Here is a 114657-nt window from a genome sequence, read left to right as displayed (position 1 = left end):
GGTTGATATTCCTGTACCACCTCTTTATCGTTTGAGCAATGGAGGGACGCAGAAGGATAGAAGAAGCGTGCGATTGGTTGTGCACGTCCAAGCAGTTAGGCTGATAAGTAGGCAAATCCGCTTATCATGAAGGCTGAGCTGTGATGGGGAAGCTCCTTATGGAGCGAAGTCTTTGATTCCCCGCTGCCAAGAAAAGCTTCTAGCGAGATAAAAGGTGCCTGTACCGCAAACCGACACAGGTAGGCGAGGAGAGAATCCTAAGGTGTGCGAGAGAACTCTGGTTAAGGAACTCGGCAAAATGACCCCGTAACTTCGGGAGAAGGGGTGCTTTCTTAACGGAAAGCCGCAGTGAATAGGCCCAAGCGACTGTTTAGCAAAAACACAGGTCTCTGCGAAGCCGTAAGGCGAAGTATAGGGGCTGACACCTGCCCGGTGCTGGAAGGTTAAGGAGAGGGGTTAGCGTAAGCGAAGCTCTGAACTGAAGCCCCAGTAAACGGCGGCCGTAACTATAACGGTCCTAAGGTAGCGAAATTCCTTGTCGGGTAAGTTCCGACCCGCACGAAAGGTGTAACGATTTGGGCACTGTCTCAACCAGAGACTCGGTGAAATTATAGTACCTGTGAAGATGCAGGTTACCCGCGACAGGACGGAAAGACCCCGTGGAGCTTTACTGTAGCCTGATATTGAATTTTGGTACAGTTTGTACAGGATAGGCGGGAGCCATTGAAACCGGAGCGCTAGCTTCGGTGGAGGCGCTGGTGGGATACCGCCCTGACTGTATTGAAATTCTAACCTACGGGTCTTATCGACCCGGGAGACAGTGTCAGGTGGGCAGTTTGACTGGGGCGGTCGCCTCCTAAAGTGTAACGGAGGCGCCCAAAGGTTCCCTCAGAATGGTTGGAAATCATTCGTAGAGTGCAAAGGCATAAGGGAGCTTGACTGCGAGACCTACAAGTCGAGCAGGGACGAAAGTCGGGCTTAGTGATCCGGTGGTTCCGCATGGAAGGGCCATCGCTCAACGGATAAAAGCTACCCCGGGGATAACAGGCTTATCTCCCCCAAGAGTCCACATCGACGGGGAGGTTTGGCACCTCGATGTCGGCTCATCGCATCCTGGGGCTGTAGTCGGTCCCAAGGGTTGGGCTGTTCGCCCATTAAAGCGGTACGCGAGCTGGGTTCAGAACGTCGTGAGACAGTTCGGTCCCTATCCGTCGTGGGCGTAGGAAATTTGAGAGGAGCTGTCCTTAGTACGAGAGGACCGGGATGGACGCACCGCTGGTGTACCAGTTGTTCTGCCAAGGGCATAGCTGGGTAGCTATGTGCGGAAGGGATAAGTGCTGAAAGCATCTAAGCATGAAGCCCCCCTCAAGATGAGATTTCCCATAGCGTAAGCTAGTAAGATCCCTGAAAGATGATCAGGTTGATAGGTTCGAGGTGGAAGCATGGTGACATGTGGAGCTGACGAATACTAATAGATCGAGGACTTAACCATATAATATGTAGCAAATGTTATCTAGTTTTGAAGGAATATGCCTTCATGGTTTGGTGATGATGGCAGAGAGGTCACACCCGTTCCCATACCGAACACGGAAGTTAAGCTCTCTAGCGCCGATGGTAGTTGGGACCTTGTCCCTGTGAGAGTAGGACGTCGCCAAGCAACTTTAAGACGAGTCAGAATGACTCGTCTTTTTTGTGTTTTAAACTTCTTATCAGCTTCAAGTAAGTAATCCGTATTCTTTTGATCCCCTCATATTCATTTTCTTTCATCATTTTTGATGTGTAGTTTAAGATTTTCTATTCTATTTTTGTAGAAGCAATCTATCGGTGTGTTAAAATAGTACAGTTGTTTTTCGAGGTACTTTAATATAGGAAGATTTAAATTTTTTTAAGGAGATAATATGAAAAAGATAGGTGTAATTACTATAGTAGTTTTAGTCCTTCTAGCAATTACTTATATGTTAGTCGGGAATTATTTTTATAATTATGCGTTGAATGCGAAACAAGAGAAAGAGTTTTTAGAGGATAATCCTCACTTAGTAGAAACTGTGAATGCATCGGGAGGTGTGTTCGCTACAAATGAAGAAAAGGATGCGAACTTTGTATCAAATCATAAACCTAATACACGAAACATAAATTCTTTCGATAAGTTGAAATTAACAGGTTATGAATATATGAATGAACAATCTAGCCATAAATGGGCAATTGTAGTTCATGGATATGATAGTAGGGCATCGAAAATGACGAAATATATCCGGAACTTTTATGAACAAGGATATAACGTCATAGCGCCAGACCTTCGTGCATGGAAATAGTGAAGGTGATTATATAGGGATGGGCTGGCATGATCGTAAAGATATTTTGATTTGGATTCAACAAATTGTAAAGAAAGACCCTAATGCTGAAATAGCACTCTTTGGTGTTTCAATGGGTGCGGCAACTGTAATGATGACTTCAGGTGAAGAGTTACCTTCTAACGTTAAAGTTATTATTGAAGATTGTGGATACTCAACAGTTATTGATGAATTTACTTATCAATTAAACGATTTATTCCACTTGCCGAAGTTTCCTGTTATGAATGCGGCAAATACAGTTACAAAATTAAGAGCTGGATATGATTTAGAAGAAGCTTCAGCTATAAAACAAGTGGCGAAAAGTAAAACACCTATGCTATTTATTCATGGGGATGCTGATACATTTGTTCCTTATGAAATGTTAGATGAAGTATATAATGCTGCAAAAGTAGAAAAAGAGAAATTAATTGTTCCAGGTGCTGGACATGGAGAAGCCGAGAAGGTAGATTGAATAAATATTGGAATACCGTATGGAAGTTCGTGGGGAGATACATTCCAGCGTAATTAGATTGTTTTAGATTTGTATATACGATAATCAGAAGGAAATGTTTTTATACTTTTGATTATCGTTTTTTCTATTTAAAAACTTATTTTAGTTTGTAGTATATAAGGTTTGAAGCATAAATTTTTGAATTCCTTATTGCCAGTGCTACAATAATTGAAAACTACATGTTAATGAGGTGTTTCTATGAAAATTGAAGTATGGTCAGATTTTGTATGCCCATTTTGTTATATTGGGAAACGTAGATTAGAAATGGCTTTAGAGCAATTTCCGCATAAGAAGGATGTTGAAGTTGAGTTTAAAAGTTTTGAATTAGACCAAAATGCTCCAATCTATTCTGGAACAAGTATTAATGAAGTACTTGCATCAAAGTATGGGATTAGTATTGAAGAAGCTAAGCGTAATAATATACAACTAGGCAATCATGCAGCTAGTATGGGTTTAAATTTTAATTTTGAAGAGATGAAGCCGACGAACACTTTTGATGCGCATCGTCTAGCTAAATTTGCAAAGGATCAAGGGAAAGAAAAAGAGATTACGGAAAATCTACTTTTTGCATATTTCACTGAATCGAGAAATTTAAGTGATGTGGATACGCTTGCTACTATTGCTGAAGCTTCAGGTTTAGACAAGCAAGAAGCTTTACGTGTTATTAATGATAAAGGTGCATATGCAAATGATGTTAGAATTGATGAAGCGATTGCTCAGCAATATCAAATTTCAGGAGTACCTTATTTTATTATTAATCAAAAGTATGCTATTTCAGGTGCGCAACCACTCGAAACTTTTGTCGGTGCACTTCAACAAGTGTGGGAAGAAGAGAATCCTGCACCTAAGTTACAAGAGCTTTCTTCAGAGGGTGGAAGCGATATGTCTTGTACGGATGAAAGTTGTTCGGTACCTTCAAAAGAACAATAGTTTTTATGAAGGAATAGCAACCCATAGAGTTTATGGGTTGCTTATCTATTCTTATAGAAGAGGTATATAAATACATAATTTAATAACGTAAATAGGGTTTATAAAAAATGAAGTTTTTTTATAAAAACATATTGACGGTTTTATCTTAGAGGTGTAATATAGAAAAAGTCGCCGATGCAATAACGCAGAACGCGGCAAACGAAATGAAAAACTTAGTTGACATTGAAACATGAAGATGTTAACATAAGGGAGTCGCAAATGAGCGACCGAGTAGTTCTTTGAAAACTGAACGAAACAAACAACGTGAAACGTCAATTTTTATTTTTAGATGCTAGACAAACTAACTTTATTGGAGAGTTTGATCCTGGCTCAGGATGAACGCTGGCGGCGTGCCTAATACATGCAAGTCGAGCGAATGGATTGAGAGCTTGCTCTCAAGAAGTTAGCGGCGGACGGGTGAGTAACACGTGGGTAACCTGCCCATAAGACTGGGATAACTCCGGGAAACCGGGGCTAATACCGGATAATATTTTGAACTGCATGGTTCGAAATTGAAAGGCGGCTTCGGCTGTCACTTATGGATGGACCCGCGTCGCATTAGCTAGTTGGTGAGGTAACGGCTCACCAAGGCAACGATGCGTAGCCGACCTGAGAGGGTGATCGGCCACACTGGGACTGAGACACGGCCCAGACTCCTACGGGAGGCAGCAGTAGGGAATCTTCCGCAATGGACGAAAGTCTGACGGAGCAACGCCGCGTGAGTGATGAAGGCTTTCGGGTCGTAAAACTCTGTTGTTAGGGAAGAACAAGTGCTAGTTGAATAAGCTGGCACCTTGACGGTACCTAACCAGAAAGCCACGGCTAACTACGTGCCAGCAGCCGCGGTAATACGTAGGTGGCAAGCGTTATCCGGAATTATTGGGCGTAAAGCGCGCGCAGGTGGTTTCTTAAGTCTGATGTGAAAGCCCACGGCTCAACCGTGGAGGGTCATTGGAAACTGGGAGACTTGAGTGCAGAAGAGGAAAGTGGAATTCCATGTGTAGCGGTGAAATGCGTAGAGATATGGAGGAACACCAGTGGCGAAGGCGACTTTCTGGTCTGTAACTGACACTGAGGCGCGAAAGCGTGGGGAGCAAACAGGATTAGATACCCTGGTAGTCCACGCCGTAAACGATGAGTGCTAAGTGTTAGAGGGTTTCCGCCCTTTAGTGCTGAAGTTAACGCATTAAGCACTCCGCCTGGGGAGTACGGCCGCAAGGCTGAAACTCAAAGGAATTGACGGGGGCCCGCACAAGCGGTGGAGCATGTGGTTTAATTCGAAGCAACGCGAAGAACCTTACCAGGTCTTGACATCCTCTGAAAACCCTAGAGATAGGGCTTCTCCTTCGGGAGCAGAGTGACAGGTGGTGCATGGTTGTCGTCAGCTCGTGTCGTGAGATGTTGGGTTAAGTCCCGCAACGAGCGCAACCCTTGATCTTAGTTGCCATCATTAAGTTGGGCACTCTAAGGTGACTGCCGGTGACAAACCGGAGGAAGGTGGGGATGACGTCAAATCATCATGCCCCTTATGACCTGGGCTACACACGTGCTACAATGGACGGTACAAAGAGCTGCAAGACCGCGAGGTGGAGCTAATCTCATAAAACCGTTCTCAGTTCGGATTGTAGGCTGCAACTCGCCTACATGAAGCTGGAATCGCTAGTAATCGCGGATCAGCATGCCGCGGTGAATACGTTCCCGGGCCTTGTACACACCGCCCGTCACACCACGAGAGTTTGTAACACCCGAAGTCGGTGGGGTAACCTTTATGGAGCCAGCCGCCTAAGGTGGGACAGATGATTGGGGTGAAGTCGTAACAAGGTAGCCGTATCGGAAGGTGCGGCTGGATCACCTCCTTTCTATGGAGAATTGATGAACGCTGTTCATCAATATAAGTTTCCGTGTTTCGTTTTGTTCAGTTTTGAGAGAACTATCTCTCATATATAAATGTATGTTCTTTGAAAACTAGATAACAGTGTAGCTCATATTTTTTTAATTTTAGTTTGGTTAAGTTAGAAAGGGCGCACGGTGGATGCCTTGACACTAGGAGTCGATGAAGGACGGGACTAACGCCGATATGCTTCGGGGAGCTGTAAGTAAGCTTTGATCCGAAGATTTCCGAATGGGGAAACCCACCATACGTAATGGTATGGTATCCTTGCCTGAATACATAGGGTAAGGAAGACAGACCCAGGGAACTGAAACATCTAAGTACCTGGAGGAAGAGAAAGCAAATGCGATTTCCTGAGTAGCGGCGAGCGAAACGGAACATAGCCCAAACCAAGAGGCTTGCCTCTTGGGGTTGTAGGACATTCTATACGGAGTTACAAAGGAACGAGGTAGACGAAGCGACCTGGAAAGGTCCGTCGTAGAGGGTAACAACCCCGTAGTCGAAACTTCGTTCTCTCTTGAATGTATCCTGAGTACGGCGGAACACGTGAAATTCCGTCGGAATCTGGGAGGACCATCTCCCAAGGCTAAATACTCCCTAGTGATCGATAGTGAACCAGTACCGTGAGGGAAAGGTGAAAAGCACCCCGGAAGGGGAGTGAAAGAGATCCTGAAACCGTGTGCCTACAAATAGTCAGAGCCCGTTAATGGGTGATGGCGTGCCTTTTGTAGAATGAACCGGCGAGTTACGATCCCGTGCGAGGTTAAGCTGAAGAGGCGGAGCCGCAGCGAAAGCGAGTCTGAATAGGGCGTTTAGTACGTGGTCGTAGACCCGAAACCAGGTGATCTACCCATGTCCAGGGTGAAGTTCAGGTAACACTGAATGGAGGCCCGAACCCACGCACGTTGAAAAGTGCGGGGATGAGGTGTGGGTAGCGGAGAAATTCCAATCGAACCTGGAGATAGCTGGTTCTCCCCGAAATAGCTTTAGGGCTAGCCTTAAGTGTAAGAGTCTTGGAGGTAGAGCACTGATTGAACTAGGGGTCCTCATCGGATTACCGAATTCAGTCAAACTCCGAATGCCAATGACTTATCCTTAGGAGTCAGACTGCGAGTGATAAGATCCGTAGTCAAGAGGGAAACAGCCCAGATCGCCAGCTAAGGTCCCAAAGTGTGTATTAAGTGGAAAAGGATGTGGAGTTGCTTAGACAACTAGGATGTTGGCTTAGAAGCAGCCACCATTTAAAGAGTGCGTAATAGCTCACTAGTCGAGTGACTCTGCGCCGAAAATGTACCGGGGCTAAATACACCACCGAAGCTGCGAATTGATACCAATGGTATCAGTGGTAGGGGAGCGTTCTAAGTGCAGTGAAGTCAGACCGGAAGGACTGGTGGAGCGCTTAGAAGTGAGAATGCCGGTATGAGTAGCGAAAGACGGGTGAGAATCCCGTCCACCGAATGCCTAAGGTTTCCTGAGGAAGGCTCGTCCGCTCAGGGTTAGTCAGGACCTAAGCCGAGGCCGACAGGCGTAGGCGATGGACAACAGGTTGATATTCCTGTACCACCTCTTTATCGTTTGAGCAATGGAGGGACGCAGAAGGATAGAAGAAGCGTGCGATTGGTTGTGCACGTCCAAGCAGTTAGGCTGATAAGTAGGCAAATCCGCTTATCATGAAGGCTGAGCTGTGATGGGGAAGCTCCTTATGGAGCGAAGTCTTTGATTCCCCGCTGCCAAGAAAAGCTTCTAGCGAGATAAAAGGTGCCTGTACCGCAAACCGACACAGGTAGGCGAGGAGAGAATCCTAAGGTGTGCGAGAGAACTCTGGTTAAGGAACTCGGCAAAATGACCCCGTAACTTCGGGAGAAGGGGTGCTTTCTTAACGGAAAGCCGCAGTGAATAGGCCCAAGCGACTGTTTAGCAAAAACACAGGTCTCTGCGAAGCCGTAAGGCGAAGTATAGGGGCTGACACCTGCCCGGTGCTGGAAGGTTAAGGAGAGGGGTTAGCGTAAGCGAAGCTCTGAACTGAAGCCCCAGTAAACGGCGGCCGTAACTATAACGGTCCTAAGGTAGCGAAATTCCTTGTCGGGTAAGTTCCGACCCGCACGAAAGGTGTAACGATTTGGGCACTGTCTCAACCAGAGACTCGGTGAAATTATAGTACCTGTGAAGATGCAGGTTACCCGCGACAGGACGGAAAGACCCCGTGGAGCTTTACTGTAGCCTGATATTGAATTTTGGTACAGTTTGTACAGGATAGGCGGGAGCCATTGAAACCGGAGCGCTAGCTTCGGTGGAGGCGCTGGTGGGATACCGCCCTGACTGTATTGAAATTCTAACCTACGGGTCTTATCGACCCGGGAGACAGTGTCAGGTGGGCAGTTTGACTGGGGCGGTCGCCTCCTAAAGTGTAACGGAGGCGCCCAAAGGTTCCCTCAGAATGGTTGGAAATCATTCGTAGAGTGCAAAGGCATAAGGGAGCTTGACTGCGAGACCTACAAGTCGAGCAGGGACGAAAGTCGGGCTTAGTGATCCGGTGGTTCCGCATGGAAGGGCCATCGCTCAACGGATAAAAGCTACCCCGGGGATAACAGGCTTATCTCCCCCAAGAGTCCACATCGACGGGGAGGTTTGGCACCTCGATGTCGGCTCATCGCATCCTGGGGCTGTAGTCGGTCCCAAGGGTTGGGCTGTTCGCCCATTAAAGCGGTACGCGAGCTGGGTTCAGAACGTCGTGAGACAGTTCGGTCCCTATCCGTCGTGGGCGTAGGAAATTTGAGAGGAGCTGTCCTTAGTACGAGAGGACCGGGATGGACGCACCGCTGGTGTACCAGTTGTTCTGCCAAGGGCATAGCTGGGTAGCTATGTGCGGAAGGGATAAGTGCTGAAAGCATCTAAGCATGAAGCCCCCCTCAAGATGAGATTTCCCATAGCGTAAGCTAGTAAGATCCCTGAAAGATGATCAGGTTGATAGGTTCGAGGTGGAAGCATGGTGACATGTGGAGCTGACGAATACTAATAGATCGAGGACTTAACCATATAATATGTAGCAAATGTTATCTAGTTTTGAAGGAATATGCCTTCATGGTTTGGTGATGATGGCAGAGAGGTCACACCCGTTCCCATACCGAACACGGAAGTTAAGCTCTCTAGCGCCGATGGTAGTTGGGACCTTGTCCCTGTGAGAGTAGGACGTCGCCAAGCAACTTTAAGACGAGTCAGAATGACTCGTCTTTTTTGTATGCTTTCATACCTCTGTTAATAGCCTGTTTAACTCCTTCTAAATAGGCGAATCCATGCCTTTTATCTGGTTCTAGGTAAGTACCTTCGGCCCATTCATTCCACGCATTAATAAATAAAAACTCGCTGTTGTAAAGAGAATAGGTACGCTGGATTTGTTTGCTTAAATATATCGTGAACTTCCTAGGGGTAGAACCTAGGAAGATGCTGCTATTTAAGTCTTTGCGGCGAGCTGTATTGTCCCAGTCAACAAAGGCACCAGGAAATGTTTTTTTCTCTGGAGGAGATCGCTTTAGTATATACATCCACACTTTATCATAATCCCAAGCGTTTATTTGTTTACCAGACTCATATATTGTCTTATTTATGTCTGAAGAGCTATCATGAGCAATTGTATAAAAAGGCTCGAATTGAATGCTAGCATCAAATCCATTTATATTAGGAAGTGGAAAGCTGTTTAATGTTTCTGCAAAGTATATACCTTTCAAACCATTTTCTTGTGCGAGTGTATTCCAATAATGAAGCATTTGTTCACAATCGGGAATATGCCCGGGACGATAAATAATGAATAGTGGTTTATCGTCTATACGGATATATCTCTCATCTTGGAAAGCTTGCAATAAATACTCAAAGTGTTCTTTCCAATCCGATAATTCTCCATAATTTTGAGGCATTAATATGTGACTATCAAGACCATCCCAAGTTTTTGTCCACGGTTCATTTGCCCAAGAAAGGCAAAATGGAAAATCTGGTTCGCCCGTCTTAAGCACCTCATTAAAGGGTGTCTCCAATAGCCTCTTTCCTTTAAACCAGTAATGGTAATAACAAAAACCATATATGCCGTGTGCTTTGGCGATTTCTGCTTGCCACTTTCTTACGGATGGGGTGGTTAAGTCGTAATAAAAATCTTGATAAGGTTCTCTAGGTTGATAATGTCCTGAAAATAAAGGTCGTGCACTTTTAGTATTTGTCCATTCAGTAAACCCTTTCCCCCACCATCGGTCATTTTCTTTTATTTGATGAAACTGTGGTAAGTAAAAAGCGATTATTTTCAAGATATATCCCCCTTATGTTCTTCGTAGTTCAAGTGGTGGGAAGTTACTTTTGATTTTTCGAATCTAGTTAAAGCATGAGATATGTTATTAACTTACTGTGTTTATGCTGCATAATGAATTCTTTTGTACAGTTTGCTTGATATGGAAATCTTTGATGATTTAATATATACGGCTGAGATACAAAAGGATCTTCATTATACAATGAGCGAAAAGAGTTAATCTTTTTGGAGAACAAATAGAGCTTGGGGTAACCGGTTTGTATCATCAAAAAAATCCCGTAGCTTTAAATACTTCTCATAGCGATTTTTAATATAAGTTCTAGGTATAACGGTTTCTCCATAGAAGCTACTATTTCTAACGTCTCCAGCTCCCGTAGGGCTGTGGACAAAATTGCCGCTTTCATAATCCGAGATAGCACGATTTATATCTGGAAACGCTTGAGATAAAGTTTTATGCCACCCGGTTTGAATTAATTCAGGGTGTTCCTTGAATTGTTGACAGAAATCGAGAAAATAGCGTGCTTGTGTTGTGGCGATGAAGATGCCACCTGGACGAAGAATTCTTGAAAATTCCTTTATCCAATTTTCTGCTGTTTCTTCGGATAAATGTGAGAATACAGAATAAGCAAATATGATATCTAATGAATTGTCATTAATAAATTCTACAGGAGGTTGTGGGTTGGCTGTTTTATATATCCCTCTTCCTAACGTTTCATTACAAAGAGTAATCATGAGGGGATCTACATCAATACCAAGTAAATTTTCATCGCGAACATCTTTGAAAAAGAAACGTATAATTCTTCCCCATCCGCAACCAAAGTCTAGAATTTTACGTTCTTTATTCAAGGGGACACCTAAATTTTGGGCATACGTTTTTACATGGCTATAAAACAAATATGCTTCATAAAGAGCATGTTCATAGGAAGCACCTACAAACTGTTGTTGAATTTCTTCAGGGGGGAACATAGGTACTGGGATGCCGTTTATCTTTGTTTGTGAGCAACTTTGTATAAATAGATTTAGAAGTTCAACATCAGAAAGCGGGCTAACAAGGTTATCAAAATCATTTCCTAACTTGAAGTTATTCATTTGTTAACCTCCAAATTATATAGTACCTAAAAATTATTTTCGTGTTTTTTACTAATAAAAACGTGTAGAAATTCAGCATCTAACCCCAGTGATCTATCCTTTTGTAAATAAACAATGGTATACATATTTGCATGTGTATAAATATATTCAATCATATCTTGACCCCAATCAAATGTTACTAAAGACCCGTTCTCATCAATAGGATTACCATGATAAATTGGCTCCTCAATATATTCGATTCCTTCTTTATTGATTCTTGCTCTTTGTAAAGTCTTTGTGAGTGTATGATACCAAGGGACAGTAAACACATGAGCACCGCCAGGCTTTAATACACGCTCTATTTCTTTAAAGGCTTTGTTTGGCTTCATTACATGTTCAAAGACATCTTGAGTAATGAACAAATCAAAAGATTCATTTTGGAAAGTCATATCTTCTAAGTTCTCACATCTAATTCCTTGAAAGTATTGGCCGAGAGGATAGTTTTTAAAGTATTGAGAATACGTATAGTTTTTGCAGTTTTTTATAAGTAGCTGAGTTGTAATTCCCCCAGGAGAGGATTCGTGGATATGATAGGAACCCCATTTAGGAAAAAATGTATTTAAAACATGGATTATAGCTCGCTGCCTTGGTATAGAGTGACATGTAGAACATAAGTAATGATCTCTAAGCCAATCATTATGCTCTATAAATGTAGTTTCCTTCTCACAGATAACGCAATATCCATTATTGTGCTTCAAATTACCTTCCACATGACATCACTCCTTTGTAAAAAAATGCATATGACACACACGTCAACAATCAGTGAAATCAAAGAGAGTGGGTGGAAATTAGGGAACCCATAAAAGTGAGATTGGTAGAATGGAATAATTAGCGGGAGAGAACCCCACGCTAATTAAAGTTTCACTTTATGCTATGCGATACATTCGCTTTTATTCATTGAAGAATGTATCGACTTAGAATATCCCTTTTGTGTACGGATACATTTCAAAGTCTTGTGCATATATTTCTGTAACTAACGCCATTGTTTCTTCATCATAAAAGCTTTCATATGTTGGAAAGCGAGGGAAGGTGGCATCTGTAATGCTGAGTTCTGCATAACTTCCTGTATAAAGCATCTTATGAGCCCGATGATGATCTGAATTTGTAAGAAGCGCTAAATTGGATTTAATCAAATCGTACGTGTGTTCTATCTTAGTGATTTGTGTATTAAAATCTTCTAAAGGAATATAGTATTGGATGAAATTTTCTTCACCTGGAACGTATTGCTGACTAAAATGTATGTCCATTGCTAGGGAATTTGAACCCAATGCTCGAATGTAATATAAAAATTGTTTAAATGATACTCCACGGTTACTATATTTGTCATTATACAAATAGTGGCGGATATTTTCCCATTGAGGGCTAGCATATGGATTGTCAGCAAGTAATAAAAATGAGCTGACGGCCCTTTTGTAGGGATTCCGTACAAGTTTACAAACATCTTTATTTGCTGTTAGAAGCCCATTTTGTAACTCTGGTATGTAGTTAGTGTTGTTTTTATACACCCAGAATTCATAGTAATGAATAAAGTCATGGTATTTCTTTGCTTCATTAAACAATCCAATTTGAAAAAAGAACCAATTAGCTAAGGCGGTACATCCGCTTCTATGGCTCCAGAATAGTATAAGTGGAAAGTCTTTATGGAAATGTGGGATTCGATCTTTATGTAGGATTACATGATTTAAAAGCTCTTGATTTACATTCTTCATACATGTAGTCCTCCTTTTTGAAATTTTTATTTATGGAGAAGGGAAGTTTTTACTAATCCAATATATTCATGGGAATGAGTAAATAGTATGAGTGTTTTTTGCGGTCAGCTTAAATAAGATAGCGATTCTAAAAGGAAAATATAAAATAAAGATAATGAAAATTTATAGGAAGCATACAATGATAAGGGGATGAATAATAGAAGTGACCAAGTTCATTTAGTTGAATTTCTAGGTGTGATAAGCAAAAATCTTATTACTAGAGAGGATATTATGAGGAAGAATAATTATTTAATAGTAGGTGGAAATAGTTTCATTGGTATTAACCTCGCATTAGGTTTATTGAAACAAGGTCAAAATGTAAAAGTATTTTCCAGACATATAAATAATTTTCCTCAAAATATTATAAGTGATGTTGAATTTATTAAAGGTGATTTAGCAAATGTTGAAGATATATATAAAGCTTTAGTGAATGTGGATGTTATTATTTATTTAGCTGCAACGTCTAATGTAGCAACTTCAATTGAAGATGTTTTCGGAGATATAAACAGTAGCTTTTTTTTTCTTAACTTCATGGAAAGTGTTAAAAATTTTCCTGTTAAAAAAATTGTATTAGCATCTTCTGGAGGCACGGTTTATGGTGAACCGGAATATTTACCTATTGATGAGGAACATCCATTAAAACCACTTTCTCCTTATGGAATAACAAAAGTGTCGCTTGAAAATTACTTATACTTTTATAAGAAAAAATACGGAATTGACTATGTTGTATGTAGATATTCTAATCCATATGGAAAATATCAAAATCCTTTAAAGAAAGTTGGGGCAATAAACTGTTTTTTGTATCAGCATCTCAGTAATGAAAAGATTAATATATATGGGAATCCGCAAGAGATTATTCGAGATTATATTTATATCGATGATTTAGTTGAAATCACTATACAACTATCACAATTAAATCGTTTGAAATCTTGTGTGTATAACATAGGGAGCGGCAAGGGTCTCTCTTTAAAACGAATTATAGTAGAATTGGAGAAATTAACGGAAAGAAAAGTGGACTTTACCTGCTATAAACAAAGGCAAGAAAATGTTCAAAAAATCATTTTAAATATAGATAGAGTAAGACGAGAATGTAACTGGGAACCGAAAATAGATTTCAAAAGTGGAATTAGATTAAATAAGCTATGGATTGAAGAGTTCTTATATAGTAAAAAATAATAAACCATGCCCTACTTTTGTATAAGTAGAGCGTGGTTTATTATTTTATTTCTTTTTTTATTACCCAAAGGTCTTGATGTTCCCACCAAAAACCTTCAGTGTATTTTTTGATGATAGGGTTATAGGGCAATAATTTAATTTTGTCACTTACGTAAGAGGGACTAACGATCGTTTGCCCGTATTGATGAACATCCAAATCCAATTGTTCACTAGAAGGGAGAAACCAATAACCCTGTTTATTTAAATCTGGAAAGCTGAAGTACTTTTTACTTTGATAACCATGAGTTGTGAAAATGAGTAAGCCTTCAGGAGAAACAGCATTATACAATGTTTGAAGCCAACGAAACCAAGTTGTATCAGGCATATGAGAAAAAAAGGATAGACAAAAGACGATATCATACGTAGAGGAGGTCAAATTTACTTGTTCAGGTTCAGGGTGAGATAAGATAGAAGAAGTATTTAATGTACGTTCACTAAAAGTAATAGCCTCTTCATGTATATCGCAGGTAGTTATACTTAAGTTCGTTTGTAGGTTTAATAAATGACGTGTTACGCAGCCATATCCGGATGCGAATTCTAATAATTTTATTGGAGTGTCTATAGGAGGATAAAAGGATGTAATTAAATCTAAGAGTGTTTCTGCGGATTTTCTCCCATCTTGAAAATAATAATCTATCGCTTCTTTTTTAGATGGGAAGACTGGATTAGTGACAAGGAATTGAAAGATATGATCCTCTGGATGGATACTTGCATTTACATTGTAGTTGTGTGCAATTTGAGAAATCAAATCTTTATTTGCCTCTATAAATTCTTTCAATGAGTAACCCCCCTTAAATAATAGTAACGTTTTACAAGAGATACTGATGGCGAAGAAAATATATCATTCAATCTTCAAATATGCTTTAAGATACTTTCTATATGTGTACATTTTCTTTTTTGAAATGTCGTCGATAGTAAAGGTTTCTTTAATGAAATTCTGCATTTGTACAACTTCACTGTAATGGGAATATGAATCTTCTGTTCTCGTTACGCTATTTGTATGTCGTCTATGATAGTTTAACGGTTTTGGATTGAAATAAATGTTCCCCTCTTTAAGAATAGAAACATAGAAAAACCAATCACCAGCTACTTTAAACTTTTCTAATTGTTTTTCTGTAGTTTTTATATCTATGTTTTTAAAAACTACACTTGAGACATTAGGTATGGTGTTTTTGATAAGTAATGTATCTTGTATTTCATCTATCCCTTTTCGGAAATAAGAACTTTTCCATTTTCCTTTATCAATATCATTTGTGTAATCTAAATAATGATTGGCTAGGATATTTCCTTGTTCATCTATTTGTTTTGATTGTGTGTAGCTTAAGGTAACATCACCATTTATATGAAACCCTTGTATTACTTCTTCTAAAAATGTCTGATCACATAAGTCATCAGCCTCTGCAATCCAAATATAATCACCGGTTGCTGCAGAGACGCCTTTTATCCATTGTTTAAATACAGAACCAGAGTTTGTATCATTAATAATCTGCTGAACTTTTAGGTGGGGCTTATTTTCGTTTGAGAGCAGCTGTTCAAATATAGATACGCTATTGTCAGTAGAGGCATCGTCTAGGAAAATTAGTTCGTAAAGGGGATAGGTTTGGTTTAATATGGATTTAACTCGGTCAGGTAAGTATTTTTCGTAATTATAGTTTGGTATGATTACGCTTATTTTTTTGTAATTATGATCAAGTAGGTTTAACAGTTGATAAATGTAATGAAGAAAGTTGAAATCTTTTTCAATAAGCTCTTGGCCAAAGCGTCCTTTTTGTAATCGTAAGTCTTCATCTCCAATAAATTCATATATTCTTTCCAGCACCTGCGGTAAATTTAAAAAGTCTACTAAGGCGCCAGTTTGTTCCGTAACAACATCTTCAAAACCTCCAGCGTTTTTAAACCCTATAACAGGGACTTTTGTATCTAATGCCTCTAAAACAACGTTTGGAAAAGGATCTTCTCTTGAAGTTAATAAATATAAATCAGCCCCGGCGTTATATAAACCGATATCTGGAGTGGGCTCAACTAATGTGAAATGTGCTGTATATCTTGGGGATAGCGTGTTAAAGAAATGAACATCTGTTCTCCCGACCCAGATAAAATGAATATTCGTATGAACCTTTCTTACTGAGTAAGCAATAAGTGAGAATAAATCTATCCCTTTCCGATGATCAGCAAAACCTACTCCCAAAATGATTTTGCTATCTAGAGGCAGGTTGTGTTTTTTTCGTAATTCGCTTCTAGCTTTTGCAATATTGTTCTTATAAGGATTGTGGTTAAACAAGCCTTGAGGGAGGATGTGACATTTTTGATGATCTAATTGGGTGATTGTACGGAATTTTTCATACACGTACTGTGAAGGGAAGACAATTTTGTAAGCAAACTGGGCAATGTTTCTCGCTTTCCCCTCGGCAGAGTACTGTTGTATTAAATGCGGCAATTCATGTATTAATGAAATAACTTTTATATTGTGTTTAGCTAGTAATGCAACTATGTCACCACTTATGACGGTACTACATATGGCGATGGTATAGTCTTGTGATAGTAACTTCCTTATTAATAATTCGACCCTTTTTTCTGTTGGGTAGTCTTCCTCTAGGCAATAAACAGGACCATACTTTTGAAAATCGTGGATTAAAATGCCCGTTCCAATAGAAATAATTGCGACGGAGTAATGAAAGTTTTCTTTAAGAGCTTTAATAGTATGTAAAGAAAGCAGCTGTGCTCCGTGGAAATGGGCATCATGGGATACATAAATGATCTTCTTATTAACATGCATTTCATAACGCCTCCTAAGTTAATTAGATTTTTAGTAAATGCATGGTGTATTTATAATTCCTAGAGAGAAGTGGTAGGAGATAATTGTGAATACAGCTGGAATGTACTCGAAATAAAAAGTGCTACCTTTAATATATATTTGTTTGGCTTGCTATTCATTCTTTAGAAAGGTGTAAGTAAGAAAGTATAAACTGTCGATTATGAAAGTGATTGCACCAGTTTATTAATCTCTAGTAACGGAGTATAAATGAAGAGGGTTCAATACCCTTTAGAATTTATAAAATAAAAAGGATAAAAGGTATTGACGATTAGGATATAGAGGTGTAATATAGAACAAGTCGCCGATGCAATAACGCAGAACGCGGCAAACGAAATGAAAAACTTAGTTGACATTGAAACATGAAGATGTTAACATAAGGGAGTCGCAAATGAGCGACCGAGTCTAAAAACACAAGTCTTTTGACTTGTGTTTTTTCGTGTTTAATAAAGCATGAGCATTTTGTACACATTTAGAACTTGTATCGGTGTATTGAGAATTAAGAAATATGATATATGCGGAATGGATATAGTTTGTATACACATTCGGTCTCTGTCCAAGGGGTGTTTAATTTTTGAGCAGTGTCGTACGGTAAAGATTAAAATTGCTTGAAGAACATTTGGATTATTAATGATGATTTACTCCCGCTATGCCATATTGGAGTAGGTAGTACTTGATGTGAAATGGATAAAAAACCGATATTCTAACTTGAATATCGGTTTTTTATCTGTGACTTATATGAATTTATAGCAATACGAAAAGCGTAAATAAGATAGCTAACAAAATACGATAGTATGCGAAAGGTTTTAAGCCTATCTTTTCTAAAAGCTTTAGGAATGTTACTACTGCTAACATTGCTACTATAAAAGAGGTAATGAATCCTACCACAAACATAGGGATATCATTGACACTTAAATACTTCCAGCTTTTTAACAAGTCTAAGCCTGTAGCGCCTACCATTACAGGAAGAGCAATGAGAAAAGAGAACTCAGATGCAGTTTTATAATTTACTTTTGCTAATAGACCTCCAGAAATAGTAGAGCCAGCTCTAGAGAAGCCGGGGTATACTGCTAAGCATTGAAATAATCCAATTGTTAATGCTTGACGGTATGTTAAATCATCCAGTGAATAGGAGGTTGCCTCTTTCTTCTTTACTTCTGCAAAGAGCATAAGAATTGCCCCTGCTACAAGTCCAATTACGACAGTATAGGGCTGAAATAAGTAAGTTTTAATAACACCATGTAGTAGTAAACCAGCAACTACTGCTGGAAATACGCCAAGAAATACATGGAATGCGTTGAATTTCTTCTCTTTCCGCAGAAGAGGTTTAATATTACATAAAGAAACGAGGCGTTTATGATATAAAATTGCAATAGCTAAAATTGCCCCTAGCTGTATAACAATTTCAAACGTTTTCGCTCTTTCTCCTTCAAAATCTAATAAATGCCCGACTAATATAAGGTGACCAGTAGAAGAGATAGGTAAAAATTCGGCTAACCCCTCTACGATACCGAGTATGAAGGCAATAATGATATCGCTCATCGTTTCACTCCTATAAATTAATGAATGTCTACTCTTTTGAAATAGAATAGTGTTGCAAAAAATCCTGAAACCGCTGTTGCTGCAATGATGATATAAGAATATTCCGGTGGATATGTGGGTTGTAATTCATTATTTGCGATATCAAGAGTAGCGGTCCACGGAAATAAATCTTTATGTTTGGAGTTTACGAGCATAAGATTAGTCATTGTAATAATGACTGTTAATATAATAGGTGGTACATAGCTCTTCATTACAAGAGTTAGTAGCACAATAGGTGAAGACAATAGAAAGAGAAGTCCACCACAGATTAAAAATTTTAGAAAAGAACCTAAAAATAAAGCAGTGTTAAAACCAGGGAAGTTCCCCAATAGCCCTAATATTAAAGTAAGTGCCCAAGCGACTAAAGTTAGCATCATGATCCAAAGAAAAAGAGTGATGAACTTACTTATAATAAAGCGAATACGCGATACGGGGATAGTTAGTAAATTCTTTAGTGTGTCTTCTGCATATTCACGGGTAAACAGATAAGCAATTACTACTCCATATAAGGGGAATCCTATCACTAAAGTAGTATATAAGTTAACATCAGTAAATAATTGATGGAACCAAATAGTCGGAGTGGGCTGTTTGGTTTTTATATGTATATAAGAAGCTACTACGACTAAGAAAGGTGCGACACCAGCCCCAATAATGCTAATTAAAAACATATTAGAGCGTTTTAGTTTTAGTAGTTCTGTATAGAGTAGATTAACCAATTGTTCCACCTCCAACTAATTTAGTGAAATAATCTTCTAATCTATCTTCACTTATCATCATTTTTAATACTTCTACACCATTTAGAACGAATGTTCTGTTGATGTATCCTTGTTGTCCAAAATGAGAATAAATACGAATATTCCCTTCATCATGTACTTCATAATCAAAGATTTGAAGCTGATTTTCTAATAGCATTGCGGCTTTGTTTTCATTATTCACTTGAAATTCTATGTACTTACGGTTTGCTTTACGTAGCGTATTAAGAGAAACTTCTTCTAGTAACCTTCCTTCATGAATAATTCCCATACGATCAACTAATTGTTCTACCTCAGCTAATATGTGACTGGAAATAAGTATCGTTATATTTCTTTCCTGAGCTAAAGATTTAATAAGTTTTCGCATTTCTTTAATACCAATGGGATCGAGCCCGTTAGTTGGTTCATCTAGTATGAGTAATTCGGGATAATGGAGAAGGGCACGTGCAATACCTAGGCGCTGCTTCATTCCTAAAGAATACTTTCCAACTAATTTTTTTGTTTCATGCTGCAATCCTACGATTTCTAATGCTTCTTCAATAGCATTCTTTTTGTGAATCCCAATTATCTTTGTATTAATTAATAAGTTTTCTTTTGCAGTTAAGTTTTCATAAAACCCTGGAACCTCAACGATAGAACCAATTCTTCTTAAAATATCTTTTTGATTTTGAAATAAGTCCTCTCCGAATATTTCAATATTTCCATTTGTAGGTTTTATAAGACTGAGTAGCATACGAATGGTTGTTGTTTTGCCCGCACCGTTTCGTCCTATGAATCCATAAATCTCGCCTTGTTGAACATTAATATTTAGATTATCTACTGATTTTTGTGTGCCATACACTTTAGTAAGGTTAGTCGTTTTTATAATTGTATTTATAGGAAACACCTACTTTCTATAAGTTCTTAATTACATGATAAGAAGGAAGGCTTAACTGCATATTAATCATTTCTTAACTATTTCTTAAAAGAAATGTATTTTGGAATTGAAAAGCCAAAAGTAGTTCGTTTCCATGGAGTACTTTCAACCCATATATGCCCACCATTTCTCTCAACGAGTGCTTTAGAAATTGAAAGCCCGAGACCGCTACCACCAGAAGAGGAGTTTCTCGATTGTTCGCTTCGGTACATTCGTTCAAATACGTTTTGTAAATCATGTTTTGGAATACCAGGGCCTTTATCCCAAATAAGAAGTTCATAGTCTGTATCAGTTTCTAGTAGTTCGATCCCTAATGTTTTCCCATCTTTTCCGTAATAAATGGCATTTTTTATCAAATTACTCATAATTCGCATAAGGCTAAGGTGGTCTGCAATGATAGGACAAGTAGATTCTGGTATGAGAACCTGTAGTTCGAGATTATGTTTTGAGAGTTCAGGTAAAAATTCAATCAAAACTTCTCTAGTAACTTCAGAAAAATCGAGTTCCTCTTCTTTTAGTGGAAATTCATTGGCGTCTAGCTTTGCCATATTGAATATTTCATTAACTAGATGTTTTAAGTTATTTGATTTCATATAAAGTATTTTAAGATATTCTTTCTTTTCTATTTCAGAAACAGCAACCCCATCTTTTAAAGCGTCGATATATCCAATAATAGAGGTGAGTGGTGTTCGGATATCGTGCGAGATACTAGACAAAAGTTGTTTTCTAGATTCCTCGGATCTTTTTGCTTCGATCCGAACCTTTTCTAATTCAGCTATCAGTTCGTTTATTGAAAAAACGATACTATGTAATGAGGGGTCATTGCTTGTGAATAATCTCGTTTGTAAATTTCCTTTTAGTACACGACCTAATTTTGTGTCCACTGATTTGCGATGTTGAATGAATTGTATTCTTGAAAAGAAGAGATACATTGTAATTAAAATAAGGGTAATAAATAAAGACATCTTTCCTTTTGGGCCCATTTGTATATTTAAAAGCCCGCAAATGATAAGTTGTAATGAAATAAGGAATAGGGTTTTATCAGTCTTCAAGTTTTTCACCTACAAACTTATAACCAATTCCCCATACAGTTTGAATGAATTTTGGATTAGAAGGATTGATTTCTATTTTCTTTCTAAGTTTTCGAATATGTACCATAACGGTATTATCGTCTTCTATATAATTATCGTCCCATACATTTCGAAAGAGCTGTGTTTTTGTAAATACTTGTCCTGGGTTTGAAGTAAAGAATTTCAACAGTTCCAGTTCTTTTCCGGTTAAGCTGATTTCTTCTTTATTTGTATGAACTGTGTATGTATTTAAATCGATAGTTAGTCCTTTGAAAGCTAAAATTGTTTTCTCCTGTGCAGTAGTGTTACTTCCAAGAACTAAAAAACGCCGCATAAGAGCCTTTACTCGTGCAACTACTTCGTGAATACTGAAAGGTTTCGTAATGTAATCATCAGCGCCAATGCTTAAACCTAAAATTTTATCAATTTCGTGATCTTTAGCGGTTAGCATTAATATAGGTACGTTAGTTTTATCTCTAAGTTTTCTACATACTTCGATACCATCTACTTTCGGCATCATAAGATCTAATATAACGAGGTTATAGTTGTTTTGATTAAATAATTGCAAGGCTTCTTCACCATTAACCGCAGTATCTACCATATATAATTCTCGTTCTAAATATATTTTTAATAAATTTCGGATTTCTTTATCATCGTCTGCTATGAGGATACGTATATCTTTCATATTTTCACCTGCTTCTAATAGAGTTTTATTGCTAGTACAACAACTCTCTAATTATATACTAGTATTTGTTAAAATAAGGTTGCTAGTTTTGTTGGAGGGACATGTCTACAAGAATTAAGTCTAGAGTTCAAATGAAATCGAATATGTTTTGGAAGAATAAATTAAAGAGAAGCAGAAAGTGGTTTCTAGTAATGACTCTTTGTAGAGGCATATCTAGCTAAAAGAGCATAAAAATATTAAATTGAATATCTTTATAAAAAGGTGTTGACGATTTCACCTTAGAGGTGTAGTATAGAACAAGTCGCCGATGCAATAACGCAGAACGCGGCAAACGAAATAAAAAACTTAGTTGACATTAACTAACGAAGATGTTAACATAAGGAAGTCGCAAATGAGCGAAGATGTTAAGTTCTTTGAAAACTGAACGAAACAAACAACGTGAAACGTCAATTTTTATTTTTAGATGCTAGACAAACTAACTTTATTGGAGAGTTTGATCCTGGCTCAGGATGAACGCTGGCGGCGTGCCTAATACATGCAAGTCGAGCGGATGGATTGAGAGCTTGCTCTCAAGAAGTTAGCGGCGGACGGGTGAGTAACACGTGGGTAACCTGCCCATAAGACTGGGATAACTCCGGGAAACCGGGGCTAATACCGGATAACATTTTGAACTGCATGGTTCGAAATTGAAAGGCGGCTTCGGCTGTCACTTATGGATGGACCCGCGTCGCATTAGCTAGTTGGTGAGGTAACGGCTCACCAAGGCAACGATGCGTAGCCGACCTGAGAGGGTGATCGGCCACACTGGGACTGAGACACGGCCCAGACTCCTACGGGAGGCAGCAGTAGGGAATCTTCCGCAATGGACGAAAGTCTGACGGAGCAACGCCGCGTGAGTGATGAAGGCTTTCGGGTCGTAAAACTCTGTTGTTAGGGAAGAACAAGTGCTAGTTGAATAAGCTGGCACCTTGACGGTACCTAACCAGAAAGCCACGGCTAACTACGTGCCAGCAGCCGCGGTAATACGTAGGTGGCAAGCGTTATCCGGAATTATTGGGCGTAAAGCGCGCGCAGGTGGTTTCTTAAGTCTGATGTGAAAGCCCACGGCTCAACCGTGGAGGGTCATTGGAAACTGGGAGACTTGAGTGCAGAAGAGGAAAGTGGAATTCCATGTGTAGCGGTGAAATGCGTAGAGATATGGAGGAACACCAGTGGCGAAGGCGACTTTCTGGTCTGTAACTGACACTGAGGCGCGAAAGCGTGGGGAGCAAACAGGATTAGATACCCTGGTAGTCCACGCCGTAAACGATGAGTGCTAAGTGTTAGAGGGTTTCCGCCCTTTAGTGCTGAAGTTAACGCATTAAGCACTCCGCCTGGGGAGTACGGCCGCAAGGCTGAAACTCAAAGGAATTGACGGGGGCCCGCACAAGCGGTGGAGCATGTGGTTTAATTCGAAGCAACGCGAAGAACCTTACCAGGTCTTGACATCCTCTGAAAACCCTAGAGATAGGGCTTCTCCTTCGGGAGCAGAGTGACAGGTGGTGCATGGTTGTCGTCAGCTCGTGTCGTGAGATGTTGGGTTAAGTCCCGCAACGAGCGCAACCCTTGATCTTAGTTGCCATCATTAAGTTGGGCACTCTAAGGTGACTGCCGGTGACAAACCGGAGGAAGGTGGGGATGACGTCAAATCATCATGCCCCTTATGACCTGGGCTACACACGTGCTACAATGGACGGTACAAAGAGCTGCAAGACCGCGAGGTGGAGCTAATCTCATAAAACCGTTCTCAGTTCGGATTGTAGGCTGCAACTCGCCTACATGAAGCTGGAATCGCTAGTAATCGCGGATCAGCATGCCGCGGTGAATACGTTCCCGGGCCTTGTACACACCGCCCGTCACACCACGAGAGTTTGTAACACCCGAAGTCGGTGGGGTAACCTTTATGGAGCCAGCCGCCTAAGGTGGGACAGATGATTGGGGTGAAGTCGTAACAAGGTAGCCGTATCGGAAGGTGCGGCTGGATCACCTCCTTTCTATGGAGAATTGATGAACGCTGTTCATCAATATAAGTTTCCGTGTTTCGTTTTGTTCAGTTTTGAGAGAACTATCTCTCATATATAAATGTATGTTCTTTGAAAACTAGATAACAGTGTAGCTCATATTTTTTTAATTTTAGTTTGGTTAAGTTAGAAAGGGCGCACGGTGGATGCCTTGACACTAGGAGTCGATGAAGGACGGGACTAACGCCGATATGCTTCGGGGAGCTGTAAGTAAGCTTTGATCCGAAGATTTCCGAATGGGGAAACCCACCATACGTAATGGTATGGTATCCTTACCTGAATACATAGGGTAAGGAAGACAGACCCAGGGAACTGAAACATCTAAGTACCTGGAGGAAGAGAAAGCAAATGCGATTTCCTGAGTAGCGGCGAGCGAAACGGAACATAGCCCAAACCAAGAGGCTTGCCTCTTGGGGTTGTAGGACATTCTATACGGAGTTACAAAGGAACGAGGTAGACGAAGCGACCTGGAAAGGTCCGTCGTAGAGGGTAACAACCCCGTAGTCGAAACTTCGTTCTCTCTTGAATGTATCCTGAGTACGGCGGAACACGTGAAATTCCGTCGGAATCTGGGAGGACCATCTCCCAAGGCTAAATACTCCCTAGTGATCGATAGTGAACCAGTACCGTGAGGGAAAGGTGAAAAGCACCCCGGAAGGGGAGTGAAAGAGATCCTGAAACCGTGTGCCTACAAATAGTCAGAGCCCGTTAATGGGTGATGGCGTGCCTTTTGTAGAATGAACCGGCGAGTTACGATCCCGTGCGAGGTTAAGCTGAAGAGGCGGAGCCGCAGCGAAAGCGAGTCTGAATAGGGCGTTTAGTACGTGGTCGTAGACCCGAAACCAGGTGATCTACCCATGTCCAGGGTGAAGTTCAGGTAACACTGAATGGAGGCCCGAACCCACGCACGTTGAAAAGTGCGGGGATGAGGTGTGGGTAGCGGAGAAATTCCAATCGAACCTGGAGATAGCTGGTTCTCCCCGAAATAGCTTTAGGGCTAGCCTTAAGTGTAAGAGTCTTGGAGGTAGAGCACTGATTGAACTAGGGGTCCTCATCGGATTACCGAATTCAGTCAAACTCCGAATGCCAATGACTTATCCTTAGGAGTCAGACTGCGAGTGATAAGATCCGTAGTCAAGAGGGAAACAGCCCAGATCGCCAGCTAAGGTCCCAAAGTGTGTATTAAGTGGAAAAGGATGTGGAGTTGCTTAGACAACTAGGATGTTGGCTTAGAAGCAGCCACCATTTAAAGAGTGCGTAATAGCTCACTAGTCGAGTGACTCTGCGCCGAAAATGTACCGGGGCTAAATACACCACCGAAGCTGCGAATTGATACCAATGGTATCAGTGGTAGGGGAGCGTTCTAAGTGCAGTGAAGTCAGACCGGAAGGACTGGTGGAGCGCTTAGAAGTGAGAATGCCGGTATGAGTAGCGAAAGACGGGTGAGAATCCCGTCCACCGAATGCCTAAGGTTTCCTGAGGAAGGCTCGTCCGCTCAGGGTTAGTCAGGACCTAAGCCGAGGCCGACAGGCGTAGGCGATGGACAACAGGTTGATATTCCTGTACCACCTCTTTATCGTTTGAGCAATGGAGGGACGCAGAAGGATAGAAGAAGCGTGCGATTGGTTGTGCACGTCCAAGCAGTTAGGCTGATAAGTAGGCAAATCCGCTTATCGTGAAGGCTGAGCTGTGATGGGGAAGCTCCTTATGGAGCGAAGTCTTTGATTCCCCGCTGCCAAGAAAAGCTTCTAGCGAGATAAAAGGTGCCTGTACCGCAAACCGACACAGGTAGGCGAGGAGAGAATCCTAAGGTGTGCGAGAGAACTCTGGTTAAGGAACTCGGCAAAATGACCCCGTAACTTCGGGAGAAGGGGTGCTTTCTTAACGGAAAGCCGCAGTGAATAGGCCCAAGCGACTGTTTAGCAAAAACACAGGTCTCTGCGAAGCCGTAAGGCGAAGTATAGGGGCTGACACCTGCCCGGTGCTGGAAGGTTAAGGAGAGGGGTTAGCGTAAGCGAAGCTCTGAACTGAAGCCCCAGTAAACGGCGGCCGTAACTATAACGGTCCTAAGGTAGCGAAATTCCTTGTCGGGTAAGTTCCGACCCGCACGAAAGGTGTAACGATTTGGGCACTGTCTCAACCAGAGACTCGGTGAAATTATAGTACCTGTGAAGATGCAGGTTACCCGCGACAGGACGGAAAGACCCCGTGGAGCTTTACTGTAGCCTGATATTGAATTTTGGTACAGTTTGTACAGGATAGGCGGGAGCCATTGAAACCGGAGCGCTAGCTTCGGTGGAGGCGCTGGTGGGATACCGCCCTGACTGTATTGAAATTCTAACCTACGGGTCTTATCGACCCGGGAGACAGTGTCAGCTGGGCAGTTTGACTGGGGCGGTCGCCTCCTAAAGTGTAACGGAGGCGCCCAAAGGTTCCCTCAGAATGGTTGGAAATCATTCGTAGAGTGCAAAGGCATAAGGGAGCTTGACTGCGAGACCTACAAGTCGAGCAGGGACGAAAGTCGGGCTTAGTGATCCGGTGGTTCCGCATGGAAGGGCCATCGCTCAACGGATAAAAGCTACCCCGGGGATAACAGGCTTATCTCCCCCAAGAGTCCACATCGACGGGGAGGTTTGGCACCTCGATGTCGGCTCATCGCATCCTGGGGCTGTAGTCGGTCCCAAGGGTTGGGCTGTTCGCCCATTAAAGCGGTACGCGAGCTGGGTTCAGAACGTCGTGAGACAGTTCGGTCCCTATCCGTCGTGGGCGTAGGAAATTTGAGAGGAGCTGTCCTTAGTACGAGAGGACCGGGATGGACGCACCGCTGGTGTACCAGTTGTTCTGCCAAGGGCATAGCTGGGTAGCTATGTGCGGAAGGGATAAGTGCTGAAAGCATCTAAGCATGAAGCCCCCCTCAAGATGAGATTTCCCATAGCGTAAGCTAGTAAGATCCCTGAAAGATGATCAGGTTGATAGGTTCGAGGTGGAAGCATGGTGACATGTGGAGCTGACGAATACTAATAGATCGAGGACTTAACCATATAATATGAAGCAAATGTTATCTAGTTTTGAAGGAATATGCCTTCATAGTTTGGTGATGATGGCAGAGAGGTCACACCCGTTCCCATACCGAACACGGAAGTTAAGCTCTCTAGCGCCGATGGTAGTTGGGACCTTGTCCCTGTGAGAGTAGGACGTCGCCAAGCAAAAACCTAAGTCGATTCGACTTAGGTTTTTTTGTGTTTATTTTTATGTATCACCTGTTGAAATTCATAAATTTAGTAATCTTAAAGAATGAAAATGAGGCTATTTAAAGTACTAGCAATGATTTTTTATTTTCTAGGTTTTCCGAGTGTTCCTAAAATAATCTCTATGATAGGAAACGTTATTTCTACCACAAGTATATATTTTGAAAAGTGGGATGATATAAATAAGTATTCAATCATTATTGTCTTCCTTATAAATATAATGAATATAAACGATATGCTTTATATTAAAGCATACGAAATAAGTATACAAACCGTTATGTGTACAATAGATCTCTAGAAATATATATTCTAATTTCTTATCCTTCTTGCATATAGTTACAATTATTCTTTTGAATATAACTAAAACACGAACGTTATTGGTGAGTAATAAAAAAACATTCGATTATTTGTTGACATTGTTTATGAAATATTGTTAATATAGCCATAGAAAGAATAATATATAAGACCTCATATAATCGCGGGGATATGGCCTGCAAGTCTCTACCTAACGACCGTTATTCGTTAGACTATGAGGGAAAGTCACTCGGTATTTTTCTATTCACAAGGGATACGTATGCCTGAGTAGAGCGCTTTCTCTCATAGTAAAAGAGAAACTGTTCTATTTCAGGCTTTTTTTATTTGAATCGGGGGGATTCTAATATGAAATCACTAGTTGGAGTCATAATGGGAAGCACGTCAGACTGGGAAACAATGAAATATGCTTGTGACATTTTAGATGAATTAAATATACCGTATGAGAAAAAAGTTGTATCTGCTCATCGGACTCCGGATTATATGTTTGAATATGCAGAGACGGCTCGTGAACGTGGGTTGAAAGTTATTATTGCTGGAGCTGGTGGCGCAGCGCATTTACCAGGAATGGTTGCAGCGAAAACGAATCTTCCTGTCATTGGAGTTCCAGTTCAATCAAAAGCGTTAAACGGCTTAGATTCATTATTATCCATCGTCCAAATGCCAGGAGGGGTTCCAGTTGCAACTGTTGCAATTGGTAAGGCTGGTTCAACAAATGCTGGTTTACTTGCTGCACAAATACTTGGATCATTCCATGATGATATACATGATGCATTAGAATTGAGAAGAGAAGCGATTGAAAAAGATGTGCGCGAAGGTAGTGAGCTAGTATGACGAGAATCATTTTACCTGGAAAAACAATCGGCATTATTGGAGGCGGCCAGCTAGGAAGAATGATGGCATTGGCAGCTAAGGAGATGGGATATAAAATTGCTGTTTTAGATCCTACAAAAAATTCACCATGTGCACAAGTTGCTGATATTGAAATTGTTGCACCATATGACGATTTAAAAGCAATTCAGCATTTAGCGGAGATTAGTGATGTTGTCACATATGAATTTGAGAATATTGATTATAGATGTTTACAATGGCTTGAAAAACATGCTTACTTACCGCAAGGCAGTCAGTTGTTAAGTAAAACACAAAATCGTTTTACAGAAAAGAATGCGATTGAGAAAGCTGGGCTACCAGTAGCAACGTATAGATTAGTTCAAAATCAAGATCAGCTTACTGAAGCAATTACTGAGTTATCATATCCTTCCGTCTTGAAAACGACGACAGGCGGATATGATGGGAAAGGTCAAGTTGTTTTAAGAAGTGAGGCTGACGTTGATAAAGCGCGAGAGCTTGCGAATGCAGCAGAGTGTATTTTAGAGAAATGGGTGCCTTTTGAAAAAGAAGTATCAGTTATTGTGATTCGTAGTGTAAGTGGTGAAACGAAAGTATTTCCGGTAGCGGAAAATATTCATGTAAATAACATTTTGCATGAATCTATCGTTCCAGCTCGCATTACAGAAAAACTTTCTCAAAAAGCAATTGCTTATGCAAAAGTGCTCGCGGATGAACTAGAACTTGTGGGAACACTAGCGGTAGAGATGTTTGCTACAGCTGATGGTGAGATTTATATTAATGAATTAGCACCAAGACCTCACAATTCAGGACACTATACACAGGATGCATGTGAAACGAGTCAATTCGGTCAACATATTCGAGCAATCTGTAATTTACCTCTTGGAGAAACAAATTTGTTAAAACCAGTTGTCATGGTAAACATTTTAGGCGAACATATAGAAGGGGTCCTAAGACAAGTGAATAGATTAACCGGGTGCTATTTACACTTGTATGGAAAAGAAGAAGCAAAAGCGCAGCGAAAAATGGGGCATGTTAATATTTTAAATGATAATATTGAAGTCGCTCTAGAAAAAGCGAAGAGTTTGCATATTTGGGACCATCAAGAACAACTGTTGGAGGGAAAAAGATGATTAGTCGTTATACACGCCCAGAAATGGGTGCAATTTGGACGGAAGAGAACAAATTTAAAGCGTGGTTAGAAGTTGAGATTTTAGCTTGTGAAGCATGGGCTGAGCTTGGCGATATTCCAAAAGAAGATGTTAAAAAAATTCGTGAGCATGCATCATTTGATATTGATCGTATTTATGAAATTGAAAAAGAGACACGTCATGATGTAGTTGCATTCACTCGTGCTGTATCCGAAACACCAACATTAGGTGAGGAACGTAAATGGGTTCATTACGGTTTAACATCTACAGACGTAGTAGATACAGCGTTATCTTACATCTTAAAACAAGCGAATGAAATCATATTAAAAGACTTAGAAAACTTTGTAAGCATTTTAGCTAACAAAGCGAAAGAGCATAAATACACGATCATGATGGGAAGAACACACGGTGTTCATGCAGAACCAACAACATTTGGTTTAAAACTTGGTCTTTGGTATGAAGAAATGAAACGTAACGTAGAGCGTTTCAAACAAGCTGCTGATACAGTTCGCGTTGGTAAATTATCTGGTGCGGTTGGTACATACGCAAATATCGATCCATTCGTAGAAAAGTATGTTTGTGAAAACTTAGGATTAGAAGCAGCACCAATTTCAACACAAACATTGCAACGTGATCGCCATGCTCATTACATGTCAACACTTGCACTAATCGCAACATCTATTGAAAAGATGGCAGTTGAGATTCGTGGTTTACAAAAGAGTGAAACACGTGAAGTTGAAGAGGCTTTTGCAAAAGGCCAAAAAGGTTCTTCTGCAATGCCACATAAACGTAATCCAATCGGATCAGAAAATATGACTGGTTTAGCTCGTGTTATCCGCGGTTATATGATGACAGCGTATGAGAATGTTCCATTATGGCATGAGCGTGATATTTCTCACTCTTCGGCAGAACGCGTAATTTTACCAGATGCTACAATCGCATTAAATTACATGCTAAATCGCTTTGGTAATATCGTTAAAAACTTAACTGTATACCCAGAGAATATGAAACGCAATATGACAAGAACATACGGCTTAATTTATTCTCAGCGTGTAATGCTTACATTAATCGACAAGGGTATGGTACGTGAAGAAGCTTATGATATCGTACAGCCTAAAGCGATGGAAGCTTGGGAAACACAAGTACAATTTAAAGAGCTTGTAGAAGCTGATGAGCGTATTACGAGCAAGTTATCACAAGAAGAAATTAATGAATGCTTCAACTATGAGCATCATATGCAACACGTTGATACAATCTTTGAACGCCTTGGGTTAAACGAAGCGTAAAATTTCATATGGCACAGAATAGAGTCATTCTGTGCCATTCTTTATAAAAACATTATTCACATTTTTCAAACTACAGGGGGCTTGCGAAATGCAAAAGCTAGAATTGCTGTATGAAGGTAAGGCAAAAAGAATTTATCGTACAGAATCAGCAGATATGGTTTGGGTAGAGTACAAAGATAGTGCGACTGCTTTCAATGGGGAGAAAAAAGAGACGATTACAGGAAAAGGTCGTTTGAACAATGAGATTACAACTTTATTGTTCAGAAAGTTACAAGAAGTAGGAATAAAAACACATTTTGTAGAGAAGTTATCTGAAATAGAGCAACTTGTTAAAAAAGTGAGTATTATTCCTCTAGAAGTTGTCACAAGAAATGTAATTGCAGGAAGTCTTTCAAAACGATTAGGAATGGAAGAGGGAACTGTACTTGCAGAACCGATCGTAGAATTTTACTTCAAAGATGATGATTTAGGAGATCCGCTTGTAACGGAAGATCATATTCGTGTATTAAACGTTGCATCACCAGAGCAAGTAAGCGTATTACGAGATATGGCTCTACAAATCAATCAAGTGTTGATTGATCATTTCGCAAGCTGTCGTGTAAGACTAGTAGATTTCAAATTAGAGTTTGGTGTAACAGATGAAGGAGAAATCATTTTAGCAGATGAAATTTCACCAGATACTTGCCGTTTATGGGATGAAACGAGCAATGAAAAATTTGATAAAGACGTATTCCGTCGTGACCTTGGAAATTTAACAGAAGCTTATGAAGAGATTTTAAAACGTTTAGGGGGAATTTCACATGTATAAAGTTAAGGTATATGTAACGTTAAGAGAAAGCGTATTAGATCCACAAGGAACAGCAGTAAAAGGGGCACTTCATAGTCTTTCGTTCACAGAAGTACAAGACGTTCGAATCGGAAAATATATGGAATTAACAATTGATAAATCAGTATCTGACCTTGACGCAAAGGTAAAAGAAATGTGTGAAAAACTATTAACAAACGTTGTAATGGAAGACTTCCGTTATGAAGTTGAGGAGGTTGTCGCACAGTGAAATTTGCAGTCATAGTATTCCCAGGTTCGAACTGTGATGTCGATATGTTCCATGCAATTAAAGATGAGCTTGGTGAAGAAGTAGATTACGTTTGGCACGATAGAGAGAATTTAGATGAATATGATGCAATTTTACTACCTGGTGGATTCTCTTACGGTGACTATTTACGTTGTGGTGCTATTTCTCGCTTTGCTAACGCAATGAAAGCAGTGCAAAAAGCTGCTGAGCAAGGAAAGCCGATTTTAGGTGTATGTAATGGATTCCAGATTCTTGTTGAATCAGGATTACTACCAGGAGCGTTAATGAGAAACGAAAACTTAAAATTTATGTGCCGAACAGTTCAGCTGCGTGTTGAAAATAATGAAACGATGTTTACATCACAATATGAAAAAGATGAAGTAATCAATATTCCAATCGCGCATGGTGAGGGGAATTACTATTGTGATGAAGAGACTCTTAAACAATTAGAAGAGAATAATCAAATCGCATTCCGTTACGTAGAAAATCCGAATGGAAGCGTTTCAGATATTGCTGGTATTGTAAATGAAAAAGGAAATGTACTTGGTATGATGCCACACCCAGAGCGTGCTGTAGATGAATTACTTGGCGGTGCTGAAGGGTTAAAAGTCTTTCAATCTATCTTAAAACAGTGGAGGGAAACATATGTCGTTAATGCTTGAGCCAAATCCAACACAAATTAAAGAAGAGCGCATATATGCGGAAATGGGGCTAACAGACGAAGAGTTTGCCATGGTTGAAAAGATTTTAGGCCGTCTGCCAAATTATACAGAAACAGGATTATTCTCTGTTATGTGGTCTGAACATTGCAGTTATAAAAATTCAAAACCAGTACTTCGAAAATTCCCAACAACAGGTGAGCGCGTTCTGCAAGGACCTGGGGAAGGTGCTGGAATTGTAGATATCGGTGATAATCAAGCGGTTGTATTTAAAATGGAAAGTCATAACCATCCTTCTGCTATTGAACCATATCAAGGAGCAGCAACAGGGGTTGGTGGTATTATCCGTGACGTATTCTCTATGGGAGCACGCCCGGTAGCTCTATTAAACTCACTTCGCTTCGGTGAATTACAGTCACCACGTGTGAAATATTTATTCGAAGAAGTAGTGGCAGGGATTGCAGGATACGGTAACTGTATCGGCATTCCGACTGTTGGTGGCGAAGTACAGTTTGATCCATGTTATGAAGGAAATCCACTTGTAAATGCAATGTGCGTAGGCTTAATTAATCATGAAGATATTAAAAAGGGGCAAGCGCACGGTGCTGGAAATACAGTAATGTACGTAGGGGCATCAACTGGTCGTGACGGTATTCACGGTGCAACATTCGCATCTGAAGAGTTATCTGAAAGCTCAGAAGCGAAGCGTCCAGCAGTTCAAGTAGGAGATCCATTTATGGAGAAACTGCTTATTGAAGCTTGCTTAGAACTTATTCAGTCGGATGCACTTGTTGGAATTCAAGATATGGGTGCAGCTGGTTTAACATCATCTTCTGCAGAAATGGCAAGTAAAGCAGGTATGGGTATTGAAATGTACTTAGATGATGTACCACAGCGTGAAACAGGAATGACACCATATGAAATGATGCTATCTGAATCACAAGAACGTATGCTAATCGTTGTGAAAAAGGGTAGAGAGCAAGAAATAGTAGATTTATTTGAGAAGTATGGTCTTGCAGCCGTTACGATGGGGAAAGTAACGGAAGACAAAATGCTTCGCTTATTCCATAAAGGTGAAAAGGTAGCTGAAGTTCCAGCAGATGCTCTTGCAGAAGAAGCACCAATTTATCATAAGCCATCAAAAGAAGCAGCATACTTTGCTGAATTCCAGGCAATGAAAATGGAAACACCAAAAGTAGAAAATTATAAAGAAACGTTATTCGCTCTATTACAACAACCGACGATTGCAAGTAAAGAGTGGGTTTATGATCAATATGATTATCAAGTTCGCACAAGCACAGTTGTTACACCAGGTTCAGATGCAGCAGTTGTACGTGTACGCGGTACAGAAAAAGGATTAGCAATGACGACAGATTGTAACTCTCGCTACATTTATTTAAATCCAGAAGTGGGCGGTAAAATTGCAGTAGCAGAAGCAGCACGTAATATCGTATGTTCTGGGGGAGAGCCACTTGCAATTACAGATTGCTTAAACTTCGGTAATCCAGAAAAACCAGAAATCTTCTGGCAAATTGAGAAATCAGTAGATGGTATGAGTGAAGCTTGTCGTACATTACAAACGCCAGTTATCGGTGGAAATGTATCAATGTATAACGAACGTAGTGGTGAAGCTGTATATCCAACACCAACAGTTGGGATGGTTGGACTTGTACACGATTTAAAACATGTAACAACACAAGAGTTCAAGCAAGCTGGCGATTTAGTTTATGTAATTGGAGAGACGAAAGCTGAGTTTGGTGGAAGTGAATTACAGAAAATGATTCACGGCAAAATTTTCGGTCAATCACCAAGCATCGATCTAGATGTAGAATTAAAGCGCCAAAAACAAGTATTAGAAGCAATTCAAGCTGGTCTTGTTCAATCTGCTCATGATGTTGCAGAAGGTGGTTTAGCAGTTGCAATTACTGAAAGTGCAATTGGTGCAAAAGGTTTAGGTGCTACTGTGAAATTAGACGGAGAAGCAACAGCAGCATTATTCGCTGAATCACAATCGCGCTTCGTTATAACTGTAAAACGTGAAAATAAAGAAGCGTTCGAGAAAGCGGTAGAAGCAATTCAAGTTGGAGAAGTGACAAATACAAATGAAGTAACAATTCATAATGAAGAAAATGAAGTATTACTTACAGCAAATGTAGATGAAATGAGAAAGGCTTGGAAAGGGGCAATCCCATGCTTGCTGAAATAAAGGGGTTAAATGAAGAATGTGGCGTTTTCGGAATTTGGGGGCATGAAAATGCAGCACAAGTTTCGTACTACGGATTGCATAGTTTACAGCACCGTGGACAAGAAGGCGCAGGCATCGTCGTAAATAATGGTGAGAAAATCGTCGGTCACAAGGGGTTAGGTTTAATATCGGAAGTATTTTCAAGAGGTGAACTAGAAGGCTTAAACGGAAAATCAGCAATTGGACATGTACGATATGCGACAGCTGGCGGAAGTGAAGTTGCTAACGTTCAACCATTATTATTCCGTTTTTCTGATCATAGTATGGCATTAGCTCATAACGGAAATTTAATTAATGCAAAGATGCTTCGTCGTGAATTAGAGGCAGAGGGAAGTATTTTCCAAACAAGTTCAGATACAGAGGTACTTTTACATCTCATTAAACGTAGTACGAAAGATTCTTTAATTGAAAGTGTAAAAGAGGCTCTAAATAAAGTGAAAGGTGCGTTCGCATATCTTTTACTAACTGGAAATGAAATGATCGTTGCGCTAGACCCGAATGGATTCCGTCCTCTTTCAATTGGAAAGATGGGAGATGCTTACGTTGTAGCATCAGAAACATGTGCTTTCGATGTAGTAGGTGCAACATACATTCGTGATGTAGAACCAGGTGAATTACTTATCATCAATGATGAAGGAATTCATGTAGATCGTTTTACAAATGAAGTAGATCATGCAATTTGTAGTATGGAGTACATTTACTTTGCACGTCCGGATTCTAATATTGCAGGTATTAACGTCCATGCAGCACGTAAAAACATGGGAAAACGTTTGGCGGCAGAAGCTCCTATTGAAGCTGATGTTGTTACTGGTGTACCAGACTCTAGTATTTCAGCGGCAATTGGTTATGCGGAGGCGACAGGAATTCCATATGAGTTAGGATTAATTAAAAATCGTTACGTTGGACGTACGTTTATTCAACCCTCTCAAGAACTGCGTGAGCAAGGGGTTAAGATGAAGCTTTCAGCAGTAAGAGGCGTAGTTGAAGGAAAACGAGTTGTGATGATTGACGATTCTATCGTAAGAGGAACGACGAGTAAACGAATTGTTCGTATGCTTCGCGAGGCTGGAGCGACAGAAGTCCATGTAAGAATTGCTTCACCACCTCTTAAGTATCCATGTTTCTATGGCATTGATATTCAAACGAGAAAAGAATTAATCGCAGCAAATAATTCAATAGAAGAAATCCGTCAAATCATCGGAGCAGATTCTTTAACATTTTTAAGTGAAGATGGATTAGTAGATGCAATTGGACGTCCATATGAAGGGAAATACGGCGGTCTATGTATGGCGTACTTCAATGGAGATTATCCAACAGCTCTTTATGATTATGAGCAAGAGCTTTTAGAAAGTATGAAATAAGAAGAAAAAAGCTTCTACTTCTTTTGATGTAGAAGCTAGCTTCTTTCTTAAAACGGCCGGCCCTGGATAGGGAGAAATTAAAAGACGAGGTGTAAATAACGATGGCGAATGCATATAAGCAAGCAGGAGTAGATATTGAAGCTGGATATGAAGCGGTATCTCGCATGAAAAAACACGTACAAACAACAATGAGAAAAGAAGTACTAGGCGGTCTAGGCGGTTTTGGAGGTATGTTTGATCTATCAAAATTTGCATTAGAAGAACCTGTATTAGTATCTGGAACAGATGGCGTGGGAACGAAATTGATGCTCGCTTTTATGGCAGATAAACATGACACAATAGGTATTGATGCAGTAGCAATGTGTGTAAATGATATTGTTGTCCAAGGAGCAGAGCCGCTTTTCTTCCTTGATTATATTGCTTGTGGTAAAGCTGAACCTAGTAAAATTGAAAACATCGTCAAAGGTATATCAGAGGGCTGTCGCCAAGCTGGTTGTGCATTAATTGGTGGAGAAACAGCTGAAATGCCAGGAATGTATTCTACGGAAGAATACGATTTAGCTGGTTTTACAGTTGGAATTGTTGATAAAAAGAAAATTGTAACAGGTGAAAAAATTGAAGCTGGTCAAGTATTAATTGGCTTAGCATCTAGCGGTATTCATAGTAATGGTTATTCTTTAGTACGAAAAGTATTACTAGAAGATGGAGAACTATCTTTAGATCGCATTTACGGACGCTTAGAACTACCTCTTGGTGAAGAATTATTAAAACCAACGAAAATTTATGTCAAACCTATTTTAGAACTATTGAAGAAATATGAAGTATACGGTATGGCGCATATTACAGGTGGCGGATTCATTGAAAATATTCCACGTATGTTACCAGAAGGAATCGGTGCAGAAATTGAATTAGGATCTTGGAAAATTCAACCGATCTTCAGTTTACTTCAAGAAGTGGGAAAACTAGAAGAGAAAGAAATGTTCAATATTTTTAACATGGGTATTGGTATGGTAGTAGCAGTGAAGGAAGAAGAGGCAAAAGATATTGTTCGTCTTCTTGAAGAGCAAGGAGAAACAGCTCGTATTATTGGACGTACTGTACAAGGGACTGGCGTTACCTTCAATGGGGGCACAGCACTATGAGTAGATTAGCAGTTTTTGCTTCTGGAAGCGGCTCTAACTTTCAATCTCTCATCAATGCGGTGGAAGAAAATAGATTAGACGCAGATATTAGTTTATTAGTATGTGATAAACCAGAAGCACGTGCTGTTGGACGGGCACATTATCATCATATTCCATGTTTCGCTTTTTCAGCGAAAGTATATGAGTCAAAAGAAGCATTTGAAAAAGAAATATTAAAGAAGCTAGAAGAGTATGAAATTGATTATGTTATTTTAGCTGGATATATGCGTTTAATTGGACCGACTCTACTAGAAGCTTACGGCGGGAGGATTATTAATATTCATCCATCGCTATTACCGAGTTTTCCAGGGAAAGATGCTGTTGGTCAAGCGTTAGAAGCAGGTGTAAAAGTAACTGGAGTAACGATTCATTATGTAGATGCAGGTATGGATACAGGGCCAATTATTGCGCAAGAAGCAGTGGTTGTTTCTGAAGGGGATACGAGGGAAAGCTTACAAAAGAAAATTCAACAAGTTGAACATAAATTATACGTAAATACAGTGAATCAAATTGTTCAATCTGTGAAAGAACCAACTGTTAACTAACATACAACCAGGGGTGAAGGATAAATGAAAAAGCGTGCATTAGTAAGTGTTTCAGATAAAACAGGAGTAGTAGAATTTGTTAAAGGTTTACTAGAACAAGGGATCGAAGTTATCTCAACAGGTGGTACGAAAAAATTACTAGAAGAAAATGGCTTACAAGTAATTGGTATTTCTGAAGTAACTGGGTTCCCGGAAATTATGGATGGCCGCGTAAAAACATTACATCCAAACATTCATGGTGGTCTATTAGCAGTTCGCGATAATGAAACGCATGTAGCGCAAATGAATGAGTTAGGTATGCAGCCAATTGATTTTGTTGTTGTTAACTTATACCCATTCAAAGAAACAATCGCTAAGCCTGATGTAACATTTGCTGATGCAATTGAAAATATTGATATCGGTGGTCCAACAATGATTCGCTCTGCTGCGAAAAATCATAAATTTGTATCGGTAATTGTAGATCCAGTAGATTACGATGTTGTATTAGCAGAACTGAAAGAGAACGGTGAAGTAAAAGAAGAAACGAAACGTAAATTAGCAGCGAAAGTATTCCGTCATACAGCGGCATATGATGCGTTAATCTCTAACTACTTAACAGAGCAAATGGGTGAAGAAAGCCCAGAATCATTAACAGTGACATTTGAGAAAAAACAAGATTTACGCTATGGAGAAAATCCACATCAAAAAGCAACATTCTATAAAGCACCATTCGCTGTAACTTCTTCTGTTGCATACGCAGAACAATTACACGGTAAAGAATTATCTTACAACAATATTAACGATGCAGATGCAGCACTTAGTATTGTAAAAGAATTTACAGAGCCAGCAGTAGTAGCAGTAAAACATATGAATCCATGTGGTGTTGGAGTGGGTACTGATATTCATGAAGCATACACACGCGCTTATGAAGCAGATCCAGTATCAATCTTTGGTGGAATTATTGCAGCAAATCGTGAAATTGATAAAGCTACAGCAGAAAAGTTACACGAAATTTTCTTAGAAATCATTATTGCACCTTCTTTCTCAAAAGAAGCTTTAGAAGTATTGCAAAGTAAGAAAAACTTACGTCTACTAACTGTAAATATTGAAAAAGCGACAAGTGCAAGCAAAAAACTAACTTCTGTACAAGGTGGTCTTCTCGTTCAAGAGGAAGATACGTTATCATTAGATGAAAGTACAATTTCAATTCCGACAAAACGTGAACCATCAGAGCAAGAGTGGAAAGATTTAAAACTAGCTTGGAAAGTTGTAAAACATGTGAAATCAAACGCAATTGTTTTAGCGAATGATAACATGACAGTTGGTGTAGGTGCAGGACAGATGAATCGTGTAGGTTCTGCAAAAATCGCAATTACACAAGCTAGTGAAAAAGCACAAGGTAGCGCACTTGCATCTGATGCTTTCTTCCCAATGCCAGATACAGTAGAAGAAGCAGCAAGAGCAGGGATTACAGCAATCATTCAACCAGGCGGATCAATCCGTGACGAAGATTCTATTAAAGTGGCAGATAAGTATGGGATTACGATGGTGTTCACTGGCGTCCGTCATTTCAAACACTAATAGAGGATGTTTAAAAGGTCCGGTCAAGATAACTGTCGCATGTCGTCGTTGCACTGCCAGTGCGGTACTCATGTAGGAAAGCTACATTCCGTGTCCTCCTGTCAAATGCGCCTCGACTTGCTCGGTTCTCTTGATCCTCCTTTTTAACCTTTGATTGATATGAAAACAAACTAGGAGCAGAGCTTCTAGTTTGTACTTATTTAAGTATTGGGGGATGAAATATGAATGTTTTAGTAATTGGCCGCGGTGGGCGTGAGCATGCTTTAGCTTGGAAGTTTGCGCAATCTGAAAAGGTGGAAAAGGTATATGTAGCACCGGGTAATGAAGGTATGCGCGATGTTGCAATACCAGTTGATATTGATGAAAATGATTTTGACGCATTAGTTTTATTTGCTAAAGAGAATAAGGTTGAATTAACTTTCGTTGGACCAGAAATTCCGCTTATGAATGGAATTGTTGATCGCTTTAAAGAAGAGGGACTTCGTGTGTTTGGCCCAAATAAAGCGGCTGCTGTTATTGAAGGTAGTAAGGCTTTTACGAAAGAATTGATGAAAAAATATGATATTCCAACTGCGGCATATGAAACTTTTACAGACTATGAAGAAGCAGTACAGTATATTCAAAAAGTTGGTGCGCCAATCGTTATTAAAGCTGACGGCCTAGCTGCTGGTAAAGGTGTAACGGTAGCAATGACGCTTGAAGAGGCATTACAAGCTGTGAAAGAAATGCTACAAGATGTGAAGTTCGGCGAAGCGAGCAAGAAGGTCGTTATTGAAGAGTTTTTAGATGGACAAGAATTTTCATTAATGGCATTTGTAAATGGAACAACTGTGCATCCGATGGTAATTGCGCAAGATCATAAACGAGCTTTTGATGGTGATAAAGGTCCAAATACAGGCGGAATGGGTGCGTATTCTCCAGTACCACAAATTCCGGAATCAGCAGTTCAAGAGGCGATAAAAACAGTATTACATCCAACTGCTAAAGCGATGATTGCAGAAAATCGATCGTTTACAGGGATTTTATATGCGGGACTTATTTTAACAAATGATGGCCCAAAGGTAATTGAATTTAATGCACGCTTTGGTGATCCTGAAACGGAAGTAGTATTACCTCGCTTAGAAAATGATTTAGTTGATGTATGTAACGCTGTATTAGATGAAAGTGAATTAACGTTACAGTGGTCAGAGGAAGCGGTAATTGGTGTTGTACTTGCTTCGAAAGGATATCCGGAAGCATATAAAAAAGGTGACATTATTAAAGGATTAGATGCACTGAAAGATGTAATTGTTTTCCATTCAGGTACAGCGATGAAGCACGGTGACTTTGTAACAAATGGTGGCCGTGTACTATTTGTTGCTTGCAAGGCGAATAGTTTACAAGAAGCGAAAGACAAAGTATATAAAGAAATCGGTAAAATTGAGAGTGATGGCCTATTTTACCGAAGTGATATAGGATATCGTGCAATTGGGCATGAGATGACGAGAAGCTAATATGTAAAAATCCCGCTGATTTCTCAGCGGGATTTTTTATGCGTCTTTATCTTTTTTCAATTTTCCTTTTTGCTTTGCCATTTCTCGAAGTAAATACTCGATGTGTGCATTGACGCTACGAAACTCATCATTCGCCCATTTTTCGATGACTGCGTGTAATTCAGGATCAATACGTAATGGAAAGCTTTTCTTTTTAGCCATAATGATTTACAACCTTTTAATATAGACTTCCGGTATTAATAACTGGTTGCGCACCTTTATCTGAAACGATGGCAACTAATAAGTTGTTCACCATATTTGCTTTACGCTCGTCATCTAATTCAAGTACGCCTTCCTCATCTAACATATGGATTGAATCTTTCGCCATCTTCACAGCACCTTCAACAATCTCTTTTCTAGCAGCTAATACTGCTTTTGCTTGTTGACGTTGTAGCATTGCATGGGCAATTTCTGTTGCGTAAGCTAAATGTGTTAAACGAGTTTCTAATACTTCTACGCCAGCGATTTCAAGGCGCGCTTCTAACTCACGTTTTAATTCTTCAGAGATTTCTTCAGTGTTTCCGCGTAACGTGATGCAAGTTTCATCTTGGAAATTGTCATAAGGATATTTTGTTGCGACGTGGCGGATTGCTGTTTCACTTTGAATTTCTACAAATCGATCGTAATGTTCAACACCGAACATTGCTTTTGCAGAATCAACAACTTTATATACGATAACGGCTGCAATTTCAATTGGATTTCCCTCAACATCGTTGACTTTTAACTTCTTACTATTAAAGTTTTCAACACGTAACGATACAGTTTGACGGAATGCGAATGGAATTGTTAAAAATAAACCGTTTTGACGAATTGTTCCTAAATAATTACCGAAAAACGTAATGACTTTTGCTTGATTTGGTTGAACAATACCAATACCTGTAGCAAGAACTGCGGCTAAAATAATAGTTAATGCCGCTCCTATGAAAATTTCTTGTACAAGGAAAAATACACCGATAGCGGCTAAAATTAAAATCCCGATAATACCGAGAAAACCATTTACATAAAAAACTTGTTTTTCTTTCATATGATCGCCTCCTGATATATAAATGATATCACTTTTATATCATTTTATGCAAGGGCTTTACACCTAATTTTCTGAAATTAATGATTAAGTATCTCTTATGTATATTTTGAGGTTTGAAATGAGAATGTACGTTCTGTTTTATGGTAAAATAAAGAAGACTTAACCGCCCACTGCAGCAGCTAAGTCCCTTTGAGAGCATCTTGCATCGTGACAAATGATTCAAAGCGGTTTTGCCAGGATTATATCTTCAATCGCTGACTCAATCTCTTTGTCAGAAGTGTCATAACTTCCATTTGACTTTGGCTTGTCGTGATTGGAAGTTTGGTTCACTTCTTCTTTAGCATGTCCCTTTTCAGCGACATTCATGCTAGGCATTTTAAATGCCCCCATATTCATGTATTTTCCGAATTTCCACATTTCAACAACAGGGCAGAAACGAACAATTCCCTCTGCAATTTTCATTGCACCAATCCATAGCAAGACGTTAGACCAAGTGCACCACGGCTTGCGTACAAGTTTAGCGCTACTACAGCCGAAGAGGATAAGTCCGAGCGTAATTCGAATTAGGGCATTTATTGTACCGATGTTTTGCTTCATTAGAAAAACACTCCTTTTTATGAAAGTTGAAATAGATAATACTATTTCTCTTATTAGTATCCCTTGTGATTTTTCGGATATGTAATCCAACATTTGACGTTGAAAAAGATGTTGGAATGTGCGTGTGTGTAAGTAGCTTTTTTTGTTATAATGAAAGAATGCACAAAAGGAAATTCAAAGTTAAATCCTCTCGTTTGAAAAACTATGGAAGAGGGAATTCCAAACTTAATTCTCCGTTTTAAACAAATATTTAAGATGAAGTTAAAAAAATCCTGATGAAAATAAACTGTTATTTTGAACAGAAATATATATAACTAGAGAAAAGAAAGGGTGTTTTCATGTACGATATTTCCGGGTGGAAACATGTATTTAAGCTTGATCCAAATAAGGAGTTAAGTGACGAACATTTAGAAATGATTTGTGAGTCTGGAACAGATGCTGTTATTGTAGGCGGAAGTGATGGAGTTACAATTGATAATGTATTACACATGCTAGTTAGCATTCGTAGATATGCAGTTCCTTGTGTGTTAGAGGTTTCTGATGTGGAAGCAATTACACCAGGATTTGATTTTTATTATATCCCAAGCGTTTTAAATAGCCGAAAGGTAGAATGGGTAACAGGTGTTCATCATGAGGCTTTGAAAGAATTTGGGGATATTATGGACTGGGACGAAATTTTCATGGAAGGGTATTGTGTTTTAAATCCGGAAGCGAAAGTAGCTCAGCTTACAGATGCGAAATGTGATGTAACAGAAGATGATGTAATTGCATACGCGCGTTTAGCAGACAAGCTATTACGTTTACCGATATTTTATTTAGAATATAGCGGTACGTATGGAGACGTTGAACTTGTTAAAAATGTAAAAGCACAATTAAAACAAGCGAAGTTATATTATGGCGGCGGTATTTCTAATGCTGAACAAGCGAAGGAAATGGCACAATACGCTGATACAGTAGTTGTTGGAAATATTATTTATGATGATATAAAATCCGCGTTAAAAACAGTTAAAGCAGTAAAAGGAGAGTAGGTGCAGGCGTATATGAGTAAGACAGATAAGTTATTAAATGGTTTAAATCCGCAGCAACAAAAAGCAGTACAAACAACGAACGGACCACTTCTATTAATGGCAGGTGCAGGTAGTGGTAAAACACGTGTGTTAACACATCGTATTGCGTATTTACTTGGTGAAAAAGGTGTAGCGCCATGGAATGTACTAGCTATTACCTTTACAAATAAAGCGGCGCGTGAAATGCGCGAGCGTATTGATACACTTGTCGGACCAGAAGCAGAAGATATTTGGATTTCTACGTTCCACTCTATGTGTGTACGTATTTTACGACGTGATATCGATCGTATTGGTATTAATCGTAACTTTACAATCTTAGATTCAGGCGATCAGTTAACTGTAGTCAAAAAAATTATGAAAGAGCGCAATATTGATCCGAAGAAATTTGAGCCACGCTCTATTTTAGCTGGTATTAGTAATGCGAAAAATGAATTGTTATCTGCAGATAAATATGCGAAAAAAATTACCATCGCTGATCCATATGAAAAATTAACGAGCGATGTATATACAGAATATCAAAAACGTCTTCTGAAAAATAACTCATTAGACTTTGATGATTTAATTATGACAACGATTCAGCTATTTGAACGTGTTCCAGAAGTACTAGAGTTTTATCAGCGTAAGTTTCAATATATTCACGTGGATGAGTATCAAGATACGAACAAAGCACAGTACCTTCTTGTAAAACATTTAGCAGCACGTTTTAAAAATTTATGTGTTGTAGGTGACTCAGATCAGTCTATTTACCGCTGGCGCGGGGCTGACATTTCTAACATTTTGTCATTCGAAAAAGACTATGAGAATGCGCAAGTTATTCTGTTAGAACAAAACTATCGTTCGTCACAAAATATTTTAAATGCAGCGAATGCTGTTATTGAAAAAAATTCAAACCGTAAACCGAAAAAATTATGGACAGACAATCAAGTTGGAAGCAAAATCTCATATTACCGTGCTGCGACGGAAAAAGACGAAGCATATTTTGTTGCGAAAAAAATTCGTGACGATATTCAAATGGGAAAACGAAAATATACTGATTTTGCAGTGTTATATCGTACAAATGCGCAGTCTCGTATGGTCGAGGAGATTTTCCTGAAATCTAATATTCCTTACAAAATTGTCGGCGGTACGAAGTTCTACGATCGTAAAGAGATTAAAGACATTTTGGCGTATTTACGTTTAATTGGGAATCCAGATGATGAGATTAGTTTCGCACGTATTATTAACATGCCAAAGCGCGGAATTGGTGCGACTTCTATCGATAAAATTATTAATTATGGTGTACAAAATGGAATTTCATTAACTGCTGTATTCGATGAGATTGAGCATGTTGGAGTAAGTGCAAAAATTACAAAGGCAGTAAAAGAATTCGCAGGTTTATTACACAACTGGGTAAATATGCAAGAGTATTTATCTGTTACAGAATTGGTAGAAGAAGTTATTGAAAAAACAGGCTATCGCGATATGTTGAAAAACGAGCGTACTTTAGAAGCAGAAGGTCGTTTAGAGAACTTAGATGAGTTTTTATCTGTTACGCAAACATTTGAATCTCAAAGCGAAGATAAGAGCCTTGTTGCATTCTTAACAGACTTAGCGCTTGTTGCTGATATTGATCGTGTCGATGAAGATCCAACTGCTGGTGAGGAAGTTATTTTAATGACGATGCACTCAGCGAAAGGATTAGAATTCCCAGTTGTCTTTATTGTTGGTTTAGAGGAAGGAATATTCCCGCATACTCGTTCTCTAATGGAAGAAGATGAAATGCAGGAAGAGCGTCGCCTTGCTTATGTAGGTATTACTCGTGCAGAAGAAGAGTTATATTTATCTAACGCACAAATGCGTACTTTATTTGGTAGAACAAGTATGAACGCTGCCTCTCGATTTATTACAGAAATTCCGGCAGAGCTAGTAGAATCATTAAATGAAACAGCGCCAAAGCGTGAAACTTCGTTTGGTGCAAAAGGAAGAACGACAAGTACAAGTAGAATGACAACTACAACCACAACACGCTCTCGTTCAGCTTTCGCGCGTCCTGCAGCTAAGACGACAGGTGGCGAGCAAATTGGCTGGGCAGTAGGCGATAAAGCTTCCCACCAAAAATGGGGAGTCGGTACAGTTGTCAGTGTAAAAGGTGAAGGTGATGCAAAAGAATTAGATATTGCGTTCCCAAGCCCGATTGGTGTTAAACGTTTGTTAGCAAAATTTGCACCTGTGACGAAACAATAGGAAAGGAATGAGGGTATGTCAAAAGAGATAGCAAAACAACGTATAGAAGAACTGCGTGATTTGTTAAATACATTTAACTATCAGTATCACGTATTAGACAATCCTTCTGTTTCTGATGCGGAGTATGACCGTAATATGCAGGAGCTTATAAAATTAGAAGCAGAGAATCCAGAGTTTATGAGTGAAGACTCCCCCTCCATTCGCGTTGGGGGAATGGTTCTTGATATATTTGAAAAAGTAACACATAAGTCACCGATGTTAAGTTTAGGAAATGCATTTAACGAAGGAGATTTACGTGATTTCGACCGACGAGTACGCCAAGGAATTGATGATGCGAATGTAAGATATATATGCGAATTAAAAATTGACGGACTTGCTGTTTCACTTCATTATGAAAAAGGACGCTTCATTCAAGGGGCAACGCGTGGTGATGGTGTAACAGGGGAAGATATTACCCAAAATTTAAAAACAATTAAAGCGATCCCGCTCCGTTTAAATGAAGAAGTAACGTTAGAAGCACGAGGCGAAGCTTATATGCCGAAGCGTTCATTCGTTAAGTTAAATGAAGAAAAAGAGCAAAATGGTGAAGATGTATTTGCGAATCCGCGTAATGCGGCAGCAGGTTCAATACGCCAACTTGATCCCAAAATTGCAGCGAAACGTAACTTATCTATGTTTGTGTACGGTCTTGCGAATGTAGAAGAAAAAACAATTCCATCACATAGTGAATCGCTTGATTTCTTAGGTGAACTTGGATTCAAAACAAATCCAAATCGTCGTACATGTGAAACAATCGAAGAAGTTATAGCTTATGTAGAAGAATGGCAAGAAAAACGTCCGCATCTTGATTACGAGATCGATGGAATCGTTATAAAAGTAGATGATGTTGCTCTTCAAGAAAGTTTAGGAACTACAGCAAAGAGTCCAAGATGGGCGATTGCTTATAAATTCCCGGCTGAAGAAGTTGTAACAAGATTAACAGGCATTGAATTAAGTGTTGGTCGCACAGGGGTTGTAACACCGACTGCAGAGCTAGAGGCAGTGCGAGTGGCTGGTACTATCGTTCGTCGTGCCTCTTTACATAACGAAGATTTAATTCGTGAAAAAGACATTCGAATTGGTGACTATGTTGTTGTGAAGAAGGCCGGAGATATTATTCCTGAAGTTGTGAACGTTATTTTTGATAAGCGTACTGGTGAGGAAGAAGAATATCATATGCCAACGCATTGCCCAGCATGTGAGAGTGAACTAGTTCGTTTAGAAGAAGAGGTAGCACTTCGCTGTATAAATCCAACCTGTCCGGCTCAAATTCGAGAAGGATTAATCCATTTCGTTTCAAGAAATGCAATGAATATTGATGGACTTGGAGAACGTGTCATTACACAACTCTTTGATGCTGATTATATTCGTACATTCGCTGATTTATATTCGTTGACGAAAGAGCAATTATTACAGCTAGAACGATTCGGTGAAAAATCAGCAACGAATTTAGTACAAGCAATTGAGAATTCTAAAGACAACTCATTAGAACGATTATTATTTGGTCTTGGTATTCGCCATGTTGGAGCGAAAGCAGCACGTACATTTGCAGAGCATTTCGAAACGATGGATGCGCTTGTGAAAGCAACGGAAGAAGAACTAAAAGCAATTAATGAAATTGGTGAAAAAATGGCTCAATCCGTCGTGACGTATTTTGATAATGAAGACGTATTAGAGCTATTACAACAATTTAAAGAGTATGGCGTGAATATGGCATACAAAGGCATAAAAATTGCTGATTTACAAAATGTTGAGTCGTACTTCGCAGGAAAAACTGTCGTTTTAACAGGGAAATTAGAAGTTATGGGACGTAGTGAAGCGAAGAAAAAGATTGAGGCATTAGGTGGAAAAGTAACAGGAAGTGTTAGTAAAAGTACGGATTTAGTTGTTGCAGGTGAAGCAGCAGGTTCGAAATTAGCACAAGCAGAGAAGCATAATGTTGAGGTTTGGAATGAAGAGAGGTTCTTACAAGAGCTAAATAAGTAAGAGGTGCAAACTTACCATGAAAAAAATAGCATTAGCGGTATTAAGCCTTGGCCTACTCGTAAGTGGGTGTAGTGCAGGTGCCGATAAAGATGAAAAAGTGGTTGAGAAATCGGGGAAAGCAAAAGAGCAAGCAATCGTTCCGAAGTACGCTATTTCGGATGAATACTATAAGGCGACTATTCCATTTCAAGCAGGAGCTGCACGTGGTTTAGTTGTACAAGGAGTAAGTAATCGTCTTGATATAGATGAATTTGAAACAGGATTAATGCGTATTGCAAAAGAATCCTTTAGTACGAAAGATCATTTCTTTAAAGGTGGAAGTACTCTAGATACTCAAAATGTGCAGATGCTTGTTAAAAGAAAGCGTACAGATGCTGAACAAAAGGAACTAGAGGACAAATTAAAAAAAGATGCAGTTAAATTTCCAAACATTGGGTTAAACCCAGCGTTAGGTGGAGGATCTGAATCATTAGAGGAAAAGAATAAAAAAAATCCAATATATATTTCAAATATTTTAGAGCATGATTATTATGTGAAAAAAGGCGAATCAGATGAGCGCCAAGGCATTGTAATTGGTTTAGCGATGAACTCGGTTCATTATTACGAGGAAGAGCATGGTTATCCGCGTGAGGCTAAAATTGAGCAAGAAAAAATGGTAGCTGAAGGGAAAAAAATGGCGCAAGAAGTCTTGAAATTTATGCATCAAAAACAGCCTGAAACAAAAAACCTTCCGATAACATTTGCAATTTATCGTCAGGCTCCAAAGGCTTCACTCGTGCCAGGTAACTTTGTTTCTTATGCGAATGTTGAAAAAGGCAGTGAAACGGTTGAGGATTGGAAACAAATTAATGAGAAATATTATTTGTTCCCATCTGAACAAGCGAAAACAGATAATAAACGTGAAGATCTGGCGAGAGTATCGAACTTTAAATCAAAACTAAGCGATTATTTCCAAGGCGACTATACAGCTGTTATCGGTACTGGTATGTATAGAGATGATGAATTAAGAGAAATAAAGCTTGATATTCCTGTCCAGTTTAATGGGAAAGCAGAAATAATTGGTTTTACACAATATGTAGCTGGGCTTGTTATGGAATACTTCCCGAATTATATGAAAGTACAAGTAACGATTAAATCTGTAGAACGCCCAGAAGCGATTATTATACGTGAAGCAAAGCAAGATGAACCATTTGTGAAAATTTTAGATTAAATAGGAGGGCTGTTCCTTTATGGAACGGCTTTTTTTCTTGAGGAATTTTGTTATAATTTAAAATATTATAAATAATGGGGGTAAGGGGTAAAGCACATGGACGAATTAAGTTTTCAAGTCATTATTTTATTAATTGCATTCGGCTTTTTAGCAGCTTTTATTGATTCAGTTGTTGGCGGTGGAGGATTAATTTCGCTTCCAGCACTTATGTTTGTTGGTTTACCACCAGCTTCGGCAATTGCAACGAATAAATTAGCTGCAACGATGGGGACGTTTACGAGTGCAGTTTATTTTATTCGATCAGGAAAGGTCGATTTTAAAATTGTAGGAAAGTTAATCCCGTTAACTGTTATAGGAGCGGTCGCAGGCGCTTTAGTAGTAAAGTTTATTCCGCCAGATATTTTACGTCCGTTAGTGCTTGTGATGTTGGTGTTTATTGCCATTTATATTATTGCAAAAAAGGATTGGGGAAGTGTATCTACCTATAAGAAGATGACGAAAAGAAAAACATTAATATTTTTCTTTGTTATTTTAATGATAGGGTTTTACGATGGATTTTTTGGACCAGGGACAGGATCCTTTTTAATTTTTGCATTTTTATTAGTTGGTTTGGATTTTATTCAAGCGGCAGCATCTGGAAAACTTTTGAACTTTGTTAGTAATATCGTATCTTTAATTACTTTTTTATTTTTAGACGTAATTCATTTTGAATACGGTATTATTATGGGATTGTCGATGATTTTTGGCGCTTATTTTGGATCGAAGTTTGCAGTCCAAAAAGGTGTTGGATATGTAAGAACTTTATTTTTGTTAGTAACTATTTTATTGATTGGAAAAAACATTTTGGAATATACTCATATTTTGTAGAGTTATACGTATGTATAACTCTATTTTTTTATTATATTTTAAAAATTAATTAATTTTTAAAATATAAGTCTAGGAATATTTGAATAAATCTAAATTATCGTGTAGAATAATGTTGTAAAATGTAAACGTTTTTCTAAGGGGAGGCTAAAAAGAATGGTAGTAGCATACAAACATGAGCCATTTACAGATTTTTCAGTGGAGGCTAACAAATTAGCGTTTGAAGAAGGTTTAAAGAAAGTAGAATCTTATCTTGGACAAGACTATCCATTAATTATTGGGGGAGAAAAAATCACTACAGAAGACAAAATTGTTTCTGTAAACCCTGCAAATAAAGAGGAACTTGTTGGTCGCGTTTCAAAAGCAAGCCGTGAGTTAGCTGAAAAAGCAATGCAAGTAGCGGATGAAACATTCCAAACTTGGAGAAAATCAAAGCCAGAAATGCGTGCAGACATTTTATTCCGTGCTGCAGCAATCGTTCGTCGCAGAAAGCATGAATTCTCTGCTATTCTTGTAAAAGAAGCAGGTAAACCGTGGAATGAGGCAGATGCTGATACAGCAGAAGCAATCGACTTTATGGAATATTATGGTCGTCAAATGTTAAAATTAAAAAACGGAATTCCAGTAGAAAGCCGTCCAATTGAATATAATCGTTTCTCTTACATTCCATTAGGAGTAGGTGTTATCATTTCTCCTTGGAACTTCCCATTCGCAATTATGGCAGGTATGACAACAGCTGCTTTAGTTTCTGGTAACACAGTATTACTAAAACCAGCTAGTACAACTCCTGTAGTAGCAGCGAAATTCATGGAAGTATTAGAAGAAGCTGGCTTACCAGCTGGCGTAGTAAACTTCGTTCCAGGTAATGGTTCTGAAGTTGGTGACTACTTAGTAGATCACCCTCGTACACGTTTCGTGAGCTTCACTGGATCTCGTGATGTAGGTATCCGTATTTATGAGCGTGCAGCGAAAGTAAACCCAGGTCAAATTTGGTTAAAACGCGTTATCGCTGAAATGGGTGGTAAAGATACAATCGTTGTTGATAAAGAAGCAGATCTTGAATTAGCAGCTAAATCTATCGTAGCATCAGCATTCGGATTCTCAGGACAAAAATGTTCTGCATGTTCTCGTGCAGTAATCCATGAAGATGTATACGATCACGTATTAAATCGTGCTGTTGAATTAACGAAAGAATTAACAGTTGCTAATCCAGCTGTTTTAGGTACAAACATGGGTCCTGTTAATGACCAAGCTGCATTCGATAAAGTGATGAGCTATGTTGCAATTGGTAAAGAAGAAGGTAGAATCTTAACAGGTGGCGAAGGAGACGATTCTAAAGGCTGGTTCATCCAACCAACAATCGTTGCTGACGTTGCAGAAGATGCTCGCTTAATGAAAGAAGAAATCTTCGGACCAGTAGTAGCATTCTGTAAGGCAAAAGACTTTGATCATGCACTTGCAATTGCAAACAATACAGAATACGGTTTAACAGGTGCTGTTGTTACTAACAACCGTGACCATATTGAAAAAGCACGTGAAGAATTCCACGTGGGTAACTTATACTTCAACCGTGGATGTACTGGTGCAATCGTAGGTTACCAACCATTCGGTGGCTTTAACATGTCTGGTACAGACTCTAAAGCTGGTGGCCCTGACTACTTAGCGCTTCACATGCAAGCAAAAACTACTTCTGAAACTTTATAAGAAATAGTAGAAGAGATCTTCGCAGTCTGCGAAGATCTCTTTTTTTTTTTTTGAAAAAATTTCTATATGTGGATTAAGATGGATATAAGTAGAAAAACTAATAAAGTAATAAGGTTTACTTCAGTAAATAAGGTGTATTATATTTGTTGAATAGATTCTCTTTAGAGACAAGAAAAGTAGGTGAACAAAGTGGGAAAATATCAATTGGATTACAAAAGTCAGGTATCTGTGGCAAAGTTTCATGAAAAACAGACGCCTGCCAAATTTGATAAAAAGCAGCAAATTGAAAAATTGCGTGCGGAGTATTTGAAAAAGAAGCAAAAACAAACAGATAAATAATATGTTACGTTTTTGATAGGAGAAACTAGTTCTAATTACCGTATATTACCATTTGGTAATTAGAACTAGCTAAATCCTATTCATATCGGGATAAACATGTAAATAGAAACAAAACAACGAGAAAAGTTGACTTATTAGTCATATTTTTTAGTATTCATTTTAAGGATTTCCTGTATAATACAATTTGAAAGAAAATCTATGGTTTGACAAGAAACACTCTTTTCGGTTTTGCTCACTGAAGGGAGTGTTTTTTTGTAGCCACAAACTCCTCTGTACTCATTACAGTTGCATATACTCCATTTAAACTAGCCAAAATTGTGTTATGAATATAAACGGCTGGTATAGTAGCATTCTTAAAAGAAAGATCTTTTGTAGCACAAGCATCATGTATAACGGTACATGGAAAGCCGAAATCAAAAGCAGCCCTTACGGTAGCATCAATACACATATGAGTCATCATCCCGCATATGACGACGTGCTCAATGTCTAAACGTTGTAATTGTTCTAGAAGATCAGTTTCGCGAAAACTATTTGGATAATGTTTGAGTATAACGGTTTCTTCTCTAAGTGGACGTACGCTTTCATGAATATGTACACCTTCTGTATTGGGTAGGAAAAAAGTAGCGTCATCTTTTATTGCTACATGTTGGATATGAAAAATAGGTTCGTTTTTCGTTCTAAAGAGTTGTAGCAGCTGACGAGCATATTTGCTTGCTTCTACTGGATTACGCAATTCCATCTTTCCGTGTTGAAAATAATCATTTTGAATATCAACGAGTAAAAGAGCTGTTTTCATATATTTATCTTCCTCCGGTTTCATATTCAAATAATGGTATTCAATTTATAGAGGTGATTCTCCTTTTAAAAAAATATGAAGGAGAAGAATTTTACATAACTTTAAAAAGCAATATTATATTGTGATTTTTTATTTGAAAATTTTAATAGAGAAATAATTAATATTTTTCTAAAAAATGTATTGACTCCTATTATTCTGAGTTCTATAATGAGAATTAATTAAACGACAATTAAATCGATACATTCTTATCCAGAGAGGTGGAGGGACTGGCCCTACGATACCTCAGCAACGGGTTTTTTAATACCGTGCTAACTCCAGCAAGCCTTATAAAAGGCTTGGAAGATGAGAAGATGTGACCGAGTACATATAAGTGCTCTCCTTCTTATCTTTATGGTTGATAAGAAGGAGAGCACTTTTTATTTTACCTCGAAAGCTCTACTTCAAGTTTTTACAGCATATAGGAGGGGAAAAAATGATTTCTTTTAACAACGTAAGTAAAGTATATGAATCAGGTGGGCAATCTGTTCATGCGGTGGAGGATGTAACATTATCAGTTGAGAAGGGCGAAATTTTTGGCATTATCGGTTTTAGTGGCGCTGGAAAGAGTACGTTATTACGCCTAGTAAATATGTTAGAGAGACCAACGGCGGGAACGATTTCAATAGATGATAAAGATATTACATCACTATCGACGAAAGAATTACGGAAGCTAAGACAAAGAATCGGGATGATTTTTCAAAGTTTTAATTTATTTAATTCAAGAACAGTGTTTGGGAATATTGCTTATCCATTAAGGTTAGCGAAAGTACCAAAAAATGAGATGAAAGAAAGAGTAAATGAACTGCTAAAGTTTGTAGGATTAGAAGATAAAGCAAACTATTATCCAGAGCAACTATCAGGCGGACAAAAGCAGCGTGTTGGCATTGCAAGAGCACTTGCAACATCGCCAGACATTCTTATATGTGATGAGGCAACATCAGCTTTAGATCCAGAAACAACGACAGAAATTTTGAACTTATTAAAGAAAGTAAATCGAGAATACAATGTAACAATTCTTCTTATTACACATGAAATGCATGTTGTGAAAGAAATTTGTCACCGTGTAGCTGTAATGGAGAAGGGAAAGGTTATTGAAGAAGGAAAACTGTTTGATGTTTTCACACAACCAAAAACAAAGACAACTCAAAACTTTGTACGCTCCATTATTAATGATCATTTACCGGAAAGTGTTCTAGGGAAAATTCAAAATGGTGGACAGATTTATCGCTTAACATTTACTGGGGAAGAGACAGGGCAGCCGGTACTATCATATATCGCGAAAAACTATAACGTCGATGTAAACGTACTGTATGGAAATATTATTGAACTTCAAAATGTGCTATTTGGAAATCTACTTGTAGAACTACAAGGTGAGCAGAAAGAAATTCAAAAAGCATTACAACATCTAAGACTGCAAGTGCAGCTGAAGGAGGTAGAAGCTCATGCGAGTTGATTGGAGTATATTTTGGCCCCGCATAGTAGATGCGACGGGGGATACCCTCTTAATGGTAATCGTAACCCTTATATTTGCTACAATTCTCGGTATACCTCTAGGTTTACTATTGTATGTAACGAGGAAAGGAAACTTTTTAGAAAATAAATGGGTCTTTTCTATTCTTAATATCATTATTAATACAATTCGTCCGGTTCCATTCATCATCTTCTTAGTAGCTTTAAGTCCACTAACAAGAAGTGTTATCGGAACGACGATTGGAACAGCAGCAGCAATCTTTCCAATGACGTTAGTTGCGTCAATTGGTATTGCTAGAATGGTTGAAACAAATCTTGTTTCAGTTCCAAAGGGAGTTATTGAAGCAGCTCAAGCGATGGGTGCTTCACCATTTAGAATTGTTTTTGAAATTCTTGTACCAGAAGCGTTAGCGCCATTGATTTTAGGTGTTACGTTTATGACAGTTGGTTTAATTGAATTTTCTGCAGTTGCTGGGCTTGTCGGTGGTGGCGGTCTTGGTGACTTAGCGATGACATATGGTTATCAACGTTTTGATACATCAGTTATGTTCGTAACGGTCGTTTTACTTATTATTCTCGTACAGGTAGCTCAAAATTTAGGAAACTACTTTGCGAAAGTCTTTTTACGCAGATCATAAAAAGGAAGAGGGGAAAAGAAAATGAAGAAAATTTTAGCATTTGCATTATCAGCGATTGTAGGAATTTCAGCGTTAAGCGGCTGCTCAAGTGGAGACACGGGGGCAGGAGCAAAAGGGAAAGTAGTTCGCATTGGTGTAACTGGAACGGATGGAAACGCTTGGGAAATTGTAAAGGGAAAAGCTGAAAAAGAAGGGATTAAAGTTAAACTGATTGAGTTCTCTGATTACACAACGCCAAATAAAGCGTTAGCTGATGGAGATATTGAACTAAACTCATTCCAGCACGTTGCTTTCTTAGAGCAATTTAAAAAAGAGCATAAGTTAGATATTACAGCTGTCGGTACAACACAAATTGCACCAATGGGCTTATACTCTGAAAAATATAAGAAGGCAAATGAAATTCCAGATGGTTCAGAAATCGCGATTCCAAATGATCCAACGAACCAAGCTCGTGCATTAAAACTTCTTGATGCAGCTGGATTATTAAAGCTTAAGAAAGACTTTGGCTTATTCGGAGATCCAAGTGGCATTGCTGAAAATCCGAAGAAGTTAAAAATTACACCGGTTATCGCACAGCAAACACCTCGTGTATTAAAAGATGTTGCAGCTTCAGTTATTAATAACGGTGTTGCTGGTCAAGCTGGATTAGATCCAGCGAAGGATCCAATTTTCTTAGAAGATCCAAAGAATGAAAATGCGAAGCCATATATTAATATTTTCGCAGCTCGTACAAAAGATAAAGATGATCCAACACTGAAAAAAGTAATTGAACTATATCATTCAAAAGAAGTAACAGATGCAATTAAGAAAGAAACAAATGATGGTTCCATTTCAGTAGATCTTTCACTTGAGGAGCTTGAAAAAATCGTAAAATAATTATCGGGTTTAACGATTAACAGTAGGAACCCCTCCGCTGTTAGCTCGTTCAACATATAATCTACTTAACAAACAAAACCCTAATTCTGTACCTTCCAATTCTGTATAACGTAGAATCCAATGTTTGTTAAGTAGAGTGATGGACCAGGAGTTTTCCTGGTCTTTTTTTATGAATGAAAGTAGCTAGCGAATAGTAAGGTAATCCAAATTATAAAAGGGTAAGCAAATAAGCTGAAAATGAGTGTAATTATGAATTGTTTTTTATGAATGAGGTGTTTTTCGAATGAAAAAAAGAAAATAGAAAAAATCATAATGAAAACGGCTGATATTACGCCAGGATTATATGAACGATAAATGAAAAACAAAATAATATGTTGAACAGAGTTGAAGAATATCGCCCCCTGTATAAAAATAATCCAGTATATAGAAGACAAGAAGTTTAGTTGATATAGAAAGACGATAAGTAAGACAAAGATTGTTAATACGAAAATCGCAATGAAAAATTGTCGGCTTGTTATAAAATGAATTGAAAATTGATTAGCAAGATATTGTGGCATTTGAAAAGATTCTTCAAGGTTATGAACGAAAAATAATAAAGGAATGATCCAGAGTATAATAGTGGAATGTTTTTTCATCAACTTACATCACTCCAATAAAATATAGAAAGCCTAAAAAAGGCCCTCTATACAGGGATAGTTATTCAATTATGATACTTTTTACATTATCCTCATGATGCTCTTGTTTTTTCGGATAAGTAGCTAGTTCCTCTTGCAAAATGTTTAGTGCTTGCTTAGCTGATTGCTGGATTGGGGCAGGTAACTCTTCTAATATATTCATACCGACTTTTATTTTTGTACGAATTACCTTTCTTAGTAGTTCCTCATGCATGTACTACACCTCCAAATCGAATGTTTAGTACATCATCTTCGAATTTAGCTCCTTGAATAGAAAGGTGTGTTAACGTTTTTGGTAATGTGATGTTCCGTTTAACAGAACCAGCACGAATGATAAGCTCATCACCTTTTTGATTTAATGCAAGTTCACTTTTGTTTGAGAAGGGAATGGAGAGAACGAAAATATACTCATCGCCATCTTTTTTTACATATTGAGTGCGACCGTTAAATTTCACTTCCGTAGGAGAAGAATCTGATTTAAATAAAGCATCTCCTACACGCTCTAACATAGACAAACCGACAACCTCTTGTTCAAACATAGGAGCTTCGTAAATAGGAAGTGGATCAAAACTATTTTGAATTAATGTTTTATATTTCTTTTGGGTATCTTTCCAAGCTTGAAAATAAGAATCGGTGACAGCGTTAGGGATGACGCGGTTGATCATAATGGCATCTACGTTATAATCGTATAAGTTTAAATAAGTAAAGCTACGCTGAGCTTCTTTAATGACCATCTTTTCAGGATTTACAACGATGCGGATACTTGCTATGTCTCGGTTTGATAAAATATCTCTCATTTCTCCAAGTTGTTCAAGTGTATTCGTTAATTCGTCCATAATATCATCGGTTGGAAGGGGGACACCAAGAAGTGGTTGAGCTACAGGACGAACAACTTTTAAAACTTTTCTTTTAATAGGAAATAATTTTTCCATCCACCAGCCGAGCATGTCTGGAAAGCTGAGCATTGCTAATGTTTCTCCTGTTGGAGCACAATCAATGATAATAACATCATATGTGTTTTGTTTATAATAATCGAGTACCCGAAGTAAGCTAATTAAATCTTCCATACCAGGAAACATCGTTAATTCTTCTGTTGTAATATCATCAGCTGCTTTGGAGGTGAAGAGTAGCGTAATATATTTCTGTAATTTCCCCCAGCCTTTTTCCATCTCATAAATCGTATTAATTTCTTGTGCCCACAAATTTTCACGAATTTCTAATGGCTCAGAAGATAGCTTTATACCAAATGAATCTCCTAAACTATGAGCAGGATCTGTACTCATTACTAATGTTTTTAATCCTTGTTTTGCGCTTTGAAGTGCTGTTGCTGCTGAAATGCTAGTTTTTCCTACGCCGCCTTTACCTGTATACAAAATAATTCTCATTATTCTATCCCCTTTGTTTCGAGTATCGAATATTACGAATGCCGAAATAAAATGTTGAATAAAAACCCAACTAGGGTTTTATTCAATCCGAATGTTTTTCATTTTAGGTGTAGAAACCCTTTCTTCTGTTTTTTGCTGTGACGTAGCGATGTGATTCATGATCTTTTGGAAGATTTGTAGTAAGAATGCCTTTTCTTCTTCTGATAATGCTTCTGTCACTAGGTTAAAGTAATGGGCTGCATTTTGTTTTACTTCTTGGACGAGCGTTACGCCGTTTTCTGTTAAACGAATTAATACAATGCGTCGGTCGTTTTCATCACGGTACCTTTCAATATATCCCTTTTTTACGAGGCGATTTACAACACCTGTCGTTGTACTCATCGGTATATCAAGAAGGTCAGCAATTTTTGTCATTGTAATATCTGTATTTCGCTCCATCCAAAGTAAACAAAATACTTCTGTTTTAGAAAGTGTTAAATCTAGGCTTACCCATTCTTCAGGATAAAAAAGTTTCTTGGCGTTATCTAGCAGTAAGTCTAAAAAATGTTCATATTGCAACAATTATTTCCACTCCCGTATATTTCGAGGTTCGTAATATTTGTTTTTATTTTATGCAGAATTGAAATAAATGTCAATATTTTTGATTGTTTTTTCAGATTAGACAGAAAACTGACTTTGAAATGGTAGATTTATAAATATAAAACTAGAATTTACATAAAAATCCATCATGGTAAATATACTTATCTATAATGGATGCACAGCTAACGAGGGGGAGAACGATGAGAAGACGTAATACGCAAGCGTTCACGTTTTTAGCATGGACTTCATTTGTTTGCGCGCTTTCAGGTATGCTAATTGGAATTTATACGTTAGATGAAACGCTTAGTGTAAAAGGATATTATTTAATTGGAACATTATTTTTAACGATGTCTTGTTTTGTATTACAAAAAACAATTCGTGATAATGAAGAAGATAACGAGAGATTTCCGAAAAATAAACCGTTAGATAAAGAGTAAATCGTAAAGAAAGGCATTCGCCTTTCTTTTTTTATGTAAAAATGCAGTAAGTGCCGTGTGTTGACTTGCTTGAAGTACTGAAAATTTGGTATCATCAATAGTATTGTAGATTGAACGATATATTATGGAGGTGGCCTAGCCGTGTCAAGAATTTCCGTTGAGAATGTAAAGCACGTAGCACATTTAGCACGTCTTGCAATTACTGATCAAGAAGCTGAAAAATTTCAAAAACAACTAGATGCAATTGTTACATTTGCAGAACAGTTAAATGAATTAGATACAACTGATGTAAAACCAACAACTCATGTATTAACTATGAAAAATGTTATGCGTGAAGATGTACCAGAAAAAGGTTTACCAGTTGAAGAAGTATTAAAAAATGCACCGGATCACAAAGATAATCAAATCCGTGTTCCAGCAGTATTAGAATAGAGGAGGGGAATTTCGATGTCATTATTTGATCATTCCGTATCAGAGTTACATAAGAAGTTAAACAACAAAGAAATTTCCGTTACGGATTTAGTAGAAGAATCTTACAAACGTATTGCGGATGTTGAAGATAACGTAAAAGCTTTTCTTACATTAGATGAAGAAAACGCACGCGCGAAAGCGAAAGAATTAGACGCAAAAATCGGTGCTGAAGATAATGGTTTATTATTCGGTATGCCAATTGGTGTAAAAGATAACATTGTAACTAACGGTCTTCGTACAACTTGTGCGAGCAAAATGTTAGCAAACTTTGATCCAATTTATGATGCAACAGTTGTGCAAAAGCTAAAAGCTGCTGACACAGTTACAATCGGTAAGTTAAATATGGACGAGTTCGCAATGGGTTCTTCAAATGAAAACTCAGGTTTCTACGCTACGAAAAATCCATGGAACTTAGATTACGTTCCAGGCGGATCTAGTGGTGGTTCTGCAGCAGCTGTAGCAGCAGGAGAAGTATTATTCTCTCTAGGTTCTGATACGGGTGGTTCTATCCGTCAGCCAGCTGCATATTGCGGCGTTGTAGGTTTAAAACCAACTTACGGACGCGTATCTCGTTACGGATTAGTAGCATTCGCATCTTCACTTGACCAAATCGGACCGATTACACGTACAGTAGAAGATAATGCATATTTATTACAAGCTATTTCAGGTATTGACCGTATGGATGCAACTTCTGCTAACGTTGAAGTAGGAAACTACTTAGCTGGTTTAACAGGCGACGTTAAAGGTTTACGCATTGCTGTACCGAAAGAATACTTAGGAGAAGGTGTTGGCGAAGAAGCTCGTGAGTCAGTACTAGCTGCTTTAAAAGTATTAGAAGGTATGGGCGCAACTTGGGAGGAAGTATCTCTTCCACACTCTAAATACGCTCTAGCAACGTATTACTTATTATCTTCTTCTGAAGCATCTGCTAACCTTTCACGCTTTGATGGCGTACGTTACGGTGTTCGTTCTGATAATGTAAATAATTTATTAGACCTTTACAAAAACACACGTAGTGAAGGTTTTGGTGATGAAGTAAAACGTCGTATTATGCTTGGTACATTTGCACTTAGCTCTGGTTACTATGATGCATACTACAAGAAAGCACAACAAGTACGTACATTAATTAAAAACGACTTTGAAAATGTATTTGCTAACTACGATGTTATTATTGGACCAACAACGCCAACTCCGGCATTTAAAGTGGGCGAAAAAGTTGATGATCCAATGACAATGTATGCAAATGACATTTTAACAATCCCAGTAAACTTAGCGGGTGTTCCAGCGATTTCTGTTCCATGTGGATTCGGTGCTAACAACATGCCACTTGGTCTACAAATCATTGGTAAACACTTCGATGAAGCGACAATTTACCGCGTTGCACATGCGTTTGAGCAAGCAACAGACTATCATACAAAAAAAGCAAGTCTGTAAGGAGGCGAGCATAGATGAATTTAGAAACAATTATTGGTTTAGAGGTTCACGTTGAGTTAAAAACAAATTCGAAAATTTTCTCTGCGAGTCCAACAGAATTCGGAGCGGAGCCAAATACACAAACAAGTGTAATTGACTTAGGATACCCAGGGGTACTTCCTACTTTAAATAAAGAAGCAGTTAACTTTGCAATGAAAGCTGCAATGGCATTAAACTGTGAAATCGCAACGGAAACGAAGTTCGACCGTAAAAACTATTTCTACCCAGATAATCCGAAAGCTTACCAAATTTCTCAATTCGATAAGCCAATTGGTGAAAATGGTTGGATTGAAATTGAAGTAGACGGTAAAAAGAAACGTATCGGTATTACACGTCTTCATTTAGAAGAAGATGCTGGTAAATCAACGCATACAGCTGATGGTTCATTAGTAGACTACAACCGTCAAGGTATGCCTTTAATCGAGATCGTATCTGAGCCAGATATGCGTACGCCAGAAGAAGCATATGCATACTTAGAGAAGTTAAAATCAATCATTCAATACACTGGCGTATCTGATTGTAAGATGGAAGAAGGTTCCTTGCGTTGTGATGCGAACATTTCCCTTCGTCCAGTTGGACAAGAGAAGTTCGGTACGAAAGCGGAACTGAAAAACTTAAACTCATTCACTTACGTACAAAAAGGTCTTGAGCACGAGCAAGTGCGCCAAGAGAAAGAATTGTTATCTGGTGGTATCATCCAACAAGAAACACGTCGTTATGATGAAGCAACGAAGAAAACAATCTTAATGCGTGTGAAAGAGGGATCTGACGATTACCGTTACTTCCCAGAGCCAGACTTAGTTGAACTTTACATCGATGATGAGTGGAAAGAAGAAATTCGTGCTTCGATTCCAGAACTTCCAGATGCACGTAAAGCTCGCTACGTTGCAGAAATTGGCTTGCCAGCTTATGATGCACACGTATTAACATTAACGAAAGAGATGTCTGATTTCTTTGAAGCAGCAATTGAAGATGGAGCAGATGCGAAACTAACATCAAACTGGTTAATGGGTGAAGTGCTTGCATACTTAAACAAACAACAAAAAGAATTAAAAGACGTTGCATTAACGCCTGCTGGTTTATCTAAAATGGTTCAATTAATTGAAAAAGGTACAATTTCTTCTAAAATCGCGAAGAAAGTATTTAACGAATTAATTGAAAAAGGTGGAGACCCAGAAGAAATCGTTAAAGCGAAAGGTCTTGTTCAAATTTCTGACGAAGGTACACTTCGTAAAGTTGTAACAGAAATTCTTGATAATAATGAGCAATCTATCGAAGACTTTAAAAACGGTAAAGACCGTGCAATTGGCTTCTTAGTTGGTCAAATTATGAAAGCTACAAAAGGACAAGCAAATCCACCGCTTGTTAACAAAATCTTACTTGAAGAGATTAATAAGCGATAATAGTAATAACTTGTAAAGATTAAGCAGAAAAACACCCGTACATGGGTGTTTTTCTAGGTTAATCAAACGTTTGTTTAAATGAGAGAGAATCGTTTAAACAAACGTTTGATTAACTGTCAAAAGTGTAAAAATGTTTGTATAGCAACTATGGTATGATAGTTGCAAAAAGGTGGGAATAATGATAAATCTAGACATAGAGGTTTTTTTTCATCTCATGAAATAATAGATAATTATTATTCGTTATATGTAAATTGTTGTGAGGAAATAGATGGACATAAATTTTTTGTCAAATAAAACAAAACCATTGAAATGAATATTTATTTTTGATGGACTACACGAATCGGGTTCTTACTGCCTGTTTGAGCGAGATAAAAGAAGGATAGGAAGATGAGAGGAGGTAGGCATGGGAATACTGAATAGAAGTTCGGTATGTTCTTTTTCAATATATAAAGAAATTTCCTGTGCTAATAAATGATGAAGCGAGCAAGAATTATTTATAATCCTACTTCTGGGCGTGAGCTATTTAAGAAAAGCTTACCGGAAGTATTACAAAAATTAGAACAAGCTGGATATGAAGCGTCTTGTCATGCGACAACTGGTCCTGGAGATGCGACTGTGGCAGCGAGGCAAGCTGCGGATCGTAAGTTTGATGTTGTTATCGCAGCTGGTGGTGATGGTACATTAAATGAAGTGGTGAACGGCTTAGTAGGACATGAACATCGTCCGAAGTTTGGAATTATTCCAGTTGGAACGACAAATGATTTTGCGCGTGCGATCGGTGTACCTCGTGCTATTGAAGAGGCTGCGGATATTATTTGTGAAGGGAAAACAGTTCCGTTAGATCTTGGTAGAGCGAATGATACATATTTCATTAATATCGCTGGTGGCGGCCGTATTACAGAGTTAACATATGAAGTGCCAAGTAAGCTAAAGACGGTATTAGGCCAACTTGCTTACTATTTAAAAGGAATCGAAATGTTACCGTCATTACATCCAACATATGTTGAAATTGAGTATGATGGGAAATTACTACAAGAAGAAATTACGATGTTTTTAATTACGAATACTCGTTCAGTGGGCGGCTTTGAAAAGGTAGCACCATATGCATCGATTAACGATGGATTATTTGATTTATTAGTACTGAAAAAAGGTTCTATTGCTGACTTAATTAAAGCAGCAACACAAGCGCAGCGTGGTGAACATATTAACAATCCAAAAGTACTATACACACAAGCAAATCGAATTAAAGTGCATTCACCAGATAAACTAATGATTAACTTAGACGGTGAATACGGTGGAGATGCACCGATGGAATTCGAAAATATATATCATTGTCTTGAACTATTTGTTCCTGAACAACAAGAGGGTGCCCTGTAAAGGCATCCTTTTTATTATATAGAGGAATTGTAAATTGGAAGTTAGTTTGATTTTTATGGTATTTTTACAATTCGTTTATTTTATATCCATACTTTATTGATACACTGGAGGAGATAAGAAACGAGAGGTAGGATGCTATGGAGAAGGTAAAGGCAATACTATTTGATAAAGATGGGACATTAATGGATTTTCATTCAATTTGGATAAAAGTAGCTGAAGAGCTTGTCGCTGAATGTATAAAATTATATCAACTCCCACAGTCAATGCAGCAGGCTTTATTAAAAGAAATCGGTGTGGATGGGGCATTTGTTCATCCTCGTAGTGCAATAGCTGCTGGAACAAGCCTCGATGTAGCAAAGGGGCTTTGTAAGTATATTATGTCATCTAAGGAAGCGGAAATGCATGAGTGGGTAAGTGAAAAATTATTTTCTCTTATGTATGAACACCGCTCCTATATGAAAATGACGGCGGATTTACCGAGGATTTTACAAGGTTTAAAGGATAGAGGATTTATTTTAGGTGTTGTGACAGCTGATGATTTTGCACCAACAGAATTATTTTTGAAACAATATCAATTAGAGTCCTTTTTTGATTATGTTGTAGCTTCAGATACATTTCCGGCACAAAAACCAGATAAAAGAATTGTAGAATCGTTTTGTGAAAGGTTTCATTTAGAGGCGTGTGAAGTAGCGGTCGTTGGAGATACACCAACTGATTTATATTTAGCGAAAAATGGCGGCGATTGCTATGCAATTGGAGTACTGTCTGGCACAGGAGATCGTCAAACGTTAGAACCACTTGCGGATTTAGTAGTACAATCTGTTGGGGAGTTTATTTCTCATTCGGGTGAGTTGATTTGGGAACAAGGAAAGTCTAATGTGTAAGAAAAATAAGTCTATAAGGACTCTTAATGAGTCTTTATAGACTTATTTTTTATGTCGACATAGAAGGTATGCAGGATGAATGCTGGGAAAGAACGTTGGCATACATTTTGCAATGAAAAGAGAAAACAATGTAAAGAAAAGGATGGGGTACGTAATGAACACAAAAAAATTTGCTAAAGTAAATGAACAAATTCCTGGACCGAAAGCAGCGTCTTTATTAGAACGCCGCCAAAATATAGTACCAAAAGGAGTAAGTAACGGCATCTCAACGTTTGTACAATCTGCAAATGGTGCTCTTGTAACAGATGTTGATGGCAATCAGTACATTGATTTCGCAGGAGCAATCGGAACAATTAACGTAGGACATTGTCATCCAGCTGTTAAAGAAGCGCTCCATAAACAAGTAGATCAATACATTCATACTGGATTTAATGTCATGATGTATGAGCCATATATTGAATTAGCAGAAAAACTTGCGGCATTAGCACCAGGAAGTTTTGATAAGCAAGTACTATTTTTAAATAGTGGTGCAGAAGCGGTTGAGAACGCTGTAAAAATCGCTCGTAAATATACAAAAAGACCTGGTATTATTGCTTTTTCTAAAGGATTCCATGGGCGTACATTAATGACAATGACGATGACAAGTAAAGTAAAGCCATATAAATTTGGATTTGGTCCATTCGCTCCAGAAGTATATAAAGCGCCGTTTCCGTACGAATATCGCCGCCCAGAAGGATTAACGGAAGAGCAGTACGATGACTTTATGATTGAAGAGTTTAAGAATTTCTTCATATCAGAAGTAGCACCAGAAACAATTGCAGCCGTTGTAATGGAACCTGTTCAAGGGGAAGGCGGGTTTATCGTTCCAAGTAAGAAGTTTGTGCAAGAAGTACGCAATATTTGTTCAGAACACGGCATCTTATTTGTAGCTGATGAAATTCAAACAGGATTTAGCCGTACAGGAAAATACTTTGCCATTGATCATTATGATGTCGTTCCAGATTTAATTACGGTATCTAAATCATTAGGCGCTGGTGTACCAATTAGTGGCGTTATTGGGCGCAAGGAAATTATGAATGAGTCTGCGCCAGGAGAGCTGGGTGGAACTTATGCAGGAAGCCCACTAGGATGTGCAGCAGCATTAGCAGTGCTTGATGTAATAGAAAAAGAGAATTTAAATGATAGAGCGATAGAATTAGGAAAAGTTGTAATGAATCGATTCGAAGAGATGAAAAATAAATATAATTGCATCGGTGATGTGCGTGGTTTAGGAGCAATGTGTGCATTCGAGCTTGTTCAAGATCGGAAGACGAAAGCACCTGATAAAACGTTAACAGCTAATTTGTGCGCAGAGGCAAATAAACGCGGATTACTCCTACTATCAGCAGGGACATACGGTAATGTTATTCGTGTATTAATGCCATTAGTTATTACAGATGAGCAACTTGAAGAAGGATTAACAATAATTGAAGAATCATTGCAAGTCTGTTATGAGAAAGCAAATACTGCTCGTGTTTAAAAGCTAAATAATAAATCGCAAACATTCTAGCTAACTCTATATAAAGTGCAGAAAATTCACTTTATAATAAAGGTAGTGAAGTGAATCGATGGATTAGAAGTTAGGGGTGGCTAGGATGGTTGGAGAAAAGGAACGAGTGTTAATGGATTTACAAGATGTATTTGAATATGCGTTTGACGAAATTTTTGTGACTGATGAAAAGGGAATCGTTGTGCGTGTAAATAGTACATGTGAAAGGCACTATCAACTAGCTGCTAAAGAGTTAGTAGGTAAGCATGTGAAAGAATTGCAGAAGGATGGTATCTTTTATCCATCGGCAACGTTAGAAGTAATTGAAAAAAAGAGACCGATTGAACTCGTTCAAACGACAAAATCAGGAGAGTATTTACACGTTCGTACAAGGCCTGTTTTTGATAATGAGGGAAATTTAAGAAGAGTAATTAGTTATTCTCGTGATCTTACAGAGCTCTACCAATTACGTCAAAAGGTAGAGGAAATGGATAATCAGTTAAAAACATATAAAAGAGAATTAAGAGAAACATATGAACATGAAGGACTTATTTTTAAAAGTATCGCTATGCAAAAAATAGTCGAGACAATCAAGAAAATATCCGTGGTAGATAGTACAGTTCTCGTTTTAGGTGAGACAGGAGTAGGGAAGAGTCGATTAGTACGTCATTTACATGAAGTGAGTAACAGGAAGAATGAAAGTTTCTATGAAATTAATTGTGCGGCATTGCCAACGAATTTAATTGAATCAGAGCTTTTTGGATACTCAGGTGGATCTTTTACAGGTGCGAATCGTGAAGGAAAAAAGGGATTATTAGAATCAGCTCATAAAGGAACTCTTTTCTTAGATGAAATTGGCGAAATGCCACTTGAAATTCAAGCGAAACTTTTGCAAGTGTTGCAAGAAAAAACGTTTCGTCCTATTGGCGGAAGAGAATTAAAAAAAGTGGATGTTAGAATTGTAGCGGCAACAAATCGAGATTTAAGTATGATGGTGAAACAAGGAACATTCCGGAAAGATTTATATTATCGTCTGAATGTCATTCCAATTTTAATTCCGCCACTCAGGGAAAGAACCGAAGACATTTTGCCGCTCATTTATCATTATTTACAGCACTTTAACGAGAAATATGGCCGGAATGTAAAATTAGCACCTAGCACATTACAAATGTTTGTTGGTTACCCGTGGGAAGGAAATAATAGAGAAATTGAAAATGTGATTGAGAGAATTGTTATAACTGCTGATGATATCGTTACGATAGAAGATTTGCCAATAGCGATGCAAGAATCAACGGTTGAACAGTCCGGTCAAAGTCTCTATAAAATGTTAGAAGAAGTAGAACGGAATATTATTTTGAAAGCATATAAAACATATGGATCGAGTTATAAAGTAGCGGAGTTTTTAAAAATAAGTCAATCTGCTGCCACTAGGAAGATAAAGAAACTTATAGAGGAGGAAGAAAACAGTGGATAAAAAAGCGACGTTTGTAAATGTAGAGAAAAAGGCGATGTATATAAATGGTGAGTGGATTACATTGCAAGAACAAATCGAAGTAAATAATCCAGCAACGAAGGAAATATTTGCGACGGTACCAAAGGGCGGGGTAACAGAGGCAAAGCAAGCTGTTGATGCTGCTCATGAAGCTTTTAAATCATGGTCTAAGTTAACAGCGGCAGACCGTGCAGTGAAGTTAAAAAAATGGTTCACACTTATCGATGGAAATAAAGAAGAGATTGCAGCGATTATGACGAGGGAACAAGGAAAGCCGTTTGTAGAAGCACTTGGTGAAGTGAATTATGCAAATAGCTTTGTTGAATGGTATGCAGAAGAAGGAAAACGCGTATACGGTGAAATGATTCCTGCTTCTCATCCAAATAAACGTATTTTAGTTATGAAGCAACCAGTTGGGGTTATGGCAGCTATTACACCTTGGAATTTCCCGGCTGCTATGATTACGAGAAAGGTAGCCCCGGCGCTTGCAGCAGGATGTACAGCAGTTGTAAAACCTGCAAGTCAAACGCCATTAACTGCGTTGAAATTAGCTGAATTAGCTCATGAAGCGGGCATTCCAAAAGGCGTAATAAATATTGTAACAGGCAGTGCGAAAGCAATTGCTGATACGTGGATGGAAGATGGACGTGTTCGAAAAGTTTCCTTTACAGGATCAACTGAGATTGGGAAAGAATTAATGGCTAGTGCTGCACAAACGATGAAAAAGGTTTCACTTGAGTTAGGTGGTCACGCGCCGTTTATTGTTATGAATGATGCGGACTTAGATAAAGCTGTAGAGGCGGTAATCGGTTCGAAATTCCGTAACGCAGGACAAACGTGTATATGTACAAATCGAGTATTTGTTCAGGAAGAAGTGTATGAAGTATTTGCAGAGAAGTTTCAAAAGGCAGTAGGGCAGTTAAAAGTAGGAGACGGTTTCGGTGATGGAACGACTGTAGGACCACTTATTGACGAGAATGCAGTTTCGAAAGTACAGGAACATATTGAAGATGCTATTCAAAAGGGTGGAACAGTTTTATTTGGTGGTCAAAAGGTTGCAGAGCTAGATGGACACTTTATGCAACCAACTGTAATTGGATTGGCGAACGATACGATGCTTTGTATGAATGAAGAAACATTCGGACCAGTAGCACCAGTTGCGAAATTTAAAACGGTTGAAGAAGTAATCGAACGTGCAAATCATACACCATATGGCTTAGCTGCTTATATTTTCACAAAAGATATTAGTCAAGCATTCCAAGTTAGCGAGGCATTAGAGTACGGTATTATCGGATTAAATGATGGACTTCCATCAGTTGCACAAGCACCGTTTGGTGGCTTTAAAGAAAGTGGTATTGGCCGTGAAGGAGGGCATTTCGGTATCGAGGAATATTTAGAAATTAAATATATTTCATTAGGACTATAAGTAGTATACTAGAATCTCTATAAGGTAACAGAGAAGGAGATTCTAGTATGGTATATTGGTTATTATTACTTGTTACAATTATTTTTGAAGTAGCTGGAACAATTGCGATGAAACTATCAAATGGTTTAACAAAGCTCGTTCCCAGTGTACTTATTTTCGTATTTTATGGAATTTGTTTCAGCGTATTTGCTATCGTTGTCAAAAAAATTCATTTAAGTATCGCTTATGCGATTTGGTCTGGTGTAGGAACATTACTTATTACAATCATTAGCGTGTATTTTTTCAAAGAGCACATTAGCTTATTCCAAGCATTTTGCATTCTCTTTATTGTTTTAGGAGTAATTGGGCTTAAGGTTTCATCGGCATCATAAGTAGTAGTTTCGTTTTGTGACATTGCTTAGGGACGGTGCATTGGTAAATGAATTATATCGGCGATTTTTTGGATATATCGAACGTAACTCCAAATATATCAGCGGTTTTTAAAATATATCGAACGTAACTCAATTTATATCAGCGATTTTTGAAATATATCGATTTACCGACAAAAAATGACATAATAAAAGGAGGCTATCCCTGAGGATAGCCTCCTTTTATATTAAAATGCCCAGTTACCTTTACGGAAGATTGGTTCATGTCTGCCATCATCTGTAATGCCGTCGATATCAAGCTCAGCTGATCCAATCATGAAGTCGTTATGTGTAATACTATTGTTTGCTCCGTTTTCAGCAAGTTCTTCTTTAGACATTGTTTTTCCGCCAACTAAGTTGAAAGCATAAGCACTTCCGATTGCAAGGTGGCAAGATGCGTTTTCATCAAACAGCGTATTGTAGAATAAAACATTTGTGTTTGAAATTGGTGAATCATGAGGTACTAAAGCTACTTCTCCTAAGAAGTGAGAACCTTCATCTGTTTCTACTAAATGTTTTAAAGCTTCTTCACCAGTTTCAGCTTTATAATCTACGATACGTCCGTTCTCAAATGTTAACGTGAAGTTATCGATAATATTACCTGCAAATGCTAACGGTTTTGTGCTAGATACTTGGCCGTTTACACCTGTTTTAAGTGGCATTGTAAATACTTCTTCAGTTGGAATGTTCGCCATAAATGGTACGTTCTTTTCATTTAAGCTACCAGCACCAGCCCATACATGCTTTTCTGGAAGTTCAATCGTTAAATCTGTTCCAGGAGCTGTATAGTGAAGAGCTTTATAATGCTTTTCGTTTAAGTAATCAACTTTTGTATGTAACGTTTCATCGTGTTCTTTCCATGCTTCTACAGGATTTTCTAAATCAGCACGAGTAGCTTTGAAAATAGCATCCCATAGTTTTGCTTCTTGTTCTTCTGGTGCAACGTCAGGGAATACTTTCGCAGCCCATTCTTTCGTAGGGACAGAAATGACACACCAGCTTACTTTATCAGCTTGTACGTAATCACGGTATACTTTCATTGCTTCACCAGCTACTTTATGAGCTGTTGCGATACGCGTTGATTCTACACCTTTTAATAAATCAGGGTTTTCTGCATAAATAGACATAAATGCAGCACCTTCTTTTGCTAATTCTTCACGAGCGTGTGCTTTCCAAGATGGGAACTCAGCGAATGCTTCTTCAGGAGCTAGGTCGAACTTTAAGCGTGTTAGCGTCTCATCATTCCAGTCCACATATACGTGTTTTGCACCAGATTTATATGCTTTTTCTGTAACGAGGCGCACAAATTGTACAGCTTCAAGAGGTGCACTAATTGATAGTGTTTGTCCTGGTTGAATATTAACACCAACATTGACTGCAAGAGCAGCATATTTCTCTAACGTTTGTTCAAATGACATATGTATAATCTCCTTTAATTTGAAAGATTTCTTACTATATATAATACAAGAAAATTCAAAAAATATATATAAATATAGCTTAAAAAGAGAGCTCAAAATATATTGAGCTCTCATCGTTATTTAATCGAAGAAGCAAATTGTTCTACAGTCGTCGAATTGTGTATGCGAACACGCTTCATTTTTAATAATTCATCGGGTTCACCTTTTGTGATGAACTTTCCGGATTTTGTTGTCGTCGCAAATTGATAATATTTCTTCGTTTCTGCAACAACTTTATCATCCACATGACCGAATGGATAAGCAACTGCAATAACAGGCTTACCTGTTATTTTCTCTAGCTTTTCCTTTGATTCTTTTAATTCTTCTTCATAGTTTGTAATTTTCGGCAAGTCTGCATGTGTTGCAGTATGAGATTGCATAGAGAAAATGCCGGAATCAACCATTTCTTTTATGTCAGATGTAGAAAGTGATCCTTCTACATCAACGTTATCAACAATCATATATTCTGTTGCTGTAGGTTTAAACGTATCGTCTTTTAGTTTTTGTAAAACATGAAATGCATTCATATTATTTTTCATACCGTCATCAAATGTAACAAAGATAGGTTTATTTACTTTATTAATATCGCCCCAACGTTCAAAAGTTAGTAATGTATAGCCGTTGTCCTTTAAATATTTCATCTGGGCTTCAAAATTAGCAGGTGATACGAATAAATCTTTAATGCCTTGTCCATGATAATCATCGATTGCATGGCACATAAGAACGGGAACCTTTTGCTCGAAAGTAATAGTAGATTTTGTGAGTGGAATGTTTTTCCCATCTTCTTTCATTCCTATTGCTTCAATTTGAAACTCACCGCGTTTTCCTTCAAATTCTTTTATGTCAAAAGGAAGTGTAAATTGTTTCTCCTTTTCTTTAGAAGAAAAAGATTTAGCACTTTCCTTCCCATCAGCTGTGCGCCAAATTTTATATTGTACCTCACTTAAAGTATCCTTTATATCTGTCATGTGAATAGTAGTATTAGTAGATTCATATGTAATTGGGTTATAGGAAATTTTCCCTTGTTCTTGTACGGTCACTTCTTGTTTCTTAGTCTCTTGAACCTTTTTCTCTTTTTTAGGCTCTTGATTTACATTGCTAGTAGTACAACCTGCTAGAATGGCAGATGTGCATAAAGCGATTGCTGCGTATTTTTTCATAAAATCACCTTCTATTGTGTATTATGTTGCATACTCATATTTAAAATCCCCACCGCTGTAAGAGAGGTGGGGATATACCCTTGTTCATCATATCATTTGAAGAAAATGTATGGAATGAGAAAAGTAACAATAGATAAAAAAATCACCTTACTTCAACGAGTAAGGTGATTTTGTATCAAATAAACAATCCAGCGATTGTTGCAGATAAAATAGAGGCAAGTGTTGATGCAAATAGCATTTTCCAACCAAATTTAGAAACGATGCTTCCTTGTTTTTCAGAAAGGGCACGGATTGTACCTACAATCGCACCAATTTGGCTAATACTTGCGAAGCTAATTAAGAATACTGTAACGATTCCGACTGTACGTGGAGATAATGTTGATGCAACACCTTTTAAATCAAGGATTGCTACAAACTCGTTTAATACAATCTTCGTACCCATAATTCCACCAGCTGGGATAATGTCTTGAGTTGGAATACCCATTAAGAATGCGAATGGAGCAAGTATATAACCGAAGATTTGTTGTAAAGTAACAGCATATCCCATTGCACCTGAAGCTGCGCTAATTACGTAGTTTACAACTTCCATCACACCGATGAAGGCGATCATTAATGCAGCAACGATACCAGCTACTTTTAAACCATCAAGCGCACCGTTAATCATTGCGCCGATAAAGCTGTCTCCGAATAAAGTTCTATCAAATTTTTGAATCACTTCATCTTCTTTCTTCGTATCAACCGGTGTTAATAGCGAACAAACGATCAAGCTTGAGAATAAGTTTAGCGGAAGAGCGGCTAGTACATATTTCGCATCTAACATCATTACGTATGATGCTGTAACAGAAGCAGAAACGGAACTCATTGCAGAACAACAAATGATAAACATACGGTTTTTATTAAAATGCTGTAAATCGTTTTTAATAACGATTAACGCTTCACTTGAACCGAAGAATACAGAGTTTACTGCGTGGAATGACTCGACGCGTGGTAAACCAGTAATTTTTGAAATTGCACCGCCGACAACGCGAACGATGAATGGTAAAACACCTAAATAACTAAAGATAGAAAGTAGTGCTGAGAAAAATACGATAATTAATAATACATTTAAGAAAAAGACAAAATCTCTTTGAATTCCATTAAAGAGAAAATCGACGCCTGTCGTACCAAGTTTAATTAGTTTGTTGAAAACTTTACTAATGAAGATGATAATTTGTTGACCAATTTTTGTGCCAAACATAAACCAACCGATTAAAATTTGGAAACCAATCATAATAGCAATTGCACGGAAGTTGATTTTACTTCTATTGTTTGACAAAGCAAAGCATAAACCTAAAACGACAAGAATACCGATAATGCTCATTACATATTGCATGTAGTTGCCCCTTTCAGAAGTTCGTATAAAGTTTGTACATAAAACGCTCGTTATATTACTAAAAATAAAACAAAGAAGTTTTATGTCATACGTAAGATGTCTGACCTTTTAGAAAAATGAAAATAAAAAAAGACCCATATGGATTCACTTTCATCTATGAGAGAAAGCTAATCAATATGAGTCCTTTTTTGCACATAGGCTAATATTCATTAGTTTTCCCCATAGTCCAGCAATTTAAGGTTGCCGGGTAGAAACTCTCGATCCATATTATCGAGTATATATGAGGTAACATCGTCCGTATTAAATTAGTAGTAGCGTAACATTAACAGAGAACTATCGTCAATAGCTTTTTTTCTTCCGATAGAAATAGACCATATAAGTATGATAAAATGTAACGCAGTGTTATGAAAAAGAGAGGTCGGAAAATGAGTACAAAAATGACGCCACCAGTTGAGAAAAATGAGTTTATAGATGTAGTATTTGAAGATTTAACACATGATGGTGCCGGTGTTGCGAAAGTAAAGGGCTATCCTATTTTCGTTAAAAACGGATTACCAGGTGAAGAAGCACAAATTAAAATTATTAAAGTGAAGAAAAACTTCGCATTCGGTCGTTTAATGAAGCTTCATACAGAGAGCCCATATCGTAAAGATGCAGAATGCCCAGTGTACAATCAGTGCGGCGGTTGTCAGCTTCAGCACTTAACATATGAAGGACAATTACAAGCGAAAGAAAAACAAGTACGTGACGTTATGCAGCGCATTGGCGGATTAAGCGATGTTCCTGTGCACCCTGTACTTGGTATGAAGAACCCATGGGTATACCGTAACAAAGCACAAGTACCAATTGGAGAACGTGAAGGTGGACTTGTAGCTGGTTTCTATCGCCAAGGAACACATGACATTATTAATATGGAATCATGTTTAATTCAGGCAGAAGAAAACGATACATTAATCCAGGAAGTAAAACGTATTTGTGAAAAACACGGTATTTCGGCATACAACGAAGAGCGTAACAAAGGAACACTTCGCCACGTAATGGCTCGTTACGGACAAGTAACAGGGGAAATTATGCTTGTCTTCATTACTCGTACAGCAGAATTACCAAACAAAAAAGCAATCATTGAAGAAATTGCTGCGAAATTCCCAGAAGTAAAATCGATTGTTCAAAACGTAAACACGAAACGTACAAACGTAATCTTCGGAGACACGACGACAGTACTGTACGGATCAGAATACATTTATGACTTTATCGGTGACATTAAATTTGCAATTTCAGCACGTTCATTCTATCAAGTAAACCCAGAGCAAACGAAAGTGCTATATGATAAAACGTTAGAATATGCAAAACTAGATGGCAACGAAACAGTAATTGATGCCTATTGCGGAATTGGATCAATTTCCTTATTCCTAGCGCAAAAAGCGAAAAAAGTGTACGGCGTTGAAATCGTCCCAGAAGCAATCGAAGACGCAAACCGAAACGCAGCACTAAACAACATGACAAACGCTGAGTTTGGCGTAGGAGAAGCAGAAGTAGTTATTCCAAAGTGGTACAAAGAAGGCATAATCGCCGACACAATGGTCGTAGATCCACCGCGTAAAGGTTGTGATGATGCACTACTAAACACAATCATCGACATGAAACCAAAACGCGTCGTATACGTATCATGTAACCCAGCAACATTAGCGCGTGACTTAAAAGTACTAGAAGAAGGCGGATATAAAACGCAGGAAGTACAACCTGTTGATATGTTCCCGCATACGACTCATGTGGAGTGTGTAGCTTGGCTTAAGTTGGTATAATAGGAAAGCAGTTGATATAGGAGAATCTATACCATCTGCTTTTTGGTTTACAAAAATACCATTTATAAGCGATTTTAGTTAAAATAAATATTGCTGATTTTCATAAATTATAAATTGAGAGTTTGAAATTGCATTCATATTGAGAGGATTTGAATTTGAAATGATAGATAATTTTTGGCGTGATTTACCACGACCATTTTTTGTACTTGCACCAATGGAAGATGTGACAGACGTTGTTTTCCGTCACGTAGTAAGTGAAGCTGGTAGCCCAGATGTATTCTTCACAGAGTTCACAAACTCGGATAGCTATTGTCATCCAGAAGGTATGAAAAGTGTACGTGGCCGTTTAATTTTTACAGAAGATGAACAACCGATAGTGGCGCATATTTGGGGAGATAATCCTGAATATTTCCGTCAAATGAGTATTGGTATGGCAGAGTTAGGATTTAAAGGCATCGATATTAACATGGGTTGCCCTGTACCGAACGTAGCATCAAGAGGAAAAGGTAGTGGCCTTATTCTACGTCCAGACGTTGCGGCAGAACTTATTCAAGCAGCAAAAGCGGGCGGATTACCTGTCAGCGTAAAAACAAGACTTGGCTTTAAAGAGTTAAGCGAGTGGGAAGATTGGTTAACGCATATTTTCAAACAAGATATTGCAAATCTTTCTATTCACTTACGTACAAGAGAAGAAATGAGCCAAGTCGATGCGCACTGGGAGCTAATTCCGGAAATTAAAAAATTACGTGATCGTATTGCACCAAATACGTTAATAACAATCAATGGAGACATCCTTGATCGTAAAATGGGGCTGGAACTTGCTGAAAAATACGGCATTGATGGTGTAATGATCGGACGAGGTATCTTTAAAAATCCATTTGCTTTCGAAAAAGAGCCAAGAGAGCATAGCAGTAAAGAACACCTTGATCTTTTAAGACTACAACTTGATCTTCAAGATCAATATGCAGAAGTATTACCACGCTCTATCACAGGACTACATCGCTTCTTCAAAATTTATGTAAAAGGCTTCCCTGGAGCTGCTGAATTAAGAAATCAATTGATGAGCACGAAGTCAACGGATGAAGTACGTGCATTGCTTAATAAGTTTGAGGCGAGTGCTAATGTGGTAGAAGGTAGTGAAACAGTGTAACTTTTGAAAGTTACACTGTTTCATTTTAATTAAGGTGAACCGTACCACAAATAAAAAGTAAAACCTAAGTAAACATAATCAATCTATTTCACCTGAATTTTGCGTAACATTTACGTTTGAGTTGCCTACTAAATTAGAGTTGCATAAAAAGAAATGGACTAACCTATATTAGGTTAGTCCATTTTTTAGTGTGTTAATTAATAGTAAATCCCCATCCTTTTTTGCTTTATTAATATTATCCTCAAAGGAAGGAGCTATCCCACTACCAACTAAAATACTTTTTACAGTATTTGATTGAAGGCGTTTCTATCGATAGGACCTTTCTTAATTTCTAATACAATAAATTCGTTATTAGAAGTATCTCTTAATAATAAATAAAATCATCCCCACAAGCATTAATCCACCTAAGACTACAAAACCTACCTCTAAAATGTTAAAGTAGTAATTTGACGACATTAATTTATACATGCTAAAAAGCATTATTATATTTAACATTTCAGGAGGCAAAACAATGGCAATGAGCAACAACGATATATTAAAAAGAGTAAGGTACGCTTTAGATATAAGAGATATAGATATGGTAGAAATCTTTAAACTTGGTGGTATGGAAGTAACGAAAGAAGACGTAGTTGATATGCTTACAAAAATAAAGAGAGCTCCTCAGCATGAAGCTGAAAATGATGATGTAATCGAAGATGAGTACGTATTAACATGCGATATGATGATGCTAGAGGCATTTTTAAATGGATTTATTACTTTAAAAAGAGGGAAGCAAGATCCGAAACCAGGACAACCGGCACCTGTACAAAGCAAAGAGAGTGCGAATAACCTTCTGCTAAAGAAAATGAAAATCGCACTATCATTAACGAGTGAGGATGTACTTGATATATTAGATAGCGTAGGCGTTTCAGTAACAAAGGGAGAATTAGGAGCCCTATTAAGAAAGAAAGGCCATAAAAATTACAAAGAGTGCGGCGATAGATACGCAAGGAATTTCATTAAGGGATTAGGTGTAAAGTATAGAGGGTAATGAGTTTGTTAAAGCAGCAAATGATATAATAGGTAGAGTAGGGCGTTTGTATCCTACTCTTTTTTATTTGTAAAAATAATATGCTAGGTGATGAAATGGTACATACATATTTAGGTGAGACAATTAATTTTCATATAACTTATAAAAAGAAAAAGTCGGTGCGTCTTTTTGTAGATTCGTACGGAAATGTGGAAGTGCAGGCTTCGAAAGGGACACCTGTTGAATACTTAGTACAGCTGCTGGAGGAGAAGTGGGATTGGATTCAGAAAACACGTAAGGAAATGCAGGAGCGAGCGCTTGGACCACAGGAAAAGGATTATGATCAAGGAGAGGGTTTTCTGTATTTAGGGAATACGTATCCGATACAGATTTCTCAAGATGCAAGTATTACGCAAGACAATGCAGTGTTTGAAGGTAATAAGCTACATATTTATGTGAAAGAGCTTAAGGATGAGAAAGTCCAGCAGGCTTTAAAACGATTTTACTATAAGCAGTGTAAGTCATTAGTAGAGAAGAGTATTAAAGTGCATCAAAGTAACTTCAAAACAAAACCACGTTCTATTCGTATTACAGATAGTAGTCGCACGTGGGGAACGTGTGATTCAAATTTACAACTAACATTTAATTGGAAGTTAGCGATGGCACCACAGCAAGTAATTGATTATGTAGTTGTTCATGAAATGTGCCATATGGTTCATTTAAATCATGATCGCTCTTTTTGGCGTCTTGTCGGGAAGATAATGCCCGATTATAAGGAAATGGAGAATTGGTTAGCGTTATCTAGTTGGAAGATGACGGTTTAGTAAGGAATATCGATTTTTGTCGGTAAATCGATATTCTTTGTCGAATCGTTGATATATTGTGAGTTATGATAGATATATTTGAAAAATCGTTGATATATTGTGAGTTATGATAGATATATTTGAAAAATCGTTGATATATTGTAAGTTAGGATAGATATATTCGAAAAATCGTTGATATAATTTCATTTACCACAGAATTGTTTAACGGATCGAAAAAAGGAGATGTCACAAGGGACATCTCCTTTTTTCGATCATATAGATCATCGCCCAAACTTCACAACAAAATCTCCGTCCACTTTTTCCATCTCATACCCACGATACCCTTCCGAAAGCAACGCCTGCTGTCCAATAGCATCACTCATCGGAACACTCTTAACATCCGTCCAATTTCTTTCCTTGCCTCCACGCAATTCCTTCACAAAAACATACCGCATACTCCTGCCATATTTCTTCTTCAATGCAGCAATCTCCATTCCTTGCGCAAATTTATCCTTTAAACTCGGAATGTTAAAAGGGGCAACGGTGCAACAAACGTAATCGTATTTGCTATCTTCTTTTTGTAATTTGTCCATGATGACTGTCGCTAATATTTTTTGCATCCCATTTCCGCGGCAGTTCGGGTGAACATTTGAAATTTCTTGATAGATGACGCGATGTAGTTCGCTTTCTGGTATGCCAATATCAAGTCCTAAATGTTCTTCGTCGATAGGAGGGACGAGTAGGGCACGAAATGCGATGAGTTTGTTTTCGATAAAAGCACCGATCATCATGCCGTTTCCTTCTAGAATGTATTGAAACTCTTCTAACGAGAGTGGTTGTAAGCGACTTTTATCCTCTAGCGCCTCAACTACAACGTTTTGTAATGATAAGATTTGTTCAATGTTCTCTAGTGTTAGTAATGTAACGTGAAATGGTTCGTTATTTTGTTTTAATAATCCTTTGTATAGAACTGTCATGCGTTAGTCCTCCTTTAGCGTACAACGTCTTGAAAGACGGTTAGTTCTTGTAATGTATCTTCATTTATTTCAATGCCGAGTCCTGGCTTTTCGTTTAAGCGAATAAACGGTACGTCGTAATGTAAGTTTCCGATGTCTTTCGTGAACTTTAATGGACCTGTAAGTTCAACGCTCGTAATGATTTTTTTCGAGAAAGCGACATGGAATCCTGCGGAAGAGGCAACGGATGATTCGACCATGGATCCAACTTGGCATTCAATGCCGACCATTTCTGCTTGATGAGCGAGTTTTACAGCGGGATATATGCCGCCGCATTTCATTAGTTTTATATTTACTTTATCAGCCGCGTCTAATTTAATGATTTGGCGCATTTCACGAGAACCTTTTAATCCTTCATCAATCATAAGTGGAAGGTCTGTTTTAGAGCGAATGTGAGCCATTGCGTCAATATCGTCTGCGACAACAGGCTGTTCAATCCAGTCGATGTTTAAATGACCTAATGAACGAAGGGCCGTTAATGTGTTTGCGCTATTTTGCCATCCTTGGTTTACATCAACACGAATCGCGATATCACTTCCTACACGTTCACGTACCGCTTCAATTCTTTTTACATCTTCTTTTACATTCGTACCGACTTTCATTTTGAAAGATTGGTAACCTTTTTGAATCATGGAAGCAGCTTCTTCAGCCATGTCTTCAGGTTCGGCGATACTTAAGACGTGAGTAACAGGGAAGTCTTCATGGTAGCGTCCGCCAATTAATTGATATACAGGTTGATTTAGTTTTTTGCCCATTATATCAAAACAAGCAATATCAATCGCGGCCTTCGCAGTAGGCACTCCGTAAATTGTATTGTCCATCATATCGTGTATTTTCTCGATATTCATTGGATTTTGCCCAATGAGCGCAGGAGCAAGTGTATGTTTTAAAGTATGGAAAGTACTTTCCCATGATTCGCCTGTAACGTGATCATCAGCAACGCCCTCACCGTAACCGATAATGCCTTCATCTGTTTCCATTTTGACAATAATAGAAGGCATATCAGAATAAGAACCATAACTAATAACAAACGGATCGCGAAGCGGTAAACGAATTGCGTAAAGATGAATAGCTGTAATTTTCATTGGGTAGAGACCCCTTCCTGTTTACAATAGTTTTGTACATTTGATATAGTTGACGTTAAATAGTCGTTAATTAATGATAAGGAGTTAGAGAAATGATGATAAAAATTGCAGTTGTCGGTTCAAAAGAGTTTATGGAGACACTTTTACCTGTCGCTCATAAACTAGAAGAAATAGAGATTGATCCATATATTTACCTTCATCCGGCGGAATCTTCTGAACTTTTAAAGCGTTTAAAGCCGTGTGATTTCATCTTTTTCTCAGGTGCTTTACCTTATTATATGGCAAAAGAAATAAGAGAACAATTACGAATTCCAAGTACGTACTTACAGCAAGACGAGACAACTGTCGCATCTTCCATTCTTTCTGTCATGTATCACCAAGGTATTCAACCACATAACATTTCAATTGATTTAGTAGACCGCTCATTCATTACAAATGTGTTCCATGATATCGGTATAAAAGAAAATCCACAAGTGTTAGATTATGAAAATATGCTGTGGAGTAAAGATGAAATAAATAGAGTTATTGATTTTCATGTAGCTAAATATGAATCTGGAGATGCTCATTTAGCTTTAACTAGTATTCACGCTGTCTATGATGAACTTCAAAAAATAGGTATTCCTTCAGAGCGTATGATAGATCCGAAGCAATCCATTATACATGGGTTAAAAGATGCGAAAATAAAAGCTGAGTTAGCAAAAAGCCATTCAGCTACTGTTGGTGCTTGTATGATTTCTTCTTTAGAATTACGAGAAGGTTTGCTTGAGCAATTAGATGTCATTTCAAAAGAACTACGTGGTTCATTTAAAAAAGTTGATGAAATGACGTTCATTTTGTATACGACTCGTGGTGATATTGAATCGATTATAAAAACAAATATGATAAATCATTTATTTGCGAGTATAGAAGGAACGGTAGCTATTGGATTTGGTTACGGAAAAACTGTGAAAGAAGCGGAGCAAAATGCTAAAATCGCTCAAAGTTTCGCGAAGAATAATCCAATAGACCACTGTTTTTATATACTAACAAGTGATAAAGAACTATTTGGTCCGTTCCCGAAAGAACAGAGAGTACAAAGTTTGAAGAATGACAACCCAGAACTCATGAAAATAGCGAAGGAAACGAAACTGAGTCCAGCCAACTTGTCAAAAATTATTCAATTTAGTCAATCACATCCAACATTGAAGTTTACAGCAGCGGATCTTTCTGAATACTTACAAGTGACTCGCCGATCAACAGAAAGGTTATTAAAGAAACTAGTTGATTATGGGTATGCTCATATTTGCGGCGAGGAAATGCCCTATCAACAAGGGCGCCCTCGCGCAATATATGAAATGAATTTACCGGTATCTTTAAGCTTCTAGTTGAGCCTTTTGTTTTTTTAGTAGTTCCGCTTTTTCAATGTCTGATAGTTTCGTAATTGTGAGACCAGTTATGCCGTAAATGATTGAAATAATAGGTACGATGAAATTCAATATAGCATAAGGAGCATATTCGAATGCGCCAACTCCAAGTGTTGCGAGTATAAATACACCACATGTATTCCAAGGTACGAAAACAGAAGTTAATGTTCCGCCATCTTCTAATGCTCTGGATAAATTTTTAGAATGTAGTCCTTTTTCTGTGTATGCATTTGCGTACATTCTTGAAGGAACAACAATCGAAATATATTGTTCAGAGCAAGTAAGGTTTGTTGCAAAGCAAGATGCGATAGTAGAAGCGATAAGTCCTTTTGCTGATGTCGCTAATTTTAAAATTTGATTTACAATTGAGCGAAGAATGCCAGTATGTTCTAATACTCCTCCAAAAGTCATAGCGACAATTGTCATAGAAACTGTATTCATCATCGAATTTAAGCCACCGCGGTTAAAGAGTTCGTCTACTAGCTTGTTGCCAGTGTCTATGACAAATCCATTTTGGAGTGCACCGACAGATGCGGAGACAGAACCACCTTGAATAAAGACTTGTGATAAAAATCCTAAAATTATACCTACGAGAATAGCTGGGATCGCAGGAACCTTTTTAGCGACCAATACCATAACAACTACAGGTATGATTAATAGGAAAGGTGAGATAACAAAGTTTTGTTGCAATACTTGTAACGTTTGATCGATGCTTTTTGCATCAATATTGTTAGCGCCGAAGCTTCTTCCTAAGAACGCATAAACGATAAGAGTAATAATTAAACCTGGAATTGTAGTAAATAACATATGACGAATATGTGTGAATAGATCTGTATTTGTTAATCCTGCAGCTAAGTTTGTCGTGTCTGAAAGCGGTGACATTTTATCGCCGAAATAAGAACCGGAAATGATAGCACCGGCAACCATTGGAGCTGGGATTCCCATACTTAGGCCAATTCCCATTCCTGCAACCCCAATTGTTCCCATTGTAGACCAAGAGCTACCGATAGCTAATGCAACAATAGAACAAATAATTGTAATTGAAACTAAAAATAGTGATGGAGTTAAAAGATTTAAACCGTAATAAATCATTGTTGCGACGATTCCGCCGCCAATCCAAGCACCGATCGTTAAACCTACTAGAATAATGATAACGATAGCGGGTAATGCGAGGCGAATTCCTTTATACATTGCTTCTTCAATGTCGTTCCATTTGTAACCGTAACGCCAAGCGACGATAGAAGCAACGGTTGTACCGATAATAAGTGGGACGTGAGGGCTTTGTTTTAATACAACAATTGTAACCATCATAACTGCAACTGTAATGATAATAGGGATTATTGCTACGCCAAAAGGTATTTCTTTTTTCATAAATTGCCTCCTCATTATGTATGTTTGTATTTTTAGAATTGTCGCAAAATAGACGTTATTAAATTATAATAACTAAAAATTGATATAAGCGTCAATAAAAAACAGAAAATAAGGAATGTTCTATCGTTATAAAGTGAGTGGAAATAAGTTGTCGATCGTATTTAAAAATAAACAATTGACTTTTTTCTTAAAATTCAATATGTTCATAAAAACATCTGTTTTTCATAAGTATAATTAACCTGAATGGTTTTGAAATTTGGGAAGGAGAATGTAGCTTTGAAAACATTAGAATTACAAGAGCGGTTAACTGAAATTTTTCAGCATTTACATGAAAACCCTGAAGTGAGTTGGAAAGAGTATGAAACGACAGCGTATATTACTAACTTTTTAAAAGAAGAAGGAATTTCATATAAAATATTTGATGATTGCCCAGGCGTGATTGCTGAAATTGGAAGCGGAAATCCAGTTATTGCAATTCGTGCCGATATGGATGCACTTTGGCAAGAAGTGGACGGAGAGTTTAAAGCGAATCATTCATGTGGTCACGATGCTCATATGACAATTGTGATGGGGCTTATTTTACAATTGAAAAATATGAGATGGGATAGTGGAACGGTTAGATTTATTTTTCAGCCGGCAGAGGAAAAAGGAAATGGTTCTTTAAAGATGGTAGAGAAGGGTGCTGTGGATGATGCTGATTTCTTATTTGGTGTTCATTTAAGACCGATTGAAGAACTACCTTTGAAACAAGCTGCCCCATCTATTCGTCACGGAGCAGCAGGATTTTTAGAAGGGACGATTCATGGAGATGATGCACATGGGGCACGCCCGCATCAAGGGATAAATGCAATTGATGTCATTTCTATGATCAATATCGGTTTGAAAAACATATGGCTCCCACCACAAAGTTCATATTCAGTGAAGATGACAAGGTGCCAAGCTGGTGGAGATAATTTAAATATCATTCCAGGTAACGGGCATTTTAGTTTAGATGTAAGAGCAGAAAATAATACATTATTGAAAGAATTAAAGAAAAAAATAGAACATGTAATAGAAGCAGCTGTATCGATTGGATCGAAAACTTCATACGAATGGATCGATCTCGCGCCAGGAGCTGAAGTGTCAGAAGAAGCTGAGCGCTTTATGCAAAAAGGCATTCTTGAAGTATACGGAGAAGAGGGATGCACTGGACCACTGTATACGACAGGAAGCGATGATTTCCATTACTACACAGTGAAGAGACCACATTTAAAAGCTGTCATGCTTGGACTAGGGGCCAACCTACAACCTGGATTACACCATCCGTATATGAAGTTCGATCATAGTTGTATTATGGATGGAGTAGAAATATTGAAGCAAACTGTATGGAAAGTATTAGAGGACAGGGGCTAGATAGCTCCTGTTTTTTTGTAGGAATTTGTCGGTAAGTCGATATATTTGAAGTTACGATAGATATATTCCGAAAATCGTTTATATAATTTCACGTACCAATTAATTCGATGAAAAATCCCTCTCCAGTACATGGTGTATAATAAGAAGTACCATTTCTTATTAGGAGAAAATCAATGAACGAACAATATTATGATGCAGCTTTAAACATAAAAACAGTCGGTGAGCAAAAAGGATTTAACAAGTCTATGCACTATCACCGTTATGAACCGACGCCGTATAGCGGATTAGATGAGTTATTGAATCAATATGAAATAAGAAGTAGCGACCAGGTTGTAGACTTTGGATGCGGAAAAGGACGATTAAACTTTTACATGCACCATAAATGTGGCGCTTCAGCGGTTGGAATTGAAATGAATGAAGAGTTTTATAAAGAAGCGATGGATAATCTAGAGCGCTATGCAAGAAAGGTAAGAAACAGTAAAGATAAAATTGGTTTTGAATGTTGTTTAGCGCAGGAATATGAGATTGATCCACGGGATAACCGGTTTTATTTCTTTAATCCATTTTCTGTACAAGTATTTATGGGCGTAGTAAATAATATTTTACTTTCGGTAGAAGAGGCGGAGAGAGAAGTTGATATTATTTTATACTATCCTTCTGAAGATTATATTTTCTTCTTAGAGAACCAGACTGCGTTTGAGCTGAAGAGAGAAGTACGGTTGCCAGGTGCTTATGAGAAGAATGGGAATGAGAGGTTTTTAGTTTATACATTAAGATTATAAAAAAAGCAGGTGCCAAGGCACCTGCTTTTTTTTACTCACGTCTATAAATTAGTTACGGATTAAGTAATCAAATGCACCTAAAGCTGCGTTTGCACCTGAACCCATAGAGATGATGATTTGTTTGTACGGATTATTTGTACAGTCACCTGCAGCAAACACTCCTGGTACGTTTGTAGCACCGTGCTTGTCTGTTACGATTTCACCGCGAGCGCGTTCAACTGTTTCGCCTAACCAGTCTGTGTTTGGCACAAGACCGATTTGTACGAATACACCTTGTAATTCAACGTGATGAACTTCTTCAGTTTCACGATCGATGTAAGAAATACCGTTTACTTTATCAGTACCAGTGATTTCTTTCGTTTGAACGTTTTTCAGAACAGTTACGTTTGGTAAGCTGTTAAGACGCTCTTGTAATACAGCATCAGCTTTTAATTCTGGCATGAATTCAAGAACAGTTACGTGCTTAACGATACCTGCTAAGTCGATAGCTGCTTCAATACCAGAGTTACCTCCGCCGATAACTGCTACGTCTTTTCCGATGAATAATGGACCGTCACAGTGTGGGCAGTATGCTACACCTTTATTTTTGAACTCAGCTTCACCTGGTACGCCAACGTTACGCCAGCGAGCACCTGTTGAAACGATTACGCTCTTACTTTTCAGAATAGCGCCGTTTTCAAGTTCCACTTCAATAAGTTCTTTTTTCTCTAAACGTTTTGCACGCTGTAGATTCATTACATCGATGTCGTATTCTTTTACGTGCTCTTCAAGACTTGCTACTAGCTTAGGACCTTCAGTGCGTTTTACGCTGATGAAGTTCTCAATGCCCATAGTATCCATTACTTGACCACCGAAGCGCTCAGCAACGATACCAGTGCGGATACCTTTACGTGCTGCATAAATTGCTGCACTTGCACCAGCAGGGCCGCCACCAACAACAAGAACATCGTAAGGATCTTTATCAGAAAGCTCTGATGCATCTGGACCGTTACCCATTTTAGCTAAAATTTCTTCAAGTGTCATACGACCGCTTCCGAAAGATTCGCCGTTTAGGAAAACTGTTGGTACTGCCATGATGTCTTTGCTTTCTACTTCCTCTTTGAATGCAGCGCCATCAATCATAGTATGTGTAATACCAGAGTTTAGAACGCTCATTACGTTAAGAGCTTGTACAACATCAGGACAGTTATGACAACTTAGGCTGATATAAGATTCAAAATGATATTCGCCTTGAATGTTTTTAATTTGATCGATTAATTTTTGTTCAACTTTTGGAGCGCGTCCACTTACTTGTAGTAAAGCTAACACTAATGAAGTAAATTCGTGTCCTAATGGAATACCAGCGAATACGACACCAGTGTCTTCACCAGGGCGATTTACGCTAAAGCTTGGTGTTCTCTCTAATTCAACTTTTTCTACTGTAATCTTAGATGACATAGTAGCTAATTCGTCTACTAGAGCTAACATATCTTTAGATACGTCGTCGTCTCCAGCGCTTACTTTAAGTAAAATATCGTTCTCCATTAACTGAAGGTATTGGGATAGTTGTGTTTTTATATCTGCATCTAGTATCATTTTGATCGAACTCCTTAGATTTTGCCTACAAGGTCAAGGCTTGGTTTAAGTGTTGCAGAACCCTCTTGCCATTTAGCTGGGCAAACTTCACCTGGGTTGTTACGTACGTATTGAGCTGCTTTAATTTTGTTAACAAGAATGCTTGCGTCACGGCCGATACCGTCAGCATTGATTTCCATAGATTGGATAACGCCGTCTGGATCGATGATGAATGTACCACGAGCAGCAAGACCTTCTTCTTCCATTAAAACGTTGAAGTTTGTAGTGATTGTGCGAGTTGGGTCACCAATCATAATGTATTCGATTTTGCCGATAGTTTCTGAGCTATCATGCCATGCTTTGTGAGTGAAGTGAGTGTCTGTAGATACAGAGTATACTTCAACGCCTAAGTCTTTAAGAGTTGCATATTGGTTTTGTAAGTCTTCAAGTTCAGTTGGGCAAACGAATGTGAAGTCAGCTGGGTAGAAACAAACTACACTCCATTTTCCTTTTAAACTTTCGTCAGTAACTTGGATAAATTCTCCATTATGGTAAGCATTAGCTTTAAACGGTTTTACTTCTGTGCCGATTAATAACATATTAAAATTCCTCCTAAATGTTGGTTTTGAGCATCAAAAAATAGTGTGCTCATAAAATATATTTTTTAATTAACTATAATAATTCTAATTCGATATTAATTATCATATAGAAGTGGTTATTTTGTCAAGTGAATAAACCAACTTTATATCAATTTAATTAATATTTATTCTCAATTAAGGTTGTTAGAGAATTAAAAGGTAGTTTTCATGTAATCGATTTTCAACGAGTATGTAAAAGAGTAGTGCGTATGTTAGAGACATGGTGTAAGTATAAATTGTTAGGAAGGGAATATTTCTTAGAAGTTGTGGATTTGAAAAGGATTGCTTATTTCTATTTTACAAAGAATTGTGCGATAAATAAAATAAAATGAATTAGAATCTTTTTGAACATTTTTTGTCATCTCAAATATATAATTAGGAAGCATATTGCAGTAATATAGAAACATTGACTCAAGATGTTAACAAGATATAATAAAACCTAGATATACCTTTCAAAAAGAAGAAGATATAATATAGGATGAAAAAATTTCACCCTATTATTTTTTACGACCTTTAGAAAACGCTTACAATTAGTGTGGAGGGGAAACCATGTCTAAGTTCACAAAGTATTTTTTAATGGAAGCTAAAGATGTGATTGCATATGTGCAAGAGAACTTACCTAAGTTCGAACATGCAAAGGGGTTACAGTGTAAAGAAATAGGCGATGGTAATTTAAATTATGTATTCCGCGTTTGGGATGAACAGAAGAATATTTCTGTCATTGTAAAGCAAGCTGGGCATACAGCAAGGATTTCAGATGAGTTTAAGTTGTCGACGAATCGTATTCGTATAGAATCAGATGTTTTGCAGTTAGAGGAGGAGTTAGCACCTGGGCTTGTTCCAAAGGTATATTTGTTTGATAGTGTGATGAATTGTTGCGTAATGGAAGATTTATCGGACCATACAATATTACGTACAGCACTTATAAATCATCAAATGTTTCCAAAGCTTGCGGATGATGCAACGACTTTTTTGGTAAACACACTCTTATTAACGTCAGATGTTGTAATGAATCATAAAGAAAAGAAGGAACTTGTGAAAAATTATATAAATCCTGAGTTATGTGAAATTACAGAGGACCTCGTCTACGCTGAGCCATTTACAAATCATAATAAGCGTAACGAGTTATTTCCGCTAAATGAGGGATGGATTAGAGAGCATATTTATAGTGATAAAGAGCTTCGTTTAGAAGTAGCAAAACTTAAGTTTTCTTTTATGACGAATGCACAGGCGCTTATTCATGGTGATCTGCATACTGGTTCTGTTTTTGTGAAAAATGATTCCACGAAGATTATTGATCCTGAGTTTGCCTTTTATGGACCAATGGGATATGACGTTGGGAATGTAATGGCGAATTTAATGTTTGCTTGGGTGAATGCAGATGCGACCATGGCGCTTGGAGCTGAGAAAGATACGTATATGGGTTGGCTACAATCGACAATGGTAGAGGTAATTGATTTATTTAAGAAGAAGTTTTTAGATGCTTGGAATATTCATGTGACCGAGATTATGGCGAAGGAAGAAGGCTTTAACGAAGTATATTTACAATCTGTATTAGAGGATACAGCTGCAGTGACGGGCCTTGAGTTAATTCGTCGTATTGTTGGGCTAGCGAAAGTAAAGGATATTACTTGTATCGAGAATGAGGAAGCACGTGCTAGAGCAGAACGCATTTGTCTTCAAGTAGCGAAGAAATTTATTTTACAGGCGAATCAATATAAAACAGGCACAAGCTTTGTAGAAACGTTAAAAGAACAGTCAATGCACTATGCGAAGTAAGGGGAGAAGATGATGGAAGAACAATTAATACCCATTCAGTGGAAAGATAGTGCTTTAGTTTTATTAGATCAAACATTATTACCGAATAAGGTGGTCTATGAATCTTTCAAGACAGCTGAAAGCGTGTGGGATGCCATTCAAGTAATGAAAGTAAGAGGAGCACCAGCGATTGGTGTTTCGGCAGCGTATGGTGTGTATTTAGGAACAAAGGAAGTTATTCAAAGTAAGATGGAAGACTTTATAGAGGAAGTCAAAAAGGTATGTGCATATTTGGCAACATCAAGGCCGACAGCAGTAAATTTATTTTGGGCACTTGAAAGAATGGAGACAGTCGCGACAGAGAACTCACATTTATCAATCGTCCAGTTGAAAGATAGATTACTAGAAGAGGCAAAAGAGATTCATAGAGAAGATGAAGAAATTAACCGTCAAATCGGAGAACATGCATTAACGTTATTCCATGATGGAATGGGAGTGTTAACACATTGTAATGCTGGTGCGTTAGCGACGACTAAGTATGGGACTGCGACAGCTCCAATGTACTTAGCGAAAGAAAAAGGATGGGACTTAAAAATCTATTCAGATGAAACACGCCCTAGGTTACAAGGTTCAACGTTAACAGCATTAGAACTACAACGAGCGGGGATTGATGTTACTGTTATTACGGATAATATGGCGGCTATGGTCATGTCACAAGGAAAGATTGATGCGGTAATCGTTGGATGTGACCGTGTGGCAGCAAACGGTGATGTAGCAAATAAAATTGGGACATTAGGCGTATCTATTTTAGCGAAATACTACAACATTCCGTTTTATGTAGCAGCACCAACACCGACAATCGACTTAAAAACACCGACAGGAAAAGAAATTCCAATTGAGGAAAGAGATGCTTCTGAAGTGATTAATCGCTTCGGACAATATTCTGCTCCGAAAGAAAGTAAAGTATATAATCCGGCATTTGATGTCACACCACATGAAAATGTAACAGCGATTATTACGGAAAAAGGGATTGTAAAAGCACCGTTTACGGAGAACTTAAAAAAGCAATTTCAATAAGTAGATAGATTTAAAAAGTCAGTCATCATAAGCTTCATACTTAGGGGGATGTATATGTTATTACAAAAAGAAAGAGAAGAAATTGTAGCGTATGGAAAGAAAATGATTTCTAGCGGTTTAACAAAGGGGACTGGGGGTAATATTAGTATTTTCAATCGTGAACAAGGTCTTGTTGCGATTAGCCCAAGTGGTTTAGAGTATTATGAAACAAAACCTGAAGATGTAGTTATATTAAACTTAGATGGTGAAGTGGTAGAGGGAGAGAGAAAACCGTCAAGCGAGCTCGATATGCACCTTATTTATTATAGAAATCGTGAAGATATAAATGCGCTTGTGCATACACATTCACCTTATGCGAAGACAATTGCATCATTAGGGTGGGAGCTTCCTGCTGTATCATATTTAATTGCTTTCGCAGGCCCGAATGTACGCTGTGCACCATATGAAACATTTGGTACGAAGCAATTAGCAGATGCTGCTTTTGAAGGCATGATTGATCGCCGTGCCGTTTTACTTGAGAACCACGGTTTAATTGCAGGTGCAAATAACATAAAAATGGCGTTTACTGTTGCAGAAGAAATTGAGTTTTGTGCGCAAATTTATTATCAAACGAAAAGCGTCGGAGAGCCGAAGCTATTGCCAGAAGATGAGATGGCGAATTTGGCGAAGAAGTTTGAAGGGTATGGGCAGCAGTAAATGAAGAAACACCCTCAAGATTTCACTCTTGAGGGTGTTTCTATGCCTTCTTAAGCAACAAATACATAAAGTAAGGAGCACCAATTAAAGCAACGACAATACCTGCTGGGATGCCATTAGGATCAACGATGTTTCGTCCGATTGTGTCTGCTAATAGCAATAGCCATCCGCCGATTAAAAGGGCGATAGGCATGAAAATTTGATGTCTTGGACCTACTAAAGATTTCGCGATATGAGGAGCCATTAGTCCGATAAAGCTAATTCCTCCTGTTACGGAAACAGCTGCAGCTGCAAGCGCGACGGCTGCAACTAATAAGTATCTGCGTTCTTTTTCAATTTCAATTCCAACACCGATTGCGACTGGTTCGTTTAATGCTAGAATGTTTAATCGATTTGCTTTATAGAAAACGAACGGAATTAATACGATTAACCATGGGAGCATTGCTAAAACGAAGATCCAGTCATCTCCCCAAATATTTCCGGCAATCCATTTTGAAATAAAGTCTACTTTCATACGATCTGCGGATGAAATAAGGACAATCATCGTTCCAGATAGTGCAAATGCAAAACCGATACCGGTTAATGTTAATCGCACCGGCTGAAGTCCAGTTGATTTACTATATGAAAATACGTAAATTAGAACAGCTGTCAGAAATGCCCCGATAAATCCAACGACAGGTAGTAAGTAAAGAAATGAACCTACATCTATTGGAAAGTATAAAAAGAAAATAGCAACAGCAACACCGGCCCCAGAGTTGATTCCGAGAATACCAGGTTCAGCTAAATCATTTCGAGTAATTCCTTGCAGAATAGCCCCTGATAAAGCGAGAGCCATACCAGCTAATAATGTAATAACAATTCTAGGTAGTCTTAAAGAGTATAAAACAAACTCCTCTTTAAAAGTCCCTTGTCCCATTAATGTTGGGAGTAGTCGATCATAGGATAAAGATGCTGAACCAAGTCCCATTCCAACTACAATGGTGGTGATGGTCAGTATTAGTAAAGCGAGTATAATAAGACGTTGTTTTCTTAGAATAGATTGCATCATGAGAATGTTTTTCCTCCTTTACGTACAACGAATAGGAAGAATGGTAGCCCTACAATTGCGACAATAGCGGCAACTGGTGTTTCGTATGGAGCGTTAATAGTACGTCCGATTGTATCTGCAAGTAGCATAAAGGAAGCTCCAGCAATTGCTGACATCGGTATAACAAATCGGTAATCTGGACCGACAATCGGGCGTACCATGTGAGGTACCATTAAGCCGATAAATGCCATATTTCCGACAAGCGCTACGGACGCACCCGCAAGTAAGATAATAATGATAAATAGAATGGTTTTAATAACAATAATTTTTTGACCTAGTCCAATAGCCACTTCTTCACTAAAACTAAGAACTGTCAATTTTTTTGCTAGTAAGATAGCGATAAAGATACTAATTGAAATGACTGGAATAATAATTTTCAATTGGCTCCAAGTAGTTCCAATTACGCCCCCAGCAGTCCAAAGCGATACATCTTGTGAAATTTTGAAGTAAATGCCGACTCCTTCTGAAATTGCGAGTAGAAATGCTGAAACGGCAGCACCGGCTAATACAATTCGAAGAGGGGACAGCCCGCCTTTTTTCACCATACCAATTCCAAATACCATAATTGCGCCAATTGCAGCACCGATAAAGCAAGCTAATGTTAAGTAAAGATAGCTGATGGAAGGATTGAAAGCAAGTGTCAGTGCAAGCGCAGCATTTGCTCCACCAGATAGCCCTAATAATCCAGGATCTGCAAGTGGATTTCGTGTTAATCCTTGCATAATTGCTCCAGAAACAGCAAGTCCAGCTCCTACAAAAATAGCAGCAACTTCACGTGGCAAACGTATTTCGCGAATAATAGATATTTTGTCCCCTTTAGCGGAGGAAGTAAGTGCTAACCATACGTCTTTTATTGAAGTATCTGCAGCACCTAATACCATTGCTACCATAAAAATAAGAAAGAATGCAATTATACTCAAAATTAGTTTGTATGTAAAAGCTATAGAACGTGGATTGTCGTGATCTTTTGTCATTCGTTTCACATCTTTTCTGTTCATAGAATAAAGGAAGAGGAATTCTTAAATTAAGAATTCCTCATGTTTGTATTATTTACCAAGAAAGCTCTTCTTGAAGAAGTCTAGTTGGAAATCTAATGTAAGTGGATCATTGAAATAGAATTCCATCATGTTTGCTTCGTATACGCGATTATTTTTTACTGCTGGGATGTTTTTATATGATTCTGTCTCTTGGAATGAGTTATCAGTATCTTTGTTTTTACTTACGATTAAGTAATCACCAGCAAATTCAGGTAATACTTCAGTAGATAATGCGTAGTAACCTTCTTTTAATGCTTTTTCTTTTACTTTTTCAGGCATTTTTAATTTCATTTCTTGGTACAGAATTTCTGTTCCACGGCCCCAGTTCTCGCCGTATACATAAAGCTGTTTGTTGAAGTTTTCTACAACAGAAACTGTTGCATCTTCACCGATTTTTGCTTTAATTTCTTTACCAGCGTCTTGTGCACGTTTCTTGAAGTCATCAATCCAAGTTTTTGCTTCTTTTTCTTTGTTTAATAATTTACCGATTTCTAAATGCTGTGTTAAGTAATCAACTTTTCCGTAAGTGTACGTTACAGTAGGAGCGATCTTCTTTAACTTATCAACATTTTTAATATTTGATAAACCAATGATTAAATCTGGATTTAGTTCAGCGATTTTTTCAACGTTTTCATCTGATACTTCAGCAACATCTTTCAGTTTGCTATCAAAGCGTGGGTTTTGTTTAGACCATGAATCTACCCCAACAAGATTTACATCTAATGACATTACGTTACCAGCGAATGATGATAAAACAACAACACGTTTTGGATTTGCAGGAACTTCTACTTTACCATTTTCAGATTGGTATGTAATTGTTTCTGATTTACTACCTTTTGCATCGTTCTTTTTGTCTGTAGAGCCATTGCTACAAGCGCTCATAACAAGAACGAAAAGAACTGTTAGTGAAATAAATAACTTTTTCATTGTTTTTCTCCTTTAACATAGATGATATGTGTATATAACAATTTGTTTAACTGCAATCTGTTTGAAAGAGTAGTGGTAATACAAAATACTTATTAAAAATCTTGAATATGAGATTTTACAATATAGTATTAACCATATTAGTGAAAGAAGATGTAATCTCAAATTTGCTAATTATTAACAAAATGATAATGATTATCACTATTGATTCTTTAAATAATATAATTTTATATAGATGTATTGTCAATAGTAATTTTGATTGTAAATTTTGCGGAAACAGGTTATATTTTATTGAGAATGATAATCAATGACTAGTAGCTGAGGAGTGACACGAATGAATCAAGAAGAATTGTTTGATGTAACTGTGATAGGCGGAGGACCTGCAGGGCTTTATTCAGCTTTTTATAGTGGACTCAGAGAGATGAAAACGAAAATAATAGAATTTCAACCACAGTTAGGTGGAAAAATACATGTTTATCCAGAGAAGATGATTTGGGATGTAGGAGGGCTGCTGCCAGTTACAGGTGATAAATTAATTGAACAACTTGTACAGCAAGGGCTAACATTTAAGCCAGAAGTGGTATTAAGTACAAAAGTAGAATCGATTATTCGTAACGAAGATGGCACTTTTACGTTAAAAGCAAGCACTGGAGAAGAACATTTTTCAAAAACAGTTATCGTCGCAACTGGAAGTGGTATATTGAAACCTCAAAAGTTATCAATTGAAGGTGCTGAGCGATTTGAAGTATCTAATTTAAATTATACAGTGAAATCTTTAAAGCGTTTCAAAGGTAAGACGGTCATTATTTCCGGCGGAGGAAATTCTGCTGTTGATTGGGCAAATGAATTAGAACCAATTGCGAAAAAAGTGTATGTAACATATAGAAAAGAAGAATTATCTGGTCATGAAGCACAAGTAAAACAACTGCTGAACAGCTCGGCGGAGTGTTTCTTTAATACATCGATTACAAAACTCATTGCTGGTGATAATCATGAAGCGATCGAATATGTAGAATTAACGAATCATGAAACAAGTGAAATTTCACATTTACCTATTGATGAAGTGATTATTAACCATGGATATGAACGTGACATTACGTTATTAGAAAATAGTGAGTTAGACGTTGCAATTATAGATAATTATTATATTGCAGGTAATGCGAATAGTGAGTCCTCTGTAGATGGATTATATGCTGCGGGAGATATTTTAAAGCACGAAGGGAAATTACACTTAATTGCGGGAGCATTCCAAGATGCTGGAAATGCTGTAAATAAAGCGAAACAATTTATTCAACCTGATGCAAGTGAGTACGGAATGGTTTCTTCGCATAATGAAGTATTTAAGAAGAGAAATCGTGAATTGATCAAGCAGATGATGAAATAATAAAGTGAAACTGTAATCATTGGGGCCATTCTCCGCTGATTATGGCTACGCACTAATATAGCAGGATAAAGAAACAAGTAACCCCCATTTACTTCTCTTTTCGAGTGACGAGAGAGGTAAATGGGGGTTTTCCTGTTTACTATATTTTCAATCATTGTAATGACACCGGTTTCATCAGTTCATGTGATATGAACGTTTTATTTGTAAATCTTCCTAGAAAACAATGAATCTATGTTTTGCTGCCGCAGAACAGTATTACATTATGCTGTCCCTTTAGCTCGTTCGTTAGGAAATGGCATATTTAATATAGAAGCAATGTACTGTTTTCCATGCATTCGAGCTAATGATTCTAATATTTGACGGACGCGTTTTGTAAGATGTCCTTGTTCCTTTATAGCTTCACAATATGCGTCATAGAAAGCGTATTTAGCCCAAAGGAAATCATCTTGTTGGAATAAAAAATGATTTTTGTACCATTCCCCAATTGTATGGTAACAATTGTTTTCATGTATTGCTGCGCTTTGAGAAAGAATACGATCAGATAAAGATGTAGTTAAATGAGAAATTGTGTTTTCTGTTTCAAATTGTAATGTTTTTTCTAACATTGTAATGATGTGACGAGTAGCCATATGTTAACTCTCCTTTGTGTAAATGGGTAATACCATTCTATATTTAAAAAATCCTTACTATATTATTATACAATATATGGAATGCATCCACCTTCTTTTTAAATTGCATTTACAAAATCTTTTTTATTTGTTTACAAAAATAAAGTAAGATACAGTATATATGAAAAAAATAATAAAGGAATGAACGCGTTGTATATAACAGTAGAAGAAGCTGCGGAGTATTTGAATTTACCAAAGTCGTATATTGAAGAGCTAATTCAGCAAAAGAAAATTCGTGCACTATTTGATGGAGAGCAATATTTATTAAATAAAGAACAATTCAATACACATTTAGAACAAATGGAGAAATATAAGCAATTAGTGGAAGATATATTGAACGAACCAATTCCAGAAGATATGGATGTTAAAGACGAAGATTAAACTATGGGAGATCCCGTATGAAGATATGCAGAAATGTATCTTCATACGGGATTTTTTGTTTAAAGATATCAAAAGCCTAAGGAGCGTTTAGCATTTCTTCGAATTTTGATAGGTAGTAGTCTACCATGTTAAAAGCATATTTTTTTCTAGCTAGGACAAACATAGAGAACGTAACCTGTACAGATACATATACTATCAGTGCAAAAGCTTATAAATTAATGGAAGGGGTTTTCTCGTGAGTTTATTTCATTGTGATTTTTTGAAAGACTTAATTGGATCTTATGTGAGAGTAAACAGGGGTGGTCCAGAATCTCAAAAAGGAACAATAATATCAGTATGTCCGGACTACTTCGTATTGCAGAATGAAAAAGGTGAGCTTTATTACTATCAACTTAGTCATCTAAAAAGTATTACAAAAAATGCGAAAGACTGTGGATCAAGTGATTGCGATTGGGAAGATTGCGCATGTGCAGAAGACTTTGAAGCACTACTTCAAAGCTTCAAATATTGCTGGGTGAAAATTAATCGCGGTGGTCCAGAGAAAGTAGAAGGCATCTTACAAGATGTTTCGTGTGATTTCGTGACATTGATCGTAAAAGAAGAAATTATATTAGTTGCAATAAAGCATATTAAAAGCGTTAACTATAATGCATTAGCATGCGGAGAGAGCGATGAGAGCGACGATAGTAGTAAGGAAAGTAGTAGTAATAATTCAGGTCGCGCTCGTGCACAAAGACAATCAAGTAGAGGAAGATAATAAGAAAGGGGGATACGAAATTGGAGAGCGTATTATGCTGTGAGCAAATTAAGTGTTTAGTCGGTGAGACTGTAAAAGTAAATCTTCGTGGACCAGAGAGTCGAGTGGGGGTACTTGTATCGTTAGGAAGAGATTACCTTACATTACAACTTCCTCTTGGTGAATTAGTATATTACCAACTAAAGCATGTGAAGAGTCTAGTTAAGAAAGTGAAAGAAAGTAAATGTGGCGATTGCTATAGCTCATGTTTCTGCTCTGATGAGGATACTTTTTTGGATATATTAAAAGACTTGAAGTATAAGTGGGTAAAGATTAATCGTGGCGGTCCAGAATGTGTAGAAGGTTTGTTAAGTGAGGTACACCATGACTGTATTACACTAGTAAACTGCGATGAAGTTATTTATGTAATTAATTACCATATTAAGAGTGTGAGCCAAGTAGTGAAATGTAAAAAGAATGAAGAAGAATAATGTTTGATAAATAAGAGGGGCATTATGGTTGAAGGTGAAGAACGATTTCTTATTTCGGATAGTATGAAAAGGAAGTCCTTACTCTTAAGACGGAACATTGCCCCTGATTATTTTTTGGAATGGAGAATAGGAAAGCAAAAAATTTATAGGAAGGAGGATATAGATGAATGAGTTAAACAAAAGTATTGGAGAAAATATATATGTTAAACTAATCGGTGAAAAAAGATTTAAAGGTGTATTAATAGATGTAGGAAATGATATTGTTGTTCTTTACAATGGACAAGACTACGTATATATATCTTTATACCATGTACAATATTATAAAATTTTAAGACCATATGATGAGGAAATATCAAAACCAGATGTTGATTCTGTAATTAAGAGGGAATCGCCTTCCATTTCTTTGAGAAAAGTATTAAGTACTTCTAAAGGAATTTTTACAGAAGTTTATGTAGCAGGAAATGCTCCAATACATGGTTATGTTACAAGTGTAATGAACGATTATATTGTTTTTTATAGTCCAGTTTATAAAACAGTATATATATCTTTAAAGCATTTGAAATGGTTAATTCCGTATAAAGAAAATCAAGTCCCGTACGCCCTCAATAAAAATGAACTCCCCGTGAATCCATTAAATATTACGTTAGCTAGAACATTTGAAGAACAGCTTATTAAAATGTCCGGCAAAATCATGGTGTTCGATTTAGGTGAGGAATCTAATAAGATCGGAAAGATGGCAAAGATTGATGAAGGGCATATTGAAATATTAAAAGCACGTGATGCAAAAATGTATGTGAATATTCAACATGTGAAATCTGTCCATTGTCCGTAATCTAGTTGAAAGGGCTGGCTTTTTCTTTTATATGCAGAAGAAAAGGTCGAGCCTATTTGTTTAGCTCGATTTGAATATGAGAGGGAAAATGAATTGAATATAAATGTGTTAGTGTGACCTTTGAAGAGGAAATCTTGTGCAAAATTATAAAAAATATGTACGAGCCATTTTTTATATATTCAATTTATTTTTTTGTGGGAGAACTGCTCAACTAATATATTAAAGGAGTTTTGTTTGTGGAGCAGTTTCCAAATTCGTTATCGATTACATTACTTGGTAGTGCTGGTGGAGCAGCAAAAGCAGTTTTAGCAATTTTAAATCAAGCGATAGCAAATGAAAAAGACCCGATTTATGAAGCGATAAAGAATGTTACATTTCATTTGGTTGATATAAAACAAAAAGATAGGGCTTATTATGGTGAGTTGTTTCCAAATTTGAAAGATCAATTGTTTTTATATGAAATCGACCTTCAAGATGTAGTGAAATTCAAACAACATTTGAAAGAAAAAAGTACGGGTGTTGTTATTGATGTTTCGGGTGCAGATACGATCAGAGTCTTAAGCTGTTGTAATGAACTTGGAATTTTTTATATTAATTCAGCTTTGGAAAATGAGGCAGTAGATCAGGACGATAGTTTAATCGGCTTTCAGCTTACGGAAAGATATACGAGGTTTGAGAAGGAGAAAGAGAAATTTACAAATACAAAAGCAATTATAGGCTCAGGTATGAATCCAGGTGTTGTTCAATGGATGGTCGTTGAACTTATGAAGGAACGTCCACAGGAGAAGCCAAGAGCATGCTATATAGTAGAACATGATACGTCATTTTTGAATGATACAGCACTGATAAAGCCTCATACACTTTATGCTTCATGGGCAGTAGAGCGATTTCTAGATGAAGCGATATGGAGTTATCCGATGTATATGAGTCATCATCGTCCCCTTTATTTTTATGAAGATGTATATGCTTCAGAGTATAAAGTAAAGTTAGGAGAGAAAGAGTTTTATGGCTGTTTAATGCCACATGAGGAAGTTTTAATTTTAGGAAAAAACTTCAATATGGAAGTGGGTTTTCTTTACCGAATTAATGAGTATACGACTAATGTAATTAGACAGAACTTAGATCAAGTAGAAGATTTATGGAGTTGGAATCGTAAAGTATTTAATCCAGCCGAAGAAGAGATTGCGGGCGAGGATCTAGTAGGTGTATTACTCGTTTATGAAAATAGTGAGACATATATGTATAACGTGATGAATAGCAGTCAAGTTTTTCATAAATATAAAACGAATGCGACTTACTTCCAAGTAGGATGCGGAATTTATGCTGGCTTGTGTAGTTTACTGTTCGATAACTTTAAACAAGGTGCCTATTATGTAGAGGAATTATTATTAAATACAGAGAGTAAGTACGGAGAATATTTGAATTTATATATGAAGGATTTTGTAGTGGGCGGAAATGACTTTACGGATGGATTGCTACATGATCGGGTAAGATGGATATAAGTTGTGACGAAAAGGAAGGGGAAATCTCCTTCCTTTTCGTATGATAAGGTTACATCTTACCCTGAAAGCAATTTCATACTTATAATTTAAGGAGATAATATGTAGAGCTTTTGTATTGAGTATGAGGAGTATTTATATGAACAAATTTAAAAGCTTGATATATGAGGAAAGAGAAGCTTTAAAAGTATTTAAAAAAATTAACGGATTTGTTAGGGAAAATCGATAAAGCTTTTTACAAAACAAAGGAGAATGGTACGGGACTGGGGTTAATGATTACATATAAAATCATTGAGGAGCATCAAGGAAGTATCGCAATTCAAAGTAGCGTAGGAATTGGAACGAAAGTAGAGATTTTTTTAACGACAGCATAATGTGCTAGAGAAAAATATTTTTCAGAAAAGTGTTCTTGTTGTGTAAATATAAACATTTTATAAAATGTTTCAAGAAGGGTTTTTTTTATAAAATACTTCGTTTATAATGGAGGAAAATATCGACATGAGATTTGTTATTCATGTAACGGTTCGGTAGTGTTAGAGAAAGAAGGGGTGCACGCGCATCCTTTTTTCTATGCAGATATTATGAAAGAGGTGGTATGATGGAATTAACATTAAATTCGACTGTATGTTTACACACGATTCAATTTCGAAAAGAGCAAAAGAATTATATTGTAAAAGATACAATTACAGGAGAAAAATATGAAATGCCGCCACTTTGGATTGATGCATTGGCAATGATGCGTGACGGTTTTTTATTGGGGGAAATTGAGGAGAAATTAAAAGAAGAGTATCCAGACGAAGAAATAAATATGTTAGCATTTACGAGGCAACTGTTAGAGCTAGAGCTTGTCGGAATGGTAGATGGCGAAGAAATAGCTTGTACAAAGAAGAAAGAGAAAGATTATTTAGCTTGGTTACGTCCTCGTGTTGAGCAATTCTTTCTTAGTTTAAATAAAAAAAATAGAAGCAAAGGTCAATGATGATCTTTGCTTTTTTTTATAGTTTGTTTAAAAAATTACAGCGAATGCCCTTGCGAAAGCACCGTCGCTATCTTTAATTTTTAAAGGTGCCGCTGAGAAAAAGAAACGTTTCGTGTTAATTGCATCTAAGTTGGTTAAGTTTTCGATTAAATAAATATTATTCCCAAGTAGTATGTGATGAATTGGCGATGTTTCTGTCGTTACCTCATCAGGAGAGATGAAATCTAAACCGACAGATTTTACTTTTAATTGAACTAGTTCTTCAGCTAATTCTTCAGAAAGATAAAAAGCTTCTTTCTCATATGCTTCTGTATTCCATTTCGTAGATAGATTGGAATGGAAAATGACAATATCACCTTCTTTTATGTCAGCGTTGTGTAATACTTCTTTAGGTAGTTTTCGTTCTTGTACATGAGTTACATCAATAAGAACAGCTTCGCCTACAAATTGATCTAGGGGTAATTGATCAATAGTCGTTGCGCCTGAAATGAGCAGGAGCATCACAATGCGTGCCAACATGAACGACAGAATGAAAATCTGTAACTTGATAGCCTGTCTCTTCAACGCTTGTAATGGCTCCTAAATTGATTTTTGGTGTTCCAGGGAATTGGGACATATTGTTTTCAAATGTTTGTGATAGGTCAATTACTTTCATTTTTAATACCTCCAATATATGTTTTGAAATAAAAAAACTCACCTTTCATAATCAAGAAAGATGAGTTTTGCACACAATAGTTACGTTTTATCTTTCAAAATGCAATGCATTTTGCAGGAATTAGCACCTATTCAGTTTGTATAAACTGAGGTTGCTGGGCGTCAAAGGGCCGGTCCCTCTGCCTCTCTTGATAAAGACATATTAAGTTTTTATTTCTGAATATTCACTACTTTTAAATTGTAATTCATTTCCTTTTTTCGTGCAATACAAAATAGGTATTCACCCAAATAAAGTTGCTCGCATATTGTAGCTTATGTAAATAGAATGCTGCGAAGGAGTGAGTGCAGTGACAGGGAATGTATTGAATTATTACGCTGGTGGAAATACAGCTAGAGGATTTCATAATTTATACGACGAGAATTTAAAAGGGCTAAACAGGTTATTTATTTTAAAGGGTGGTCCTGGAACCGGGAAATCTTCTTTAATCAAAGCAATAGGTCGTGAGTGGGTTGAAAAAGGATATGATATTGAATTTTTACACTGTTCTTCTGATAATAAATCGGTTGATGGTGTAATTATCCCGAAGTTAAAAGTAGGAATTGTTGATGGAACATCACCGCATGTTATTGAGCCGAAAATGCCAGGAGTTGTCGAAGAGTATATTAATTTAGGGGTTGCTTGGGACTCAAATAAATTAAGAAAGCAGAAGGTGGAAATTGAACGATTTGTTTCAGAAGCAAGCAAGGCTTTTCAAACTGCTTACGCTTGTTTTAACGAGGCACTAGTTATACATGATGAGTGGGAGAAAATATATATTAATAATATTGATTTTAATAAAGCAAATGAACTAACCGATCAGCTGATTCAGAAGTTATTTACAGATAAAGGCGGGAAACAATCGCTTGTGAAACATCGGTTTTTAGGGGCAGCTACACCGAAAGGAGCAGTTGATTTTGTTCCTAATTTAACAGAGGAATTACCACATCGTTATTTTATAAAAGGACGCCCAGGCTCTGGGAAATCAACAATGCTTAAAAAATTAGCTAAGGCAGCAGAAGAAAAAGGATTTGAAGTTGAAGTATATCATTGTGGATTTGATCCCAATAGTCTTGATATGGTTATCGTAAGAGAATTAGGGTTTGCAATTTTTGATAGCACCGCACCACATGAATATTTTCCGAGCCGCGAAGGTGATGAAATTATAGATATGTATGCCTTGATTGTGACACCAGGGACAGATGAGAAGTATGCGACAGAAATTCGTGACGTGTCGATTCAATATAAAGCGAAAATGAATGAGGCGATGTCTTTCTTAGCGAAAGCGAAATCAGTTCGTGATAAATTAGAACGAATATATATTGCTGCTATGGATTTTTCAAAAGTAGATGCATATAAAGAGGAGATTCAAAAAGAGTTTGAACGAATTGCGGTTAGTGTAACAGAAAAGAACAAGTAAAAAATAAAGGATTTTAGTAGGCTGTCGGGAATTTTCTGACAGCTATTTTAGTATGTAGTAAAATTAGCAGTATATTTGTCGAATTTCCAAGGAAATAATCAAAAAATGGAGAGGGTATGAAATGAGAGAGAAAATTAGAGTGGAGTTAGCAAGAATTGAACAAGAGAATGATGTGAAAATTTTATTTGCAGTGGAATCAGGGAGTCGTGCTTGGGGATTTCCATCGAAAGATAGTGATTATGATGTTAGATTTGTTTATATGCATCCGGTAGAGTGGTATTTATCAATTCATGATAAACGAGATGTAATTGAGTATCCGATTAGTGATGATTTAGATATAAGCGGATGGGATATTAAAAAGGCATTACAGTTATTCGCAAAGTCAAACCCAGCTTTACTCGAATGGATTCGATCACCGATTTTCTATTCGAAAAACTCTCATTTTCCAGAACAGCTTCAGCAAATGAGTGATAAGCACTTTGATCCAAAAGCAACGATATATCATTACTTACATATGGCTTCAAAAAATTATCGTGAATTTTTGCAAGGTGAGAACGTAAAATTGAAAAAATACTTTTATGTATTGCGTCCTATTTTAGCTTGTAAGTGGCTAGAGGAGAAAACAACTTTACCACCTGTAGAATTCGATCGATTGATTACAGAATTATCGTTAGAACGTAGCGTATTAAATGAAATTGAACAGTTGTTAATAAAGAAAAAGGCAGGTACTGAATTAGATGTTGGATTAAAAATTGAGGTGTTGAATCAATTTTTAGAAGAACAAATTCATTACTATCAGCAATATGTAAAAGGAATTGAAAAGGGATCAGGAATCGATATTGAGAGTTTAAATACATTGTTTCGAGATATGTTGTTTGAAGTATACGAAAAAGAGCACAAGTGAGAGTTGAACTGCACCCCAATTGTTAGACACAGTCTAACAATTGGAGGTGCAGTTTTTCTATGGCTAAATTTACAGCTGATGAAAAAATACAAATCGTTCTACGTTATTTGAACGGAAATGAAAGTTATCGAGAAATGGGTAGAGCGATCGGTATAAGTGGCACAATCATTTTGAATTGGGTAAACCAATATAAGCAAAATGGTGTGGAAGCTTTTCTAAAACGATGTACAAATTACACACAACAATTTAAACTAGACGTACTAAACTTTATGATTGAAAACGGTATGTCCTTATTTGAGACGGCAGCTATCTTTAACATTCCTGCCCCTTCAACGATTTCTGTTTGGAAAAAACAACTGGAAACACAAGGAATTGATGCCCTTCAATCTAAGAAAAAGGGGCGTTTATCCATGAAAAAAGATTCAAATAAACAATTAAAACAAGCTTTAGCTGAAGGGTCAGTCGAAGCACTTGAAGCACGTATTAAACAGCTTGAAATGGAAAATGAGTACTTAAAAAAGTTGAATGCCTTAGTTCAAAACAAGGAAAAATCACAAAACAAGATAAAGCGCAAGTAGTCTATGAATTAAGGCATAAATATTTGGTGAAGGCACTCGTGGAGCTAGCTGGTATTCCACGAAGCACGTATTATGATTTAGTAAAAAAAATGAATCGCCCAGATGTAGACGCCGATTTGAAAGCGGAGATTAAAGCGATTTATGAGGAGAATGAAGGTCGTTATGGTTACCGTCGCATTCGTGATGAATTAACGAATCGTGGTCAGAAAGTGAATCACAAGAAGGTGCAACGCATTATGAAAGAGCTTGGCTTAAAGTGCGTTGTGCGCATGAAGAAATATAAATCTTATAAGGGGAAAGTCGGTAAAATTGCACCCAATATTTTAGAGCGTAATTTTTATGCAGATGCACCGAATCAAAAATGGGTAACAGACATCACAGAGTTTAAATTGTTTGGAGAAAAACTGTATGTATCACCTGTATTAGATTTGTATAATGGTGAAATTATTACCTATACAATTAGTTCTAGACCGACGTATTCGCTTGTTTCAGAGATGTTAGAGAAAGCATTAGAACGTTTACCTGAAAACCACCAGCTATTGATGCATTCGGATCAAGGATGGCATTATCAAATGAGACAGTACGTCCGTACACTTGAATCAAGAGCTATCGTACAGAGTATGTCTCGAAAAGGAAACTGTTACGACAACGCAGTAATAGAGAATTTCTTTGGGATTATGAAGTCGGAGTTCCTCTATATAAAAGAATTTGAATGTATTGAGCATTTTAAAATAGAATTAGAAAAATATATAGATTATTATAATACGAAACGGATTAAGGCAAAATTAAAAATGAGCCCGGTACAATACCGGACTCATTTTGATCAAGCTGCCTAATGAAATAACCGTGTCTAATTTTTAGGGGTCACTTCAGAGTTTGTGCTCTTTTTTTATTTTGTAGGAATAAAGAAAACAGATATAGCTGCAAGAAGACCCGCGAATGAGAATAAGTAAAAATTCCATGCTAAGTCATATTGCATTGTCATAATAATACCGACAAGAATAGGACCAGCAATCGCACCAACTCGGCCAAGTCCAAGTCCCCAGCCTAAGGAGGTAGCTCGGATATGGGATGGGAAGTATTGTGTTACATATGCATTTAATATTTGAGTAATACCGACTGATCCAATTCCAGCAAGGCCGATTAAAAGATAAATGATTGTAACAGATGGTTTAATTGTTAATAGTCCAATACATATAGCTGCCATAAGATAGGAGATGCTAATAACAATTTTAGCCCCTATACGATCCGCGATTGCTCCAGCAAATAATGCACCGATAGCGGCAGTAATATTTAGCATAAGTAAAAATGATAGACTAGATCCAAGAGGGTAACCTGCTTGGCGCATCATCTGCGGTAACCAAGTGTTTAAACCGTATATTAAAAACATTCCCATTATATAAGTAATCCAAAAAAGCAGCGTCGCTTTTATGTACTCTTTTGAGAATAACGTAAGAAATCCATTTTTCTTTCGTATATTAGGTGGGGCTTGACGAGTTTCCTGTTTTGCATTGAATTCAATTTGAAAACGATTAAGGATTTGTTCCACTTCTTCTTGTCGATTACGTGATAACAAAAATTGAATGGATTCAGGTAAATAACGAATGATGAAAGGAATGAGGAGTAGTGGAATCATTCCGATGCCAAACATAATTCTCCATCCGAAATCTTCTAACATAAACATAGACAAAATAGCACCTAACACGATACCTAAAGGATAGCCAGTAAACATAAGAGCATAAATAAAAGATTGTCGCTTTTTTGGTGAATATTCAACAGTAAGTGCTGAAGCTGTTGGAATAACACCGCCTAATCCGATTCCTCCGATAAATCGAGATAAACCAAATAATTCAGGGGAAGGAGCAAGTGCAGCAAGGCCCATTGTGATGGAGAAAAGTGCTAAACAGCATATAAGCGTCCATTTTCGTCCAATTAGATCTGTAATGGTTCCAACTAGAATAGCGCCAATAAACATTCCAAATAAAGCATAGCTAGCAATTGTACCAGCGTGTGCCGGTGAAAGTGCCCAGCTTTTGTCTTCTAGGAGCTTTGGCAGAACGGCACCGTAAATACCTAAATCATATCCATCAGCTAGAATGGCTAGCCAACAAATAAAAACAACAAGTTTTGTAATAGAGCTTGAAAAGATAGTTTTTGTAGATTCTATATGAGGTGGAGCTGAAGTTTGCATAGTATTCCCTCCTTTTATTTATAGATAAATATATTATTTTATTTGATGTTAATATTTCCCTTCTTATGTCGAAGTTTATCTGAAAAGGTTTTACAACAAATAAAGAAGTTCAACAGGAATCCTGTTGAACTTCTTTATTTGTTTACTCATTATCAACTCGTTTTAACGGTTGATCTGCTGGACCTTCCATAACATCTCCCTCAATTGAAAAGCGGGAACCATGGCAAGGGCAGTCCCAAGTACAATCACCATTATTCCATTCAACTTCGCAGCCGAGATGTGTACAAGTTGTATCGACAATATGTAATTTCCCATCTTTGTCCTTATAAGCACCTGCTCGTTTCCCATTAACATGTACGACAGATCCTTCACCAACTTCGAGATCTTCTGGCTTACGTAATGCGGTTTCAATCTTTCCTTCAATTAAATGTTTCGCAACATCAATGTTCTGGGAGAGGAATGTTTTTATATCTGGATTTGCATGGAAGCGTGATGGTGCATACAGTTCCTTATAGGGATTGTGGACTTTTAGAATGGAGTCCTTCAGTAAATGAGCGGCAGCAGTTCCAGTTGTCATTCCCCATTTACGATATCCAGTTGCAACAAATATATTTGGATTTCTTTCGTTAATATGTCCGATATAAGGAAGCTTATCTAGCGTGATTAAATCTTGTGCTGACCATCTATAGGGAACTTCATCTACTCCAAACGTTGCTTCCGCAAAAGAATACAGTGCTTCGTAATGAAGCATCGTGTTTATTCCTTGTCCTGTTTTATGACTTTCTCCGCCAATTAAAATTAATTGTTCTCCATTGTTTGTTGTATAGCGTAAGGAGCGTTTTGGATCATCAATACTTAAATACATGCCACCTGGATAATCTGTTTTTGCTTTAATGGCAAGAGCATAAGAGCGTTCTGCGTACATTCGCGTAAAGAAAAAGCTATTCGCATCATAAAAAGGAAAATGTGAACAAGAGACAACATATTCACAAGTGATGCGATGTCCGCTCTTTGTAATGACTTGTGGATAATCACCCTTTTCCACATCAATAGCTGTTGTTTGTTCATAAACTTTTCCGCCCATCTCTACAAACTTTTCTAAAAGTGTTTTCAAATAAAGAAGGGGATGGAATTGGGCTTGATTTTTCATGACAAGTGCAGATTGTACTGGAATTGGAATCGATAGAGATTGAACATAGTCACAAGGTATATTTAATTTTTGATAGGCTTCATATTCTTTCGATAAATTTCTTAATCCATTATCAGTAGTTGTATATAAAAATGAATCTTCATTTGAGAAATTACAGTCGATTTTATATGTTTTCACCGTCTCATTTATGAATTGTAGAGCATGATTATTTGATTCATAGTAAAGCCTCGCTTTTTCCAAACCAAAATGATTTATTAATTCATCATAAATAAGATCGTGTTGTGCTGTTACCTTTGCTGTTGTATGCCCAGTCGTTCCATTTAAAATAAGACCAGAATCAATTAAAACAACATCGATGCCTTCTTTCGCAAGTAAATAGGCAGTAGTAATACCTGTAATACCGGCACCGATAACGGCAACTTTTGTCTTTACATTTTCAGATAAAGGGGGAAAAGCAGGGATTTGAGTAGATTCAATCCAATAAGATAATGGGAATTGTGGAAATGTATCGCTTGTCATTATAGAAACCTCCCGATTTTAGAACAATTTTCCTTTTAATATTTCCATAGGATATGAAATTCATGTGTGCTGTTTTAGAGAGAGCCTATTTTTATTAAAAGAAAGATAAAATTATTTTAATATAATTTTGGTGTTGTCGGTATGAAGAGATAGGAGTTGTGCAAAGCTAGATTCAGGTGAGTTTATTTGTTGTTTACACAGAGAGTTCTTGAATAAGATAGAGTCTATAGTATGTCAGCATATGTATATGCATAATGGGTAAAACCTTATAAAATCTATGTTTTTTTCTTTAGTGGAATAAAGTATGATTATAAAAGTATAACCAACTTTTATTACTAGGTCATAAAAGTTGTTGACAATATGGAAATTCTATTGATATGATTCATCATGTGGAAAGGTTGATAGAGAGTAAAAAGAGAAATGTTTTTCATTGATAATAAAAGCGAAAAGATAAGTGACGATAGAGTGAGTATATTTTCCTTATACATAGATGCTTTTTAATCAGCTAGTAAAATCAATCTGGAAGCAAGAATTGATATATGTAAGTTGCGCAAGACGCGGCATAAGAAAGGGGCAAAAGGATGAAGGAGCTTCATACGTTTGGGTGGTATGCAGCACGTGTATCACCACATTTGCCGAAAAAAGCATTTAAACCAGTTCCTACACGTTTATTTGGTGGACTGGCTTATTTGCTTGTGGCATTGGCGGGGTTAATATCGATTGGTGTATTTGAATTGAATGTGTGGGCGAATCTAGGAATTGCGATTGTTCTTGGATTATGTTTTGCTTCACTTGGATTTTTAGGACATGAAATTTTACATGGAACTGTTGTAAGAAAAGCATGGCTTCGTGATTTTTTAGGCGCGATAGCATTTATGCCATTATCAACTGGCCCGAAGCTTTGGAGAAAGTGGCATAATGCAACGCATCATGTTCATACACAACATGAAGAAAATGATCCAGATGCATGGCCTACACTTGAGAAACTGAAAAAGAGTAAGTTTTTAAGGTGGGTATATCGCATGCCTCTTCATGTTCGTTCATTCTTTAGTTTTCTGTCACTAACCATTCAATTTACGTTACATTCGACTCGAATGTTCTTTCATTTTATAAAGGAATTTAAGTCATCCAATCAAAAATCTGTATGGCTTCAACTTCTTTTGCCTTGGACTGTTTGGATTAGTTTATTGTTTATTATGGGACCTGGAAAATGGTTATTTGCATATGTAATTCCATTGTTAATTGCTAACTTTATTGTAATGGCATATATCGCAACAAATCATCGCTTAAATCCAATTGTTCCAGTAAATGATCCGTTAGCGAACTGTTTATCAGTAACAGTACCGCGCTGGGTAGACGTTTTACATTTCAATTTCTCATATCATACAGAACATCATTTGTTCCCTGCTATGAGCTCTAAATACTATCCGTTAGTAAAAGAGAAAATTAAAGAAATGTGGCCGGAACGCTATCATGAGATGCCAATGACAAAAGCTTTGGCAGCGCTATGGAATACACCACGTGTGTATTATCAAGGAAGTGAATTAGTGGATCCGCATAGAGAGCATTTCTATGGTTCTTTAGGAAATGGACTAGATCCTCATAATATTTCATATCGTGAGGAACATATAGAGGAAGAAGAGAGTATTAAAAAAGTAAATCAGTAAAAATTGATATATTTTGCAGTGAAAAAGCAAGCCATTTCAGGCTTGCTTTTTTTTATAAAGAGACTTCTTTTTTATTCTTTTTGCTAAATTGAACTGAATTTGTTTCTTTTCGTTGTAATCGTTTCTCTAAAAGATTAACAAAATAAGTAAATAGAAGAACAAGTACGAGGTAATATAAACCAACGATTATGTATGTATCTAATTGTTGGAAGTTACTTGCAGCAATTGATAAACCTGATCCCCATAATTCGGACAATCCTACATATGCAACGAGAGAAGAGTCCTTTAATCCAATAATAAACTGATTTCCTAAAGGAGGAAGAGATTGACGAAATGCTTGCGGTAATACAATACGGCGCATTGCTAAAGGATAAGGCATACCTAAAGAACGAGCAGCTTCCAATTGTCCACGGTCGACAGATTGAATGGAACCGCGGAAAATTTCAGTAATATATGCACCGTTATGGATTGCTAAAGCAATTGCTCCTGCCCAAAAAGGAGTGAAGACAATAATCGATGTAATACCGAAATAGAGAATGGCAATTTGAACAATTAAAGGTGTACCACGAATAATGGCGATATATACATGAGCAATACTATTTAAAATCTTATTGTTAGAGATTCGAAAAAAAGCGAATAGTAATCCAATTAGTGAACCAAGTAATAGGGATGTTAGTGTTAATTGTAATGTGACAATAGTAGCCTTTAAGAGTGTGGGATAAGTAGACATAAAAATTTCAAACATATGTGTCACCTCATATTGTATGGATTTTGGTAGGGAATGAAATACCCCACATAAAAAGTGGGGCATAATGTATGAAACATTTGACTAGCTAATTTACTTCGTTTTTTCCTCTTCGCCGAGAATATTACGCCCAAACCATTTTTTACTGATTTTTTCATACGTACCATCTTTAATGATTTCATCTAAAGCTTTATTTACTTTCTCAACCATTTCTTTATCATCTTTACGAATAGCAATTCCCATTTCATCAAGATTTAATGGTTTTCCAGCTTCTTTTATATTTGATTTACCTTCTTTGATCATACGTAAACCGACCATTTGATCAGTGATTACTGCATCAATACGTCCAGGCTCTAAGTCCATAAGTGCAGTAATATCGCTGTCATATTCTGTGATTTGATCTGTATGTTTTGCAACAAGGTCTTTAAAGGTACTAGCCTTTACAACACCAATTTTCTTACCTTTCAAATCTTCTGGAGAAGAGATAGATGTATTCTTTTTAGCCACAAAAATTTGGGCACCAGAACGATAATAAGGATTTGAGAAACTAACAGCTTTTAAGCGTTCTTCTGTAATTGCCATACTGCCCAATATAGCATCATATTTTTTCGATTGTAGACCTTGAATTAGCGTTTCCCATGGATTTGTAATAGGAGTGGGTTTCATATTCATTTTTTTCGCAAGTGCCTCACCAATTTCCACATCAAAACCGGCAAGCTTTCCGTCATTTTCTTTATAGTTAAAAGGTTTATATAAGCCACTCATCGCATAACGAAATTCTTTTTTACCATTTGAAGAAGTAGTAGCACTTTCCTTACTACAGGCTCCTAGTATGAAGGATGTACATAATGTAATACTCGCAACAATGGTTAATAGTTTTCTTTTCATAAAACCCCTCCTATATATTGATCATACGGATGGTTTTAAGTATGTTACTGAGATATTTTATTTGGACAATTAGTTGTGCACCGTATGAATGTATTTCTTTTCATTTGAAACAGAAGTTACATTATAAAACGTTGCGTAAAAATTGTTTTGCTCGTTCATGTGATGGAGCTGAAAAGAATTGTGCTGGCGGAGCGTCCTCTACAATCTTTCCGTCATCCATAAATATGACGCGATCAGCTACATCTCTTGCGAAATTCATTTCATGAGTAACGATAACCATGGTCATTCCTTCTTCAGCAAGTTCTTTCATAACTTGCAATACTTCTCCAACAAGTTCAGGGTCTAAGGCTGAGGTAGGTTCATCAAATAGCATAATTTTAGGATTCATAGCAAGAGCTCGTGCAATAGCAATGCGCTGCTTTTGACCACCTGACAGGAGGTGGGGAGTTACATCTGCTTTATCTTGTAGACCGACTTTTTGCAAAAGCTGATTTCCAATTTCCTTAGCATTTGTTGTTTCTAATTTTTTTACATGAATAGGTGCTTCTATGATGTTTTCTAGTGAGGTCATATGAGGAAAGAGGTTAAAGTGCTGAAAAACCATTCCGACATTTTCACGGACTTTGTTTAAATTTGAATGCTGTGGATCAATTCGTTCACCTTGTAAGTGAATTTCACCTTCATCGTACATTTCTAAAAAGTTAAGACAGCGAAGTAATGTACTTTTACCGGAACCACTGGCACCAATTAAAACAACAACTTCTTTTTCTTTTACTTGTAAATCAATTCCTTTTAAAACATCAAGCGAGCCGAATGATTTTACTAGATTTCGAACCTGAATCATACAAAACCCCCAGTCAAAATATATTTTACAAATGTTGCCCCTTATTTCTGTTATTAGTCATAAATTGTCAGAATCCTTTATTTTTTTCGGGTAATTTGATATTCAAAGAAATAATGATTTTAAAAATCCCTATATCTTTCTATAACGAAAATATAGATAATAATATATAGGTAGTACTTATGTTGCTTATAAAAAGGGGGAAAGAAGAGATGGAAAAAGAAAGGAAGACATTTTCCTTTGGCTTACGTACACAACTTATGCTATTTACTACAGTTTTAGCTTTTATTACATATTCAACAAGTATATTTTTTATTTACGTGATATACGATTATTTTCAAAGTTATGTAAGTCAAACTGTTTATAATATTATCGTTATGTTATTAGGCGTAGTATGGTCTGGAATTTTAGCGTATGGAGCAGCAATCTTTTTAATTAAACCACTTCGGAAGTTGGAGGAGGCTGCAAGGAAAGCGGCCGATGGCGATATTCGTGAAGATGTCCCGTTACCAAAAACAGATGATGAGATTAAATCTTTAAGTGTTGCATTTAATATGATGCTAGGGAACTTAAGAGGTATGGTAAAAAATATTGATACTACATTTTCGTATACAAATAATCAAGTTCAGCAAATTAGAAGTCAAACGGGGGAAGCGACAAAGCAAGCACGAGGTGTGTCTGAAACCCTTGCAGAGATTTCTTCTGGCGCCGAGCAATCAGCAGCTTCCATTCAGGCGATTGTTTCTGCTGTTGATACAACAACTTCTATTGCGAGTGAAGTAGAAGAAAAAGCAAAACAGTCTGACGAGTTGTCTTTAGAAATGGTTCAAGCTTTAGGGCAAAGTACACGAGTCTTCACTTCTTTAATTCAAGGTATTCAAACATTGGCAAAAGAAAATGAAAATTCGATGCAAAATGTACAGAAGTTAGAAGAACGAATGAAACAAGTAGAACATATTGTTTCTGTTGTGAGTGAGATTGCTAGTCAAACGAATTTATTAGCACTAAATGCTTCTATTGAGGCAGCTCGTGCTGGAGAGCATGGAAGGGGCTTTGCAGTTGTAGCTGAAGAAGTACGTAAACTTGCCGATGAAAGCGATCATTCTGCAAGAAATATATCGCAATTATTACGGAATATGCAAGAAGAAGTGCAACAAGTCGCATTGAAAATGACAGAGCAAGTGAACACAGCTAAAGAAGAGGCGAAACGTGGGGAAGCTACTGAATTAATTTTAAAAGAAATGTCATCAAGTATTATGGAAGTTGCTGATGCAACGAAGCAAATTAGTGGCTATATGAACGAACAAGTGAGTCATATTCATCAAACAGGAGCACAGACGAAGGCTGTAGCAGCAATTGCTGAGGAAACATCAGCTGGTTCACAAGAAGTAGCACGTGTGACGCTGCAACAATCTAAAAATATGGTAGTAATCGATCAATTGTTAAAGGATTTAGAAAAGCAAGCAGCAGACTTGAAACAAACAATTGAACGATTTTCAATGTAAAAAGGAAGAACAGCATTCTGTTCTTCCTTTTTTACGTATGAAAAGGAGGGATACTTTGTTGAAAACGAAAAACATTGCAAGGATCATATATGGTTTTCACTTTACGCAATCTTTGAAAGTTAGGGCCGTAATAACTAGTTTGCCAATTTTTAATGTCGATATCGGGCTAATTAATTGATAAAGCTTTCTCGTAAATCTTTAACCGAGCATATACGTGCGTGGACAAGAGCAGGTGAGGAATGAGATTTGCTTTTGTGAGAAATAAATAAAGCATAAGAATAAGGAATCTACATAGAGTTCAATGAAAACAGTTGCAAACTATTCATATTTTGTTATGATAGTGTTACGAAAACGTTTGCATAAAATTCTGATGGGATGCAAAAGGAGAGAATGACTATGAAAAAGACATGGTGGAAAGAAGCGATTGCGTATCAAATTTATCCGCGTAGCTTTATGGATTCAAATGGTGATGGTATTGGAGATTTACAAGGTATTATTGCAAAACTGGATTATTTAAAAGATTTAGGTATAGATGTAATTTGGATTTGTCCAATGTATAAGTCACCTAATGATGATAATGGTTATGACATTAGTGATTATCAAGATATCATGGATGAGTTTGGTACGATGGAAGACTTTGATGCTT

At 37.6% G+C, this 114657-nt stretch carries 92 protein-coding genes, 8 rRNA genes, 6 pseudogenes and 4 riboswitches (2 of these 110 cut by a window edge); of the genes and pseudogenes, 68 read left to right on the top strand and 38 right to left on the bottom strand.

Translation table 11 applies throughout. The features are described from left to right. From ACUN0F_RS32085 to rrf (ACUN0F_RS32055), 7 genes and pseudogenes are all read left to right on the top strand, one after another. Positions 1-1492: ribosomal RNA gene (locus ACUN0F_RS32085) — 23S ribosomal RNA — on the top strand (it extends 1430 nt beyond the left edge of the window). Positions 1493-1541: 49 nt separating this feature from the next. Beyond that, positions 1542-1657 (top strand): 5S ribosomal RNA (gene rrf, locus ACUN0F_RS32080). A 241-nt stretch (positions 1658-1898) separates the two neighbouring features. Continuing rightward, a pseudogene (locus ACUN0F_RS32075) lies at positions 1899-2855 on the top strand (alpha/beta hydrolase). Between the two features lie 184 nt (positions 2856-3039). After that, on the top strand, positions 3040-3771 hold the full coding sequence (locus ACUN0F_RS32070) for a DsbA family oxidoreductase (RefSeq protein ID WP_046958411.1): 732 nt from the start codon (positions 3040-3042) through the stop codon (positions 3769-3771). A gap of 346 nt (positions 3772-4117) precedes the next feature. Continuing rightward, positions 4118-5669, top strand: a 16S ribosomal RNA gene (locus tag ACUN0F_RS32065). Positions 5670-5815: 146 nt separating this feature from the next. After that, positions 5816-8737, top strand: a 23S ribosomal RNA gene (locus tag ACUN0F_RS32060). Positions 8738-8786: 49 nt separating this feature from the next. Further along, a 5S ribosomal RNA gene (gene rrf, locus ACUN0F_RS32055) occupies positions 8787-8902 on the top strand. The 16S, 23S and 5S rRNA genes sit together here, the layout of an rRNA operon. Positions 8903-8916: 14 nt before the next feature. Here rrf (ACUN0F_RS32055) and ACUN0F_RS32050 read toward each other — a convergent pair. The 4 genes from ACUN0F_RS32050 to ACUN0F_RS32035 all read right to left on the bottom strand — a co-directional run bounded on the left by ACUN0F_RS32050 (position 8917) and on the right by ACUN0F_RS32035 (position 12829). Then, a complete protein-coding gene (locus tag ACUN0F_RS32050; protein WP_445540784.1) occupies positions 8917-9993 on the bottom strand; it encodes a glycosyltransferase WbsX family protein in 1077 nt (358 codons plus the stop codon). A gap of 215 nt (positions 9994-10208) precedes the next feature. Next, the gene (locus ACUN0F_RS32045; RefSeq protein ID WP_046953676.1) at positions 10209-11081 is read right to left on the bottom strand and encodes a class I SAM-dependent methyltransferase; all 873 of its coding nucleotides are present in this window, start codon (positions 11079-11081) and stop codon (positions 10209-10211) included. A 26-nt stretch (positions 11082-11107) separates the two neighbouring features. Beyond that, a complete protein-coding gene (locus ACUN0F_RS32040) occupies positions 11108-11830 on the bottom strand; it encodes a class I SAM-dependent methyltransferase (RefSeq protein WP_445540783.1) in 723 nt (240 codons plus the stop codon). Positions 11831-12034: 204 nt separating this feature from the next. Then, positions 12035-12829, bottom strand: a complete 795-nt coding sequence (locus tag ACUN0F_RS32035) for a sulfotransferase family 2 domain-containing protein (protein WP_445540782.1) — start codon at positions 12827-12829, stop codon at positions 12035-12037. 270 nt (positions 12830-13099) lie between these two features. Here ACUN0F_RS32035 and ACUN0F_RS32030 point away from each other — a divergent pair, with 270 nt between their 5' ends. Beyond that, positions 13100-14044 carry an NAD-dependent epimerase/dehydratase family protein gene (locus tag ACUN0F_RS32030; RefSeq protein WP_445540859.1) on the top strand — a complete coding sequence of 315 codons (945 nt, stop codon included), beginning with the start codon at positions 13100-13102 and terminating at the stop codon, positions 14042-14044. A gap of 40 nt (positions 14045-14084) precedes the next feature. On the opposite strand, the gene ACUN0F_RS32025 is transcribed toward ACUN0F_RS32030, so the two are convergent. The 7 genes from ACUN0F_RS32025 to ACUN0F_RS31995 all read right to left on the bottom strand — a co-directional run bounded on the left by ACUN0F_RS32025 (position 14085) and on the right by ACUN0F_RS31995 (position 21899). After that, positions 14085-14861 carry a class I SAM-dependent methyltransferase gene (locus ACUN0F_RS32025; RefSeq protein WP_445540781.1) on the bottom strand — a complete coding sequence of 259 codons (777 nt, stop codon included), beginning with the start codon at positions 14859-14861 and terminating at the stop codon, positions 14085-14087. A 63-nt stretch (positions 14862-14924) separates the two neighbouring features. Beyond that, the gene (locus ACUN0F_RS32020; protein WP_445540780.1) at positions 14925-16859 is read right to left on the bottom strand and encodes a glycosyltransferase; all 1935 of its coding nucleotides are present in this window, start codon (positions 16857-16859) and stop codon (positions 14925-14927) included. 780 nt (positions 16860-17639) lie between these two features. Then, complete coding sequence (gene uppP, locus ACUN0F_RS32015; RefSeq protein WP_001279953.1) at positions 17640-18437, bottom strand: undecaprenyl-diphosphate phosphatase UppP; 798 nt, start codon at positions 18435-18437, stop codon at positions 17640-17642. 17 nt (positions 18438-18454) lie between these two features. Further along, on the bottom strand, positions 18455-19192 hold the full coding sequence (locus ACUN0F_RS32010) for an ABC transporter permease (RefSeq protein ID WP_264463234.1): 738 nt from the start codon (positions 19190-19192) through the stop codon (positions 18455-18457). Then, positions 19185-20114: an ABC transporter ATP-binding protein gene (locus ACUN0F_RS32005; RefSeq protein ID WP_445540779.1), complete on the bottom strand. Its 930-nt coding sequence runs from the start codon at positions 20112-20114 to the stop codon at positions 19185-19187. The genes ACUN0F_RS32010 and ACUN0F_RS32005 overlap by 8 nt, the downstream gene beginning before the upstream one ends. 68 nt (positions 20115-20182) lie before the next feature. Further along, positions 20183-21196, bottom strand: a complete 1014-nt coding sequence (locus tag ACUN0F_RS32000; protein ID WP_000845343.1) for a sensor histidine kinase — start codon at positions 21194-21196, stop codon at positions 20183-20185. Then, positions 21186-21899: a response regulator transcription factor gene (locus ACUN0F_RS31995; protein WP_046953851.1), complete on the bottom strand. Its 714-nt coding sequence runs from the start codon at positions 21897-21899 to the stop codon at positions 21186-21188. The genes ACUN0F_RS32000 and ACUN0F_RS31995 overlap by 11 nt, the downstream gene beginning before the upstream one ends. 481 nt (positions 21900-22380) lie before the next feature. On the opposite strand from ACUN0F_RS31995, the gene ACUN0F_RS31990 reads away from it, so the two are divergent. The 15 genes from ACUN0F_RS31990 to purD all read left to right on the top strand — a co-directional run bounded on the left by ACUN0F_RS31990 (position 22381) and on the right by purD (position 40922). Then, a 16S ribosomal RNA gene (locus ACUN0F_RS31990) occupies positions 22381-23932 on the top strand. A 146-nt stretch (positions 23933-24078) separates the two neighbouring features. After that, positions 24079-27000, top strand: a 23S ribosomal RNA gene (locus tag ACUN0F_RS31985). Between the two features lie 49 nt (positions 27001-27049). Next, positions 27050-27165, top strand: a 5S ribosomal RNA gene (gene rrf / locus ACUN0F_RS31980). A gap of 490 nt (positions 27166-27655) precedes the next feature. Beyond that, a riboswitch (purine riboswitch) is annotated at positions 27656-27757 on the top strand. Positions 27758-27867: 110 nt separating this feature from the next. Beyond that, positions 27868-28353, top strand: a complete 486-nt coding sequence (gene purE, locus ACUN0F_RS31975; RefSeq protein WP_000839367.1) for a 5-(carboxyamino)imidazole ribonucleotide mutase — start codon at positions 27868-27870, stop codon at positions 28351-28353. Further along, complete coding sequence (gene purK, locus ACUN0F_RS31970) at positions 28350-29501, top strand: 5-(carboxyamino)imidazole ribonucleotide synthase (protein ID WP_000196789.1); 1152 nt, start codon at positions 28350-28352, stop codon at positions 29499-29501. The genes purE and purK overlap by 4 nt, the downstream gene beginning before the upstream one ends. Next, the gene (purB, locus tag ACUN0F_RS31965; protein WP_000625686.1) at positions 29498-30805 is read left to right on the top strand and encodes an adenylosuccinate lyase; all 1308 of its coding nucleotides are present in this window, start codon (positions 29498-29500) and stop codon (positions 30803-30805) included. Before purK ends, purB begins: the two co-directional genes overlap by 4 nt. Before the next feature lie 88 nt (positions 30806-30893). Continuing rightward, positions 30894-31613, top strand: coding sequence for a phosphoribosylaminoimidazolesuccinocarboxamide synthase (purC, locus tag ACUN0F_RS31960; RefSeq protein ID WP_097994436.1), 720 nt, complete (start codon positions 30894-30896; stop codon positions 31611-31613). Then, positions 31606-31860, top strand: coding sequence for a phosphoribosylformylglycinamidine synthase subunit PurS (purS, locus tag ACUN0F_RS31955; RefSeq protein ID WP_000278821.1), 255 nt, complete (start codon positions 31606-31608; stop codon positions 31858-31860). Before purC ends, purS begins: the two co-directional genes overlap by 8 nt. Further along, positions 31857-32540 (top strand): phosphoribosylformylglycinamidine synthase subunit PurQ, encoded by a 684-nt coding sequence (purQ, locus tag ACUN0F_RS31950; RefSeq protein WP_000666772.1) that lies wholly within the window; start codon positions 31857-31859, stop codon positions 32538-32540. Before purS ends, purQ begins: the two co-directional genes overlap by 4 nt. Next, positions 32524-34743, top strand: a complete 2220-nt coding sequence (gene purL, locus ACUN0F_RS31945) for a phosphoribosylformylglycinamidine synthase II (protein WP_264462509.1) — start codon at positions 32524-32526, stop codon at positions 34741-34743. The genes purQ and purL overlap by 17 nt, the downstream gene beginning before the upstream one ends. Continuing rightward, positions 34728-36143: an amidophosphoribosyltransferase gene (gene purF, locus ACUN0F_RS31940; RefSeq protein ID WP_000879030.1), complete on the top strand. Its 1416-nt coding sequence runs from the start codon at positions 34728-34730 to the stop codon at positions 36141-36143. Before purL ends, purF begins: the two co-directional genes overlap by 16 nt. Positions 36144-36244: 101 nt before the next feature. Next, the gene (purM, locus tag ACUN0F_RS31935; protein ID WP_001262447.1) at positions 36245-37285 is read left to right on the top strand and encodes a phosphoribosylformylglycinamidine cyclo-ligase; all 1041 of its coding nucleotides are present in this window, start codon (positions 36245-36247) and stop codon (positions 37283-37285) included. Beyond that, a complete protein-coding gene (purN, locus tag ACUN0F_RS31930) occupies positions 37282-37869 on the top strand; it encodes a phosphoribosylglycinamide formyltransferase (RefSeq protein ID WP_264462508.1) in 588 nt (195 codons plus the stop codon). The genes purM and purN overlap by 4 nt, the downstream gene beginning before the upstream one ends. 24 nt (positions 37870-37893) lie before the next feature. Next, the gene (purH, locus tag ACUN0F_RS31925) at positions 37894-39429 is read left to right on the top strand and encodes a bifunctional phosphoribosylaminoimidazolecarboxamide formyltransferase/IMP cyclohydrolase (RefSeq protein WP_445540778.1); all 1536 of its coding nucleotides are present in this window, start codon (positions 37894-37896) and stop codon (positions 39427-39429) included. Between the two features lie 221 nt (positions 39430-39650). Continuing rightward, positions 39651-40922 (top strand): phosphoribosylamine--glycine ligase, encoded by a 1272-nt coding sequence (gene purD, locus ACUN0F_RS31920; protein ID WP_088092960.1) that lies wholly within the window; start codon positions 39651-39653, stop codon positions 40920-40922. A gap of 36 nt (positions 40923-40958) precedes the next feature. Here the strand turns inward: purD and ACUN0F_RS31915 are convergent, their stop codons facing one another. From ACUN0F_RS31915 to ACUN0F_RS31905, 3 genes are all read right to left on the bottom strand, one after another. Beyond that, positions 40959-41123, bottom strand: coding sequence for a toxin-antitoxin system HicB family antitoxin (locus ACUN0F_RS31915; protein ID WP_001085171.1), 165 nt, complete (start codon positions 41121-41123; stop codon positions 40959-40961). 16 nt (positions 41124-41139) lie between these two features. Next, positions 41140-41985, bottom strand: a complete 846-nt coding sequence (locus ACUN0F_RS31910) for an SPFH domain-containing protein (protein ID WP_000660687.1) — start codon at positions 41983-41985, stop codon at positions 41140-41142. A gap of 219 nt (positions 41986-42204) precedes the next feature. Further along, a complete protein-coding gene (locus ACUN0F_RS31905) occupies positions 42205-42582 on the bottom strand; it encodes a YgaP family membrane protein (RefSeq protein WP_000812334.1) in 378 nt (125 codons plus the stop codon). Positions 42583-42920: 338 nt separating this feature from the next. Between ACUN0F_RS31905 and ACUN0F_RS31900 the strand changes: the two genes are divergently transcribed. The 7 genes from ACUN0F_RS31900 to ACUN0F_RS31870 all read left to right on the top strand — a co-directional run bounded on the left by ACUN0F_RS31900 (position 42921) and on the right by ACUN0F_RS31870 (position 52014). Then, positions 42921-43610 carry a heptaprenylglyceryl phosphate synthase gene (locus ACUN0F_RS31900; RefSeq protein WP_000272094.1) on the top strand — a complete coding sequence of 230 codons (690 nt, stop codon included), beginning with the start codon at positions 42921-42923 and terminating at the stop codon, positions 43608-43610. A gap of 12 nt (positions 43611-43622) precedes the next feature. Further along, on the top strand, positions 43623-45872 hold the full coding sequence (pcrA, locus tag ACUN0F_RS31895; RefSeq protein WP_002108861.1) for a DNA helicase PcrA: 2250 nt from the start codon (positions 43623-43625) through the stop codon (positions 45870-45872). 15 nt (positions 45873-45887) lie between these two features. Then, positions 45888-47897 carry an NAD-dependent DNA ligase LigA gene (ligA, locus tag ACUN0F_RS31890; RefSeq protein WP_264462506.1) on the top strand — a complete coding sequence of 670 codons (2010 nt, stop codon included), beginning with the start codon at positions 45888-45890 and terminating at the stop codon, positions 47895-47897. Positions 47898-47913: 16 nt separating this feature from the next. Then, positions 47914-49107 (top strand): CamS family sex pheromone protein, encoded by a 1194-nt coding sequence (locus tag ACUN0F_RS31885; RefSeq protein WP_048542055.1) that lies wholly within the window; start codon positions 47914-47916, stop codon positions 49105-49107. A 96-nt stretch (positions 49108-49203) separates the two neighbouring features. Next, a complete protein-coding gene (locus ACUN0F_RS31880; protein WP_048567196.1) occupies positions 49204-49974 on the top strand; it encodes a TSUP family transporter in 771 nt (256 codons plus the stop codon). Positions 49975-50127: 153 nt separating this feature from the next. Next, positions 50128-51675, top strand: a complete 1548-nt coding sequence (gene pruA / locus ACUN0F_RS31875) for an L-glutamate gamma-semialdehyde dehydrogenase (protein WP_445540777.1) — start codon at positions 50128-50130, stop codon at positions 51673-51675. Positions 51676-51864: 189 nt separating this feature from the next. Further along, complete coding sequence (locus ACUN0F_RS31870; RefSeq protein WP_000521654.1) at positions 51865-52014, top strand: hypothetical protein; 150 nt, start codon at positions 51865-51867, stop codon at positions 52012-52014. 232 nt (positions 52015-52246) lie between these two features. On the opposite strand, the gene ACUN0F_RS31865 is transcribed toward ACUN0F_RS31870, so the two are convergent. Beyond that, complete coding sequence (locus ACUN0F_RS31865) at positions 52247-52810, bottom strand: cysteine hydrolase family protein (RefSeq protein ID WP_033662632.1); 564 nt, start codon at positions 52808-52810, stop codon at positions 52247-52249. Positions 52811-53052: 242 nt separating this feature from the next. Beyond that, positions 53053-53159, top strand: a riboswitch (SAM riboswitch). A gap of 123 nt (positions 53160-53282) precedes the next feature. Here ACUN0F_RS31865 and ACUN0F_RS31860 point away from each other — a divergent pair. Genes ACUN0F_RS31860 through ACUN0F_RS31850 form a run of 3 tightly spaced genes read left to right on the top strand, consistent with a single transcriptional unit; the run spans position 53283 to position 55833 of the window. After that, positions 53283-54302: a methionine ABC transporter ATP-binding protein gene (locus ACUN0F_RS31860; protein ID WP_445540776.1), complete on the top strand. Its 1020-nt coding sequence runs from the start codon at positions 53283-53285 to the stop codon at positions 54300-54302. After that, a complete protein-coding gene (locus tag ACUN0F_RS31855; protein WP_001261880.1) occupies positions 54292-54957 on the top strand; it encodes a methionine ABC transporter permease in 666 nt (221 codons plus the stop codon). The genes ACUN0F_RS31860 and ACUN0F_RS31855 overlap by 11 nt, the downstream gene beginning before the upstream one ends. 21 nt (positions 54958-54978) lie before the next feature. Next, on the top strand, positions 54979-55833 hold the full coding sequence (locus ACUN0F_RS31850) for a MetQ/NlpA family ABC transporter substrate-binding protein (RefSeq protein WP_445540775.1): 855 nt from the start codon (positions 54979-54981) through the stop codon (positions 55831-55833). Positions 55834-56000: 167 nt separating this feature from the next. Here the strand turns inward: ACUN0F_RS31850 and ACUN0F_RS31845 are convergent, their stop codons facing one another. The 4 genes from ACUN0F_RS31845 to ACUN0F_RS31830 form a co-directional block, all read right to left on the bottom strand. Further along, positions 56001-56468 (bottom strand): HXXEE domain-containing protein, encoded by a 468-nt coding sequence (locus ACUN0F_RS31845; RefSeq protein ID WP_327958702.1) that lies wholly within the window; start codon positions 56466-56468, stop codon positions 56001-56003. Between the two features lie 61 nt (positions 56469-56529). Beyond that, a complete protein-coding gene (locus ACUN0F_RS31840) occupies positions 56530-56721 on the bottom strand; it encodes a DUF3926 domain-containing protein (RefSeq protein ID WP_445540774.1) in 192 nt (63 codons plus the stop codon). Then, positions 56714-57895, bottom strand: a complete 1182-nt coding sequence (locus tag ACUN0F_RS31835; protein ID WP_088121170.1) for an ArsA family ATPase — start codon at positions 57893-57895, stop codon at positions 56714-56716. Before ACUN0F_RS31835 ends, ACUN0F_RS31840 begins: the two co-directional genes overlap by 8 nt. Positions 57896-57970: 75 nt before the next feature. Beyond that, complete coding sequence (locus ACUN0F_RS31830; RefSeq protein WP_445540773.1) at positions 57971-58453, bottom strand: MarR family winged helix-turn-helix transcriptional regulator; 483 nt, start codon at positions 58451-58453, stop codon at positions 57971-57973. A gap of 218 nt (positions 58454-58671) precedes the next feature. On the opposite strand from ACUN0F_RS31830, the gene ACUN0F_RS31825 reads away from it, so the two are divergent. The 10 genes from ACUN0F_RS31825 (at position 58672) to ACUN0F_RS31780 (ending at position 69333) form a co-directional block, all read left to right on the top strand. After that, positions 58672-58908 carry a YiaA/YiaB family inner membrane protein gene (locus tag ACUN0F_RS31825; RefSeq protein WP_001254393.1) on the top strand — a complete coding sequence of 79 codons (237 nt, stop codon included), beginning with the start codon at positions 58672-58674 and terminating at the stop codon, positions 58906-58908. Between the two features lie 141 nt (positions 58909-59049). Further along, positions 59050-59340, top strand: coding sequence for an Asp-tRNA(Asn)/Glu-tRNA(Gln) amidotransferase subunit GatC (gene gatC, locus ACUN0F_RS31820; RefSeq protein WP_000086999.1), 291 nt, complete (start codon positions 59050-59052; stop codon positions 59338-59340). A gap of 15 nt (positions 59341-59355) precedes the next feature. Continuing rightward, on the top strand, positions 59356-60813 hold the full coding sequence (gene gatA / locus ACUN0F_RS31815; RefSeq protein ID WP_000051449.1) for an Asp-tRNA(Asn)/Glu-tRNA(Gln) amidotransferase subunit GatA: 1458 nt from the start codon (positions 59356-59358) through the stop codon (positions 60811-60813). A gap of 14 nt (positions 60814-60827) precedes the next feature. Then, on the top strand, positions 60828-62255 hold the full coding sequence (gene gatB / locus ACUN0F_RS31810; protein ID WP_001047688.1) for an Asp-tRNA(Asn)/Glu-tRNA(Gln) amidotransferase subunit GatB: 1428 nt from the start codon (positions 60828-60830) through the stop codon (positions 62253-62255). A gap of 471 nt (positions 62256-62726) precedes the next feature. Then, on the top strand, positions 62727-63632 hold the full coding sequence (locus ACUN0F_RS31805; protein WP_000977670.1) for a diacylglycerol kinase: 906 nt from the start codon (positions 62727-62729) through the stop codon (positions 63630-63632). A gap of 137 nt (positions 63633-63769) precedes the next feature. After that, positions 63770-64516, top strand: coding sequence for an HAD family hydrolase (locus ACUN0F_RS31800; protein WP_445540772.1), 747 nt, complete (start codon positions 63770-63772; stop codon positions 64514-64516). Between the two features lie 154 nt (positions 64517-64670). Further along, positions 64671-66035: a 4-aminobutyrate--2-oxoglutarate transaminase gene (gene gabT / locus ACUN0F_RS31795; protein WP_046958894.1), complete on the top strand. Its 1365-nt coding sequence runs from the start codon at positions 64671-64673 to the stop codon at positions 66033-66035. 115 nt (positions 66036-66150) lie between these two features. Then, complete coding sequence (locus tag ACUN0F_RS31790) at positions 66151-67518, top strand: sigma-54 interaction domain-containing protein (protein WP_445540771.1); 1368 nt, start codon at positions 66151-66153, stop codon at positions 67516-67518. Next, complete coding sequence (gabD, locus tag ACUN0F_RS31785; protein WP_264462501.1) at positions 67511-68962, top strand: NADP-dependent succinate-semialdehyde dehydrogenase; 1452 nt, start codon at positions 67511-67513, stop codon at positions 68960-68962. The genes ACUN0F_RS31790 and gabD overlap by 8 nt, the downstream gene beginning before the upstream one ends. Positions 68963-69009: 47 nt before the next feature. Further along, on the top strand, positions 69010-69333 hold the full coding sequence (locus ACUN0F_RS31780) for a DMT family transporter (protein ID WP_000263262.1): 324 nt from the start codon (positions 69010-69012) through the stop codon (positions 69331-69333). Positions 69334-69557: 224 nt separating this feature from the next. On the opposite strand, the gene ACUN0F_RS31775 is transcribed toward ACUN0F_RS31780, so the two are convergent. The 3 genes from ACUN0F_RS31775 to ACUN0F_RS31765 form a co-directional block, all read right to left on the bottom strand. Next, on the bottom strand, positions 69558-70787 hold the full coding sequence (locus ACUN0F_RS31775; RefSeq protein WP_000007364.1) for an aminopeptidase: 1230 nt from the start codon (positions 70785-70787) through the stop codon (positions 69558-69560). Between the two features lie 116 nt (positions 70788-70903). Continuing rightward, positions 70904-71986 (bottom strand): polysaccharide deacetylase family protein, encoded by a 1083-nt coding sequence (locus ACUN0F_RS31770; protein WP_445540770.1) that lies wholly within the window; start codon positions 71984-71986, stop codon positions 70904-70906. Between the two features lie 175 nt (positions 71987-72161). Then, positions 72162-73358 (bottom strand): NupC/NupG family nucleoside CNT transporter, encoded by a 1197-nt coding sequence (locus ACUN0F_RS31765; protein WP_001200510.1) that lies wholly within the window; start codon positions 73356-73358, stop codon positions 72162-72164. A gap of 202 nt (positions 73359-73560) precedes the next feature. Next, a riboswitch (purine riboswitch) is annotated at positions 73561-73662 on the bottom strand. Between the two features lie 121 nt (positions 73663-73783). Between ACUN0F_RS31765 and rlmD the strand changes: the two genes are divergently transcribed. From rlmD to ACUN0F_RS31745, 4 genes are all read left to right on the top strand, one after another. Next, positions 73784-75160 carry a 23S rRNA (uracil(1939)-C(5))-methyltransferase RlmD gene (rlmD, locus tag ACUN0F_RS31760; RefSeq protein WP_000105045.1) on the top strand — a complete coding sequence of 459 codons (1377 nt, stop codon included), beginning with the start codon at positions 73784-73786 and terminating at the stop codon, positions 75158-75160. A 160-nt stretch (positions 75161-75320) separates the two neighbouring features. Next, positions 75321-76310 carry a tRNA dihydrouridine synthase gene (locus tag ACUN0F_RS31755; protein WP_445540769.1) on the top strand — a complete coding sequence of 330 codons (990 nt, stop codon included), beginning with the start codon at positions 75321-75323 and terminating at the stop codon, positions 76308-76310. A gap of 511 nt (positions 76311-76821) precedes the next feature. Beyond that, on the top strand, positions 76822-77340 hold the full coding sequence (locus ACUN0F_RS31750; protein ID WP_088121176.1) for a YehS family protein: 519 nt from the start codon (positions 76822-76824) through the stop codon (positions 77338-77340). Positions 77341-77435: 95 nt separating this feature from the next. Continuing rightward, positions 77436-78143 (top strand): M48 family metallopeptidase, encoded by a 708-nt coding sequence (locus tag ACUN0F_RS31745; protein WP_264462496.1) that lies wholly within the window; start codon positions 77436-77438, stop codon positions 78141-78143. Positions 78144-78403: 260 nt separating this feature from the next. On the opposite strand, the gene ACUN0F_RS31740 is transcribed toward ACUN0F_RS31745, so the two are convergent. Both ACUN0F_RS31740 and ACUN0F_RS31735 read right to left on the bottom strand, forming a co-directional pair. After that, a complete protein-coding gene (locus ACUN0F_RS31740) occupies positions 78404-79099 on the bottom strand; it encodes a GNAT family N-acetyltransferase (RefSeq protein ID WP_445540768.1) in 696 nt (231 codons plus the stop codon). A 14-nt stretch (positions 79100-79113) separates the two neighbouring features. Further along, on the bottom strand, positions 79114-80223 hold the full coding sequence (locus ACUN0F_RS31735; RefSeq protein ID WP_000704461.1) for a mandelate racemase/muconate lactonizing enzyme family protein: 1110 nt from the start codon (positions 80221-80223) through the stop codon (positions 79114-79116). 92 nt (positions 80224-80315) lie between these two features. Between ACUN0F_RS31735 and ACUN0F_RS31730 the strand changes: the two genes are divergently transcribed. Continuing rightward, positions 80316-81587 carry a transcriptional regulator gene (locus tag ACUN0F_RS31730; protein WP_445540767.1) on the top strand — a complete coding sequence of 424 codons (1272 nt, stop codon included), beginning with the start codon at positions 80316-80318 and terminating at the stop codon, positions 81585-81587. On the opposite strand, the gene nhaC is transcribed toward ACUN0F_RS31730, so the two are convergent. Beyond that, complete coding sequence (gene nhaC / locus ACUN0F_RS31725; RefSeq protein ID WP_264462492.1) at positions 81576-82997, bottom strand: Na+/H+ antiporter NhaC; 1422 nt, start codon at positions 82995-82997, stop codon at positions 81576-81578. The two genes, ACUN0F_RS31730 and nhaC, sit on opposite strands and share 12 nt — an antisense overlap. A 276-nt stretch (positions 82998-83273) precedes the next feature. On the opposite strand from nhaC, the gene ACUN0F_RS31720 reads away from it, so the two are divergent. Further along, positions 83274-84389 carry a M20 peptidase aminoacylase family protein gene (locus tag ACUN0F_RS31720; RefSeq protein WP_445540766.1) on the top strand — a complete coding sequence of 372 codons (1116 nt, stop codon included), beginning with the start codon at positions 83274-83276 and terminating at the stop codon, positions 84387-84389. A 173-nt stretch (positions 84390-84562) separates the two neighbouring features. Next, entirely contained in the window at positions 84563-85171 is a 609-nt protein-coding gene (locus ACUN0F_RS31715) for an SAM-dependent methyltransferase (RefSeq protein ID WP_264462491.1), read from the top strand. A 48-nt stretch (positions 85172-85219) separates the two neighbouring features. Here ACUN0F_RS31715 and ahpF read toward each other — a convergent pair whose 3' ends face one another. Beyond that, complete coding sequence (gene ahpF, locus ACUN0F_RS31710; RefSeq protein WP_000599491.1) at positions 85220-86746, bottom strand: alkyl hydroperoxide reductase subunit F; 1527 nt, start codon at positions 86744-86746, stop codon at positions 85220-85222. Positions 86747-86760: 14 nt separating this feature from the next. Next, complete coding sequence (ahpC, locus tag ACUN0F_RS31705; RefSeq protein ID WP_000924420.1) at positions 86761-87324, bottom strand: alkyl hydroperoxide reductase subunit C; 564 nt, start codon at positions 87322-87324, stop codon at positions 86761-86763. Between the two features lie 588 nt (positions 87325-87912). On the opposite strand from ahpC, the gene mtnK reads away from it, so the two are divergent. Genes mtnK through ACUN0F_RS31690 form a run of 3 tightly spaced genes read left to right on the top strand, consistent with a single transcriptional unit; the run spans position 87913 to position 90894 of the window. Beyond that, complete coding sequence (mtnK, locus tag ACUN0F_RS31700; RefSeq protein ID WP_445540765.1) at positions 87913-89142, top strand: S-methyl-5-thioribose kinase; 1230 nt, start codon at positions 87913-87915, stop codon at positions 89140-89142. A gap of 12 nt (positions 89143-89154) precedes the next feature. Continuing rightward, positions 89155-90198: an S-methyl-5-thioribose-1-phosphate isomerase gene (gene mtnA / locus ACUN0F_RS31695; protein ID WP_445540764.1), complete on the top strand. Its 1044-nt coding sequence runs from the start codon at positions 89155-89157 to the stop codon at positions 90196-90198. Positions 90199-90252: 54 nt separating this feature from the next. Continuing rightward, complete coding sequence (locus tag ACUN0F_RS31690; RefSeq protein WP_000926561.1) at positions 90253-90894, top strand: L-fuculose-phosphate aldolase; 642 nt, start codon at positions 90253-90255, stop codon at positions 90892-90894. A gap of 40 nt (positions 90895-90934) precedes the next feature. Here the strand turns inward: ACUN0F_RS31690 and ACUN0F_RS31685 are convergent, their stop codons facing one another. The 3 genes from ACUN0F_RS31685 to ACUN0F_RS31675 are packed head-to-tail and all read right to left on the bottom strand — an operon-like array spanning position 90935 to position 93945. Further along, positions 90935-91942, bottom strand: a complete 1008-nt coding sequence (locus ACUN0F_RS31685; protein ID WP_088121186.1) for a FecCD family ABC transporter permease — start codon at positions 91940-91942, stop codon at positions 90935-90937. After that, positions 91939-92979, bottom strand: coding sequence for a FecCD family ABC transporter permease (locus tag ACUN0F_RS31680; protein ID WP_264462487.1), 1041 nt, complete (start codon positions 92977-92979; stop codon positions 91939-91941). The genes ACUN0F_RS31685 and ACUN0F_RS31680 overlap by 4 nt, the downstream gene beginning before the upstream one ends. A gap of 48 nt (positions 92980-93027) precedes the next feature. Continuing rightward, a complete protein-coding gene (locus ACUN0F_RS31675; protein WP_000732568.1) occupies positions 93028-93945 on the bottom strand; it encodes an iron-hydroxamate ABC transporter substrate-binding protein in 918 nt (305 codons plus the stop codon). A 331-nt stretch (positions 93946-94276) separates the two neighbouring features. On the opposite strand from ACUN0F_RS31675, the gene ACUN0F_RS31670 reads away from it, so the two are divergent. After that, positions 94277-95326, top strand: a complete 1050-nt coding sequence (locus ACUN0F_RS31670; protein WP_046958876.1) for an NAD(P)/FAD-dependent oxidoreductase — start codon at positions 94277-94279, stop codon at positions 95324-95326. Between the two features lie 260 nt (positions 95327-95586). Here ACUN0F_RS31670 and ACUN0F_RS31665 read toward each other — a convergent pair whose 3' ends face one another. Further along, positions 95587-95955, bottom strand: a complete 369-nt coding sequence (locus ACUN0F_RS31665; RefSeq protein ID WP_046953739.1) for a hypothetical protein — start codon at positions 95953-95955, stop codon at positions 95587-95589. Between the two features lie 180 nt (positions 95956-96135). Between ACUN0F_RS31665 and ACUN0F_RS31660 the strand changes: the two genes are divergently transcribed. From ACUN0F_RS31660 to ACUN0F_RS31630, 7 genes and pseudogenes are all read left to right on the top strand, one after another. After that, on the top strand, positions 96136-96375 hold the full coding sequence (locus ACUN0F_RS31660) for a helix-turn-helix domain-containing protein (RefSeq protein WP_002006755.1): 240 nt from the start codon (positions 96136-96138) through the stop codon (positions 96373-96375). A 235-nt stretch (positions 96376-96610) separates the two neighbouring features. Continuing rightward, positions 96611-97132: a spore coat protein gene (locus ACUN0F_RS31655; RefSeq protein ID WP_097907552.1), complete on the top strand. Its 522-nt coding sequence runs from the start codon at positions 96611-96613 to the stop codon at positions 97130-97132. Positions 97133-97152: 20 nt separating this feature from the next. Next, the gene (locus tag ACUN0F_RS31650; protein WP_264462486.1) at positions 97153-97602 is read left to right on the top strand and encodes a spore coat protein; all 450 of its coding nucleotides are present in this window, start codon (positions 97153-97155) and stop codon (positions 97600-97602) included. Positions 97603-97765: 163 nt separating this feature from the next. Next, the gene (locus ACUN0F_RS31645; RefSeq protein ID WP_098058411.1) at positions 97766-98434 is read left to right on the top strand and encodes a DUF2642 domain-containing protein; all 669 of its coding nucleotides are present in this window, start codon (positions 97766-97768) and stop codon (positions 98432-98434) included. Positions 98435-98670: 236 nt separating this feature from the next. Further along, positions 98671-99936 carry an S-adenosylmethionine decarboxylase related protein gene (locus tag ACUN0F_RS31640; protein WP_264462485.1) on the top strand — a complete coding sequence of 422 codons (1266 nt, stop codon included), beginning with the start codon at positions 98671-98673 and terminating at the stop codon, positions 99934-99936. Between the two features lie 209 nt (positions 99937-100145). Beyond that, positions 100146-100307, top strand: a pseudogene (locus ACUN0F_RS31635) (ATP-binding protein); the annotation flags it as partial. Positions 100308-100531: 224 nt separating this feature from the next. Next, entirely contained in the window at positions 100532-100912 is a 381-nt protein-coding gene (locus ACUN0F_RS31630; protein WP_000424111.1) for a hypothetical protein, read from the top strand. A 27-nt stretch (positions 100913-100939) separates the two neighbouring features. Here the strand turns inward: ACUN0F_RS31630 and ACUN0F_RS31625 are convergent. Next, positions 100940-101567: pseudogene (locus tag ACUN0F_RS31625) on the bottom strand (cyclase family protein). A gap of 84 nt (positions 101568-101651) precedes the next feature. Further along, positions 101652-101764: riboswitch (SAM riboswitch) on the bottom strand. A 149-nt stretch (positions 101765-101913) separates the two neighbouring features. On the opposite strand from ACUN0F_RS31625, the gene ACUN0F_RS31620 reads away from it, so the two are divergent. The 3 genes from ACUN0F_RS31620 to ACUN0F_RS31610 all read left to right on the top strand — a co-directional run bounded on the left by ACUN0F_RS31620 (position 101914) and on the right by ACUN0F_RS31610 (position 105341). Then, on the top strand, positions 101914-103023 hold the full coding sequence (locus ACUN0F_RS31620; protein WP_445540763.1) for a PRK06851 family protein: 1110 nt from the start codon (positions 101914-101916) through the stop codon (positions 103021-103023). A gap of 121 nt (positions 103024-103144) precedes the next feature. After that, entirely contained in the window at positions 103145-103927 is a 783-nt protein-coding gene (locus tag ACUN0F_RS31615; RefSeq protein ID WP_001208302.1) for a nucleotidyltransferase domain-containing protein, read from the top strand. A 59-nt stretch (positions 103928-103986) separates the two neighbouring features. Next, positions 103987-105341 (top strand): IS3 family transposase gene (locus ACUN0F_RS31610; RefSeq protein WP_445539060.1). Its coding sequence is split into 2 segments (ribosomal slippage): positions 103987-104440 and positions 104440-105341, totalling 1356 coding nucleotides; the frame shifts between segments, so codons are not numbered across the junction. 53 nt (positions 105342-105394) lie between these two features. On the opposite strand, the gene ACUN0F_RS31605 is transcribed toward ACUN0F_RS31610, so the two are convergent. Both ACUN0F_RS31605 and ACUN0F_RS31600 read right to left on the bottom strand, forming a co-directional pair. Further along, on the bottom strand, positions 105395-106696 hold the full coding sequence (locus ACUN0F_RS31605) for an MFS transporter (RefSeq protein ID WP_264462483.1): 1302 nt from the start codon (positions 106694-106696) through the stop codon (positions 105395-105397). A 142-nt stretch (positions 106697-106838) separates the two neighbouring features. Next, a complete protein-coding gene (locus tag ACUN0F_RS31600; RefSeq protein ID WP_264462482.1) occupies positions 106839-108365 on the bottom strand; it encodes an FAD-dependent oxidoreductase in 1527 nt (508 codons plus the stop codon). 581 nt (positions 108366-108946) lie between these two features. Here ACUN0F_RS31600 and ACUN0F_RS31595 point away from each other — a divergent pair. Then, positions 108947-110032: a fatty acid desaturase family protein gene (locus ACUN0F_RS31595; RefSeq protein WP_064477210.1), complete on the top strand. Its 1086-nt coding sequence runs from the start codon at positions 108947-108949 to the stop codon at positions 110030-110032. A 52-nt stretch (positions 110033-110084) separates the two neighbouring features. On the opposite strand, the gene ACUN0F_RS31590 is transcribed toward ACUN0F_RS31595, so the two are convergent. The 3 genes from ACUN0F_RS31590 to ACUN0F_RS31580 all read right to left on the bottom strand — a co-directional run bounded on the left by ACUN0F_RS31590 (position 110085) and on the right by ACUN0F_RS31580 (position 112509). After that, positions 110085-110777 (bottom strand): amino acid ABC transporter permease, encoded by a 693-nt coding sequence (locus ACUN0F_RS31590; protein ID WP_000461606.1) that lies wholly within the window; start codon positions 110775-110777, stop codon positions 110085-110087. A gap of 93 nt (positions 110778-110870) precedes the next feature. Further along, positions 110871-111665: an ABC transporter substrate-binding protein gene (locus ACUN0F_RS31585; protein ID WP_046953749.1), complete on the bottom strand. Its 795-nt coding sequence runs from the start codon at positions 111663-111665 to the stop codon at positions 110871-110873. Positions 111666-111786: 121 nt separating this feature from the next. After that, a complete protein-coding gene (locus tag ACUN0F_RS31580; protein ID WP_064477213.1) occupies positions 111787-112509 on the bottom strand; it encodes an amino acid ABC transporter ATP-binding protein in 723 nt (240 codons plus the stop codon). Positions 112510-112688: 179 nt separating this feature from the next. On the opposite strand from ACUN0F_RS31580, the pseudogene ACUN0F_RS31575 reads away from it, so the two are divergent. After that, a pseudogene (locus ACUN0F_RS31575) lies at positions 112689-113069 on the top strand (HAMP domain-containing protein); the annotation flags it as partial. A 369-nt stretch (positions 113070-113438) separates the two neighbouring features. After that, a pseudogene (locus ACUN0F_RS31570) lies at positions 113439-114011 on the top strand (methyl-accepting chemotaxis protein); the annotation flags it as partial. A 31-nt stretch (positions 114012-114042) separates the two neighbouring features. Here the strand turns inward: ACUN0F_RS31570 and ACUN0F_RS31565 are convergent. Further along, positions 114043-114177 (bottom strand): annotated as a pseudogene (locus ACUN0F_RS31565) (BBE domain-containing protein); the annotation flags it as partial. Between the two features lie 230 nt (positions 114178-114407). Between ACUN0F_RS31565 and ACUN0F_RS31560 the strand changes: the two are divergent. Next, positions 114408-114657, top strand: partial view of a glycoside hydrolase family 13 protein gene (locus ACUN0F_RS31560; RefSeq protein WP_445540762.1) — the start only. The gene runs 1415 nt beyond the window's last position; the window shows 250 of its 1665 coding nt (coding positions 1-250); it begins with the start codon at positions 114408-114410; its stop codon lies beyond the right edge, outside the window.

It is taken from the genome of Bacillus sp. 1A, from assembly GCF_052682215.1.
Note: the sequence above shows the minus strand (reverse complement) of the source record. Positions and strands in the feature narration are given on the sequence as shown.

Bases quoted from the DNA above. Each gene is read 5' to 3' on its own strand.
- ACUN0F_RS32070 (WP_046958411.1), top strand. From the start codon at position 3,040: ATGAAAATTGAAGTATGGTCAGATTTTGTATGCCCATTTTGTTATATT.
- ACUN0F_RS32045 (WP_046953676.1), bottom strand. From the start codon at position 11,081: ATGAATAACTTCAAGTTAGGAAATGATTTTGATAACCTTGTTAGCCCG.
- ACUN0F_RS32035 (WP_445540782.1), bottom strand. From the start codon at position 12,829: ATGAAGAATGTAAATCAAGAGCTTTTAAATCATGTAATCCTACATAAA.
- ACUN0F_RS32030 (WP_445540859.1), top strand. From the start codon at position 13,100: ATGAGGAAGAATAATTATTTAATAGTAGGTGGAAATAGTTTCATTGGT.
- ACUN0F_RS32020 (WP_445540780.1), bottom strand. From the start codon at position 16,859: ATGCATGTTAATAAGAAGATCATTTATGTATCCCATGATGCCCATTTC.
- uppP (WP_001279953.1), bottom strand. From the start codon at position 18,437: ATGAGCGATATCATTATTGCCTTCATACTCGGTATCGTAGAGGGGTTA.
- ACUN0F_RS31995 (WP_046953851.1), bottom strand. From the start codon at position 21,899: ATGAAAGATATACGTATCCTCATAGCAGACGATGATAAAGAAATCCGA.
- purE (WP_000839367.1), top strand. From the start codon at position 27,868: ATGAAATCACTAGTTGGAGTCATAATGGGAAGCACGTCAGACTGGGAA.
- purK (WP_000196789.1), top strand. From the start codon at position 28,350: ATGACGAGAATCATTTTACCTGGAAAAACAATCGGCATTATTGGAGGC.
- purB (WP_000625686.1), top strand. From the start codon at position 29,498: ATGATTAGTCGTTATACACGCCCAGAAATGGGTGCAATTTGGACGGAA.
- purC (WP_097994436.1), top strand. From the start codon at position 30,894: ATGCAAAAGCTAGAATTGCTGTATGAAGGTAAGGCAAAAAGAATTTAT.
- purS (WP_000278821.1), top strand. From the start codon at position 31,606: ATGTATAAAGTTAAGGTATATGTAACGTTAAGAGAAAGCGTATTAGAT.
- purL (WP_264462509.1), top strand. From the start codon at position 32,524: ATGTCGTTAATGCTTGAGCCAAATCCAACACAAATTAAAGAAGAGCGC.
- purF (WP_000879030.1), top strand. From the start codon at position 34,728: ATGCTTGCTGAAATAAAGGGGTTAAATGAAGAATGTGGCGTTTTCGGA.
- purM (WP_001262447.1), top strand. From the start codon at position 36,245: ATGGCGAATGCATATAAGCAAGCAGGAGTAGATATTGAAGCTGGATAT.
- purN (WP_264462508.1), top strand. From the start codon at position 37,282: ATGAGTAGATTAGCAGTTTTTGCTTCTGGAAGCGGCTCTAACTTTCAA.
- purH (WP_445540778.1), top strand. From the start codon at position 37,894: ATGAAAAAGCGTGCATTAGTAAGTGTTTCAGATAAAACAGGAGTAGTA.
- purD (WP_088092960.1), top strand. From the start codon at position 39,651: ATGAATGTTTTAGTAATTGGCCGCGGTGGGCGTGAGCATGCTTTAGCT.
- ACUN0F_RS31915 (WP_001085171.1), bottom strand. From the start codon at position 41,123: ATGGCTAAAAAGAAAAGCTTTCCATTACGTATTGATCCTGAATTACAC.
- ACUN0F_RS31910 (WP_000660687.1), bottom strand. From the start codon at position 41,985: ATGAAAGAAAAACAAGTTTTTTATGTAAATGGTTTTCTCGGTATTATC.
- ACUN0F_RS31905 (WP_000812334.1), bottom strand. From the start codon at position 42,582: ATGAAGCAAAACATCGGTACAATAAATGCCCTAATTCGAATTACGCTC.
- ACUN0F_RS31900 (WP_000272094.1), top strand. From the start codon at position 42,921: ATGTACGATATTTCCGGGTGGAAACATGTATTTAAGCTTGATCCAAAT.
- pcrA (WP_002108861.1), top strand. From the start codon at position 43,623: ATGAGTAAGACAGATAAGTTATTAAATGGTTTAAATCCGCAGCAACAA.
- ligA (WP_264462506.1), top strand. From the start codon at position 45,888: ATGTCAAAAGAGATAGCAAAACAACGTATAGAAGAACTGCGTGATTTG.
- ACUN0F_RS31885 (WP_048542055.1), top strand. From the start codon at position 47,914: ATGAAAAAAATAGCATTAGCGGTATTAAGCCTTGGCCTACTCGTAAGT.
- ACUN0F_RS31880 (WP_048567196.1), top strand. From the start codon at position 49,204: ATGGACGAATTAAGTTTTCAAGTCATTATTTTATTAATTGCATTCGGC.
- pruA (WP_445540777.1), top strand. From the start codon at position 50,128: ATGGTAGTAGCATACAAACATGAGCCATTTACAGATTTTTCAGTGGAG.
- ACUN0F_RS31865 (WP_033662632.1), bottom strand. From the start codon at position 52,810: ATGAAAACAGCTCTTTTACTCGTTGATATTCAAAATGATTATTTTCAA.
- ACUN0F_RS31860 (WP_445540776.1), top strand. From the start codon at position 53,283: ATGATTTCTTTTAACAACGTAAGTAAAGTATATGAATCAGGTGGGCAA.
- ACUN0F_RS31855 (WP_001261880.1), top strand. From the start codon at position 54,292: ATGCGAGTTGATTGGAGTATATTTTGGCCCCGCATAGTAGATGCGACG.
- ACUN0F_RS31850 (WP_445540775.1), top strand. From the start codon at position 54,979: ATGAAGAAAATTTTAGCATTTGCATTATCAGCGATTGTAGGAATTTCA.
- ACUN0F_RS31845 (WP_327958702.1), bottom strand. From the start codon at position 56,468: ATGAAAAAACATTCCACTATTATACTCTGGATCATTCCTTTATTATTT.
- ACUN0F_RS31840 (WP_445540774.1), bottom strand. From the start codon at position 56,721: ATGCATGAGGAACTACTAAGAAAGGTAATTCGTACAAAAATAAAAGTC.
- ACUN0F_RS31825 (WP_001254393.1), top strand. From the start codon at position 58,672: ATGAGAAGACGTAATACGCAAGCGTTCACGTTTTTAGCATGGACTTCA.
- gatA (WP_000051449.1), top strand. From the start codon at position 59,356: ATGTCATTATTTGATCATTCCGTATCAGAGTTACATAAGAAGTTAAAC.
- gatB (WP_001047688.1), top strand. From the start codon at position 60,828: ATGAATTTAGAAACAATTATTGGTTTAGAGGTTCACGTTGAGTTAAAA.
- ACUN0F_RS31805 (WP_000977670.1), top strand. From the start codon at position 62,727: ATGATGAAGCGAGCAAGAATTATTTATAATCCTACTTCTGGGCGTGAG.
- ACUN0F_RS31800 (WP_445540772.1), top strand. From the start codon at position 63,770: ATGGAGAAGGTAAAGGCAATACTATTTGATAAAGATGGGACATTAATG.
- gabT (WP_046958894.1), top strand. From the start codon at position 64,671: ATGAACACAAAAAAATTTGCTAAAGTAAATGAACAAATTCCTGGACCG.
- ACUN0F_RS31790 (WP_445540771.1), top strand. From the start codon at position 66,151: ATGGTTGGAGAAAAGGAACGAGTGTTAATGGATTTACAAGATGTATTT.
- ACUN0F_RS31780 (WP_000263262.1), top strand. From the start codon at position 69,010: ATGGTATATTGGTTATTATTACTTGTTACAATTATTTTTGAAGTAGCT.
- ACUN0F_RS31775 (WP_000007364.1), bottom strand. From the start codon at position 70,787: ATGTCATTTGAACAAACGTTAGAGAAATATGCTGCTCTTGCAGTCAAT.
- ACUN0F_RS31770 (WP_445540770.1), bottom strand. From the start codon at position 71,986: ATGAAAAAATACGCAGCAATCGCTTTATGCACATCTGCCATTCTAGCA.
- ACUN0F_RS31765 (WP_001200510.1), bottom strand. From the start codon at position 73,358: ATGCAATATGTAATGAGCATTATCGGTATTCTTGTCGTTTTAGGTTTA.
- rlmD (WP_000105045.1), top strand. From the start codon at position 73,784: ATGAGTACAAAAATGACGCCACCAGTTGAGAAAAATGAGTTTATAGAT.
- ACUN0F_RS31755 (WP_445540769.1), top strand. From the start codon at position 75,321: ATGATAGATAATTTTTGGCGTGATTTACCACGACCATTTTTTGTACTT.
- ACUN0F_RS31750 (WP_088121176.1), top strand. From the start codon at position 76,822: ATGGCAATGAGCAACAACGATATATTAAAAAGAGTAAGGTACGCTTTA.
- ACUN0F_RS31745 (WP_264462496.1), top strand. From the start codon at position 77,436: ATGGTACATACATATTTAGGTGAGACAATTAATTTTCATATAACTTAT.
- ACUN0F_RS31740 (WP_445540768.1), bottom strand. From the start codon at position 79,099: ATGACAGTTCTATACAAAGGATTATTAAAACAAAATAACGAACCATTT.
- ACUN0F_RS31735 (WP_000704461.1), bottom strand. From the start codon at position 80,223: ATGAAAATTACAGCTATTCATCTTTACGCAATTCGTTTACCGCTTCGC.
- ACUN0F_RS31730 (WP_445540767.1), top strand. From the start codon at position 80,316: ATGATGATAAAAATTGCAGTTGTCGGTTCAAAAGAGTTTATGGAGACA.
- nhaC (WP_264462492.1), bottom strand. From the start codon at position 82,997: ATGAAAAAAGAAATACCTTTTGGCGTAGCAATAATCCCTATTATCATT.
- ACUN0F_RS31715 (WP_264462491.1), top strand. From the start codon at position 84,563: ATGAACGAACAATATTATGATGCAGCTTTAAACATAAAAACAGTCGGT.
- ahpF (WP_000599491.1), bottom strand. From the start codon at position 86,746: ATGATACTAGATGCAGATATAAAAACACAACTATCCCAATACCTTCAG.
- ahpC (WP_000924420.1), bottom strand. From the start codon at position 87,324: ATGTTATTAATCGGCACAGAAGTAAAACCGTTTAAAGCTAATGCTTAC.
- mtnK (WP_445540765.1), top strand. From the start codon at position 87,913: ATGTCTAAGTTCACAAAGTATTTTTTAATGGAAGCTAAAGATGTGATT.
- mtnA (WP_445540764.1), top strand. From the start codon at position 89,155: ATGGAAGAACAATTAATACCCATTCAGTGGAAAGATAGTGCTTTAGTT.
- ACUN0F_RS31690 (WP_000926561.1), top strand. From the start codon at position 90,253: ATGTTATTACAAAAAGAAAGAGAAGAAATTGTAGCGTATGGAAAGAAA.
- ACUN0F_RS31685 (WP_088121186.1), bottom strand. From the start codon at position 91,942: ATGATGCAATCTATTCTAAGAAAACAACGTCTTATTATACTCGCTTTA.
- ACUN0F_RS31680 (WP_264462487.1), bottom strand. From the start codon at position 92,979: ATGAACAGAAAAGATGTGAAACGAATGACAAAAGATCACGACAATCCA.
- ACUN0F_RS31675 (WP_000732568.1), bottom strand. From the start codon at position 93,945: ATGAAAAAGTTATTTATTTCACTAACAGTTCTTTTCGTTCTTGTTATG.
- ACUN0F_RS31670 (WP_046958876.1), top strand. From the start codon at position 94,277: ATGAATCAAGAAGAATTGTTTGATGTAACTGTGATAGGCGGAGGACCT.
- ACUN0F_RS31665 (WP_046953739.1), bottom strand. From the start codon at position 95,955: ATGGCTACTCGTCACATCATTACAATGTTAGAAAAAACATTACAATTT.
- ACUN0F_RS31660 (WP_002006755.1), top strand. From the start codon at position 96,136: ATGAACGCGTTGTATATAACAGTAGAAGAAGCTGCGGAGTATTTGAAT.
- ACUN0F_RS31645 (WP_098058411.1), top strand. From the start codon at position 97,766: ATGAATGAGTTAAACAAAAGTATTGGAGAAAATATATATGTTAAACTA.
- ACUN0F_RS31630 (WP_000424111.1), top strand. From the start codon at position 100,532: ATGGAATTAACATTAAATTCGACTGTATGTTTACACACGATTCAATTT.
- ACUN0F_RS31615 (WP_001208302.1), top strand. From the start codon at position 103,145: ATGAGAGAGAAAATTAGAGTGGAGTTAGCAAGAATTGAACAAGAGAAT.
- ACUN0F_RS31605 (WP_264462483.1), bottom strand. From the start codon at position 106,696: ATGCAAACTTCAGCTCCACCTCATATAGAATCTACAAAAACTATCTTT.
- ACUN0F_RS31600 (WP_264462482.1), bottom strand. From the start codon at position 108,365: ATGACAAGCGATACATTTCCACAATTCCCATTATCTTATTGGATTGAA.
- ACUN0F_RS31595 (WP_064477210.1), top strand. From the start codon at position 108,947: ATGAAGGAGCTTCATACGTTTGGGTGGTATGCAGCACGTGTATCACCA.
- ACUN0F_RS31590 (WP_000461606.1), bottom strand. From the start codon at position 110,777: ATGTTTGAAATTTTTATGTCTACTTATCCCACACTCTTAAAGGCTACT.
- ACUN0F_RS31585 (WP_046953749.1), bottom strand. From the start codon at position 111,665: ATGAAAAGAAAACTATTAACCATTGTTGCGAGTATTACATTATGTACA.
- ACUN0F_RS31580 (WP_064477213.1), bottom strand. From the start codon at position 112,509: ATGATTCAGGTTCGAAATCTAGTAAAATCATTCGGCTCGCTTGATGTT.